The sequence below is a fragment of the Staphylococcus sp. EG-SA-17 genome (assembly GCF_017151845.1).
Taxonomy (GTDB): Bacteria; Bacillota; Bacilli; order Staphylococcales; family Staphylococcaceae; genus Staphylococcus; species Staphylococcus aureus.
On the sequence record NZ_JACVZO010000004.1, the window covers coordinates 57672 to 150631 of the forward strand.

A 92960-nucleotide genomic window follows, 5' to 3' on the forward strand; every position below is an offset into this window, starting at 1 on the left:
CCAGCCACTCGTTTCAACAAATTTATCATGATCGCGTCGAATTGTTTCAAGTGTACGTGTTGAAGTTGTACCAACTGATATAATGCGATGTCCTTTGGACTCAGTATCATTTAATAAATCAGCTGTTTCTTGTGTCATTTGATAATATTCACTATGCATTTCGTGGTCATTCACATCATCGACGCTCACCGGTCTAAACGTACCTAACCCAACATGTAATGTAACAAATGCGATATTAACACCTTTATTTTTAATTTCAGTTAATAACTCATCAGTAAAATGTAATCCTGCTGTTGGTGCTGCCGCTGAACCACTTTCTTTAGCGTAAACTGTTTGATAACGATCTGGATCATCTAAACGTTCTTTGATGTATGGTGGCAGTGGCATTTCCCCTAATTCATCTAATCTTTCTTGTAAAATACCTTCATAATGTAAACGCATGATGCGTCCACCTTGATCCATTTCTTTTATGCATTCAGCTATAATTTTGCCATTACCAAAATTCAATTTATTACCAACTTTAATACGCTTAGCTGGTTTCAGTAAGACTTCCCAATCATTACCTTCAATTTGAGTTAACATTAACATTTCAACTTTTGCACCAGTTTCTTCTTTTAAACCAAAAAGTCTAGCTGGCATTACTCGCGTATCGTTAAGCACTAATGTATCACCAGGTCTAAAATACTCAATGATATCTTTGAAATGTAAATGTTTCATTTCACCAGTTTCTCTATCCATGACTAATAAACGACTATGATCACGATCTTTTAAAGGCGTTTGAGCAATTAATGATTCTGGTAAGTCATAGTCAAATTCTTCAAAATTCACGTTATTCTCTCTCCTCATTCGACTTTGCAAAATGTTCATAAGCTAATGGTGTTGCTTTTCTGCCACGTGGCGTACGTTCTAAAAAGCCTTTCTGAATAAGAAATGGCTCATAAACGTCCTCAATTGTAATACGTTCTTCACCAATTGTTACGGCAATCGTATCTAAACCAACAGGTCCACCATTATACTGCTTAATAATACAGTTCATCATTTTATGATCAATGTAATCTAGTCCGTGTTGATCAACTTGAAGTAAACCTAATGCGTGCTTCGTTGTTTCAATGTATATTTGTTCATCTTCATTCACTTGCTGGAAGTCTCTTACCCGCTTCAATAGTCGATTTGCTACTCTTGGAGTCCCTCTAGAACGTTTAGCAAGTTCAATGGCACTTTCTTCATCAATACCTGTGCCTAAAACCTCAGCTGTTCTAATAATGATTTCTTTTAAATCTGATTCATTATAATATTCTAATCTTAAGTGCACACCAAATCGATCCCTTAGTGGACCTGTTAAGCTGCCAGCTCGCGTTGTTGCACCTACCAAAGTGAATGGAGGTAAGTCGATACGGATACTTCTAGCCTCATCGCCTTTACCAATGATAATATCTAAAAAGAAATCTTCCATTGCAGGGTATAACACTTCTTCAACAACACTACTCAGTCTGTGTATTTCATCAATAAACAAAACATCTCCAGGTTGAAGTCCTGATAAAATTGCAGCCAAATCACCAGGTCTTTCTAATGAAGGCCCTGATACTGTACGTATATTAACTTCCATTTCATTGGCAATGATATTAGATAATGTTGTCTTACCTAATCCAGGGGGGCCAAAAAGCAATACATGATCTAATGGTTCATGACGAAGTTTAGCCGCTTTAATAAATACTTCTAAATTACTTTTTATTGAATTTTGACCAATATATTGTCGTAATCTCGTAGGTCTAAGCGACAATTCGAAATCAGTTTCTTCACTATGCATTGATTGATCAACCATACGCTCATTCATGACAACACTTCCCCTATTAATCTATTTAAAATTAAGATACAACTAATTGAAGACCTGCCTTAACAGCTTCATCAACTGAGTCATATTTATTTTTATTTAACGTTTTCTCAACTTTTGCAAGCTCTCGTTTAGAATAACCTAATGCTTCTAACGCTAACATTGCTTCTTGCACGAATTGATCTTGCACCGTCGAAGTAGCGTCTACTTGTAATAATGAATCGCTATCTTCTTCAGTGATTTTCACTTTACCTTTTAAATCTAAGACAATCTGTCTTGCCGTTTTCTTACCAATTCCTGGGAATTTAGTTAAATACGTATCATTTTCATTTTCAATGGCACGTTTTACTTCATTAGGCGTACTTGTCGCTAAAATAGCTAAAGCTGATTTCGGACCAATACCAGTAACTTTAATTAAACTCAAGAACATATCTTTCTCTTCTTCACTACTAAATCCATACAATAATTGTGCATCTTCACGAACAATTAAAGATGTATGAATTAAAACTTCATGATCTAGTTGCTTTTGAAAACGATAAGAATTTGGTGTTTGAATTTCATAACCAACACCAGCAGTTTCAACAACTACGTGTGTAGGATATAAATGTGTTAACTTACCTTTGACATACGCGTACATTATAGGCACATCCTTACATACTCATACTAATTAATTCTACTTTTGATACATAATCTAAATTTCTCAAAGCGCCAATAACATCTTCTACTGCAGTTTCTTTAGATTTAGCATTCAGTGATAATGTTATTGTTGCTTTTTCTTCCATTGGAATACTTTGATGAATCGTTAATACAGATAGTTCTAACTTTGATATAACATCTAGTACACGTGCCAACATACCCACAATATCTGTTACATATAAAATTAATGTAAATTCTCGATGGTCAAGCATTTTATCGTCTACTGGAAATATCGTTTCTCTATATTTATAAAAAGCACTTCTAGATAGATCAAACTGTTTAACGGCATCATAAATGGACAATGTCGGATCACTTTTTAAGGCATCTTTAATCTTCAATGTTTTAACCACGGATTCAGGCAAGACATCTTCTCTAATTAAATAAAACTTTTTATAATCTTTATTGTCCATCATGTTACGCTCCTATTCAACGAATTCAAATTCTCCGCCAAGAATTCTAACGATATCACCATTTTTACAACCACGTTCTCTAAGTGCATCATCAATACCCATCGAACGCATTTGACGAGCAAATCGACGTACTGCTGGATCACTGTTAAAGTCAGTCATTTTAAACATTCTTTCAATAGCATTACCACTTACCACATAAGCACCATCATCATCTCTTGAAATTGTAAATTTATCTTGTGACGGTGTATGTTTATATAATACTCGGTTAATGCCAACTGACTCCTCTTCTTCAACTGTGAAGTCAACATCTTTATATTCTTCTAATTTATCTGCTATTGCATATAATAATTGATCAATATTATCACGCGTTATTGTTGAAACTGGAATAACTGGCACATCTTCGCCAATTTCTTCTTTAAACAAGTTTAAATTATCTTGTGATTCAGGTAAATCCATCTTGTTAGCTACTACGATTTGAGGTCTATCTTCTAAACGTTGCTCGTACGCAGCTAATTCTTGATTAATGACTTTATAATCTTCAATAGGTTCTCTACCTTCAGAACCGCTCATATCAATCATGTGAACAATAACTTTTGTTCTCTCTACATGTCTTAAAAATTGATGTCCTAATCCAACGCCATCAGATGCACCTTCAATTAAACCTGGTAAATCTGCCATAACAAAACTACGTTGATCAGGTGTTGAAACAACACCTAGATTTGGTTTAATCGTTGTAAAATGATATGCCCCAATTTTAGGCTTAGCTTTTGAAACGATAGATAATAAAGTCGATTTACCCACACTAGGGAAACCTACTAATCCTACATCAGCTAATAATTTCAATTCTAAAGATACATCTAATTCCTCGCCTGGTTCACCTTTTTCACTGAAGTCAGGTGCAGGGTTTCTAGGTGTTGCAAAACGTGAATTACCTCGGCCACCTCGACCGCCCTTCGCTACTACAGCTCTTTGACCATCTTCAACAAGATCTGCTAACACTTCGTCTGTTTCAACATTTTTAATAATTGTACCAGGTGGAACTTTTAATACTAAATCTTCCGCATTTTTACCATGCATATTACTACTTTGGCCATTTTCACCTTTGCTTGCTTTAAAATGACGTTGATATCTAAAATCTAATAACGTTCTTAAACCTTCATCCACTTCAAATACGACTGAAGCACCTTTACCACCGTCACCGCCAGCTGGTCCACCAAATGGTACATATTTTTCTCTTCTGTATGCGGTAATACCATTACCACCATCACCGGCTTTAAGAGATATTTTGACTTGATCGACAAACATATATCTCACCTCTTTTACATATAATTTTCATTTTCCCAATAATTATAGCATATTAGAGCCCCTTATAGTTTAGCGATTAGGGGCTCTTATGCAGTCGCACATTTAGTATAACGTCTAAAATTCCCATTTTTTAATAACAAAATGAAAATAATAATGAAAAACGTTTTATAAAAAGTAAAAAACACCAGAAGATTCACTTCTGGTGTTAACTAGACAAAATTATTCAGCTACTGCATATACAGAAACTTGTTTTTTGTCGCGACCTTTACGTTCGAATTTAACAACGCCGTCGATTTTAGCGAATAATGTATCATCGCCACCACGACCTACATTTTCACCAGGGTAAATTTTAGTACCACGTTGGCGATATAAAATTGAACCACCTGTTACGAATTGACCGTCAGCACGTTTAGCACCTAAGCGTTTTGATTCAGAGTCACGTCCGTTTTTTGTAGAACTTACCCCTTTTTTAGATGCGAAGAATTGTAAGTTTAATTTTAACATCGGAATGCACCTCACTTATAATTTAATCTAATATTCTCATTATATTCTTCTTCAATAGTTTGTAAAGACACAAGCATTGTTTGAAGAATTAGTTGCGCTTCATCGTTATTTGTATCAACGCTTCTTATATGAAAATGACCACCATTGTCGTCATAATTGATATCTGGTCTCTCAGATGTCAATCCTATAATCGCATTAACACTACCAAACAATACAGCTGAAGCTCCAGCACAAACGATATCATGACCATATTCACCATGGTCAGCATGGCCATCCATAATAACGTCTGTTACTTTGCCTTCATCATTAACTGTAATATCAACAGTAATCATAATAATTACGCGTTGATTTTATCGATTGTTAATTTAGTGTATGGTTGACGATGGCCTTTTTTACGTTTTGAATTTTTACGACGTTTGTATGTGAATACAGTAATTTTTTTACCGCGACCTTGTTTATTAACAGTAGCAGTAACTGTTGCACCTTCAACTGTTGGCGCTCCAACTTTAACTGAATCTCCACCTACAAATAATACTTTATCAAATGTAAAAGTATCTCCTTCGTTTACGTCTAATTTTTCAACGAAGATTTCTTGACCTTCTTCTACTTTGATTTGTTTTCCACCTGTTTCAATAATAGCAAACATACTTTGCACCTCCTGTATAATAAGTCACGCCATACATAGGTGACATTTCGTTATTGAGTCAAGCGTTTGCACTCTACGTTGTTTCGGTCGTAACTCGAGTCATTTATAAAGATAAACTCTTCTCGTTTCTTCCTTCAACGCCTTGATTGAAAATCGCTTTCTTCATTAAAAATGTTCTTGAACCTATATTTGAGCGGTTGTATGTAGCTACTTATAACTACTCAACTATTGCATCTTACCATTGACGACGTTTCATGTCAATGTCATTGTTTGTTTTTTTAAGGAACTTTATAATCAACGGATAAAGCATAATCAACAGTACAAAATTCATAATTAATGTTGGCAATAATCTAAAGACTACAAAATGAATAATATCAAATTGAATGAATCCTAACATACCGTATATTAATGCCACATAGACTTCTAATAATAAGGTGCTGGCTAATATAATAATGAATAACATCGAATGATCTTTGTAAAAAATTTTAAAGAATCGATCTATAAGTGCTAAAAACAATATATAGCCAAATAAGTACACTCCATAAATACTACCAAAGTATACATCAGTCATTACGCCTAAAAATATGCTGAGCAATAATGATACGCCAAAGCCACGATACACTACCATCATTAAAATATACATAAATGTAAGGTGTGGTACAAATACAAGTTCAAACTTACCTATGTTCATTGGAATAAGAAGCCCAATTGCAGTATCTATATAAAATAGTAAAATACCTATCAAAAAATAATACAGTGTACGCATTATTTATCCCTGCTTTCATCATCAGGAATTGTTTTAGGATCTCTTTTTGCAACATAAACATGACTCAAATCTGTTAAGTCTGCACCAGTCTTAACCCTAACTTCTTTAGCTAAGCCATATTGATCATTTTGAACCTTAGTCACTTCTCCTATATATAAATTACTTGGTAATTGATCAGCTAATCCACTTGTAACGACTTTATCACCTTTTGAGATATTATCTCTATTATTAATATCACTAATTACAAGTTCTGAGTTCTTTTCATCATAACGATCAATTAAGCCAAATATATTTTTAGAGCCGTGTTGTATATTTACAGATAATTTACCCGCACGTGTATTAGTTGAGATTAAATCAACTTGTGAAGAAAATTTATTAACTTTAGTAACTCTTCCAACAAAACCTTTTGATGTCATCACAGCCATATTTGAAGTTATACCTGATTTAGATCCCTTATCAATAACAATTGTATTCATCCACTGATCCGGATTTCTTGCTAAAACCGTAGTAGAAATAGGATCAAATTTTGAAATATCTTTTAAATCAAGCTCTTTTTTTAATTTTTCATTTTCCGCTTCTAATTGTTGGTTCTTAGATTCTAACTGGCTAATCTTATTTTTAGATTCTTTAGAATCTCCTTTTTTAAAAAAGTCCCCAATCGTACCAGCAACAAAATTAACTGGATAACTCACAACTCGTTGTCCAAAAGACACAGAATCACCTATATATTGTTCAGGAGGTGATTGAGATTGTGAACGTATGGACAGCCCAATTAATGCAATAAAAACGATAATTGCACATAAAACAACAATTAATTTGTTATTTTTAAAAAACTTAAGCACCCAGAACACCTCTATTATGTCAAAATATTGTATATCCTTTTCTATTTTATATTACTCCCATTATGAAATAAAGCACTAACTACGAATTAGTTTGAAAATGAACAACTCCGTAAAAAATTTGTGGCATTTTAAAAGCAAAAAAACTACTAGCAAACATTCCAGTCACTAGTAGTTTAAATAATCGATTTAAATTTTAAAATTATTTGTTTGTATCGTTCGAGGATTCACTGTTCGAATTCTGAAGTTGTCTCCAACGTGCGAATAAGTTCTGGGCCTTTTGTTGTTCATTAGCTTGTTTCTGTTTTGATTGTTCTGCCATTTGAACTACACCAACCTTTTAAATTTATTCTAGTGACAGGATAACTAAAATATATTTCTTATGCAATAATTTCCTATTGATAAGCATTTTCGGGTTTTAGTTGTAAATTTTGCCCTAATTCATTTAAGTCTTGTTGCATTTCAAATTCAGTATTGTAAACACGCATTGACTCATCTCCAAATTTATAAAGAATAAATTCGTCTCCTCTTTGACCTATAATATATTGATCATTATAAGCCATGCGATTCATTCCAGACACAGCCATAAACTCTTGTTTATCTATCATTTTAAATACATTTTTAATTTGGCTTAATGGTACATTCTTTATTAAATCATTTTCTTTTAATGAATATTTCTCACCACTTACATAAACATGTTGGGCATCATTAGTGGGTTGCGTAACTTGATTCATTTGATCATTATCGTGATTTACAGGATTCCAATCTTGTTCTTTTAAAAAAGGTGCGTATTTCAAGGCGATATAAACAATTATCACAATTGCTATTACTGCTATAATGTTTTTAATCATACTAAATATCAATCTCATAGTTCGCCTCCAATGTCTTCATCTAATTATATATTTTATTATGTATATTTTCCTCAGTCTTCAGCCTTAATCATGATATATCTTAGGACTGATGCACGTTCATTTAAAATAGCTTATAATTTTGTTATGATTTAAAAGCATATGAGGAGGTTTGTAGCATTGAGTATACTAACAATTATTTTAATAGCACTATTAGTCATCCTCCTTTTTAGAGTTGGACTTTCTATTTTGCGATTTTTAATTTATGTCGGACTTGTTTTATTATGTATTTACTTAGGATATCAAGGTTTAATATGGTTGCTCGATTTTTTTCAAATAAATAGTGGGTTTTTACCACACTTTCAATTTAACAATTAAATTTATTCTGCATAACAAAACTCCTAATGTACTAGTTTAGAATTTTTTAACTAGTTCCACATTAGGAGTTTTAATTTGTTTTCAAGCACGTATACTACTTGATGAACAGATTACTATTACTTACGCCCAAATGCGTTAGATAAAAATCGTATCAGCGCATAGCTACCGCTTAGTAAAAGGCCCCAAACGATTCCTGTAAAAATTGAGCCTATTGCTACACTTAATAAAGGAAAAGCTTGTTTTGTAACAATCACACCTGCTAATGCCGTTACTAAAATACCTAACGTAGATAAAGCTAATGTTATTAATAGATTGCGCTTTGTTACAGGTTCATTTTTAATATTTAACTGCATGGTATAAACCATTGGCACGAGAACCCCGATAATAATAAATAGAGTCACTATTTTTCCTCCAATGAAAGTACTTCGTAGGTATTATACACAAGATACGTCATTAATTCTATCAACTTCAATCATTTTCATCAAAGTAACCCGCTTCTACAAGACTCGTAAATCTATTATCACCGATTATAATATGATCCAATAAATCTATCCCTAAAATCAAACCACACTCCTTCAACCTCATTGTTGTTATGATATCTTCTTGTGAGGGCGTTACATCACCGGATGGATGATTATGAACTGCGATGATTGCATTGGCATTTTCTCTCACCGCAATACTAAAAATTTCACGTGGATGTACAATCGAACTATTTAATGTACCTTTAAAAACACAGGTTTCTTTAATCACTACATTTTTTGAATTTAACAATAAAATGACAAAATGTTCTTGTGTTAAATCTTTCATTGTTGGAATCATATAATCAGCAACATCACTTGGTTGCGTTATTTTTATACGATTATTTTCAGCTCTTCTCCCCATCCTTTCCCCTAGCTCAAATGCTGCTTTTAAAGTAATTGCTTTTTGTAATCCAATCCCTTTAACTTGTATCAAATCGTTAATTGAAGATTTTTTCAATTCATTCAGATTCGAAGCAGATTTAAGCAGTTCATTACTAATGTCTATGCTCGAGAATCCTTTTCTTCCGGTGTTAATTAATATAGCTAATAATTCTGTATTCGAAAGACTTTTTGCACCATGGCTTAACAAACGTTCTCTTGGCATTTCTGAAGTTACCATTTCTTTAATTTTCAAAAATATACGCCTCCTAAAAATTGATGGATATCATTATAAAAAAGTGAATTGATAAAAAATGAAATAAATATAAATGGAACAAGGGGTAATAGTTTAATCGGCTTAAATATCATGGTAATTAAAGCAACTAAACCAGCAATGACAAATGTAAATAAAATGACATAAATAGTGAATTGGAGAGGGAAAAACAAAGAAAGTGCAGATATTAGTAAAACGTCACCATAACCAATATATGCCCGAAATAAAAAGTAGAATATATGCGTGGTCATACTAATAATGATAAAAGCTACTGGATAAATCATACTTAACGAGAGAGAAACGATACAATAAATTATAATTAAGCGACAATCTAACATTAAAGAAGTGATATCGGTCATAGTAAAAATAAGCAGAAAAACATATGTAGTTATAAATAGCGTAGCATTTACGTATGTGAAATCATACTTAATAAAGACGATAGGTATTATAGCAAAGGTTTCCCCTAAGAAATGTGTTAGGGAAATACGCTTTCGACAGTTTCGACATCGCCCTTTTAATAATAAAAAACTAATAATCGGCATTAATTCATACCATTTGAGTGATGAATTACAATAATCACATTTCGATCTTCTATGTAAATAATCAAATGACGTTTCTTCTATAGATATAAATTGATATAGAAAACTAAAGATACAACTGCAACTATAAGATAACAATACTACCAAATGACAACCTCCTTATGTAAATTATAGTTAGTTATTATCAAAATGTAAATATACACTATTTTTCAAGAATTGAATCGCTTTTTCATTTAAATTTTTCAATATTGCTAAGCATAATTGATGGATACTTTAACAGCCCATTACTGCTCGGCAAAATTAATAATGGCAAGAAATTGAACCTTATAAACACATACGATTTAGAGCATAAAAAATAACCATGAAGCTCTACCTATTGATTAAATAGATTCTTCATGGCTATTTTAGTTTTAGTTTTATAATGCTTCAAAGTCTAATTTTGATTTAACTTCACTTATGAAATACAGACTACCGGTAATTACTAATGTATCACCTTGATAATTTTTTATAAATTCAACGTAGTCATCTACTAATTGTATTTCATCATTTTCAATACTACCTACAATTTCTTCTTTGCGTAACGCTTTCGGAAAATCAAATTCAGTTGCATAAAACGTATGCGCAATTAAACTTAAATGTTTGACCATCTCGTTAATCGGTTTTCCGTTTATTGCTGAGAACAAAATATCTACTTTTTCTTTATCATGGTACTGTTTAATTGTATCAATTAGAGCATCTATACTCTCTGAATTATGTGCGCCATCCAAAATGATTAAAGGTTTGTCATGCACCTGCTCAATACGTCCAGTCCAACGAACTGATTCAATACCGTCTATCATCTTATTGAAATCTAATTCAATTAATCCTTGTTCATTTAATTCAATAAGAGCTGTTATGGCTAATGCAGCATTTTGTTTCTGATGTTCACCTAACATACTTAAAATGATTGTTTCTAATTCATAATCTTTATAACGGTAAGTAAATTCATCATTTTGCGATACAACAACAATTTCTCTATCTAATTCAATTGGCTTTGCATGTTGTTCAATTGCGCGTTCACGAACATATTTTAATGCATCTTCATTTTTAACAGCATATATCACTGGAACGTTAGGCTTTATAATCGCGCCTTTATCCCTAGCAATATCTAGATACGTACCACCTAAAATATCTGTATGGTCTAGACCGATACTAGTTAAGATTGATAAAACCGGTGTAAAGACATTTGTCGAATCGTTCTTTATACCCAATCCAGCCTCAACAATGACAAAATCAACAGGATGTATTTCACCAAAATATAAAAACATCATCGCTGTGATTATTTCGAATTCAGTTGCAACACCTAAATCTGTTTCACGTTCCATCATTTCACTTACTGGTTTAATACGTGATACTAATTCTACAATAGCGTCATTTGATATTGGCACACCATTTAGACTAATTCGTTCATTAAATGTTTCAATAAACGGCGACGTAAATGTACCTACTTCATAACCATTTTCAACTAAAGCTGTTCTAAGGTAAGCAACTGTAGATCCTTTACCATTTGTGCCACCTACATGAATACCCTTAATGTTATTTTGAGGATTATTAAATTGTGCTAGCATCCATTCCATACGTTTAACACCTGGTTTGATGCCAAATTTAGTTCTTTCGTGTATCCAATACAAGCTCTCTAGGTAATTCATTGTTACTAACTCCTATGCTTTTAATTGTTCAATTCTTGCCTTCACACCATCATATTTTTCTTGATAATCTTGTTTTTTACGTTTTTCTTCATTTATAACCTTTTCAGGTGCTTTACTTACAAAGTTTTCATTAGAGAGCTTTTTATCTACTCTATCTAATTCGCTTTGAAGTTTAGCTAATTCTTTTTCCAAACGGCTGATTTCCTTATCCATATCAATTAGCCCTTCTAATGGTAATACCACTTTACCTGCAATTACAACTGATGTCATTGCTTTCTCAGGAATTTCCACGTCAGTGCTAATATTTAAGGTACTAGGATTACAGAATTTGATTAAATAATCTTTGTTTTGTGATAAAGTTGTTTCAATTTCTTTATCTTTAGCTTGAATTAAAATAGGTATTTCTTTAGACAATGGCGTATTTACTTCTACACGTGATTGTCTTACAGATTTAATGATTTCAACAAGTTGTTGCATTGTTTGTTTACTTTCTTCAAAAATCAATGATTCACGCACTTCTGGCCATGAAGCTTTAACAATTGTGTCACCTTCATGTGGTAAACTTTGCCATATTTTCTCTGTTACAAATGGCATGAATGGATGTAGCATTCTCATAATATTGTCTAAAGTATAACTCAATACTGAACGTGTAACTTGTTTTTGTTCTTCATCATTACCATTCATTGGAATTTTACTCATTTCAATGTACCAATCACAGAAATCATCCCAAATGAAATTATATAATGCACGTCCAACTTCGCCGAATTCATATTTGTCACTTAGATCAGTAACTGTTGCAATCGTTTCATTTAAACGTGTTAGAATCCATTTATCTGCTAATGATAAGTTACCACTTAAATCGATATCTTCAACTTTAAAGTCTTCACCGATATTCATTAAACTGAAACGTGCCCCATTCCAGATTTTATTGATAAAGTTCCACACTGACTCAACTTTTTCAGTTGAGTATCTTAAATCATGTCCTGGAGATGAACCCGTTGCTAAGAAGTAACGCAAGCTATCAGCACCGTATTCGTCAATAACATCCATTGGATCCACACCATTACCTAATGATTTACTCATCTTACGCCCGTCTTCAGCACGAACTAAACCGTGTAATAATACATCATTAAATGGACGACGATCTGTAAATTCTAAGCCTTGGAATATCATGCGTGCTACCCAGAAGAAGATAATATCGTAACCTGTAACTAAGGCATTTGTTGGGTAGTATCGTTTAAAGTCTTCACTTTCTAAATCAGGCCAACCTAACGTAGAGAAAGGCCATAAAGCACTTGAGAACCACGTATCTAATACATCTTCATCTTGTTGCCAATTTTCAATATCAGTTGGCGCTTCTTCTCCAACATATATTTCGCCTGTTTCTTTATGATACCAAGCCGGAATTTGATGACCCCACCATAATTGTCTTGAAATCGTCCAGTCTCTAATATTTTCCATCCATTGGTTAAATGTATGTTCGAAACGTTGCGGATAAAAATCAATACGATCATCTGTTTTTTGGTTATCTAATGAACGTTTCGCTAAGTCTTCCATGCGCACAAACCATTGTGTTGATAAATATGGTTCAACAACAGCGCCAGATCGTTCTGAATGACCTACAGAATGAACATGATCTTCAATCTTGATAACTAAATCTTGTTCTTTTAAATCTTCAACTAGCTGTTTACGACAATCAAAACGGTCCATACCTTCGTATTTACCAGCTTTGTCGTTCATTTTACCATTTTCATCCATAACGATAATATTTTCTAATTGATGTCTTTGACCAATTTCAAAATCATTAGGGTCATGTGCTGGTGTCACTTTCATAGCACCAGAACCGAAGTCTATATCAACATACTCATCTGCTAAAATAGGCAGTTCGCGTCCTACGATTGGTAATATAACAGTTTTACCGATTACATCTTTGTATCGTTCGTCATTAGGGTTAACAACAATCGCTGTATCACCTAACATCGTTTCTGGTCTTGTTGTTGCAATTTCAATAAAACCTTCACCATCAGCGTAAGGATATTTAAAATGATAAAACGCACCTTGAACATCTTCATGTATTACTTCAATATCAGATAAAGCTGTACGTGCTTTAGGATCCCAATTTATAATACGTTCGCCACGATAAATAATTCCTTTATTGTATAAATCAACAAAAACTTTTTTAACTGCTTTACTTAAACCTTCATCTAAAGTAAAACGTTCTCTACTATAATCTAAACCTAGACCTAATTTAGCCCATTGCGCACGAATAAATGACGCATACTCTTCTTTCCAATCCCATGCCTGTTCTAAAAACTTTTCACGACCAAGATCATATCTAGTTATTCCTTGTTCATTTAATTTAGCTTCTACCTTTGCCTGTGTCGCAATACCAGCATGATCCATACCTGGTAAGTATAACGTATCGTACCCTTGCATACGTTTCATACGTGTAATGATATCTTGTAAAGTTGTATCCCATGCATGTCCTAAATGTAATTTACCAGTTACATTTGGTGGCGGGATAACGATTGTATATGTTTCTTTTGATTTATCTTCTGACGGTTTAAAATAACCATTCTTTACCCATTCTTCATAACGTCCCGCTTCAACTTCACGAGGATCATATTTTGGTTTCATTTCCATTTGCTATACCTCCTAAAAAAATAAAAAATATCCATCCTATATACAAATAGGACGGATATTCCGTGGTACCACCTATATTCAAGAAGGATGATTAATATCAAATTCACTCTTTTAACATAATTGGAATAATCATACCAATACTATCATCGTGAAATTTGAAATGCTTCATCTCTTCAAGCACTCTAGATTATGATTAACGCTCAAACACGTCTTAGCCTACTATTAATCACGTTCAGCTAAGATACTCTGTGGGCTACCTTCAGTAAAAATCATTTACATACTCACACCAAATCATATGCTCTCTTTAAAATAATTTGAACTTACTCTTCCCAAATCATATATTAAACTCTTAACTTATAGTATAATGATTGACAAAATAAGTCAATGTATAGGTGGGAATAAAATGAATGATTGCGCATTTGGAACTAAAGATCCAGTCTACTTAGACTATCATGATTATGTATGGGGACAACCGCTCTATGATAGCAAAGCATTGTTTAAACTTTTAGCATTAGAATCACAACATGCTGGGCTATCTTGGTTAACTATTTTAAAAAAGAAAGAAGCCTATGAAGAAGCATTTTATGATTTCGAACCAGAAAAGGTAGCGCAAATGACCGCTCAAGATATCGACCGCTTAATGACTTTTCCAAATATCGTTCATCATCGTAAAAAATTAGAAGCAATTGTTAATCAAGCTCAAGGGTATTTAAAAATTGAACAAGCATATGGTAGTTTTAGTAAATTTTTATGGTCATATGTAAATGGTAAGCCTAAAGATTTGCAGTATGAACATGCTTCTGATCGTATCACAGTTGATGATACTGCAACACAACTATCTAAAGATTTAAAACAATACGGGTTTAAATTTTTAGGTCCAGTAACAGTATTTTCGTTTTTAGAAGCAGCCGGTTTATATGATGCACATTTAAAAGATTGTCCATCAAAGCCTAAACACAATTAATTTGCTATAGCATCATAAAATAAACGAGACATCGTCTATTTTTAACTAATAGACTGTCTCGTTTTTTGATGTGAAAATTTATTCAAATCATAAGTTAAAGTTCCAAGTTAATGCACTGCGAATATTAGATATCTTAATCTAAATATAGATGTACAACCTTTGCTTAAACCTTAATAATGAATTCTATCCTAAGCATAATTCAACTTAAATGGATGATAGTTTCTAATCTTCACGCTTATTCGAACGATATTTTAAAAAGTAATTAATTCCTGGTGCAATAATAAATAGGATGAAAAAGATTCGGAAAATATGATAACTCGTAATCATAGCAACATCGGCACCAGTAGCTAATGCAACTAAAACTATCTGATTAACCCCTCCTGGTGCTGCACCAAGAAACAATTCATTAATAGGATTATTATCAAAGAAATGTATAACATAAACCATGATTAGCGCACCAATTATCAACATAATATTTTGAATTGTAATTGCGATTGCTAGTCTACCTTTTAAATCTGACAATAAATGCGCAATTTGAACTCCAATTCTAATCATATATATTAGTTGTGCCATGTTCAACAACCAATGATCTAGTGTAAATGTTAAATCTGTAGAAAAATTCCAAACAATTAATACAATGAGTGGTGCTAATAATTGAAATGTTGGAAACTTTATTTTAGACATAATTAGATAAACTATAAAGATAGCTATCGCTAAAATAACTATTTGCCCTATGTTTAATACTTGTGATAAAGGCAAGACTTTTGTTAACTTTCCATTCGCATGCATGTTACCATCATGAAAAAAATATGAAATGAACGGTACTAAAACAACAACAAATATAATTCGTGATGTTTGCGTTAAGCTAACAACTAACAAATTAGCACGTTTGTCTTGTTCAGCCATGACCAGCATTTGTGTTAGTGCTCCTGGTATAACACTTAAAATAGCTGTTTCTGTATTAATACGTGCAATTTTTTTAAAAATAAATGCCATTACTAATGCAATTAATAATATCGAAATAGATACAACAATAATCGAAAGCCAATTGTCTTTAATATCCATAACGACATTTTTCGTAAACGTTGATCCGATTTGCACACCTAATAGTACAATACCTAATTCACTAAGTAAGAATGGCCATTTAATATCAAGTTTGAAAACTTTCACACAAATGATTGATGCGATAATAGGACCAAACATAAATGGGAGTAATACGTGCGATGAATACAATATAATACTAATAAAAAATGATAAAACGAACACAATGAAATTATTTCTATATATCATTGTCATGTTTTCCACTTCTTTCAATAAAAAATAAAATGACTAAATTGCTGCTTGAGCTTCACGTTTGTTAAGATAACAATATCCGCTAGCAGTTTTGACTACAAAGCATATATGGACTTTCACTATCAAGTCGCCGCCCATGTCTGATATACATTTAAAAAGAGCCTGAACAAAGTTCAGGCTCTCAATTTGTCCGTATATTTATTTTACAATACGACTTAAAGCCGTATCAAATGCTTGAATCGTTTTTTCAATATCTTCTTTCGTGTGTGCCGTAGATAAGAATGTACCTTCAAATTGAGATGGTGGTAAAAACACACCTTCTTTTGCCATTTCTCGATACATTTCTGCAAATAATTTCAAATCACTTTTATTCGCTTGTTCAAAATTAGTTACAGGTCCTTCATTTAAGAAATAACCAATCATTGAACCTGCTCTATTTACAGTTATTGGTACATTGTGTTTAGCAAATACACGCTTTAAACCGTCTTCAAGTATATCGCCTAACATATTAAAATACTCATATGTCTCTGGCGTTAATTGGCTTAACGTTTCATAACCACTTGTCATTGCAAGAGGATTTCCTGATAACGTACCCGCTTGATAAATATTTCCTAATGGTGCTATATGATCCATGATTTCTTTTTTACCACCAAAAGCACCTACAGGTAGTCCTCCACCGATAACTTTTCCTAAGCAAGTTAAATCTGGTGTCACACCAAAGTGACCTTGTGCACAATGATAACCGACTCTGAAACCAGTCATTACTTCATCGAAAATTAGCAATGCTCCGTATTCAGTCGTAATATCTCTTAATCCCTGTAAAAAACCTTCAATCGGCGGTACGACACCCATATTACCAGCAACAGGTTCTACGATTACCCCAGCAATATCGTCTCCAAATTTTTCGAAAGCGATTTTAAGTGCATCTAAATCATTGTATGGAACTGTAATTGTATTTTTAGCAATACCTTCAGGCACACCAGGAGAATCCGGCAATCCTAATGTTGCCACCCCAGAACCAGCTTTGATTAATAACGAATCACTATGACCATGATAGCAACCTTCAAATTTCACAATTTTATTTCTGCCAGTATAACCACGTGCTAATCTTAAAGTATCCAATGTAGCTTCTGTACCAGATGACACCATACGCACTTTTTCTATTGAAGGTACTCGGTCAATAACGAGCTGCGCCAATTTATTTTCAAGTAATGTTGATGCACCAAAACTTGTACCTTTATCAATTGCTTCATGTAAATGACTAATAACTTGAGGGTCTCTATGTCCTAAAATAAGTGGTCCCCAACTTAGTACATAGTCGATATACTCGTTACCATCGATATCATAAATTTTTGAACCTTTACCGTGATCCATAAAAATTGCTGGTGTATCTACTGATTTAAATGCGCGTACTGGACTATTTACACCACCAGGCATTAAAGTTTCAGCAACCTTCATTGCTTCTTCTGATTTCGTATATCTCATAAAGTAAATTCCTCCTATAGTTTATGGAAAATCATACATATAAAACCTTATTTATCTAAATAGCGACAAATGTCCTTTGCAAAATACGTAATAATCATATCAGCACCTGCACGTTTCATTGAAACCATTTGTTCCATAACGACACGTTCTTCATCTATCCAACCATTTTGTGCCGCCGCTTTAGTCATACTATATTCTCCACTCACATTATATGCAACAACTGGAACATTCGTATGATTTTTAACATCTCGAACTATGTCTAAATAACTTAGAGCAGGTTTAACAATCATCATGTCGCACCCTTCTTTTAAATCACTTTCTAATTCACGAAGTGCTTCCAAACGGTTAGCAGGGTCCATCTGATACGTTTTTCTATCCCCAAATGATGGCGCTGAATCTGCTGCATCTCTAAAAGGTCCAAAGAAACTTGATGCATACTTGACACCATAACTCATTATAGGAATATTGTAATAGCCGGCTTCATCTAATCCACGACGAATTTCAGCAACAAAACCATCCATCATATTACTTGGCGCAATAATATCAGCACCAGCTTCCACTTGAGAAATTGCTGTTTTAACAAGTAGTGGCAATGATTTATCATTGTCAACGTCATGTGTATGGTCATCAATCACACCACAATGACCATGATCAGTATATTCACATAAACAAGTGTCTGCAACAATTAATAAGTCATCATACATTTTTTTAGCAATACGTGTCGCCTGTTGAATAACACCATCGTGAATGTATGCACCAGTACCTATATCATCTTTTGAGTTTGGAACACCGAAAAACATAATGGCACGTATGCCTAAGTCATAAGCTTCTTTTAATTCACTTTCAAGTAAATTCAAACTGATTTGGTATACACCTGGCAATGACTTAATTTCTTTTTTCACATCGTCTTTTTCAACTACAAAAATTGGATATATTAAATCTTCTTTTCTTACATGATTCTCTCTAACCATATCTCTCATTGTCGCTGATGATCTCAATCTTCTATGTCTATCAAATTTCATTTTTAGCCCCTACTTTCTAAAATCTTTTCAATTAGTGATTCGAGTGTTTGAATTTCTGCAATTGTTACTGGTTGTTGATATGATTTAATGGTCCGTGCTGTTTGTTCTCCAATAGCAAAATACGACTTGAATTTTGGTACAAATCCTTCATTAAAATAATAACGTACTGCCGACGAACTTGAAAATGTTAATGCATCGATTTGTTGATGTTCTATCATTTCTTTAACATCTTGTATATTTTGTTTGTTAGGCACTGAAGTATATAAATCTATTTTAACAACTTCATTATTTTTAGATAACGCTGCTAATAACAATGGTCTCGCCAATTCACTCGAAGGCAAAAGTATTTTTTGGTTAGTTTGATTAAATGATTTTAAAAATCCTTCTTGAGAAAAGTCGTTTGGCATAAAATCAACTCGAATGCCAAGTGATTCACAATATTGCGCTGTCTTACTTCCTATCACAGCAATGTTATCAACATTAATTCCTTTTAGATATTTATAAAAGAATTTCACAGCATTTTTAGATGAAAAAACAAGCCAGTCATAGCGTTGATTTAACAAATGAATATCAAAATTTAGTGGCTTTATATCAATAAAGGGTTTGTGAATAATTGATACTAAATCACTTTGCATGTCATTTGTTTGTGTCATAACTACAACTGGCTTCATATTTAAACGTCACTCCATTATTTAATGTTGTTCATTTAAGCGTTTTATAATTTCATAAGCACCTTGCTCTTTTAATTTGTTACTCACTGTTTTGCCTAACTCAACCGGATCTGTTCCGTTCATTGTATATTCAAATCGTTCTTTACCATCTGGGGTCATAATTAAACCTGTAAATTCGATTTCTTTTTGATCTGAGATTGTAGCATATCCTGCAATTGGCACCTGACAACTACCATCCATTTCTGCTAAAAACGTTCGTTCAGCAGTCACACATTTTGCAACTTCATCATTATGTACTTTGCTTAATAATGTTAATAGTTCTTCATCGTCACTACGACATTCTATCCCTAAAGCACCTTGTCCGATTGCAGGTAACAATGTATCTCTATCAAGATAAGATGTTACAATATCATCTGACCAGCCCATTCTTCTTAAACCAGCTGCAGCTAAAATAATCGCATCATAATCTTCAGTTTGTAACTTTTCTAATCGTGTATCTATATTACCTCTAATCCATTTAATCTCTAAATTAGGATACTTAGATAATATTTGTGCACCACGACGTAATGAACTAGTACCAATAATACTGCCTTCTGGCAATTGGGATAGTGGTGTATGTGTTTTAGAAATATACGCATCAAAAGGTAATTCTCTATCAGGGATACAACCTAATGTTAAACCTTCCGGAATTACACTTGGTACGTCTTTAAGTGAGTGTATTGCCATATCGATATTTTTTTCAAAAAGTTCATGTTGTATTTCTTTAACAAATAAGCCTTTGCCTCCGACTTTAGACAATTGTTTATCTACTATACGATCGCCTTTCGTGACAATTTCTTTAATTTCAATTTCTAGATTTGGCTCGACAGCTTTTAATTTATCAATAAATTGCTGGCTTTGTGTTAAAGCTAATTTACTTCTTCTGGAGCCAACGACTAATTTACGCATGTTCAATTCCTCCTAGGAACGGATTGCTCTAGATTATTTTCTCAATTCACAAAATGTGTTGCAAAAAATAAATTAATCATATTTAAGCAAAATAAAATAATGTTATAGTATATTAAATATCTTGAATTCAACCATTTGTTGATTCTAAGTAAAATATAACTTCCATATAATACTGTAATAATTGAAGAGAGTATTACCTTCGGGTCAATGAATATACGTTCACCAACTGAAATTACACCCCACTGTGTACCTAAAATAATACTAAATATGAGAATTATCCACCCACTTAACGTTGAGTAAAACACAATTGATTCAAGTGTAGCAACGCTACCTATTCTAAAGTATTTTTGATCAAAACGCTTTTCCTTCAAATTACGGTATTGCATGATATACAGTAATGCATTGACAAAAGCTAAGGCAAAGAAGACATAACTTAACACAGCTAGACCGATATGGACTAACAGTAACTCGTCTACAACAGCAATTTTCTGAACCTTATTAGTATAATGTGTCGGTTGAAATGTATTCATCCCTAAAAGTGTTAGCCCTATTAAATTCAAGAAAAACACTGAGAAATTCAAAACTTTGATAAGGTTAAGAATTAAAGAGATTGAAATAATCAGCCAACTTAAAGTATAGAATACATCTGAAATAGACCCTAATGGAATATGTCTAGTTTGTATAATAAAAATAGATAAAGAGATTGTTTGTAAAACCCAAACAATCCCCAATAAATATATGCCTAAACTTCTAATCTTATGACTTTTTTGGACAAAATCATAAAAATAGCAAATGATACTGATTAAGTATATTAATAATATAATTTCATTGAATCGAATAAACAGGTTTTCTTGCATATTATCACCATATTAATATGCTTATTCAAAACTAAAGATACGTCGTGCTGAAATTTCCTTGACCTTGCTTTCTTTTTGTTGCTTCGCTTGCTCATGAGGACATTCAGCTTCGATATCAAATATATTTTGAAATAGCTCTAATTTTTCATTACTTTTCTTATCACTACTTAATTCTTTGGCCTGTTTAATAGGATCTTTCAACATTTGATTGATGATACTTTTTGTATGTTTTGATATAATTTTACGTTCTCTTTCGCTTAACCCTGGCAATTTACGATCAATACTGTCCATCGTTTCTGCTTGAATTGTCATAGCTTTTTCACGTAAAGCTCTAATCACTGGAACAACACCCAACATACTAATCCACTCATTGTGTGCATGTATTTCTGCAGGAATTTGTTCCGAAATTGTTGCAGCCGCTAATTGTCGCTCACGTAAGTTTGCATCAACTAAACCTTTTAAGTCATCAACATCATAATTAAAGATGTTTGTGATGGCACTAATACCAGGTTCAATATCTCGAGGAACTGCAATATCAATCAATACTAGTGAATCTTGCTTTCTATTTTCTGCAATTCTTTCTATCATTTCATTTGTAATGATATAAGATTGTGCACTCGTTGAACTAATCACAATATCTGCACTTTCAAGTAAATTTGGTAATGATGATAGTTCATCATATTTCACTTGATGCTTTGCTGCTAATTTCATAGCATTTTCAATTGTTCTATTTACTACTGTAATATCAGTAATTCCAGAACCAAGAAGATTTAATAGTGATAATTCACTCATTTCCCCTGCACCAATAATGATAGCTTGCTTACTTTTCAATTTGCCAAATACTTTTTTCGCCAACTCGACCGCAGCATAAGACACACTTACAGCATTATCAGCTATATCTGTTTCATTATGTGCTCTTTTTGCAAAAGTAATTGCCTGTTTAAATAGATGATTAAAAATTGTTCCTGTCGTACCTGTGCTTTGCGCTAAGAAAAATGCATCTCTTATTTGACCTAAAATTTGAGTTTCTCCAAGTACGATTGAATCTAAACCAGAAGTGACACGCAATAAATGTTCTACTGCTTCGTCCCCCACTTTTACTTCTGACATTGCTTTAATATCATCTACTTCAAATCCAAATGCACGAGCTAGAAATCGTTGAATATAGTAACGACCTGTGTGAATTTGATCAACAACAGCATATACTTCAGTTCGATTACATGTTGATAATATGACATTTTCTAAAATAGATTTAGTTTCATATAAATCTTCATGGGCAATTCGTAAGGCATCATCTCTAAAAGCAACTTGCTCTCTTAGTGCAACATCAGCTGTGCGATGATTTATACTAATTGCAATAAAATGCATTTGAAACGCCCCCATATATACTAACAATACAAATATTATAACATAATTTAAAATCCAATTAAGTACGATGCTTAAATAAATTATAATCTTTCTAATTTACTTTTGAGTTTTTGACAAAATGATGAACGTTGAAAAATGTTATCAATTGTGTACTAATTAAAAGTTTCGTGCTTACATTATTTTTAAAATTTTTGTATAAGTTTTGTCGTACAAAAACTATGAAATATACGGTTCAATTAAATTCCATATTTGTTGTTGTTTATTATTTTTAATTGATGAATAACTTACAATTGTATCGTCTGGGTCCATATCTAATTGTGTCTTAATATTTTTAATATGCTTTTGAACTTTACCTTTTGGAATTTTGTCTTCTTTAGTGCATATAACTAAAGTAGGAATATCAAAATGCTTCAAATAATTGTACATTAAGATATCATCTTGTGTTGGATCATGTCTTAAATCAACTAATTGAATAACTAATTGCAAATTCTCTCTCTTAGTTATATATTCCTCAATCATTTTCCCAAATTTTTCACGTTGTGTTTTACTTACTTTAGCATATCCATACCCTGGAACATCCACAAAAATAAGTTGTTCATCTATATTATAAAAATTTAACGTTTGCGTTTTGCCGGGTTGCTGTGATGTACGTGCCATATTTTTTCTGCCAATCATACTATTGATAAATGTAGACTTACCTACATTAGATCGACCGCTCAGTGCAACTTCAGACAATTCTGTTTCTGGATATTGTTCTTCTTTTACTGCACTAATGATTAATTCTATATTATTAGGATTAACTTTCATTTTATATCCTCACTTTTTTATATTCTCTTTCAACTCTACCATTATATAATATTTGAACCTTTCGGTATACATTATAAAAAAGCTCCGATCAAAGTTAAACTATTTGAGCGTCAACTTTGATTGGAGCTTTTCACTTTTATAACACATCAATGATTAAGCTGATGTTTTACTATTATTAATTAAATTACCTTCTGCGTCGTATAGTTCTGGTTCAGTTTCTTCATTAATTGTTTGTGCTGTAATAACTACCTTCGTTACATTTTCGTTAGAAGGCACATCAAACATAATATCGATTAACGATTCTTCTATGATTGAACGTAAACCACGCGCACCTGTTTTTCTTTCAATTGCTTTTTCACTAATTGCTGATAAAGCTTCTTCAGTGAACTCTAAATCCACATCATCTAATTCCAGCATTTTAGTATATTGTTTCACAAGTGCATTTTTAGGTTGCGTTAAGATGTTTTTCAACGCAGTTACATCTAATGTTTCTAAATTAGCTACAATTGGCACACGTCCGATAAATTCAGGAATCAAACCATAGGCTTGCAAATCTTCTGGGCGAATTTGTGCTAATAATGCTTGTTCGTCATATTTATCAGCTTCATTGCTTGAGAAACCAATAACTTTTTCACCAAGACGGCGCTTAATCACTTCTTCAATACCATCAAAGGCACCACCAAGAATAAATAAGATATTTGTTGTATCAATTTGAATCATTTCTTGGTTTGGATGTTTGCGTCCACCTTGTGGCGGAACACTCGCAGTTGTGCCTTCTAAGATTTTAAGCAATGCTTGTTGAACACCTTCACCTGAAACGTCACGTGTTATAGATGTGTTTTCAGATTTACGTGCAATTTTATCAATTTCATCTACATAAATAATACCTTTTTCGGCTTTATCAATGTCAAAGTCAGCTGCTTGAATTAATCTCAACAAGATATTTTCAACATCATCGCCTACATAGCCAGCTTCAGTTAAACTTGTCGCATCTGCAATTGCAAATGGTACATTCAACGTCTTGGCTAAGGTTTGAGCTAATAATGTTTTACCACTACCTGTTGGCCCAATTAAGGCAATGTTACTTTTTTGTAACTCAACATCATCTTCTTTTGGTCCTAATTGTTGAATACGCTTATAGTGGTTATAAACAGCCACAGCTAAAGATTTTTTAGCTTTTTCTTGACCAATAACATATTCGTTTAAATGATCCATAATTTCTTTAGGAGTAGGTAATTCTGTAATCGCTTCAGAAGTATTTTGAGCTAATTCTTCTTCGACGATTTCTGAGCATAATTCAATACACTCATTACAAATATATACACCACTTCCTGCTACAAGTTTTTTTACTTGATCTTGGTCTTTTCCGCAGAAAGAGCATTTCAAATTTTCTTCATCTTCATTGAATTTAAACATTCTTTTTACACCCCTATTCGTTAAAGACTATACTAGATTGGATATTACAATGCAACATATTAACATACAAACTTTTTGCTTAAAGAATAGTAGCAGATACATAAGCTATGCATCTGCTACTCATTTTTGTAATTTAATATTTAATGAAGATTAATCTTCTTTAGTTCCTTCAACGAACTTTGCGTTATCTCTTAATAAATCGATAACTTTTTGGATACGAACATCATTTTTAATGATATCAGTATTACCTAAAGTATTTTTGATATCTTCAACTGAGATATTAAATTGTTTACTCATTTTTTCTAATTCTTTATCGATATCTTCATCAGTAGCTTCGATTTTTTCAGCTTCAGCGATCGCAGTTAAAGTTAAGTTAGTTTTAACACGTTGTTCTGCATCGTCTTTCATTTGCTCTCTTAATTGAGATTCATCTTGACCTGAGATTTGGAAGTACGTTTGTAAATCTAAACCTTGTTGTTGAATTCTTTGTGCAAATTCAGACACCATACGATCTAATTCAGTATTAACCATTGCTTCAGGAATATCGATTGTTGTATTATCAGTAGCTTTTGTAATCGCTTCTTCTTTTTCAACATTTTCAGCATCTGTAGCTTTTTGTTCAGCTAAACGTTTACGTAAGTTTTCTTTATACTCGTCTACTGTATTTGCTTCCGCATCTAATTCATTAGCAATTTCATCTGTTAATTCTGGAACTTCTTTAAATTTAATTTCGTTAACTTTTGTTTTAAAAGTTGCTTCTTTACCAGCTAATTCTTCAGCATGGTATTCTTCTGGGAATGTTACGACAACATCTTTTTCTTCGTCAACTTTCATACCTTCTAATTGCTCTTCGAAACCAGGAATGAATGAACCTGAACCGATTTCTAAATCGTAACCTTCAGCTTGTCCACCTTCGAATTCTTCTCCGTCAACTGAACCACTAAAGTCGATGTTAACTGTGTCGCCATTTTCAACAACACCATCTTCTTTAACTACCATTTCAGCTAAATGTCCTAAGCTGTGGTCAATCGCTTCTTGTAACTCATCATCAGATAATTCAGTTTCTTGTTTTTCAATTTCAAGACCTTTATAGTCTCCTAATTTAACTTCTGGCTCAACTGTAACTGTTGCTTCAAAAATAAAATCTTTACCTTTTTCAATTTGAGTAACACTTACTTCTGGTTGTGCAACTGGTTTAATATCAGTTTCGTCAATTGCTTCACCATAAGCATCTGGTAATAAAATGTCGATAGCATCTTGATATAATGCTTCTACACCAAAGCGTTGTTCGAAAATTGGACGTGGTACTTTACCTTTACGGAATCCAGGTACGTTAATTTGTTTAACCACTTTTTTGAATGCTTGATCTAACGCTTTGTTTACTTTTTCTGCAGGAACAGTAACAGTTAATAAACCTTCGTTACCTTCCTTTTTTTCCCAAGTTGCTGTCATGTATATATACCTCCATGATTAACTAATTTATTTTTTCAACTTCCCTATTATATCATAGGTCTATTCCCTATACAAACATTGAAATCACAACGTTTATATATTTGTAAATCAACTTTTTTCGTCAAAACTATATTAAAATGCTGAGTATTATTTTGCAACAATTTAACTATTATTATTCAAATCTAATTGCTGAATAAAATTAAATGCATCGATACTTTGTAATTCACATTTAAGTCCTAACATATTTTTGAAATAACATTCGTATGCATTAATCCATTTATTCGTTTCAAACAAAGTTTCAATATCAATTGGATAAATCATGATAGAGTGATTATTCATAATATGGTGTGCTTCTTCAGCGATATGTAAAGCACCATCATTTAATGTTTCCATAACGTTAGGTATAACTTTTTCTTTCAGCGTTGTATGTTCTAGCCCATTTAAATTAGCTGGTACAAAAGTTACATCCATACCATACTTTTCAATTGTCAGTTCTTGTGTACAATTTGCAAACCTTAAATACTCAATCATTAAACTAATTAGGTTATAACTGTACGTATTAGATTTTAATATATATAATACCGTTTCTTGAAATTGAAAATGACCAATGTCTATTAACTTCAAAATCAAGTGCGTCTGTTCCCTCATTGATAACGTATCAAAATCAGTTAATGACTGAGTCAATCGTTTTTCATCTTCAATTAATTTTGACTTAGCAAATTCTTTAAGAGGATGTAATGCCATTCTTGTTTTGTGATCTTTGACTTCATCAATAATTTGATGAATTACTTCTACCGCTTCAAAATATTGTCCCAAACCAATCAAACTTTTCACGTAATAAATCATCAATGCATCATATTGTTGTATGCCAGTTTTCAATAAGACAATTGTTTCTTCTCTTAATTCAAGAAATGACCCCGTCTCATATAACATACGGCATTTCATCATTGCTATTTCTTCAGTGAGTTCAAATTGACGTTCATATTGCACAATATATTCATACATCAGGTCATAGTTTTGGTCTTGTTCAGCACGTTTTATATCTTTATATAACTTTATCGAAGAGTTAGGAAACTGAATAATATCTGACATATATGTCACCTCGTTTGATTATAAATCTTGAAGGATTAATGCGCTCCACGTTTCGAAATCATCATATGACTCTATGTTGCCTTTTTCAACCCATTTTATTCGTAAAGTATCTGTTTCTTTAGCTTCTACATCATTCGTACTTACAGTGATTTTAAATACAACACCAATATGTACCTTGCCCACTTCATTATTATCGTCATTAATAAAACCGATATACTCCATATTTTGTGAATCTTGCTCACTTAAACCTACTTCTTCTTCTAATTCTCTCTGAGCATTAACTCTCAATACTTCGTTAATAGATTCTGCTCCTGGAACATCATTCATATGACCGCCTACACCTATTGAAGATTGTCCATGCAATCGAGCTTCTCCACCGCCAGATAATCGTTCATACACTAATATCTCGCCATGCTCATTTTCAAGTAAACAATAAGAAATGAGTTGTTTATATGATGGATCCTCTTCCATATCGCCGCGTCGCTTAACTTCATATTGACTTAGCGCATCAAAAATATTTTGACCTTCTGGTTTATTCTTATTTAAAAACCCATTAAAAGTATTCTTTTCATTATTAAAAATAATTTCTCTAGGTACTACAATGATTTGTTCATCAAATTTAGACATCGTATAAAACTCCTCACTTTAATGTTTGTTCTCTTAAATGCATTTTAGCAAATATGTCATATTTTAGCGATTAAATGTGGCATTTTGCTATTTAAAAAATAAAAAAGAGATGACAATGCCATCTCTTTTTTATAAGTGTTATTATTTTAAAGCATCTTTAGCTTTAGTTACTAATTGAGCAAATGCTTTTTCATCAGAAATTGCAATTTCTGATAACATTTTACGGTTAATGTCGATACCAGCTTTTTTCAAACCGTTCATTAAACGTGAGTAGCTCATTTCATGTTGACGAGCTGCTGCGTTGATACGTGTAATCCATAATTTACGGAAGTCACGTTTACGTTGACGACGGTCACGGAAAGCGTATTGACCTGATTTCATTACTTGTTGCTTAGCTACTTTGTATAATGTATGTTTTGAACCGAAGTAACCTTTAGCTAATTTAATCGTTTTTTTACGACGCGCTCTTGTTACTGTTCCACCTTTAACTCGTGGCATAAAAAATTCCTCCTTAGGTAATTCCTACCGATTTCTGTATTTGTTCTTATTTTTTGTATGCTAATAATTGTTTTACACGTTTCATGTCGCTCTTAGACACTAATCTAGCTTTACGTAATTGACGTTTTTGTTTAGTGCTCTTGTTTGCGAATAAGTGAGATGTGAAAGCTCTTGAACGTTTTAATTGACCTGAAGCAGTTCTTTTAACACGTTTAGCTGCTCCGCGGTGAGTTTTCATTTTTGGCATAATATAAGTCCTCCTGTAATAGCTTTAATTATTTTTCAGCTGTTGGCGCTAACATGATAAACATTTGACGCCCGTCCATTTTAGGTTTTTGTTCAACTGTTGCTATATCTTTGCATTCATCTGCATATTTTTCTAGCACACGTTGACCAATTTCCTTATGCGTAATGGCACGCCCTCTGAAACGAATAGATACTTTACATTTATCGCCTTTAGTTAAGAATTTACGTCCGTTTTTCAACTTAGTTTGGAAATCATGTTCCTCAATTGTTGGACTTAAACGAATTTCTTTAACATTGATAATTTTTTGTTTCTTTTTCATTTCTTTTTCTTTTTTCTGTTGTTCGAATTTGAATTTACCGTAATCCATAATTCTTGCAACTGGTGGTTTCGCATTCGGTGCAACGACCACTAAGTCTAAATCTACACGTTCAGCCATTTCTAAAGCTTCTCGCTTTGATTTAACACCAATTTGTTCACCATCTTGACCGATTAAACGTAATTCTTTTGCACGAATTTTGTCATTGATTTGAGTTTGATCTTTTGCTATGGTTGACACCTCCAAAATTTTTACGAAATTTGCACCAAGCAAAAAGGAAGAGCAGGTATAAAATACCCGCTCTTCCTTATACACAGATATGTGTAATGTGATTAACCTGCCAACTGCTTTATGCGTCGCTACAGGTGAGAAGCGGGTGCTTCTACTTGGTTCGTTTCGTATTCAACGTTGTTAATCATATCAACAATTCACATTTAAGTCAACACTATAACTGTAATTATTTTTATTTTAACCTTTTATTTCATCCATTGACACGTCTTGACGTAAATCTACTTGTTCTAATGGAATTTTTTTCGTTTTATATCGAAGCTTATGATAAATAAAGAATGCTAAAAATACTGGAATTCCCATATACGTAATTAAGAAGCGACTAAAATTAAAATCTCCTGTTTTAATAAAGTCAACATCTTGACCAATAATTACTACAATACATAAAAAGCCAGCAAATAATGGTCCGAATGGGAATAATTTAGCAGTATATTTTAATTTAGATTTGTCATAATTTTGTTTATCAAATGCTCTTCTAAATCGATAATGACTTACTGCTATACCTACCCAAGCAATAAAACCAGTTAAACCACTTGCTGCAACGATATATTCGTATGCACCTTTTGTAAGGCTTTGTAATACGAAAATAATCACTACAATGATTGCTGTAACGAGTAACGACATATATGGCACACCGTTTTTATTTGTTTTACCAAATGCTTCAAACGCTAATTTATCTTTACTCATTGAATATAGCATTCGAGTTGAAGCATACATACCTGAGTTACCTGCTGATAACACAGACGTTAAAATGACTGCATTCATAAATGATGCTGCAAACGCAAATCCAGCATTTTTAAACACTAATGTGAATGGAGACGTTGCTACATTATCACTACCACCCATTAATGCACTACTATCATAAGGAATTAACATACCGATAACAAAAATGGCTAAAATGTAAAATAATAAAATTCTCCAGAATACTTGTTTAATTGCTTTCGGCACAGCACGTTCAGGATTTTCTGATTCACCAGCCGTAATACCAATTAACTCAGTACCTTGGAATGAGAAACCAGCGATTAAGAATACACCTAGAATTGATAACAAACTTCCGCCTAGATTGCCACCAAGAATAGGACCTTCACCTTTATTAAATATTTCGAATCCTACAACATGACCACCCATGATTCCGACAATCGTTAATAAACCAATTGCAATGAAAACAATAACTGTAACCACTTTTATCAATGCCAACCAGTATTCACTTTCACCATAGACGCGAACTGATAACGAATTCAGACTAAAAATTATAACTAAGAACAACGCACTCCATGCCCAAGCGGGTATGCCTTGCAATGGTGTCCAATATTGAATGACTTGTGCTGCAATCGTAATATCTGCTGCTACAGTTACTACCCAGTTAAACCAATAGTTCCAGCCAAGCGCAAATCCTAAAGATGGATCAACAAATCTTGTAGCATATGTACTAAATGAACCTGATACTGGCAAATACGTAGCCATTTCGCCAAGTGACGTCATTAAGAAAAATACCATTATTCCGATAATTGCGTATCCTATTAATGCACCCAAAGCACCTGCATCATGAATTGCTCCACCAGAAGTTACAAATAAACCTGTACCAATACAACCCCCAATCGCAATCATAGAAATATGACGATCTTTAAGTCCCCTTTTGACAACATTGTTACTTTCATTTTGAACTTTTGACATATAAGCTCCCTTTCCATGTTTTAGAGGCCAAGAAATAAATAACCTTTATTCACTTTCATACCCTTTTTTACAGAACATAGTGATATTAAAAGTAAAAAAGTGGCTACATACCTTTAAGATATGCAACCACTTTGGCAATTATCTATATAAGGTAGCACATCACATTCTGTGACAGTACAGTTCCTATTCGAAAACTGTCCCAATAGATATAATTTATGGTTTATATCTATTTCGGCATCTTTACCTTTCACTTGTTCAACTTATGTACCATAAATACTTCTGACAAGTTACTAATTAAACATGCAACCTCTAACTCAATTTAATATTTTAACTAACTTGTAATATACAGGATTCATCACGCATAATCAACCCTGTGAAACTTGATACGCAATAAAAATTTCAAAGCATTTTATTGCGACAACTGTCTATCTATGTTTTTTTAAACGAATTTCATCAACTAGATTCCAGATAAATTCATCTTTTTCAACTGTTTCTTGGTCTTGCGATCCATATTGACGCACATTCACTTGATTATTTTCAACTTCCTTATCCCCAACTACGATTTGATAAGGTATTTTTTGCATTTGAGCTTCTCTAATTTTATAACCCATTTTTTCATTACGGTCATCAATACTTACACGAACGCCTTGAGATTTCAATTCATCTTGTAATTGGCGCGCATAATCATAATGTAAATCAACGTTAACTGGAATGATTTGAACTTGTTTTGGCGCTAACCAAGTTGGGAATGCACCTTTAGTTTCTTCAGTTAAAAATGCTACAAATCGTTCCATTGTTGATACAACACCACGATGAATAACAACTGGACGATGATGTTCACCATCTTGACCAATATAAGTTAAATCAAAACGTTCTGGTAATAAGAAATCAAGTTGTGCTGTTGATAATGTCTCTTCTTTACCCATCGCTGTTTTAACTTGAACATCTAGTTTCGGACCATAGAATGCCGCTTCACCAATCGCTTCTTCGTACGATAAGCCAAGCTCATCCGCTGCCTCTTTAAGCATATTTTCAGCTTTATTCCACATATCATCATCATCAAAGTACTTTTCTTTATCTTCAGGGTCTCTATAACTTAATCTAAAGCTATAATCCTCGAAACCAAAGTCTTTATACACATCAATAATCATGTTTACAACGCGTTTGAATTCTTCTTTAATTTGATCAGGTCGAACAAAGATATGTGAATCATTTAAAGTCATACCACGAACACGTTGTAATCCTGATACAGCACCACTTGCTTCATATCTATGCATCGTTCCTAGCTCAGCGATACGGATAGGTAATTCACGATATGAATGTGGTTTATTCGCATAAATCATCATATGATGTGGACAGTTCATTGGACGTAATACCATAGATTCTGTTTCATCTAACTGCATTGGTGGGAACATATCTTCTTGATAGTGATCCCAGTGACCAGATGTTTTGTATAAATCAACATTAGCAAGTACTGGTGTATAAACGTGGTCATATCCCATGCTAACTTCTTTATCAACAATGTAACGTTCAATTTCACGTCTAATTGTTGCACCGTTAGGTAACCATAATGGCAAACCAGCACCAACTAATTGGCTATTTGTGAATAGTTCTAACTCTTTACCAATTTTACGATGATCACGTTCTTTACGCTCTTCTAACATTTGTAAATGTGCTTTTAATTCTTTTTTATCAAAGAAAGCAGTACCGTATATACGTTGTAACATTTTGTTGTTACTATCTCCACGCCAGTATGCACCTGCTGTAGATAATAGTTTAAACTCTTTAATTTTAGCTGTTGATGGAACGTGAACGCCACGACATAAATCAGTAAAATCACCTTGACTATATAATGTTACATTTTCATCTTCAGGAATCGCGTCGATTAATTCTAATTTGTATTCATCATTGCTGAATAACTCTTTCGCTTCATCTCGTGAAACCACTTTTCGTTCGATTTTCATATTTTCGTTAACGATTTGTTTCATTGTTTTTTCAATTTGTTCAAAGTCATCAGATGAGATGTTTTGGTCAATGTCGAAGTCATAGTAGAATCCACCTTCTATTACAGGACCTACACCAAATTTAACATTACCATATAACCTTTTAATCGCGTGTGCCATTAAATGTGCAGTAGAATGACGTAATACCTCTAACGCTTCTTCACTACCTGGTGTCACAATTTCAATTGATCCATCAGTTTCAAGCGGTTTAGTTAAATCTACAAGTTGCCCGTTAAATTTGCCGGCAACAGCTTTTTTACGTAATCCAGGACTAATTGATTGTGCTATATCTTCAGTAGTAGTACCTTTATCAAACGCCTTTTTATTACCATCTGGAAATTGAATATTAATTTGTTCCATGTTAAACCCTCCTATTTGCTTTATAAATACTTTTATCTGACCTCGTTAAAAAATTGAACAACAATCATCGTTTTAACATTAAACCTATTAACAATAAACAGGGAATTTATGAAACCAACGAACATTTTTGTCTGAAAAAAACAAAAAATCCCGCCCCTATACAAGGGACGAGATCGTCGTGGTACCACCCTAGTTATTTAATACAATTTATGTATTAAATATCTCTGCTTAAGATAACGGTCTTGATCCGGGTATTCATTACAAATACCATAAATGAAGTAGTAATCACCTAATTTATTAACCATATTCTCATCAAACAATGGCTTTCTGTGTAATATTGATTAGATCATCTTGTCTTCAATCATTTAAACGATTTAGATTTGTATTCATTATACACCAATCATTTTAAAATTCAATTGTTTCTGAAATTTTCTCCTGATAAAAAGTATGGTGTTGACAAAGATTTGACACGTTCAATAATACGTGCTGCTTTAGTCTTCTCTTCACCATCACGAGTCATCGCTAAATGATGTTCCAATTCACTATAGTCAAAATTAGAACTAAAGAATGTTGGTAATTCATGAACCATTCGATAATGTAGCAAAGGTCCAATTACCTCATCTCTCACCCATGGAGTCACTTCTTCAGCCCCAATATCATCAAGCATTAAAATGTTTGCTTCTCTTACGCGATGTAATTTCTTTTCAAAAGAACCATCTTTAAAGCCACCTTTTAATGTTCTAATAAATTCCGGTAAATAAATAATTGTCGAACGTACCTTCTTAGATTTGAGCTGATTCGCAATTGCACCTAGAATAAAAGATTTACCTGTCCCAAATGGACCATAAAGGTAAAGGCCTTTCACTTGTTCCCCATTAGTTATTGCTGTACAAATATCATCTGCTGCCATAGCTACATCAAGACGGTCTCGATGATTCATATAAATATCTTTCAATTTGGCATTTAAAGTATCTCGTTGCATATGATGAGATGTAATTAGCTCAGCTTCAAAGCGTTCTTCGTCGTACTTGATTTTACATGGGCATTGTAAATAGCGTATTTTAATTCGGTTATTATCAACATATAACTCAGGCACATGCCCCTTTACGAAATTTGGACAATCAGCAAATTTATGACCGTCATAATGTTTTTGTTGATCTTTATACTCTTGTAACACATTTAAGTCTTCATCAATCATAGCATTCGTTAATTCAGCTCGATGCGCTTCCAAAAATTGCTTAACATCTGGGTCATTGATTACTTCTTTTTTTATCTTTTCTATTCTTTTTTCAAAGTCCTGCGACGTGTTAATTATACTTTTAAATTGCTTCATTATTGACTGTCCTCCTCCCATTTTTTAGATAATTTATCTAGAAATGCTTGTCGATCTTGCTCTAATTGTTGATCATCTACGCTATTATCTTTAGCCGAATCTTCTTCACTAGGTTTATCTCTATTTTCTAACCATTTAGGTGTTTTTTCTTTTGAAATACGATTACGCTGCCCATAGTATGAACCACGCTTTTGGTAATTTCCGCTAGAACCCTCATTTTTAGGTTGATTAACTTTTTTAGCGTAATTATATGCTTCTTTAGCTGTCTTAATACCTTTTTTCTTCCAATTTGATGCTATTTCCAAAATATACGCTTTAGGAAGTTTCATATCTTCTTTTAACATGACAAATTGCAACAAAATATTAATGACGCCAAAAGACATTTTTTCACGTTCAATTAATTCTTCAACCATTGTCTTTTGCGATATAGTTGGTTCTGATTCAGACCAAGAAGCTAACATATCAATTGGACTCGTTTGTTCAAGTAACTCAAACCATTCATCACTTTGTGGCTTTGGATTCACTTCTGAAGATTTGCCCGTCGAAGATGATGTAACAGGAGATTTCACCTGTAATTTAGGCATTTGATTTTCGTGTTCCATTAAGTAATACGAGCGTGCTTGTTTACGCATTTCTTCAAAGGATAACTGTTGTCCACTTGTAATTGAATTTAAAATAACATGCTTCATGCCATCTGCTGTTAAACCATATAAAGTCGCGAGTTGTGTAATTAAACGCTTTGCATCTTTGGTAACAATGTCTTGACTAATAAAATGTTTACCTAACATTTGTCTCAACATTTCAAAGTCAAAAGATTCATTTGATAAATCGATACCTTGGTACGGTTCATTAATCGGAATATCACTTGTATCGATATCTATTTTTGTAGACGGCACTTTAAAAACATCAGTAAATTGTCTTGTTACCTGTTTAAATTCACTCAAATCAATTTGTTGATACTCAAAGTATTTCTTCAACTCATGAAATCGACGATGCTCGACTTCACTATATAAAAAGATTGACAACATTGGATCATTAAAAAATAAATGTGCTGAAGGCGGTTGAATTAATTGGTAAACAAATTGTGTTTCTTGTTCATCATGTTTGACAAACGCCTTTAACAATCCAATCGCTTCAAGTAAGTCCATTTGTTGTCTAAACTCTAGTAAATTAATTTTAAGTTCATTCATAAAAATATAATGAGAAAGAATCAATGTTTCATTATGACTTTCTTTAACGAATTGTGTCATAAAATGGTATAAACCCACTGCTTGTGTTCCAATTAGCGGTGTATACAGTCGATTCAATACCTCTAAATGATTCGTATTTAAATCAAAGTGTTGCATAACTTTGAATTGATCCTTTGGTCTTAAGCCGAATTCGAAGGCTTGTCGTCCCATTTAAGCATCACTCCGTTTGTTTTCGCTTAAAATCCCTTGCATCGATGCTAACAATTGATCAACATCTTTAAATTCTTTATAGACTGATGCAAATCTAACATATGAAACTTGATCAACATGCATTAACAAGTTCATAACGTGTTCACCTATATCTCGTGAAGACACTTCCGTATGACCTTCATCTCGTAATTGCCATTCAACCTTGTTAGTTATGTCTTCAAGTTGTTGATATCTAACTGGTCGTTTCTCACAAGAACGCACAAGTCCATTAAGTATCTTTTCTCTTGAAAACTGCTCTCTTGTGCCATCTTTTTTCACAACTATAAGCTGACTAACTTCGATATGTTCAAATGTAGTGAAACGTGTTCCACAATTTTCACATTCTCTTCGTCTTCGAATGGCATTTAATTCATCGGCATGCCTTGAATCTACAACTTTAGATTGTGTAGAATTACATTTCGGGCATTTCATTACATCACCCTCTTTATTTTGATTATGCCTAATTATACTATAAATCTAGAGATGAAAAAAGAATCCCTCAATTTAATTCATTTAACCAAATAATGAAACAATAAAAAACATTATATCGTTACTTATTAAGTAATATGCATGACAATATTATTGTATTAAAAATAAAAAACCTAACTCCGAAGTCAGAGTCAGGCTATTAAATAATTGTATTAACTTGCACTTACAGTTTCTTTTGATGTCAAAAGTGCTCCAATTTGCTCAGCAACATCTACAACTCTATTTGAATAACCCCATTCATTATCATACCAAGCAATAACTTTTACTTTATTCCCTGACATGACCATTGTTGATTTTGCATCAATAATAGCTGAATGTGGATTAGTATTGAAATCAACAGACACTAGTGGTTGATGTTCGACTTCTATGATACCTTCTAAACCAGCATTTTCAAAAGCTTGGTTTACTTCTTCTGCCGTTACTTCTTTTTCTAAATCAACAACTAAATCAACGAGCGATACATTCTTTGTTGGTACACGTAATGCCATGCCGTGTAATTTACCTTCTAATTCTGGCAATACTTCTTTTAAAGCTTTCGCCGCACCAGTAGAAGTAGGAATAATGCTTTCATTACATGAGCGTGCACGTCTTAAATCTTTATGTGGATTATCAATATTTTTTTGGTCATTTGTAATAGCGTGAACAGTAGTCATTAAACCATTAACTATTCCAAACTGATTATTTAAAACTTTTGCAACTGGACCAATGCAATTAGTAGTACATGAAGCATTACTAAAAATGTCAAATGCTTCTATATCTAATTGGTCATCATTTACGCCTTTAACTACCATTTGAACATGTCCACCTTTTGAAGGACCAGTTAACAATACTTTTTTGGCACCTGCTTTAATATGTGCGATGGCTTTATCACCATGATTAAATTTACCAGTTGCATCTATAGCAATATCGATATCTAATTCTTTCCATGGCAAGTTTTCAGGATTGCGATCAGCAACCAATTTAATTTTATGATCACCAACTTGCAATCCGTTTTCAATTGGTTCTACTTTTAGATGATATTTTCCATGTGTTGTATCGTAATTGATTAAATGTGCAATTGTTTCGGGTGGATAACTAGCATTAATCGCTACTACATTTAAATTTTTATTTTGTAATGCAATACGTAATACCATTCTTCCAATTCTACCCATACCATTAATTGCAATATTCGTTGACATTAAAAGCACCCCTTGATTTTTATGTGTTATACTTTATGGAATTAGTATAGCATATTATATGAAATTTGAAAGCGTTTTCCGTCGATTTATTTATCTTTTTTATAAAAAATAGTCATTACTTACATACATCAACCCGTACGTAAAGTAATGACTTATTTATAGTGTAATATTAATCTTCTTCTCCGTAATTCGGCTTTTCAATATAACCTTCTTCTTCTAACAATCTCTCAAGGTTTTGTTTTAATTCAAGTTTATCCCCTAAATTATCGATAACATGATCGGCCATTCGGCTTTTTTTATCAATAGAAATTTGGCTATAGACACGAGCTTTCGCATCTTCTAATGACAAATTATTACGTTGCATTAAACGATCCATTTGTATACTTTCAGAAGTGTATACAACCCACACTTCGTCTACTGTATTTTCCAATTCATTTTCAAATAATAATGGAATATCCATGATTACATTATATCCTTGTTTTAAATATTCTTGCTTTTCTTCTTCCATAATATCTCGCACGATAGGATGTATGATAGCATTTAATTCTAAGCGTTTTTCTGGATGGTTAAACACTAAATCACCCATATAACGACGATTCATCTCGCCATTTTCATCAATTGCTTCATCACCAAAGACTTCTCGTACTTGAGCTAAACCTTTACTCCCCTTTTTAACAGCTTCCCTGGCTGCTTTATCAGCATCTACTACTTTAAAACCGAATACGGATAAGAGTTCTGATACTGTTGATTTTCCTGAGGCGATTCCACCTGTTAGACCAATAACTTTCGGCATAATTTCACTCTTTCTTTATTTTTGACATACTGGACAATAATGACTATTTCTTGTCGCGATGATTTTTGTTTCAATTTGACTTCCACACACTTTGCATACCGGCTGCTTATATACATTAAGATGCAATTGCATCTCACCAGTTTTTCCATCAGCATGACGATAATCTGAAATACTTGTACCGCCATATTTAATACCTTCTTCTAGTACTTCTCTAACATAATAAAAAACCATTTCTTGTTGTTGGTGTGTTAAGTCTTTTACTTTTTTATCTGGTAAAACACCTGCACGAAACAACGCTTCACATGCGTAAATATTTCCACAACCTGCGATTACTTTATGATCCAAAATCACTTGTTTGATTGGTTTATTCTTATTAGACTGTTGATGAATTCGATTTAAATAATACGTCAATGCTTCATTTGAAAAAGGTTCAGGCGCTATTTCTAAAAATGAAGGGTAAGATGCTACAGACGCAACATTTCTAATTTCTCCAAAACGCCGTATATCTGAATAAATTAACTTTTTGTCATTTGACAACTCAAAAATAACATGCCAATGCTTACGATAATTAGGTATCATAATATCTTCAAGTTCATCTACAATGAAAAAACCACCCGCCATACCTAAATGACTAATTAATGTACGTTGTTCTCGTTTATTATCTAGCTGAAAAACGATATATTTACTTCTTCGTTCTACATTTGTAATGGTATAGCCTTCCGATAAAGTTTTAAAAGTATCTAATTCAATTCCTTTTATAATTGTTTCCTTGCCTTGAGCTTTACCTTCAATTACTTTATCCGAAAATTTAACGTGTTCAATTTTTTGATTTATAACGTAGGGTTCAATTCCTCTTTTTACATGTTCTACTTCTGGTAATTCGGGCATACCATTAACCTCACTTTATTTTGCATCATACCAAGTTGCACCATAACTTGAGTCTACTTTTAATGGAACATCTAATTGCAATGCATTTTCCATTATCTCTTCTACAAATTCACTAAATGAATCTACTTCTGACTTAGGTACTTCAAAAATTAATTCATCGTGTACTTGTAATAATAGTTTAGCTTGATATGTTGTCTCTTTCATTTTTTGTGCAAATTTAACCATTGCCAGTTTAATGATATCTGCAGCACTGCCTTGTATTGGCGTATTCATAGCAGTACGTTCAGCAAAGCCGCGTAAATTAAAGTTACGACTCGTAATATCAGGAATATAGCGTCGACGATGTAGCAATGTTTCCACATAACCTAAAGCTTTGGCATCTTTTACAATATCAGACATATATTGTTTTACACCTGGGAAACTAGCTAAATAATCATCAATGAATGCTTTTGCTTTTTTACGAGTAATACCTAAACTTTGACTTAAACCATAATCACTTATCCCATAAACAATTCCAAAGTTAACCGCTTTTGCTTGACGACGCATTAAACTATCGACTTGATCAGCTTCTACACCAAATACTTTCATAGCAGTTGCTGTATGAATATCATCGCCGTTGATAAATGCTTCTTTCATACTCTCATCTTGTGTAATGTGTGCTAATACACGCAATTCAATTTGAGAATAATCTGCTGATAATATAACGCTATCTTTTGAAGTTGGTTTAAAGGCTTTTCTTATTTTACGCCCTTCTTCAAGTCTAACCGGAATATTTTGTAAATTAGGATCTACACTTGATAAACGTCCAGTTTGCGCTAAAGTTTGGTTAAAACGTGTATGGATACGTTGATCATCACTAATTACCTTTTGCAATCCTTCAACATAAGTAGACTGTAACTTAGATAATTGACGATATTCTAAAATATAATCAATGATAGGATGTTCACCTTGCAATTGCTCTAAGACATCTACAGCAGTAGAATATCCTGTTTTCGTCTTTTTAATAACAGGTAATTGTAATGTCTCAAACAATACAACACCTAATTGCTTAGGAGAATTTATATTAAAATCTTCACCAGCTGCATCATGGATATTTCGAATCAAGACGTCTAATTTTTCTTGAATTTCTTTTTCCATTTCTTCTAAATCATGAACATCTGTAAATATACCAATTTCTTCCATTTCACTTAAAATCTTAGCTAGCGGTAGCTCTAAATCAGCTAAGAGTTCTACCTGATTGTATTCTTCTAATTGTTTATCCATATTTGGTTTCGCAAAGTAAATTGCATCAGTAATAGAAGCAACATATGGATTTAAAACATCATCTTCAGGTACCTTAAATTTCTTACCTTTTCCATATATACTCACATCGTCTTTCACAAAACTTTGACCGTACAATGAAACAACTGATTGAACATCACTAATCGTACGAGATGGATCAATTATATAACTGGCCAACATAATATCGAAAGAAATATTTTGAATATCAATTCCCAATCTATGTGATGCTACATATGTTTTTTTAGCATCATATACGACTTTTTTCGTATTCGGATTTTCTAACCATGAAACTAGTTCGGCATAATTATTTATGTCATCCGCATTAATTACAATATGTTTCTCACCTGTAAATAAAGAGAATTTTAAAATATTATTTCGCAAATAGTTACCACCGTCTAATTCGAAATGGATGGCCGCTTCTTTCAATGAAGTAAAATCAACATTATCAAAAGACGTTTCAATTTCAATTGTCTTTTCTATTGCATCTTCAACGCTTGCTGATTGATCAATGTCAGCCAACAATTGTTTGAATTCTAACTTCTTAAACAATTCGATTTTTTCTTGTTGTTCATCTTGATGAGTCATTAACGTATCTTCAAGTTTTACTTCAATCGGACTATCTACATTAATCGTTGCTAATTCTTTACTCATTAATGCATCTTCTTTGCTATTTTGAAGTTTCTCTTTTAACTTTTTACCTGAAATTTCATCTAAATGTTCATAGACACCTTCTACTGTGTCAAATTGGTTTAGCAATTTTATTGCTGTTTTCTCTCCAACACCTGCAACACCTGGTATATTATCAGAAGTATCTCCCATTAATCCTTTCATATCAATAATTTGATTAGGTGTTAACCCGTTGTATTTTTCCGCAATAAAGTCAGGTGTATAATGATCAACATCAGTAACACCTTTTTTAGTGTAATAAATGGTTACATTATCCGTTGCAAGTTGTGTTAAATCTCGGTCTCCCGTAATAATAATTGTCTGAAAGCCCGCTTTATCTGCTTCTTTACTTAAAGTTCCGATAATATCATCTGCCTCATAGTTATCTAATTCATAACGTTTAATATGATATGCATCTAATAATTGGCGTATATAAGGAAATTGCTCACTTAGTTCAGGCGGCGTTTTCTGGCGTCCACCTTTATATTCACTATATTTTTCATGTCTGAAAGTCGTTTTACCTGCATCAAACGCTACTAAAAAATGATTTGGCTTTTCTTCTTTTAAAATCTTCTCTAGTAACATTGCAAAACCATATACTGCATTGGTATGAATGCCTGCTTTGTTTGATAACAAAGGTAATGCATAAAAAGCTCTAAAACTTAAGCTATTACCATCGATTAATACTAATTTATTCACAATTTTAACCTCCAGAACTAATTTATATATATTTTAGCATATTCGACTGTGATGTCGTAATTAAAGAAACTATCTCATAGAGTATTTATACACGACCTAATTTCAAATAAAACAAGTGACTATATAGACTAAGCTAAAAAATAAAAATGACATAATCATGATTGTTCTTGATTAGCACTCCATAAAGTCAGGTTAAAAGTCCAACTTTTGAGATGCACATTATCATTTCATGATTATGTCTACTTTTTAATATTTTTATGCTGCTATTTTAAATTTTTATAGGTAAGAATAAGTTATGAATCGTCAGAACCAAATGGAATATATTTAACTTTGGTCATTTTCGGTAATTCTTCATAATTATTAAACCACTCTTGGTAATTTTTATTGATTGGTGACGGATGATGCATATAATGTTCAAACGGCAATGATTCCACTGTATAAACCTCTTGTCGTGGATGATCTTTAATTTGTTGTTTTAATAACTGAACTCTTTTTTCATGTTCATAATGAACATAAATAAATGCACTAAGATATATCATAGCTAAAACTAGTGATGCAACTTTAATAAAATTAACATTGATTGACTTATATTTCCGAAATTCTTTTAATAAAATAATTAAAATGATTACATGTATCGTATAAACAATCAAAAAATTACCTGGTTCTATTGGAGTAACAATGACTAGTGTCGACGCCGAAACACATATTGCAATAAGTAAGGAATATAAAGTGATTTGTGTTTTACGATCATTAATAGACAAATAAATACCTACAAATATCGAAAACGCAAAGTAACCACATACAATTACGTTCACAAAACCAACCAATCCAATATCTGTATTTTTATTTAATAAAAACTGATTGTAAAATAGTAAATAATAAAGCGGTAAAGTGATAAATCCTATCATAATGATACGACGCTTTAATATTGTTAAATGTACATACCGATCACTTCTAAGCAGTAGATAAATAATAAGCGCTGCAATCATACTTAAAATTATAATCTGACTGAAAATGACACCATATGGAAGTGACGTTGATATCATTTCTGCAAATTTTGAAAAGATACCTTGATTATTTGAAACTTGTTGATATTCTGATCCTTCAAATAAAATTTTGCGATAATTTGGATTGGAAAACATAATGATTGTACCTATAGTAGCAATCATAAATGAAAACAATAATTTATAATTAAGTGTTCGATTTGCAGTAAATTCATACAGAAAAGCTAAAATTAAAATGATACAGTGGAATAATGTCACATTCTCCATAAATAATTGACCGAAGAAGCATAAAACATAGAATAGTACAGTAACACTTACCGGCTGCTTTTCTTTATATATAATTGCATTAATACAATAATAAATAATAAAGAGTGAAATTAGTGTTGATGTCGCATAATTATAAAATCCTGCAAACCAGCCATATGTATCTGCATAAATAGCACTTGGTAAAATTAACATTAAAGAAAATGCTAACAAATAATAGCTTGTCCACGCTTTACAACGTGTAATGTGCATAATCATCCAAATGATGCCCATACTAATGAGACCATATGAAAGCCAACGTAACCAGCTTACATGTACAGCTATAATTTCAAAGATATTTCCGATATAGCGACCATTAAGTGATGCAAATCCTACTTTTAAAATATCAGTATTATAATTGCTAAACCATTGTAAATCATCGTGCATGAGTGGTAGTAAGATACCCATAAAAGTATAAAACAATAATATCGCAATTAATATCAAAGTTGTCTTGTGTAATTGAATTGTTTTCACTTTGCTAATCCTCAAATCTAGTTAAATTTTCCTCAACTTGTAGGTCGAAAAATTAATTCAATATTTTTAATGTATTTCTAATTTTCACCTATGCATGTTTCCTCAATCAAATTAGATAAACAAGGTATTTAATATTACTTTCAACAATTTATCTAAATCGCCCCTCGTCTTTTTCTATGACGAATGATTACACTTGTCTATTCAAGTGTTTAAATTAAGATTTATTTCCGTTCAAATAAAACTTATTACTTTTTAATTAAGCATCTATTTTAAGCGCGTTACTAAAATTTCTTTATTATAATAAATATATTATAAAATTGCTTGATTCACAACAATCTATTACTTATAACTTACAAATCGACATATGCAAATGACAAAATTGACAACCGAATTTATTCCACTTCATTAACTCTAATTTAATACCAATAGAGATTTGAACGAAATAAAAAAGCAGCAACAACTTCGTGAAAAATACACGCGCTGTTACCACTTTAATTTTTATTCTTTATAATCTTTTAGAATAACTTTGAACGTTGAGCCTTTGCCAACTTGACTATTCATTTCAATATTGCCTTGGTGGGCCTCTACTATATGCTTTGTAATTGATAATCCAAGACCTGTCCCACCAGAATCTCTACTTCGTGCTTTATCTACTCTATAAAATCTTTCAAAAATACGTTGTTGGTCTTCTAATTTAATACCTATACCAAAATCTTGTACTTCGAAAATGACACGAAAGTCATCTCGATACACACGAACGTTAATATCTCCATCTTCATAAGAATAGTTAATTGCATTCGTTAACAAATTCGTGATAACTTGAGCAATTTTACTTTCTTGTGCTTTAACAATGACATCTTTTTCAATATCAGTATGAATGGAAATATTTTTTTGATTGGCTTGAGTCATCATATTATCAATAATACGCCGCGTTAAATCTGATAAATTCATATAGTCTGTATCTAACTCTGTATGTTGCTCAATATGCGATAAATCTAACAGATCTGTTACTAAAGATTCTATTCGATTTGATTCTTTTAAAATTATGTTTAAAAACATGTCTAATGATTCCGCATCATTTTTTGCACCATCAATAAGCGTTTCAGCAAACCCCTTAATTGAAGTAATAGGTGTTTTTAATTCATGTGAAACATTTGCTACAAATTCACGTCTTAGATTTTCAAGTTGTTTCAGATTTGTTATGTCATGCATCACAACTAAAATCCCTTGCAAACTTTTTTGAGACCTAGTTAAAATCGGAACGCATGAAATATCAAAGTACTTGGCATGGACTTGGTTTATTGCAACTTCCAATTGTTCATAAATAGGTTTTTCAACTTTAAAACTTTCTAAAATTAATTGCTCAATTTCAGTATTAACATAACCGTGATAGCCTACTTGTTCAATATTATGCGAGATGTTGAACTGTTCATAATACGCTTTATTTGCAACAACGATTTTTCCATTTCGATCTATCATTAAAATAGCACTTGGAATATTTTCAATCGTTGTTTTTAAACGATTGGATTGCATTTTTTGCTCATTATTAAGCTTTTGAAGGCGTCGTGCTAGATCATTGGTAGACACAAAAAGCGCTTTAGTTTCTATAACATTACTTTCAGGTACACGTATGTGATAATAACCATTTGCCAACAATTGTGTTGCATAAGTAACTTCTTGAATGGGACGGATTAATGTACGCTTAAAACTACGGCTTGCAAAATACAGACAAATGAGTACAACTAAACATGTCAAAATAAGATATTTCCACAACGTCCAATGCATTTCTGTAATATCGTTATTGTAACCTTTAATCCATACATGATAACCGTTAACCTTCTTATTAAAAATAAAAACGTCCTTTTTTTGAATATAGCTATCACTATTTTGAGTGGCTTTCAGTTTGCCACTACTAAACACCTTTTTATCATTTTTAGTTATCAATAAATCTATATTTTGCTGTTTTACAATTTCTTTAACTTTATCAATCTCATTATCTTGGACTAAATAAATATATGATCTTGCATCTGTTGCTAGAGCTTGTTCGTGTTTTTCTGATAACACATATGTGATGGAAGCGTGAATAATAATGCCTAATGTAACAAAACTGATAATTAATATACTGCTTATCAATAACATTAAGCGGTGGTGAAACTTCATCATTGTTCTTTAGGTCTTTCCAATTTATAGCCTAAGCCACGCACAGTTTTAATAAGTTGTGGCTTCTTAGGATTATCTTCTAATTTATCTCTTAAATGACTGATATGTACATCAACAATTCTTGAGTCTCCTGCAAATTCATAATTCCATACCGTATTTAACATATGCTCTCTCGTAATGACTCTGCCTTGTCTTTCTATCAAATAAAGCAACAGTTCAAATTCTTTCGGTGTTAGCTCCAATAGCTCATTATGCTTATATACTTCAAAATAATCGGGTCTAATACGTATCGATCCGATGGTAATATCATCGTCAATCTCTTCTACTTCTTTTACAAATTGAGAACGTCTTAAAATGGCTTTCACACGGGCAACAACTTCTCTAGGTGAAAAAGGCTTAGTCATATAGTCATCGGCACCTAATTCTAAACCTAATACCCGATCAAATTCATCATTTTTCGCCGTTAACATTAATATAGGGACTAAATTTTTATTTGTTCTTACAGTCTTACATACGTCAATGCCATCTTTTTTAGGTAGCATAACATCTAAAATAATTAAATCTGGCTGTTCATTTTCCACCTTTTCTAAAGCCTCATCACCATCAAATGCGACAACAACTTCATAACCAGCTGTTTCTAAGTTATATTTAAGTAATGTTACGATTGAATGTTCGTCATCTACTACCAACACTTTTTGCGACATGGTATGCCTCCCTAACTTATAATTATATTTACATTATAACCGAACTATTTATAAAAATAACATCCTACACATTATCTTTACACATTTTTTACATTACTTTACACATAAATAAAATACTTCTTATATTTCCTTCTATAATTTACATGACTTACTCTGGGACAACGAAATAAACTTTGTGAAAATATCATTTCTATGCCACTACCTATGCATGAGTTTTACTCATTTATTCCTAAACTTATGTACACAATCGCTTTGTCTAATGTGTAAGAAACACTATATAATCAATCATTAGTGACTCTTTATTATTTCTGTCCTGCTGCCAACTTCAATTCATTTAAAAAGGCGAACCTAGCAATTAAAGTAGCTAGACTCACCTAAATAATTAGTATTTATTTTAAATTTTTAATCAATTCATCTGCAAATGCTGATGTAGAAACTTCTTCAGCACCATCCATTAAACGGGCAAAGTCATAAGTAACAACTTTTGAAGCAATTGTATCTTCAATTGAATCTGTAATCTTATCTGCCGCTTCTTGCCATCCTAAATGTTCTAACATTAATACAGAACTTAAAATTACTGAAGATGGATTCACTTTATTTAAACCTGCATATTTTGGAGCTGTACCATGTGTTGCTTCAAAAATAGCATGACCTGTTTCATAATTAATGTTTGCACCTGGCGCAATACCAATACCACCAACTTGTGCAGCTAAAGCATCTGAAATATAGTCACCATTCAAGTTCATAGTTGCTACAACATCATGCTCAGCTGGACGAGTTAAAATTTGTTGTAAGAAAATGTCAGCAATAGAATCTTTAATGATAATCTTGCCTTCTTTTTCAGCTTTTTCTTGTGCAGAATTAGCAGCATCTCTGCCTTCTTTTTCAACAATTTCGTCATATTGTTGCCAAGTAAATACTTGATCACCAAATTCAGTTAATGCTAAATCGTAACCCCACTGCTTAAATGAGCCTTCTGTAAATTTCATAATATTACCTTTATGAACTAAAGTAACTGATTTACGGTTATTATCGATAGCATATTGAATAGCTGCTCTAACTAATCGCTCAGTACCTTCTTTAGAAACTGGTTTAATACCAATACCTGAAGTTTCTGGGAATCGAATGTTTGTCGCACCCATTTCGTTTTGTAAGAAGTCAATTACCTTTTTAACTTCTGTTGTACCTTCTTTAAATTCAATACCAGCATAAATGTCTTCAGTATTTTCACGGAAAATAACCATATCAACATCTTGTGGACGTTTAACAGGTGATGGTACTCCTTTAAACCAACGTACCGGTCTTAAACAAGTAAATAAATCTAATTCTTGGCGTAAAGCCACATTTAATGATCTAATACCACCACCAATTGGTGTTGTTAAAGGTCCTTTAACAGCAATTAAATATTCTTTAATTGTATCAAGTGTTTCTTGAGGTAACCATTCGCCAGTTGTATCAAATGCTTTTTGGCCAGCTAGCACTTCTTTCCATTCAATGCGTTTTTCGCCATTATAAGCTTTCTCAACAGCAGCATCTATCACTCGGCTTGCTGCCTTCCAAATATCCGGTCCAATTCCATCACCGATAATAAATGGGATAATTGGTTCATTAGGTACGTTTAATCCTTCAGTTCCTTGAGTAATTTTTTCTGCAGTCATAGTTATTTTACCTCCAAATTTTACATCTTCATTTTTAATTTGTATCGATTATTTTCTTTCTTCAAGCGGAATATACTTACGATTCGTTTCGCCAATATATTTTGCTCTAGGACGCATAATTCTATTATCTTTATATTGTTCTAAAATATGAGCAATCCATCCTGCAGAACGACTTACAGCAAAGATTGGCGTGAATAAATCATGAGGTATTTCCATACAGTGATAAACACTCGCACTATAAAAATCAACATTAGGAATTAATCCTTTTTCTTCTGCCATACGTTTTTCCATTTTCACTGACATTTCAAATAATTCTTCACGACCAGCGTCTTTCGTAATTTGACGGCTCATTTCTCTTAAATATTTCGCTCTAGGATCACCATCTTTATATACACGATGACCGAAGCCCATTACTTTATCTTTATTCGCAAATTTTTCATCTAAGTAAGCATCAACATTTTCAATTGACCCAATCTCAGATAACATCGTCATAACTTGTTCGTTTGCACCACCATGTAATGGCCCTTTCAGAGAACCTACAGCTGCTACAATACCTGAGTACATATCTGACAATGATGATACCGCACAACGTGCTGTAAATGCAGATGCGTTCAACTCATGATCAGCGTGTAAAATAAGTGCTTTATTGAAGGCTTCTACTTCTATATCTGTTGGTAATTCCCCACGTAACATATATAGGAAGTTTGCCGCATAACTTAAGTCAGGATTAGGCTTAAGTGGTTCTTTATCTTGTCTTACTCGAGCAAACGCTGTAACTAATGATGCTACTTTAGCCTGTATACGCATTGCTCTTTCATAACGATTTTCATCTGATTCATTTTCTGCATCAGGATCGAAATGTGCAATATATGATAATGACGTACGTAATGCTGTCATTGGATGCACGTGATCTGTAACATACTCCTCAAAATGTGTATACACACGAGGATTTAATGTCATGTATTGATTTAATTTCCCCTTTAAATGAGCTAGCTCTTCTTCATTTGGCAATCTGTAATTCCATAATAGGAAAATGACTTCTTCAAATTGCGCGTTTTCAGCTAGATCATCAATATCATAGCCGGCATATGTTAATTGACTTTCAATAATTGAACTTATCTTAGTCTCCGCTGCGATAACCCCTTCTAAACCTCTTTGTAATTCTGCCATGATAAATTTCCCCTTTACTGTTTCTTTATGAAATGGCTTTCAACTAATATTATAGCTAAACGTTATTCGTTTGTGAAATATAAAAACTGGCATTATATGTGCAACAATTATTTTGGAATTCTATGTAAATGTCACAGAATAGCCACAAATAGCTCTATTAAAGCTTTTTCAAGATTATATTCATCACCAACTTTTAGCATAGAATAAAATTTTCAATTGGTTATTATATATGATTATAAAATCCAAAGTATATTAACATGGAATTTTACACATTTTTACCGAAAATAATTGTATATATCCTAATATAAGTGCATAATAAACATATCTATATTTAAGGGAGATGTATTATGGCTGAAAAATTACAAAGGGAACTGAGCAATCGCCACATTCAATTAATTGCTATTGGTGGCGCAATTGGTACAGGCTTATTCTTAGGCGCTGGTCAAACGATTGCATTAACTGGCCCTTCTATATTACTAACATATATCATTATTGGATTTATGTTATTTATGTTTATGCGAGGTTTAGGTGAAATCATCATTCAAAATACTGAATTTAAATCTTTCGCAGATGTAACCAATACATACATTGGGCCTTTTGCAGGATTCGTAACCGGTTGGACATACTGGTTCTGTTGGATTATTACAGGTATGGCTGAAGTAACAGCTGTAGCAAAGTATGTAAGCTTCTGGTTCCCAGAAATTCCAAACTGGATTAGTGCACTTTTTTGCGTATTGTTATTAATGTCTTTTAACTTATTGAGTGCGAGACTATTTGGAGAGTTAGAATTTTGGTTCTCTATCATTAAAATAGCAACAATCATTGGTTTAATTGTCGTAGGTTTCGTTATGATTCTATTTGCATATAAAACTCAATTTGGACATGCGAGTTTCACAAACCTATACGAGCACGGTGTATTCCCTAAAGGAGCATCTGGATTCTTTATGTCATTCCAAATGGCCTTATTCTCATTCGTGGGAATCGAAATGATTGGTGTTACGGCAGGTGAAACGAAAAATCCTGTTAAAACAATACCAAAAGCTATTAATAGTGTTCCTATTAGAATTTTAATATTTTATGTCGGTGCTCTAGCGGTTATCATGTCGATTATTCCTTGGCAACAAGTTGATCCTGATAACAGTCCATTCGTAAAATTGTTCGCATTAATTGGAATTCCATTTGCTGCAGGCTTGATTAATTTTGTAGTACTAACTGCTGCTGCTTCATCATGTAACAGTGGTATTTTCTCGAATAGTCGTATGCTGTTCGGTTTATCAAGTCAACAACAAGCACCACCGAATTTCTCTAAGACGAATAAGTATGGCGTTCCACATGTAGCAATCTTTGCTTCATCGGCATTGTTACTCGTGGCAGCATTATTAAACTATATTTTCCCTGATGCTACTAAGGTATTTACGTATGTGACAACAATCTCTACAGTATTATTCTTAGTTGTTTGGGGACTGATTATCATCGCTTATATCAATTATAGTCGTAAAAATCCAGACCTTCATAAAAAGGCTACGTATAAATTATTTGGCGGAAAATATATGGGCTATCTCATTTTTGTATTCTTTATTTTTGTGTTTGGCCTATTGTTTATCAATGTTGAAACAAGACGTGCGATATACTTTATTCCCATTTGGTTTATACTATTAGGATTTATGTACTTAAGATATAAACGTATCGCTGCTAAATCAAATAACTAATAACAAGTTTTACCCCTGTTGAATATATTAAAGTTCAACAGGGGTTTTTATATGCAACTTATATATTAAATTGCGAACTTGGCTCAATACTTTTACTTTCTCATCTATTTAATAATGTATCATTTCAGAAATACATCCATATTTCTATTTTATAATAACTTTCCAAAGTAAAATGAGTGAAAGTTTAAAGCTGATAATGTACATGTATAAAAGATATAAATATTTATATAGATTGCTATTCATACATTATCTTTATCAAATAACCTATTAATTGAGTCATAAAATACCAGATAAACCAAAAAAACGTCTTTCCATAGTTGATAAATGGAAAGACGTCTTTATTTATAAATTATAGTACGTTTGCATATCCTTCAAAGATTTTACCTTGAGCAGCATCAATCGTAACTAACATGTTATTGCTTATGTTTTTAACAGCTTTTTCTACACCTACAACTGTTGGAATACCTTTTTCTAAACCAACAATTGCACTTGGTGATGTAATACCATTTTCTTCTGTAATTAAGCCTAAAGCTTTTTCTACATAAGGTACAAAAGTTTCATCGATTGAGTTAGTAACGATAACTTTGTCAGATAAATCTTTACCTTCTAAATCTTTAACAGTTTCAGCAACTAACGTAGTTCCAACAACTGATCCACGTCCAATACCTTGACCATTAGCAATTTCGTCACCAACTAGGTGGATTTTCATCATATTAGTAGTTCCAGTTTCACCAGTTGGTACACCAGCAGTAATAATGATTAAATCACCATTAGTTACTCTACCAGTTTCAACAGCTGTTGCAACTGCATTGTTTAACAATGCATCTGTACTCTTACGTCCTTTTTTAACTACAGGTTGAACACCCCAAACAATTGAACATTGACGTGCAGTTTCTTCACTTGGAGTCACTGCAATAATGTCTGAATGCGGACGATATTTAGAGATAGTACGTGCCGTTGAACCACTTTCAGTAGCAGCTACAATTGCTTTAACATTTAAGTTTAAAGCTGTATGTGCAACCGAAATACCGATTGCATTCACTAATGAAGTTTCAACTAATTTAGTACGATCTGACAATAACTTTTTGTAATCTTGGGCTGCTTCAGCTGATACAGCAATATTTCTCATTGTTTTAACAGCTTCTTCAGGATATAAACCAGCAGCAGTTTCACCAGATAACATTACTGCATCTGTACCATCATAGATTGCGTTGGCAACGTCACTAGCTTCTGCACGTGTAGCACGTGGGTTACGTTGCATAGAATCTAACATTTGTGTAGCTGTAATAACTGGTTTACCTAATTTGTTACATTGTCTGATTAAATCTTTTTGAACCATTGGTACTTTTTCAGGTGGAATTTCAACACCCATGTCACCACGTGCAACCATTAAACCATCAGACACTTCAAGAATTTCCGCAATATTATCAATACCTTCTTGGTTTTCAATTTTAGGGAATACTGAAATGTTAGCTTTTTGTTCTTCTAAAATTTCACGAATTTCTAAAACATCACTAGGACGACGTACGAAACTTGCTGCAATGAAGTCAACATTTTCTTTAATACCGAAACGGATATCTTCAGCATCTTTTTCTGTAATACCAGGTAAACTTACTCTTACACCAGGTAAGTTAACACCTTTTTTGTTTTTAAGCTCACCAGAGTTTAAAATATCACATTTAACTTCTTTTTTAGCATGGTCAATATCTTTAACTTGTAATTCAATTAAGCCATCATCAAGTAAAATGTATGAACCTACTTGAACATCGTTAATTAAGTTTTCATATGTTACTGAGAACTTTTCCGGTGTTCCTTCAACTTCATTCATGCTAACAATAACTTCGTTACCACGTTCAAGTTCAATGATACCGTCTTTCATATTATGCGTACGAATTTCTGGACCTTTCGTATCTAATAAAATTGCTACAATTTTGTCTAATCTTTTAGCTACTTTACGAATTGTATCAATTCTACCTTTATGCTCTTCATGACTACCATGTGAAAAGTTTAATCGTGCAACGTTCATACCAGCATTGATTAATTTCTCAATCATTTCTTCTGATTCTGAAGCTGGTCCAATTGTACATACAATTTTAGTTTTTCTCATTTTATAATTCCTCCTGAAATCTTATATAGATAACTTGTTAGCAAGTTCATATAGACTATAATCAAATTTATGATCTTTACCATCAAAAATTTCATCAAAAGATGTTGCTACAATTTTATTGTTCTTAATTCCAACACCCTTAGCTGTTTCACCTTGCATTAATAAGTCTACCGCATATCCACCTAAACGTGATGCTAAAACTCTATCCGCACCTGTTGGGCTACCACCACGTTGAACGTGACCTAACACAGACACTCTATTATCAACATTGATGTATTGTGATAATTCTTTTTGACAATCTTGCGCAGTCATGCAACCTTCTGCTACAAGAACGATTGAGTGTTTCTTACCACGTTTAATACCTTGTTCAATTTTATCAGCTATTTCTTTAATATCTGTTTTCACTTCTGGTACTACAATTGTCTCAGCACCAACTGATAATCCAGCCCATAATGCTAGATCTCCACAATCACGGCCCATTGCTTCAATGATAAATGTTCGTGCGTGACTTGACGCAGTATCTCTAATTTTGTCGACTAAGCCAATAATCGTATTTAATGCTGTGTCAAATCCAATTGTAAAATCAGTACCATTGATATCATTGTCAATCGTACCAGGAATACCGATAGTTTGAATTTCTTTACATTCCTCACTGATGCGTTGTGCACCGCGATAACTACCGTCACCACCAATAACTACAAGGCCCTCAATCCCTCTTTTACGTAAGTTTTCGATTGCAACTTTACGTACTTCTTGCTCCTTAAACTCTGGACATCTTGCTGAATACAAGAATGTACCTCCACGCTGAATCGTATCCCCAACTGATCCTAATTCAAGTTTATGAATATCATCATTTAACAATCCTTGGTAACCATGATACACACCATAAACTTCAATTTCATTGTAAATTGCTGTACGAACAACTGCTCTTACCGCAGCATTCATTCCAGGTGAATCTCCACCACTAGTTAAAACTGCAATTTTCTTCATGACGACATACCTTTCTATAACTGATTTATCTTTAACTCTAAATTACCACAAATTGATATGTCATTCCATCAAAACTAATGTATTGAATTGATGTAAACGTTTTAAATATTGAATTTTATTTTAACTTAATTAAAAAAAGATTAGTAGCCACAATTTTGACTACTAATCTTAGTTAAAATTCAGTATCTAAATATTAAATTATTGTTCTAATGTACTTCAATTTATGGTAAAACCCAGTATCGATTTAACATAAAAATGCTCAAGTTGATTATTCTATATAAGAACCGATATTTCTGAATTTTTCAAACCGATCATTAGCAATTTCATCACGTGATAATGACTCAAGTGAATCTAACTGTTCAACAAACGCTGATTTAATAGCTAAAGCTTGCTGTTCAATATCTTTATGTGCACCGCCAAGTGGTTCAGAAATGACATCATCTATAATACCTAATTGCTTAATATCATGGGCAGTAATTTTCATTGTTTCAGCTGCAATTTTAGCCAAATTACTGTCTTTCCATAATAATGCCGCTGCACCTTCAGGAGATATAACAGAGTAAGTACTATTCTCTAACATCAATACTTTATTGGCAATACCAATACCTAGAGCACCTCCACTGCCACCTTCACCAATGACAATCGCAATAACTGGTACTTTTAGTGAAGCCATCTCAATCAAATTTGTTGCGATAGATTCACTTTGTCCACGTTCTTCCGCAGCTTTACCAGGATATGCACCTTTTGTATCTATAAATGTAAAGATAGGACGATTGAACTTTTCAGCTTGTTTCATTAAACGTAATGCTTTTCGATAACCTTCTGGATGCGACATACCAAAATTTCGATAAATATTATCTTTTGTATCTTTTCCGCGTTGTTGTCCAATAACCGTAACAGCGCGACCATTTAAAAAGCCAATGCCACCAATCATTGCTGGATCATCTCTAAAATTACGATCACCATGAAGTTCCATAAACGAATCAAAGATATATGGAATATAATCTAGGGTCGTAGGTCTTTCTTGCAAACGCGCAATTTGCACACGATCCCATGGTTTTAGATTTGTATATATTTTTTTAGTTTCTCGTTCCAATGACGCTTCAAGCATGTCAATTTCTTCTTGTAAATCCACATCATTTTTATCTTGAGATTCTTTCAAAGATTCAATTTTATTTCGAATTTCAAAAAGTGGTTTTTCAAAATCTAACATTATTTAGTCACCTCTTGATGGATTTTTAGAATTTCAGACAATGTTTGACGCATATCATTACGATGTACAACTTTGTCCAATTGTCCATGCTCTAATAAAAATTCTGCAGTTTGGAAATCATCTGGCAATTTTTCGTTTATTGTCTGTTCAATAACTCGACGACCTGCAAAACCTATCAACGCTTTTGGCTCACTTAAATTTATATCACCAACTGATGCAAAGCTTGCAGATACACCACCAGTAGTTGGATGTGTTAAATATGATATATATAATAGTCCAGCGTCAGAATGACGTTTTAAAGATACACTGGTTTTACCCATTTGCATCAAGGAAATAATACCTTCTTGCATACGTGCACCACCACTTGCAGAGAAAAGAATAAATGGTAAACGGTTCTCAGTGCAGTAATCAATGATGCGACATATCTTTTCACCGATAACCGATCCCATACTTCCCATTCTAAAACGTGAATCCATGACAGCAACGCCAAATTTCATACCATCTAGTTGCGCTGTACCAGTCACAACTGCTTCTTTAAGACCTGTCTTTTGTTGGTCCTTTTCAATTTTTTCTAAATAACTTGGAAAATCTAATGGATTCGCAGAGGTCATTCCCTTATCGAATTCTGTAAATGATCCTTCATCAGAAATTGCTTCTATACGTTTATACGCAGTTAAAGCAATATGATGATCACAATTAAAGCACACATTTAAATTTTCAGCTAATTCTTTTGTGTACATAATTTTCTTACACTTTGGACACTTAGTCATAATACCTGCAGGCACATCATTATTTTTAGAGTCTTGTACTGTAAGATATTTCTTTTTCTTTGTTCGATTAAAAAAATCTTTAAACATAGGAAAACCTCCAAATAACCTCTGTTCTAACCATTTAGAGCCTTAAACTGAACTTGACCAGTTAAAAACGGGTTTAAATTTATTTGATTTATATTCGTTTGACTGTTGAATGTTTATCATAAACTTTCATTTTCATCATTTTAATGAATCTTTATTGCTAACTTTTAAGCAATTTAATTAAACGTTAATTATTTTTATTGTAAATCTGTAAGTTTCATTGTTTTATCATACACATCTTGCGGATCAACTTCAATCCTAGCTACTCCAGATTCCATTGCCGCTTTAGCAACATTACGAGCAACTGATGGCGCTACACGTTTATCAAACGGTCCTGGGATACAGTAGTCTTCATTTAATTCAGAACTATCGATTAAATCAGCAATCGCTTCTACAGCTGCTTTTTTCATTTCTTCATTTATATGTGTAGCTTCAACCTCTAATGCACCTCTAAAAATACCAGGGAAAGCTAATACATTATTAATTTGGTTAGGATAATCTGAACGTCCAGTACCAACAACGCGTGCACCTGCCGCTTTGGCATCATCAGGTATTATTTCAGGATTTGGATTAGCCATTGCAAATATAATTGGATTATCTGCCATACTCTTAACCATATCTTGTGACAGCGCATTAGCTACAGAAACTCCGATAAATACATCTGCGTCTTTTACGACTTCTTCTAAAGACCCTTCAATCTTATCTTTATTTGTCCATTTAGCTACAACATCTTTCGTAGGATTCATACCATATGAACGTCCTTCAAAAATTGCGCCTCTTGAGTCACACATAACCATATTTCTTACACCATACGCGTATAGTAATTTAACAATGGCTATTCCTGCTGCACCAGCACCATTTAGTACAACTTTTATTTTAGCAATATCTTTGTTAACAACTCTCAATGCATTTACCAAACCTGCCATTGTTACAATTGCTGTACCATGTTGATCGTCATGGAATACCGGAATATTAGTTTCTTTTTTCAATCGTTCTTCAATTTCAAAACAACGTGGTGCCGAAATATCCTCTAAATTAATACCACCATAATTAGGTTCTAACAACTTAACTGTTTTAATGATTTCTTCGGTATCAGTTGTATTTAACGCAATAGGCATCCCATTGATACCAGCGAAGCTTTTGAATAATACTGCTTTACCTTCCATTACAGGAATACTTGCTTCAGGTCCAATGTTACCTAAACCTAATACCGCTGTTCCATCAGTAATAACTGCAACTGTATTCCCTTTGATTGTGTAATCATACACTTTTCTTTTATCTTCATATATATCTTTACACGGTTCAGCAACGCCAGGTGAATATGCTAAACTTAATTCCTCTTTATTAGTAACTTTTACATTTGGTTTAACTTCTAATTTACCTTGATTACGTTTGTGCATTTCCAATGCTTCATCTCTTAATGACATGAAATCAGCCCCTAATTCAATATTTATTTTTAAAAAAATAACTTGGATAAAACGCATTACATTATAAAAGTAAAAATATTGGGTAAATCTGAATGAGTAAGAATTTATGGTTTTAATTATGTAACACCAATAGCGATAAACGATAATAAAATAATATATATAAAGATACATTAAACCATACTATCTAAAGATATACCTTTAATTATTATAATGGATAGCAAAAACTAATATATCAAAAAGTTATTATTTTTTCGCACGATATATCGACAAAATTCTTTACTCAATTTATGTATACTGCTTTTTGTGCTAATTATTCTTATGGATTAATCAATAATGTAAAGTGAAACTCATAAAAATAATAAGCATAAAAAACTAATATAAACGCAAACTGATGGTTAAAAAATATCTAACCATCAGTTTACTATATCATAATTTATTAGTTGATAAAAGTTATATAAGCCTAATATCACTAGGGTTAAAGGATTGTATAAAATTATTAAACATACTATCTTTTTGATTAATATAGCCTAAAGTAGTCATTTGTTTAATCGTTTCATCATAAAAGGATAACACAACATCATTAGCATTCTCTTTCGTAGCTTTAATCGCCTCTTCAAACGCATCTATATGTGATTTATTTCTAATTATAATTTGTTTGGCAAATGCTAATTTTTGTTCTTCAAAAGTGGCTAATGTCTGAATCTCATTTATAATTAATTGACGTTGTTGCTTTCTAAGATCAAATTTCCCGCTAACTATAAACAAGTCATTATGTGATAACAACTCTTCGTACTTTTTAAACTGATTAGGGAAAATCACACCATCTAAAGTTTCGATGCCATCATTTAATGTGACGAATGCCATATTTTGGCCATTTTTAGTTCGGATTTGTTTAACTTTATCAAACTGAACTAATATAGGCTTATTATTCTGTGCGTTACTCAATTTAAATATCGTTAAATATTGTTTGGCAACAAACTTTTTATCTACTGGGTGTTGCGAAACATAAAATCCTAAATATTCTTTTTCGTACTGACTAATAAGTGCATCAGGCAATTCTTCTTTATCTTCATACATCTGTTTTGGCGTTAAAATATCAAATAAAAAACCATCTTGTTCAATGTTTAAATCGCCATCCAACACTTGATCAATAGCTTGCAACAACGTTGAACGTGTTTTACCAAAAGCATCAAACGCTCCCACTAAAATCAGTGCTTCAAGTAACTTTCTCGTTTTGACTCGCTTTGGTATACGTCTAGCAAAATCAAAGAAATCTTTAAATTTGCCGTTCTGATAACGTTCATCAACAATCACTTTCACACTTTGATAACCAACACCTTTAATTGTACCAATTGATAAATAAATGCCTTCTTGGGAAGGTTTATAAAACCAATGACTTTCGTTAATGTTCGGTGGCAATATAGTGATACCTTGTTTTTTTGCTTCTTCTATCATTTGAGCAGTTTTCTTCTCACTTCCAATAACATTACTTAAAATGTTTGCGTAAAAATAATTTGGATAACGGACTTTTAAATAGCTCATAATGTATGCAATTTTAGAATAGCTGACAGCATGTGCTCTAGGAAAACCATAATCAGCAAATTTCAGAATCAAATCAAATATTTGCTTACTAATGTCTTCGTGATAACCATTTTGCTTTGCACCTTCTATAAAATGTTGACGCTCACTTTCAAGAACAGCTCTATTTTTTTTACTCATTGCTCTTCTTAAAATATCCGCTTCACCATAACTGAAGTTTGCAAATGTGCTCGCTATTTGCATAATTTGCTCTTGATAAATAATAACACCGTAAGTATTTTTTAATATAGGTTCTAAATGTGGATGTAAATATTGAACTTTGCTTGGATCATGTCTTCTTGTAATGTAAGTTGGAATTTCTTCCATTGGACCTGGTCTATACAAAGAAGTTACAGCCACAATATCTTCAAAGTGTTCCGGCTTTAATTTTTTTAATACACTTCTTACACCGTCAGACTCTAATTGGAATATGCCAGTTGTATCTCCTTGCGACAACAATTCAAACACTTTTTGATCATCGAACGGAATATTTTCGATATCAATATTAATACCTAAATCTTTTTTGACTTGTGTTAAGATTTGATGAATAATCGATAAGTTTCTCAACCCTAGAAAATCTATTTTTAATAACCCAATTCGTTCGGCTTCAGTCATTGTCCATTGCGTTAATAATCCTGTATCCCCTTTCGTTAAAGGGGCATATTCATATAATGGGTGGTCATTAATAATAATTCCTGCCGCATGAGTAGATGTATGTCTTGGTAAACCTTCTAACTTTTTACAAATACTGAACCAGCGTTCATGTCGATGGTTTCGATGTACAAACTTTTTAAAATCGTCAATTTGATATGCTTCATCAAGTGTAATTCCTAATTTATGTGGGATTAAACTTGAAATTTCATTTAATGTAACTTCATCAAACCCCATAATTCGTCCAACATCTCTAGCAACCGCTCTTGCAAGCAGATGACCGAAAGTCACAATTCCAGATACATGTAGCTCGCCATATTTTTCTTGGACGTACTGAATGACCCTTTCTCGGCGTGTATCTTCAAAGTCAATATCAATATCAGGCATTGTTACACGTTCTGGGTTTAAAAAGCGTTCAAATAATAGATTGAATTTAATAGGATCAATCGTTGTAATTCCCAATAAATAACTGACCAGTGAGCCAGCTGAAGAACCACGACCTGGACCTACCATCACATCATGTGTCTTCGCATAATGGATTAAGTCACTTACTATTAAGAAATAATCTTCAAAACCCATATTAGTAATAACTTTATACTCATATTTCAATCGCTCTAAATAGACGTCATAATTAAGTTCTAATTTTTTTAATTGTGTAACTAAGACACGCCACAAATATTTTTTAGCTGATTCATCATTAGGTGTCTGATATTGAGGAAGTAGAGATTGATGATATTTTAATTCTGCATTACACTTTTGAGCTATAACATCAACCTGCGTTAAATATTCTTGATTCACATCAAGTTGCTGAATCTCATTTTCAGTTAAAAAATGCGCACCAAAATCTTCTTGATCATGAATTAAGTCTAATTTTGTATTGTCTCTTATCGCTGCGAGTGCAGAAATTGTATCTGCATCTTGACGTGTTTGGTAACAAACATTTTGAATCCATACGTGCTTTATACCCTGAACTAAAACACTTCGATGATCTAAATACGTATCTTCATGCGAATCAAAAACTTGAACAATGTCACGATGTTCGTCTGCAACATTTTTAAAAATGATAATCATATTGTTAGAAAATCGTTTTAATAATTCAAACGACACATGTTCTAATGCATTCATTTTTATTTCCGATGATAGTTGATACAAATCTTTTAACCCATCATTATTTTTAGCTAGAACAACTGTTTCGACTGTATTTAATCCATTTGTCACGTATATTGTCATACCAAAAATCGACTTTATATTATTGGCAATACATGTATCATAAAATTTAGGAAAGCCATACAATACATTGGTGTCAGTTATGGCAAGTGCATCAACATTTTCAGACACAGCAAGTCTTACGGCATCTTCTATTTTTAAGCTTGAATTTAACAAATCATAAGCCGTATGAATATTTAAATATGCCACCATGATTGAATGGCTCCTTTCTATTAGTTAAGTTTTGTGCGTAAAGCTGTAGCAAGTTGCTCAAATTCATCCCAGCTGTCCACTGAAACTCCTGACGCATTCGGATGACCACCGCCACCAAAATCTTGCGCAATATCATTAATAATCAATTGCCCTTTAGAGCGTAAGCGACATCTTATTTCACTACCCTCATCAACTGCAAACACCCATATTTTCAAGCCTTTGATGTCAGCAATTGTATTAACAAACTGAGATGCTTCATTTGGCTGAATACCGAATTGCTCCAATACATCTTCAGTTATTTTAACTTGGCAGAATCCATCACCCATAAGTTCGAAATGTTGTAAAACATAACCTTGAAACGGCAACATTTTTGGATCCTTCTCCATCATTTTATTTAAAAGCGCATTATGATCAATATCATGCCCAATTAACTTTCCAGCAATTTCCATAGTATGTTCTGAGGTATTGTTAAAAAGGAATCGCCCAGTATCACCGACGATACCAAGATATAAAACGCTCGCGATATCTTTATTAACAATTGCTTCATCATTAAAATGTGAGATTAAATCGTAAATGATTTCACTTGTAGATGACGCGTTCGTATTAACTAAATTAATATCACCATACTGATCAACTGCAGGATGATGATCTATTTTAATAAGTTTACGACCTGTACTATAACGTTCATCGTCAATTCGTGGAGCATTGGCAGTATCACATACAATTACAAGCGCATCTTGATATGTTTTATCATCAATGTTATCTAACTCTCCAATAAAACTTAATGATGATTCCGCTTCACCCACTGCAAATACTTGCTTTTGCGGAAATTTCTGCTGAATATAGTATTTTAAACCAAGTTGTGAACCATATGCATCAGGATCTGGTCTAACATGTCTGTGTATAATAATTGTATCGTTGTCTTCGATACATTTCATAATTTCATTCAAAGTACTAATCATTTTCATACTCCCTTTTTTAGAAAAGTTGCTTAATTTAAGCATTAGTCTATATCAAAATATCTAAATTATAAAAATTGTTACTACCATATTAAACTATTTGCCCGTTTTAATTATTTAGATATATATTTTCATACTATTTAGTTCAGGGGCCCCAACATAGAGAATTTCGAAAAGAAATTCTACAAACAATGCAAGTTGGGATGGGCCACAACACAGAAGCTGACGTAATGTCAGCTTACTATAATGTGCAAGTTGGGCTCCAACGTTTGTGCGAAATCTATCTTATGCCTATTTTCTCTGCTAAGTTCCTATACTTCGTCAAACATTTGGCATATCACGAGAGCGCTCGCTACTTTGTCGTTTTGACTATGCATGTTCACTTCTATTTTGGCGAAGTTTCTTCCGACGTCTAGTATGCCAAAGCGCACTGTTATATGTGATTCAATAGGTACTGTTTTAATATACACGATATTTAAGTTCTCTATCATGACATTACCTTTTTTAAATTTACGCATTTCATATTGTATTGTTTCTTCTATAATACTTACAAATGCCGCTTTACTTACTGTTCCGTAATGATTGATTAAAAGTGGTGAAACTTCTACTGTAATTCCATCTTGATTCATTGTTATATATTTGGCGATTTGATCGTTAATTGTTTCACCCATCTGAGGCTGTCTTCCTAAAAGTTGCATAGACTTTAAAACATCTTGTCTATTAATCACACCCACTGTCTTTTTATTACTCGAAACGACAGGAATCAATTCAATACCTTCCCAAATCATCATATGCGCACAACTTGCTACTGTACTCATAGCATTTACATAAATAGGATTTCGCGTCATCACTTTATCTATTTCGTCGTCGTCCTTTGTATTAATCATCTCTCGACTTGTTACAATACCTACTAATTTATAAGACTCATTGACTACCGGAAATCTTGTATGGCCAGTTCGATTCGCCATACGCTTATAATCTGCTATTTTCATCGTATCAAACAGCACAGATAAATCATCTAATGGCGTCATTATATCTTGAACTATTAAGATATCTTTTCGTATTTTCTGATTAAAAAGTGCTTTGTTGATAATATTTGCAACTAGGAATGTATCATAACTTGATGATAGAACAGGTAAATCATGTTCATTCGCAAAATTAATAACTTTATTAGATGGCTTAAATCCACCAGTAATTAATATAGCCGTACCTCTTTTTAAAGCTTCAATCTGCACATCTTCGCGATTTCCGACAATCAATAATGTCTTTGGACCAATATATTTTAAAATATCTTTGAGTTCCATTGCTCCAATTGCAAATTTAGATACCATCTTAGTGATACCTTTATTGCCACCTAACACTTGGCCATCAATAATATTGACAATTTCATTAAAAGTTAAATGTTCAATTTCATTACGATTACGTTTTTCGATTCGAACCGTACCAACACGATCTATCGTTGCGACCATGCCCATTTTATCAGCATCTTTAATTGCACGATATGCTGTCCCTTCAGATACGTTTAAAAATTTAGCGATTTTACGCACCGAAATTTTAGAGCCTATAGATAACGATTCAATATAATCTAAAATTTGTTCATGTTTTGTCATTCTTTACCTCTTCTTTTCGAACAGTATTAACTACATTATAACTTTATTTTGGATAAAAAGCATTGAAGTGAAATGAAATAATGATCGTTTCACCTATTTTATTTTTTGAAAATATACAACAAACACAAAGATCACAAAATCTTTAATTTTAAATGGAAAAATCCATTATTATTTATTAGAATGTAAGTGAGGAGGGATGTACTAATGTATAAAAATATATTACTTGGTGTAGACACTCAGTTAAAAAATGAAAAAGCACTAAAAGAAGTGTCTAAATTAGCTGGCGAAGGTACAGTCGTAACAGTTTTAAACGCAATCAGCGAACAAGATGCTCAAGCATCAATTAAAGCAGGTGTTCATTTAAACAAACTTACTGAAGAACGAAGCAAGCGATTGGAAAAAACACGCAAAGCTTTAGAAGATTATGGTATTGATTATGACCAAATAATTGTTCGTGGTAATGCAAAAGAAGAACTATTAAAACATGCTAATAGCGGTAAATACGAAATTGTTGTTTTAAGTAACCGTAAAGCAGAAGACAAAAAGAAATTTGTACTTGGAAGTGTCAGCCACAAAGTAGCAAAACGTGCGACTATCCCTGTATTAATCGTTAAATAAAATTTTTATCCAGAATCACAAATAATCTTTCAATCATGATGCAGTCTCAAACGACTAAGTAAACACAAGAAATGATTATGACTGTGGTTCTGGATTTTTTATATCGTAGTAAATTTATAATCAATGTCTAATTGTATAAAACTAAAATTACGAGAGTAGGTCAGAAATGATAAAGAACCACTGATGTCCCCCGTCCACGTCGTAACTGAATTAGTAGAATATAAAAACACCCACTAAAAATATGCAGACGATAACTTCCACATAGATTAGCGAGGTGTTTTTTAGTGTAAAATCTATATTCTATTTAAAACTGAACAGATTCACCTGGTTTTAAAATTTGCACGTCCCCTACATTAACAGCATCTTTAAATTGTTGTGGATCTTGTTCGATTAATGGGAATGTATCATAATGAATCGGTACAGAAATTTTTGGTTTAATAAATTCATTAATAGCATAACTTGCATCATCAATACCCATCGTAAAATTATCTCCAATTGGTACAAAACATACATCAACTGGATGACGTTTCGCAATAAGTGACATGTCACTAAACAGACCTGTATCACCAGTATGATAAATTGTTTTCCCTTCAACTTCAAACACGATACCCATTGGCATACCTAAATAAACTGGAATACCATTTTCATGTGTAAAACTTGAACTATGAAATGCTTGAACAAATTTAACGCTTCCGAAATCAAAGTTTGCTTTACCACCAATATTCATACCATGAACATTTTCAACACCGTGATATGAAGAAAGATAGTCAGCCATTTCTGCACTTCCAATTACTGTTGCTCCTGTTTTCTTTGCTAGTTCCACAACATCACCAAAGTGATCAAAATGACCGTGCGTTAAAACGATATAGTCTACCTGCACTGTTTCAATATTCAAATCACACTTAGGGTTATTTGAAATAAACGGATCTACGATAACTTTTTTGTTGTTCCCTTCTAAATAAATCGTTGATTGACCATGAAATGATAACTTCATTTGAGCATCCTCCTATCAATTGCTATATAAATTTAGTACCCTTTTGCCTCTTAATTATAACAAATTCTCAAATTTTAAAAATTGAAAATCTAGTTAATGAATTAGCTTGATTTTGAAATCTAATAATAATTGGCATAAAATGGAAGTAATATTATGTTGAGGAGTGTTTATAAAATGACAAAAATATCAAAAATAATAGACGAACTGAACAATCGACAAGCTGATGCAGCATGGATTACAACACCGTTGAATGTATATTACTTTACTGGATACCGTAGCGAACCCCATGAAAGATTATTTGCATTATTGATTAAGAAAGATGGGAAACAAGTACTATTTTGTCCAAAAATGGAAGTCGAAGAAGTCAAAGCATCACCTTTCACAGGTGAAATCGTTGGATATTTAGACACTGAAAATCCTTTTTCACTTTATCCTCAAACAATCAATAAATTACTAATTGAAAGCGAGCACTTAACAGTAGCACGCCAAAAACAATTAATCTCTGGTTTCAATGTCAATTCATTCGGAGATGTTGATTTAACAATCAAACAATTGAGAAATATTAAATCCGAAGATGAAATTAGTAAAATACGTAAAGCTGCTGAGTTAGCAGATAAGTGTATCGAAATAGGTGTTTCTTATTTAAAAGAAGGTGTGACTGAACGTGAAGTAGTCAACCATATTGAGCAAACAATCAAACAATACGGCGTCAATGAAATGAGTTTTGATACGATGGTTTTATTTGGAGATCATGCCGCATCACCTCATGGCACACCAGGAGATCGCAGATTAAAAAGCAATGAATATGTACTATTTGATTTAGGTGTAATTTATGAGCATTATTGTAGCGATATGACACGTACCATTAAATTTGGTGAACCTAGCAAAGAAACACAAGAAATTTATAATATTGTATTAGAAGCAGAAACATCTGCAATCCAAGCAATTAAACCTGGAATACCTTTAAAAGATATCGATCATATCGCTAGAAATATTATTTCAGAAAAAGGTTATGGTGAATATTTCCCTCATCGCTTAGGTCATGGTCTAGGATTACAAGAACATGAATATCAAGATGTTTCAAGTACTAATTCTAATTTGTTAGAAGCTGGCATGGTCATTACAATCGAACCAGGTATTTATGTACCAGGTGTTGCAGGTGTAAGAATTGAAGATGACATACTTGTCACTAATGAAGGATATGAAGTATTAACACATTACGAAAAATAAGGAGTGAGACAAAAATGAAAAGCTTGTTACAAGCGCATTCTCATTCAGTCAAACACTGCCAATATAACATTGTAGCGCCTAGGACATAAATTTTTGTCCAAGTCTAAATGCAATATGTAACAAACAAGCTAGAAACACATATGCAGGTATGTTCATCAGTAACATGTAATGAATCAAATCAATATCATTCATGTTCGATGATTTCTTCGCATTGTTTCTAGCTTTAATTTATCATTATTTAATTTTAATAACCAAGGAGATGATAACGTCATTCTTTAGTACGCTGTAATCCATTCCCTTTTCATTAAATTCAAATTATAATTGTAATGCTTCTTCTACAGATTTATATTCCATTTCAAATGCCTCTGCAACGCCTTTATTGGTTACGTGACCTTTGTAAGTATTTAAACCTAATGATAATGGTTGATTTGATTTAAATGCTTCTCTATACCCTTTATTAGCTAGCATGAGCGCATAAGGTAGCGTAGCATTATTTAAAGCTAACGTCGAAGTACGCGGTACTGCACCTGGCATATTTGCAACTGCATAATGAACCACACCATGCTTAATATATGTAGGATCATCATGTGTCGTAATTTTATCAGTTGTTTCAAAAATACCGCCTTGATCAATAGCAATGTCAATAATAACTGACCCATTTTTCATTTGTTTAATCATGTCTTCTGTTACAAGTCTTGGCGCTTTAGCACCTGGAATTAAAACTGCACCTATTACTAAATCACTTTGTTTAACATACAACTCAATATTCAACGGATTTGACATAATTGTATGTACACGTCCACCGAATAAATCATCTAATTGTTGTAAACGCTTTGGATTAACATCTAAAATCGTAACATCTGCACCTAGTCCTAGTGCAATTTTAGCTGCATTTGTTCCTGCTTGACCACCACCGATAATAGTTACTTTACCCTTAGGTACTCCTGGGACACCACCTAGTAGAATTCCCATACCACCATTAAGTTTTTGTAGGAACTCTGCGCCAACTTGAGCTGACATTCTTCCTGCTACCTCACTCATTGGTGATAACAATGGTAAAGATCGGTCTGGTAACTGCACAGTCTCATATGCAATGCTAATTACTTTTCTATCTATCAAAGCTTGTGTTAATTTTTCTTCATTTGCTAAATGAAGATAAGTGAATAATACAAGCCCTTCTTTAAAATATGGATATTCAGATTCAAGTGGTTCTTTAACTTTAATAACCATATCCACATCCCAAACTTTTGCTTGTTCAGCAACAATCTCAGCACCTGCTTCTTTGTAATCTACATCTTCAAAGAACGATCCTGAACCCGCATTTGTTTCCACTAAAACAGTATGCCCACTTTCTACTAAAGCGTGCACACCACTTGGTGATAAACCAACACGATTTTCATTATTTTTAATCTCCCTTGGTATACCAATTTTCATACCATCCACCTCCATAACCATCTTAACGCGACCATTTTGAAAGCGCAATCAAAAATCCACAAAATTGTAAAGGTTATTACACTGACTTTTCCGAAAATTGTGGTAAAATATAATTAAGAAAGAACAAGGAGGCACTTACTATGATTACTTACAAAAATATTTTAATCGCAGTTGACGGTTCACATGAAGCGGAATGGGCATTTAACAGAGCAGTTGGTGTTGCTAAACGTAACGATGCGAAGTTAACAATTGTGAATGTAATTGATTCAAGAACATATTCTTCTTATGAAGTTTATGATGCTCAATTTACTGAAAAATCTAAGCATTTTGCAGAAGAATTATTAAATGGTTATAAAGAAGTAGCTACTAACGCTGGTGTTAAAGATGTAGAAACGCGTCTAGAGTTTGGCTCTCCTAAATCTATCATTCCTAAAAAGCTTGCACATGAAATTAATGCAGACTTGATTATGAGTGGTACATCAGGCTTAAATGCCGTGGAAAGATTTATTGTTGGTTCTGTATCAGAATCTATCGTTCGTCATGCGCCATGTGACGTGTTAGTTGTTCGTACTGAAGAGTTACCAGCAGACTTCCAACCACAAGTTGCAACAACTCAATTACGTGAAAAATATCAAAATTAAATATAGATGATCATTAGATAACTACTTGATCATTATGAACCAAGTGCAACTTTCTGCACTTGGTTTTTTATTGTTTATAAATAAAACTCACTTAATAATGTTTTCATAATCTTCTTCGACTACTTAATTCTTTAAGATATTCGTGAAAAGAGACATTACACTAGTTAATTTTCAAACAATACAAAAAGCGTCTACCTCCTACATATAATTGTAGCGGAGATAGACGCTTAATATTTATTTAAAAATTATTTTAAACCACCGAATGTCATAACATCACGGGCAATCATACTTTCTTCATCAGTTGGAATAACGACAACTTTAACTGGTGAATGAGGATAGTTAATAAATCCTTCTTTACCACGTAGTAAGTTTTCATTTTTCTTAGGATCCCAGTAAACACCCATAAATTCTAAGCCTTCAAGAACTTTCGCACGAATTTCTACTGAGTTTTCACCGATACCTGCTGTAAATACGATAACATCAACACCATGCATTCTCGCAGCATATGATCCAATATATTTGTGAATTTTAGAAGCAAATACATCTAAAGCCATTTGTGAACGTGCTTTACCTGATTCAGCTTCTTCTGATAAGTCACGTAAATCACTAGATGTACCTGATAATCCTAATAAACCTGATTCTTTGTTTAAGATTTCCAATACTTGTTCAGCAGTTTTACCTGTTTTTTCCATAATAAATGGAATTAAAGCAGGGTCAATATTACCAGAACGAGTACCCATTGTTACACCAGCAAGTGGTGTGAAGCCCATTGATGTATCAATAGATTTACCGCCATCGATAGCTGCAATTGATGCTCCATTACCAATGTGACATGAAATAATACGTAAATCTTCAATTGGCTTATCTAACATTTCTGCCGCTCTTTGTGATACAAATTTATGGCTTGTACCATGGAAACCATACTTACGAATGCCATAATCTTTATAATAATGATATGGCAAGCTATATAGATATGCTTTTTCAGGCATTGTTTGATGGAATGCTGTATCAAAAATTGCCACATGAGGGATATTTGGTAATAATTTACGGAAAGCACGAATACCCATCAAGTTAGCTGGGTTGTGAAGCGGTGCTAATTCGCTTAATTCTTCAATTTCCTTTTCAACCTCATCAGTAATAGCTACTGATTCAGGGAATTTTTCACCACCATGTACAACACGGTGACCTGTTCCATCGATATCGTTAATATCATTAATAATATTATGCGCTTTAAAAGCATCCAACATGATATCAACTGCCTCAACGTGATCCTTGATATCTTGTACTGTTTTAACTTTTTCCCCGTTGACTTCAATTGTAAAAATTGAATCCTTCAATCCGATTCTTTCTATTAAACCTTTTGTTACTAATTCCTCTTCAGGCATTCTAATTAATTGAAATTTTAATGATGAACTACCAGCATTGATAGCCAAGATTAATTTTGACATAAGTAATGATCCTCCATCGTTTGCTTTTTATACTATTTCATTTCTCATTTTATCATTCATACAGTTTTATGACTATACTATTACAGATTATTTTTTAGGACGATTTGTGTCCATCCACTGATTTAACTCTGTCATAAATCCTTGAAATTGTGAAGGATTTTTGAAATCAGGAATATTTGCCAATAATACTTCAACTGGCTTTGTTTCACCCGATTTTTTCTTTTGTAAAATTAATATAGATTTTCGCGCTTTTTCATTTTTAAATAAAGTTGGTGGTAAATTTAAAAATGCTTGCATCTCTGTCTCTGTTGCAATATATTTTTCAAGCTGTTTTACATGTTCACCTGTAAAAATATTACTTGGTACCACTAGAAAGGCATATCCAGCATCTTTTAATGCATTTATTGCTTGTTCTATTAATAAATAATGTGAATAACTATGTCCTTCTTCAAAACCTAGCTTAAACTCCTTACTTCTTTCATCAATTGGATAATAGCCTACTGGAAAATCACCAATAACGATATCTGCTTCTTCTAATGGTAGTGGCATGATGGCATCTTGAGGATACACATCGAAAGGAATTTCTAAGAAGTTTGCTAAATGTACACTAACACGTGATAAAACTGGATCAACTTCAATTAAATGATGCATAACCGCAATTTCAGGTAACACTTCTTTTACAGTAGCACTTAAATGACCGGCACCACTTGCAATATCAACAATATGTAATTCTTCTTGGTTGTTCATAAAACGCTCAACTAAAAATCCTAGTATCAATCCAATTGAATCTGGTGTAATTTGATGATTTGCTTGTATCTTTTCTTCCTGCATTAAACTTAAATATGCAAATTGGAATGCTTTACGTCGATCTTGTAACGTCGATTGTTCTAACAATCCTCTTTCATTGGTATATACTTGTTCCATTGCTAGCCCAAGATTTTCAATAAAACTTTGGCCATTTTCATTATTTAATGTTTTAGCTTTTTCATCTAATGTATGAAACAAGCGTTCCATAATTGTTTGTTGTTCTGCCATATTCGTCCCTCTCCAATAAAAAGTGCCCATAGGTCTTAGCAATCATAGAAAACAATTCTATTTTAATGCTGTTGACAACGATGGACACGATGTATACATTTTAAGATTTATCTCTTTAATGATTAAATAATTTTGCATGCAGCTAAAGCAGCATCAAAATCTGGGAAATCAGTACCTTCACTAACGATTTCTTTATAAACAACTTTATTATCTGCATCTAATACAAATACTGCACGAGCTAATAAGCGAAGTTCTTCCATAACAACGCCATAGTTTTCACCAAATGATAAGTCACGGTGGTCACTTAATGTAATGACATTGTCTAAACCTGCTGAAGCGCACCATCTTTTTTGTGCGAATGGTAAATCTGCTGAAATTGTAAGCACAATCCCCTCTTCTTTAGAAGCTTCAGAGTTGAATTTGCGAGTCTGCTGATCACAAACACCTGTATCAATTGATGGTACCACACTAATTAATTTCTTTTTACCAGCATAATCTGCTAATGTTACTTGATTTAAGTCATTATCTAACACTGTAAAATCAGGTGCAAAATCACCTTCATTAATTTGTTGACCTTTTAAGTGGATTGGTCCACCTTTGAATGTTATTTCAGTCATATACTTGACCTCCTGCATTTTAAAATTCTAACTACATCATACGACAATTTATGGTTTGATTACAATTTTCATGCTTTAATCAAAAGCAAATTTAATTTTATACAAATTGTTGAATATAATCAAAAGCATTTTTTAAAATTAAAATAGCAGTAATAATAATAAATAATACTTTTACATAGGCAACACCTTGTTTGATAGCAAAATGTGCTCCAGTATATGACCCAGCAATCATGCTTGTAGCCATAATTAAACCTATTACATAATCTACTTGTCCTAATACCATAAATAATACAAGCGCACCTATATTAGAAGCAAAGTTCAAAACTTTAGCATTTCCTGCAGCACTTAAAAAATCAAAACCAAAGATTAACAATACAAAAAGCATAAATGAACCTGTTCCCCCACCTACAAATCCATCATAAAAGCCGATTAATATAAAAAGTGCTGCAAATATTATGGCTTTCTTAAATGTAAATTGAGTAAACGTACGTGTATTGCCCCAATCTTTTTTAAGTAATGTGAATATAAACACCGACGAAAGTGCAATGATGATTAAAGGTTTCAATATTTGTGACGGAACCATCGTTGCAATATATGCGCCACATGCAGATGCCAAAAATACAAAACCAAATAATTTGGCAACAACAAATAAGTCCACTTTACCGGACCTTATAAACTTTATCGTACTAGTTAAAGAACCAAATGAACTTGCCAATTTATTTGTACCTAAAGCCACAGATGGTGGTAGACCGATTGCTAATAATGCTGGCGTAGAAATTAAACCGCCACCCCCTACAACCGAATCTATAAACGCCGCGATAAAACCAAATAAAATTATGATTATAATCATCGTTAAGTTCAAATCCATAGTTTAACATCCCCTTATGTTTAAATTTACTCTAGGATTTTATTTATAAAAAGTCGTTTATTAATTGGTTTGTTTGCTGTTCTTTAATAGTTTTATAATCACTAGTTATTTCAAGTGTTTCAATATTTTCAACAGCACGATTAATCATCTCTTCAAAATCAAAGACGCTTTCATATTGAACTACCTTATCAAAGTTTGGTTCGGTTACTGGATTTTTAGGGGTGAAAATTGTACAACAATCTTCAAATGGTTGAATAGATGTTTCAAATGTGCCAATTTCTTTCGATTTAATAATAATTTCTTCTTTATCGTAAGTTAATAAAGGACGTAATACAGGAGTAGAAGTTACATTATTAATTGCATACATGCTATGAAGTGTTTGACTGGCTACCTGCCCTAGGTTTTCACCATTTACAATAGCTAAAGCCCCTATTTGATGTACTAATTTATCAGCAACACGCATCATCATACGTCTCGTTGAAGTCATTGTATATCTTGGATGTACAACTTTATTTACCTGTTTTTGCAATTCTGTAAATGGTACAATATGCAATTTAATTGGTCCAACACGTTCAGCTAAAATACGTGTCAATTCAATAACTTTTTCTTTTGCTTGATCACTTGTAAATGGTGGACTATGGAAATGAATCGCTTCAATTGTTACGCCACGTCTCATCACTTCCATTCCAGCAACTGGTGAGTCTATACCGCCTGAAAGCATTAGTAACGTCTTACCACCAGTACCAACTGGTAATCCGCCTGAACCCGGAACAACTTCTTCATACATATAAATTGCATCTAATCTAACTTCCACTCGAATTTCATGATCTGGACGTTTGACATTAACAGAAACATTTTCAATTTGTTTCAATACGGTACCACCCAATTCACGTTGTAATTCATACGTATCCATTGGGAAATTTTTATCGGCACGCTTCACATCAATTTTAAATGTGCTGTTTTCTTCAAATTGCTGCGCAAATTTAATTGCCGCTGCACTCATTGCCTCTATTGTTTTTTCTACTTTTAATACTGGACTAATAGATTTAATACCGAAAATTTTTGATAATCGATATGTTATTTCATTTATATCTGCATGGTCTTCAAGTTCAATATACATACGATCTCGTTTGCCTTTAACGACAAACCCATCAAGTCCTTTTAATGACTTATTTACATTATTTCTTAATTGATTTACAAATTTCTTTCTATTTGAACCCTTTAATGTTAACTCCCCGTATCTAACAAGCAAGTGATCATACTTCATTATTTTAGCAACTCCTTAATTTCCTCATAAATGATGATAAATATTTCTTTAAACCTTGCTATATCTTCTTTAGTTGTAGTAGCCCCAAATGATAATCTTATACTACCTTCAATAGATTTGTCTGATAATCCCATTGCAGCCAATACTTCATTTAATTTATTACGTTTAGATGAACAAGCACTCGTCGTAGATATCATAATGTCATATTTTGAAAAAGCATTAACTAATACTTCACCTTTTACTCCAGGAAAACTAATATTTAAAACGAATGGTGAACCTGAAGTTGAAGAGTTAATATAAACTCCATGATATTTATTTAAAAATTGACGGACGTCATTATTTAACTCAGTAACAAATGCATTCAATGCTTCAAAGTTTTCATTAGCTATCTTCATCGCTTTAACCATTGCAATATCATTTGGCAAATTAACTGTTCCACTTCTAACGCCATATTCTTGACCACCACCATGGACAGTTGGTTCAACATTTTGAATGTGATTTACAAGTAAGACGCCTTGGCCTTTTAAACCATTAAACTTGTGTCCACTTAAACTAATACTATCTACGTTATTGAAATCCATTGAAATTTTGCCGAATGCTTGAACCGCATCTACATGAAAATGTGCCTTAGGATAATTTTTTATAACTTCAGCCATTTGTGGAATAGGCTGTATTTGTCCTGTTACATTATTTACATACATACATGTTACTAAACCGACTTTGTCTGACATTAATTCTTTGAAGTGTTCTAAGTTAATACTGCCATCTTTCTTTACATCAACATAATTAACTTTAAATCCTTCGTGCGCTTCCAAATATCTTACAACCTCTAATACGGATGGATGCTCTAACACGGATGTAATTATTTCCTTAGCTGTATCAAATTTACGATAGGCAATACCTTTTAAAGCAAGATTATTGGATTCAGTTGCACCACTCGTGAAAACAACATTATAATTTGTTTTTGAATTAATCATTGCATTAATTTGGGCTTTTGCTTGCTGTAGTAATTGATTTGCCTGCAAACCAGCTTTATGCGGACTATTCGGATTATAATACATTGATTGATTTACTTTTAAATAAGTATCTAACACTTCTTCAAATGCTTTCGTCGTTGCCGCATTATCTAGATATATCAAAATAAACACTTCTCTTTCATTAATCATCAATCGTTAAAATTGTTTTACTCAAGCATTATACTATTATCCGACAAAAAATAAAGGTTATAGCGCAAAATAATCTTATTTCTACTTATTAAATAAGAATTAGACTATTTCACTCTATATTAAACAGCTGTGTGATTATGCTTTTTTCACTACTTATATTAATTAAAACAACACTTTTGATTACGTTTATCTTTAAACAATTGCTATTTATATTTATTGTCCCTTTCATATATCCATATAAAAAAAGAAGCTAGACAACATACAGTTGGCTAACTTCAATTATTAAACTCATCAGTCCAATTTGACAGAGAGCTCATATTATTTAAGTATAACTACATACTAGTTTCTATTGCTTAATAACTTCTTCTTCAATATGTTTAGTGACACCTGGCTCAACACTTTCAAGAGCTTGCTCTGCAATTTCAATCGCACGCTTATAGCGATTATTTTTAAATAATCGTTCAGCTTCATTTAAGCTCTTATCAACATTGCTATAGTCCTTACGATATCTATTTCCATATTGAATTAATTTCTCTGCATAAACAGCATTAACAAGAACATCATTTGCTTCATCTTCAAATGTATTCATTTGAATCACAATTTTAGACACTTTATCTTTTAACTGTTTAACGTGTATTGGACGTTCACTAAATTGTTCGTTAACATCACGAACTTCATGATCAATTTCATTTTTCATGATGATAAATCTTTCAGGAACACTTGTTAAGTTAGAAGCAAGTAATCGACGATACACTTCTTCTTTCTTCGATTGTACTCGTAACAGATTGTCTTCTGCTTCTGCTTCATCTTCACGTAATTGAATCAGATGATTTTGTAGCTTTTCTTGTTTGTCATTAATGACTGTGACATGATCTTCTAAATATTGTAAATTATCCTGAACCTCGCTATATCTAACAGCAGATTTAGACATTTCTTTTAAAATATCATCATATACAGAAATTAAACTTTGAATTTCATTTTCAAATTGACGAACACTTTGAGCATCAGATTCATTTATATAGTAGTTTTCACGTACATATTCAATTTCTGTTTGCAATGTATAATTCATGTCTTTAGCTTTGAATAAGTTATCCGTAATGATATCTTTTGTTTCTTCGACATCATTTTTAGCTTTAACTTCATGTTCAATTAAATCATACATGTCATCTAACTTATCATTGATATTAGCTAGTTTATCATTAGCTTCTTCTAATTCTAAGCGACTAATTAATGGTTCAACGAAACTAAGCTCTGTTTTTAAGCTTTGTAATGTACTGTCTACTTTTACGTGATCCAGATCATACCCTTCAACTTTAAGATCACGGCAACCATATTTTAAATCTTGGAATTGACCAGGTAATTCTTTTTGAGTTTCTCTAATTAATTCTGGTATTTCTTCCATATAAGATCTTAGCTGTTTCATTTGTTCATTCAAGGCAGCTATATGGTTGTGCGCTTGTACATAATTACCATCAGCTTTTAGTACTTCATATTGCTCTAACCTTGGCTCAAATTTTTCAATTTCAGTTTCAAGTAGACTTGCTGCCTCACCAAATTGATGACGATTTGCTAAAACATCACGTTTCATTTCACGATAATCAACCTTACATTTGTCATATAATTCATCATTATCTTTGTATAACGCAATAATTTCATTTACATCTTCTAATTGTTGCTGATAGCTTTGTTCGTAACTATCCATCAACTCATTTGCATCATCAATTTCACTTTGAGCTGCGTTGAAACTAAATTTATCTAATAAAGCCTCAGCATTATGGATTTTTTCTTCCACAGGAGCTAGATACTTATTTGTACTTTCTACGTTGTCCTTTTTCATTGCATCGTATTTCGTTTTTGTTTCACCTTTTAAATTCAACTTAGATAATTGTGCAAGGTTTTGATCAAAAGGTAACGTCTCAATTTCATTTTTACGTTCGATTGCTTTTTCAATAATTTGTCGTTTATTTGAACGTAAATAGAATAATACACCTACAGCAATCAATATAATCACAATTATTGCCAAAATGATATATAACACCATATGCTTCTCCTCCTAATTTATCATTACTATTATAACGTAATTTTGCTTAAGGATAAATTATAAAATGAATTTATTGCCATAATATTTTCGAAATTCTATACTATTATAAAATCTATGAAAATAAGAGGTTTTAAATATGACAACAATTAACCCAACAAACTATGCATTATTAAAGAAACAAGCAGCAAGCCTTATTGAAGATGAACATCACATGATTGCTATTTTAAGTAACATGTCTGCCTTATTAAATGATAATCTGGATCAAATTAATTGGGTCGGCTTTTACTTATTGGAACAAAATGAACTTATACTTGGACCTTTCCAAGGACACCCCGCTTGTGTCCACATTCCAATTGGAAAAGGTGTATGTGGTACAGCCGTTTCAGAACGTCGTACACAAATTGTAGCTGATGTTCATCAATTCGAAGGACATATCGCTTGTGATGCTAATAGTAAGTCTGAGATTGTCGTTCCAATTTTCAAAGATGATAAAATTATCGGCGTCTTAGATATCGATGCCCCTATAACGGATCGATTTGATGACAATGACAAAGAACATCTTGAAGCAATTGTTAAAATTATTGAAAAGCAACTCGCATAAAAGGACATCAGCATTTTCAATAAAGTGTTGACAGTTAGCAGGAAAATGTTACAATAATCTTTGTGTGAATTAACGAAAGTAGCAGTTGTATATTATTGAGCGCTATGTTGTTCCCAATGCGGACGTGTCACGTAACTGTCGCTATAAGGTGAAGACACATAAAACAATATATCTTAGTAAGCATGCAACACTCTTTTTTGTTTATTCATAACAACAAAAAAGAATTAAAGGAGGAGTCTTATTATGGCTCGATTCAGAGGTTCAAACTGGAAAAAATCTCGTCGTTTAGGTATCTCTTTAAGCGGTACTGGTAAAGAATTAGAAAAACGTCCTTACGCACCAGGACAACATGGTCCAAACCAACGTAAAAAATTATCAGAATATGGTTTACAATTACGTGAAAAACAAAAATTACGTTACTTATATGGAATGACTGAAAGACAATTCCGTAACACATTTGACATCGCTGGTAAAAAATTCGGTGTACACGGTGAAAACTTCATGATCTTATTAGCAAGTCGTTTAGACGCTGTTGTTTATTCATTAGGTTTAGCTCGTACTCGTCGTCAAGCACGTCAATTAGTTAACCACGGTCATATCTTAGTAGATGGTAAACGTGTTGATATTCCATCTTATTCTGTAAAACCTGGTCAAACAATTTCAGTTCGTGAAAAATCTCAAAAATTAAACATCATCGTTGAATCAGTTGAAATCAACAATTTCGTACCTGAGTACTTAAACTTTGATGCTGACAGCTTAACTGGTACTTTCGTACGTTTACCAGAACGTAGCGAATTACCTGCTGAAATTAACGAACAATTAATCGTTGAGTACTACTCAAGATAATACCGTTCAATACAAACACCCACAATTGTGGGTGTTTTTTTTATTAATTTAAAAATGATAGATTCAAGATTATATCGAGCTACCCTATTTTACAATCAACTTAGAATTTACAAGTCTTATATGTTGAATTATCTATAATATTTCCTCATTAGTTTTTAAAATTATCAATTGCGATATACGAATCCTCATCCCGCTATCAAATAACCATTCATCGTCTCACTTAATAAATAATTTCGGGTTATCTGTAATTAATCCATCTACACCCATTTGTCTTAATTTTTCTCCCGTTTTCAATTTATTAACTGTATATGGCATAACCTGTAATTGATGATGATGTGCTTCATCAACAAATTTTCTGGTCACTAATGCATAATTAGGATTAACATAACTAGCAATTTGAGAAATTCTTGAAAAGTTTGGCTTTTTATACCAATACTTACGTTTACTACAAAGCACACCTAATTCATATATACTGCCCAATGTGTTTAACTTTTCGATGCATTCGATATCAAAGGATTGTATAACTACTTGTGTCGCATCGACTTTCTTTTCTTCCAAAAATGCCAGCAATTTACATTCTATTTCTGGATATAAATTCGGACTTTTCAATTCAATCAATAGCTTTTTATCATACTTTAAGCATAATGAAAGTACTTCATCTAACGTGGGTATTCGTTCTCCCTTAAAAGCAACATCTTTATAACTACCAAAATCAAATGATTTTAATTGCGATAATGTGTAATCAGCAATACGCCCCTTACCATCCGATGTTCTATCAATTGTTTCATCATGTATCACAACAAAATGTTGGTCTTTGGTCAAATGAACATCTATTTCTAACATAGCAACATTGAGCCCCATTACCTCTCGATAACCGACCATTGTATTTTCAGGAAAATCACTCGGTAATCCACGGTGCGAAACAATTTGTAATTCATCTTTCAGTTTATTCAGAGTCATTGATAAGTCACCTTTCTGTTAAACTTTGATAAACTATTCTAAAATTAAACTATCACAATTATATTGGAGGTTAAAGCAATTGCATCAACATGACTTTAAAGTCCAAACTTCTTGGCAAGGTGGTCGTAACAATGTCGGAAACGTTCAAGGCGACATACTTTCAGAGAATATTTCAATACCTGCTTCTTTAGGTGGTGTTGGTATAGGAACAAATCCCGATGAAATGTTAGTATCAGCCGCTTCATCATGTTATATCATCTCATTAGCAGCTACTCTTGAACGTGCAAAGTTCACAGATATTTCAATTGAACAACAATCGATTGGAACAGCTTGTTTAAATAATGGAAAATTCAGTATGTCAAAAATTGTGCACCATCCTCACATTGAAATTCCAAGTGATCAAATAGCACAATTAGAAAAGCGATTACCAAAATTGATAACAATTGCAGATAATAATTGCATGATTTCAAATGCTGTAAGAAATAATGTAGACATAAAAATCTATCCCATCATTCAGGCCAAATAAAATCGTTACGTGATAACGTTTATTCGACAATATAGCGTTATCACTTTTTTTAGGCTTTTAAATTTTCAGAAAATTTGCTAAAATAGTGAAATCTTATTTATAGGAGGCATATAAATGTATTATCATCAACCGTTGTTATTAACACCTGGCCCAACCCCTGTACCTGATGCCATTATGAGAGAAATTCAAGCACCTATGGTTGGTCATCGTTCTAAAGATTTTGAAGACATCGCACAACAAGCATTTCAAGGTCTAAAGCCAATATTTGGGAGTCAAAATGATGTACTTATTTTAACATCTAGCGGTACAAGCGTCTTAGAAGCTAGTATGTTGAACATTGTAAACCCTGAAGATCACTTCGTTGTCATTGTTTCAGGTGCCTTTGGTAACCGATTTAAACAAATTGCACAAACTTATTACAAAAATGTGCACATTTATGACGTAACATGGGGAGAAGCTGTAGATGTTAAAGATTTCATCAATTACCTTTCAACTTTAGATGTTGAAGTTAAAGCAGTATTTAGTCAATATTGCGAAACATCTACGACAGTGCTACACCCTATTCACGAGTTAGGAAATGCCATCAATCAATTTAATAGTAATATTTATTTTGTAGTTGACGGCGTAAGTTGCATTGGGGCTGTTGATGTTGACATTAACAAAGATAAAATTGATGTCCTTGTTTCTGGTAGTCAAAAAGCAATTATGTTACCTCCAGGATTAGCTTTTGTAGCTTATAGCCACCGCGCAAAAGAACGTTTCAAAGAAGTAACTACACCAAAATTTTATCTAGACTTAAATAAATACATTTCGTCACAAGCTGACAATTCTACACCGTTCACACCAAATGTGTCTTTATTTAGAGGTGTAAATGCATACGTTGAAACCGTAAAAGCAGAAGGTTTCAATCACGTAATAGCACGACACTATGCAATTAGAAATGCATTAAGAAGCGCCTTAAAAGCATTAGATTTAACTTTATTAGTCAATGATAAAGATGCATCTCCAACGGTTACAGCATTCAAACCTAATACAAATGATGAAGTGAAAATAATCAAAGATGAACTTAAAAATCGCTTTAAAATAACAATTGCTGGTGGTCAAGGCCATCTTAAAGGTCAAATTTTAAGAATTGGTCATATGGGGAAAATTAGTCCTTTCGATATTTTATCGGTAGTATCTGCTTTAGAAATTATTTTAACTGAACACCGTAAAGTTAACTATATCGGTAAAGGTAAATCAAAATATATGGAGGTTATTCATGAAGCAATTTAATGTACTCGTTGCAGATCCCATATCAAAAGATGGTATCAAAGCATTATTAGATCACGAAAAATTTAATGTAGATATTCAAACTGGCTTGTCCGAAGAAGCATTAATCAAAATTATACCTTCATACCATGCTTTAATCGTTCGTAGTCAAACTACGGTCACTGAAAATATCATAAATGCTGCTGATTCTTTAAAAGTAATCGCACGCGCCGGTGTTGGTGTAGATAATATTAATATTGATGCTGCAACATTAAAAGGTATTTTAGTTATTAATGCCCCAGATGGTAATACGATTTCAGCTACTGAACATTCACTGGCAATGTTATTATCAATGGCTCGAAATATTCCGCAAGCACACCAATCACTTACAAATAAAGAATGGAATCGAAATGCATTTAAAGGTACTGAGCTTTATCATAAAACATTAGGTGTCATTGGTGCTGGTAGAATTGGTTTAGGTGTTGCTAAACGTGCGCAAAGTTTCGGAATGAAAATACTAGCTTTTGACCCTTACTTAACGGATGAAAAAGCAAAATCTTTAAGCATTACGAAGGCAACAGTTGATGAGATTGCCCAACATTCTGATTTCGTTACATTACATACACCACTAACACCTAAAACAAAAGGCTTAATTAATGCTGACTTTTTTGCCAAAGCAAAACCTAGTTTGCAAATAATCAATGTGGCACGTGGTGGTATTATTGATGAAAAGGCGCTAATAAAAGCATTAGACGAAGGACAAATTAGTCGGGCAGCTATCGATGTGTTTGAACATGAACCTGCAACTGATTCGCCTCTTGTTGCACATGATAAAATTATTGTTACACCTCATTTGGGTGCTTCAACAGTCGAAGCTCAAGAAAAAGTGGCAATTTCTGTTTCAAATGAAATCATCGAAATTTTAATTGATGGTACTGTAACGCATGCAGTGAATGCACCTAAAATGGACTTAAGCAATATAGATGATACTGTAAAATCATTCATCAATTTAAGCCAAACAGTTGGTGAATTAGCTATTCAATTAATGTACAATGCACCAAGCTCTATTAAAATTACGTACGGTGGCGACTTAGCCTCTATTGATAGTAGTTTATTAACACGTACAATTATTACTCATATTTTAAAAGATGATCTTGGTCCTGAAGTCAATATTATCAATGCTCTAATGTTGTTAAACCAACAACAAGTGACATTAAATATTGAAAATAATAAAGCAGAGACAGGTTTTAGTAACTACTTAGAGGTAGAACTATCAAACGATAGCGATTCCGTTAAAGTTGGCGCTTCTGTCTTTACAGGTTTCGGTCAAAGAATTGTTAGAATTAATAATTTTTCTGTAGACTTAAAGCCAAATCAATATCAAATTGTGTCATATCATAATGATACTCCAGGTATGGTAGGAAAAACTGGCGCATTGTTAGGTAAATACAATATCAACATTGCATCTATGACTTTAGGTAGAACTGAAGCGGGCGGAGATGCGCTAATGATTTTATCCGTTGATCAACCTGTTTCAAACAATATAATTGATGAACTTAAACAAGTTGGTGAATACAATCAAATTTTCACAACTGAATTGACGGTACAGTCATAAACAATTTATGTAAATTCAAAATGCCAAGAAGACATTGGATTACTTCCATTACTTCTTGGCATTTTTTCATTATTAATTTCATTGTAACTCAATATGAAACCTTTGGTTCAATCATTCACTTCAAGTTGTGCTGTCAAACAACAATCAAATTACAAATTATCTAGTACACCTCTAAGTTCACCTAAATGATTAATAACATAGTCGGCATGATGCGCTTCTAACTCACCTGCAGCATCCTTACCTTTTAAACCTGTTAATGTTCCAATAAACGTTGCACCTATTTTTTGAGCACTTAATAAGTCAGCTAACGAATCGCCTACTATAAATACGTCATCTTTATTTACAATGTTATCTTGCTTATTGATATAAGATTCATATTTATCGCGATTATTACCATATAAAGCTGCGATATAACTAAAAGGATTCGGCTTTCCTAATGGTCGTGCTTGCGGATACATATTCTCTGCTTCTAAAACATCACTTGCAGTTGCAATAAAATCAGCTTCAAAATATGGTAACAATCCTAAATTTTCAAATGGCACAACAGTCTCAGTATAAGGACGACCTGTTGCAATACCTAATTCGAAACCAGCACCTTTTAAATCATTCAGAAGTACCTTAACTTCATCTACTGGTCTCAAAATAATTTCTTGATAAATATAACCTGTCTTAAAAGTAGTTCGTGCTATTTTCTTTTCAACATCTTCATACAACTTCGATCCTAAATACCATTCTTGATAAACTTCTTGCGCTAACGTCCATAATGCACCCTTCAAACTAAATAAAGTAGCATCCGAAACATGTAACTCTGTTGTTGCAAACTCTTCCAAAGCAGCATAAATATTATTTTTACCAACTTTTACATTATCCAAAAATTGTAAAGGTAGTTGTTCATTTAAATTAAAACAGTCTGCTAAGTTTGTGCTTATATTTTGCAACTTCAATTCGACAGGCTCATCTTGATACATGAATGCCTCAATTTCATCATGTGATAACTTTTTCAAAATATCAATTAAATGAATACTAAAAACGATAAATAACATATCCCAATTTGAATTTAGCCCTAGCGATTTTAATTTGTTTAAAATCTTATCTTTTTGAAAAATTCGATTCCTAATGTCTTGTATATCGTTATCAGTCAAAGTTTCCCAATCTATATGTGAATGAAGACCTAAATAACACTTATCCATTAATAATTCATATACCGTTAATGCAGAGACATCGAAACAACGTTCTTCACTTAAAAAAACGCCATCAACATCAAATAAAATTTTCTTCACAATCCCCACTCCATTTCTGAAAATTCAGATATAAATCATTCTACTATTTGACTAAAAAAAGCGCAAACCCTATTGAAGTTGGATTTGCGCTTTAGCTGTTTAAATTTTATAAATGTTTTTCAATTTCATCAGCAACCTGCTGTACGTGTGTACCGACAATAACTTGAGTTGAATGTTTACCATTAACAGTAACACCAACTGCACCGGCGTTTTTAATCTTCTGTTGATCAATAATAGATGTGTCTTTTAACTCTAGACGCAACCTTGTTGCACAATTAGTTAAATTAACAATATTCTCTTGACCACCTAAACCTTCTAATATTTGTATAGCATGTTGATGATATTTACTTTGTTTAATATCATTTTCACCAGGAGCAATATTATCTTTTACAACTGTTGGATCAACTAATTCATTTTCACCTCTACCAATCGTATTCAAGTTAAATACTTGGATTACTACACGGAAAATCACATAGTATAAGATGAAAAATACAACACCTTGAACAAGCAACATCAATGGATGATTTGATACTGGATTAATTAGTGATAACACATAATCTATCAAACCTGCACTAAATGAAAATCCAGCTGTCCAATGGAATGTAGCTGCGATAAATAAAGATAATCCTGTTAATAACGCATGAACAACATATAAGATTGGCGCAACAAACATAAATGCAAACTCAATCGGCTCTGTAACACCAACGAAAAATGCTGCAACTGAACTCGCTAGGAACCAACCGTAAACTTGTTTTTTCTGAGTCGTTTTAGCTGTATGATACATTGCTAACGCAGCCGCTGGAATACCGAACATCATGATTGGGAAGAATCCCGCTTGATAGCGTCCTGTAATACCTTTTATAGCATCTTTGCCACTTTGGAATTTACCAATATCATTAATACCAATCGTATCAAACCAGAACACACTATTCAGTGCATGATGTAATCCTGTAGGAATTAATAATCTATTGGCAACACCATATATGAAAGCTCCAAACGATCCTAAACCGACTATAGATTCACCAAATTTTACAATCCATGAATAAAGTAGTGGCCATAAGAATAACAATATGACAACTAAAAATGTACAGTAAAATGCAGTCATAATTGGAACTAGACGTTTACCACTAAAAAATGATAATGCTAATGGTAATTCTGTTTCACTAAACTTATTGTATGCATAAGCTGCTATTAAACCTATTACAATACCAACAAAGACATTGCCATTATTCATCTTTTCAAAAGCTGAATTTATTTCCGAAGCTTTCATTCCTAATAAAGGCGCTAATTTCATTGGTGATAATACAACTGTAACTAAAAAATATCCTAACGTAGCTGCAAGCGCGACTGCACCATCATTTTTCTTTGCCATTCCTATAGCTACACCAATTGCAAATAAAATACCTAATTGCTCTAAAATCGTAGTACCTACCGTAGTAAAGAACATTGCGATTTTCGGCGTCGCATGAAGTGCATTTAACGTATTACCAATTCCGGCAATAATTGCTGCAGCCGGTAAAATGGCAACTGGTAACATTAACGAACGCCCTAAATTTTGGAAAAATTTATACATTGAATGTCATCCTTCTTAAAATAAGGTAGAAATATAAAGATTACTAATGTAACTAGAATAACTACTTCGATACTCCGTTATAGTCACCTAGGCTTACTAACCAGCTATATTTCTACCTCAAGTTATTTTATAAACTTTTTACAATTTCATGCAATTCTTGTTGTAACTTTGCTGTTCGTGTTTCAATCTCTTTTGTAATATAATCGATACGCTCGTTTCGTTTTAAATCTTTAGGTAAATCGTTAATATCGATTGGTTTACCAATATTTATGTATGCTTGTCCTGTTAAAAGACCGTGAATCTTAGTAGGACCAACATAAGCAACAGGTAATATTGGTGACTTACTTAACATTGCAATTGTTGAAGCACCACGTTTCAAAGGTGCACCTTCTTGCGATGTGCGAGAACCTGTTGGGAAGATACCAACTGTCTTATTATCTTTCAACAAATTGATTGGGCGTTTTAAAGTACTAGGTCCTGGATTTTCACGATCTACAGGAAATGCATTTAAAGACGTTAAAAATTTACCAATCCATTTATTTTTGAATAATTCTTTTTTAGCCATATAATGAATTTGATTAGGATATAATGCCATACCTAGCATAATGACTTCGTTATAACTTTCATGCGTACAAGTTACGACATATTTACTATCCTTAGGAATATTATCTTTACCGATTACGTATAATGATTTTGACATTTTAACTAAAATGAAATTCAAAATCTTACTAATCACTGAATACATTGTGCCACCTACTTAACTTATTTGTTTATAACAACTAGATTTTATCACTATATTTTTACTAGAACAAGATAGTCTGAAAATACATCTAAAGTTGTATAGTGTATTACTAGCAATAATTATAAAAAAAAGACATAATTAAAGCATATATAAATCATATAATGGAGGTTAAGTATGTCAGATTTTAATCATACAGATCATTCTACAACAAACCATAGCCAAACACCTAGATACAGAAGACCTAAATTTCCATGGTTTAAAACAGTCATCGTTGCATTGATTGCTGGAATTATTGGTGCACTTCTAGTACTTGGTATAGGCAAAGTATTAAATAGTACAATTTTAAATAAAGATGGTTCAACTGTCCAGACAACAAATAATAAAGGTGGCAATCAATTAGACGGTCAAAGCAAGAAATTCGGTACCGTTCATGAAATGATAAAATCTGTCTCCCCTACAATTGTTGGAGTTATTAACATGCAAAAAGCATCAAGTGTAGACGACTTATTAAAAGGCAAATCATCTAAACCATCTGAAGCTGGAGTAGGTTCAGGTGTTATCTATCAAATAAACAACAATTCAGCTTATATCGTTACAAACAATCATGTTATTGATGGCGCAAATGAAATTAGAGTCCAATTACATAATAAAAAACAAGTTAAAGCGAAATTAGTTGGTAAAGATGCAGTAACTGATATTGCTGTACTTAAAATTGAAAATACAAAAGGTATTAAAGCGATTCAATTTGCCAACTCTTCAAAAGTACAAACTGGCGATAGCGTATTCGCAATGGGTAACCCATTAGGATTACAATTTGCTAACTCTGTAACATCTGGTATCATTTCAGCAAGCGAACGTACGATTGACGCTGAGACAACTGGTGGCAATACAAAAGTCAGCGTTCTTCAAACAGATGCTGCTATTAACCCAGGTAACTCAGGTGGCGCATTAGTAGATATTAATGGTAATTTAGTTGGTATTAACTCAATGAAAATTGCTGCGACACAAGTTGAAGGTATCGGGTTTGCTATTCCAAGTAATGAAGTTAAAGTAACAATTGAACAACTTGTAAAACATGGTAAAATTGACCGCCCTTCGATTGGTATTGGTTTAATTAATTTGAAAGATATTCCTGAAGAAGAGCGCGAGCAACTTCATACTGATAGAGAAGACGGTATTTATGTCGCCAAAGCTGATAGTGATATTGATCTTAAAAAAGGTGATATTATTACAGAAATTGATGGCAAGAAAATTAAAGATGATGTTGATTTAAGAAGCTATTTATATGAAAATAAAAAACCTGGTGAATCAGTCACTGTTACCGTTATCCGTGATGGTAAAACAAAAGAAGTTAAAGTGAAATTAAAACAACAAAAAGAACAACCAAAACGTCAAAGCCGATCAGAACGTCAATCACCTGGCCAAGGCGATAGAGATTTCTTTAGATAATTTACAGACAGTAAAGTACATTAAGAGCCTACTCATATTCATTCCTAAGAATGTAATGAGTAGGCTCTAATTTATTTAGCTATGCAATTATATTTATTGATAGTTAACCATGAAGTATTTTTTCTTACCGCGACGAATAATCGTAAATTCGCCATCAATTTTATCTTCTGGTGCTAAAGCATAATTAACATCTTGTTGTCTCTCACCATTAATATAAATCGCACCATTGTTAACATCTTCACGTGCTTGTCGTTTAGAAGGAGAAATGCCTGTTTCAATAAGGACTTCAACGATATTTGTTGTGTCATTTGATAATGTCACTTGAGGCACATCTTTAAATCCATCTTTTAATTCTTTCGCTGATAATGATTTTAAATCACCACTAAATAATGCTTGTGAAATACGGATTGCATCATTTAATGCATCTTCACCATGAATAAATTTAGTTACTTCTTCAGCTAATGTTTTTTGAGCTTCACGTAAATGCGGTGCTTCATTTTTAGATTGTTCTAAGCGATCAACTTCTTCTTTTCCTAAGAAAGTAAAGTATTTTAAGAATTTAATTACATCTTCGTCTGATTGATTAATCCAGAATTGATAAAATTCATAAGGACTTGTTTTTTCAGCATCTAACCAAACAGCACCTGACTCAGACTTACCAAATTTCTTACCATCTGATTTAGTTACAAGCGGAATAGTTAAACCGTATGCGTCTGTTTGACCATACATACGACGCATTAATTCAATACCACTTGTGATATTACCCCATTGATCTGATCCACCTACTTGAATCTTACAATTCAATTCTCTATTCAAATGACCGAAATCAATAGCTTGTAAAATCGTGTATGTGAATTCTGTATATGAAATACCATGTTCTAAACGACTTTGGATTGAATCTTTACCTAACATGTAATTAACGCCGACGTGTTTACCATAGTCACGTAAAAAGCTAATTAATGAGATTTGTCCTAACCAGTCTCTATTATTAACAAGCACTGCACCATGGTCTGTTCCAAATTCAAAAATATTGTGCATTTGCTTACTAATACCTTCGATATTTTTATCTACTTGTTCTTCTGTTTGTAGCACACGTTCTTCTGATTTACCTGATGGATCACCAATCATACCTGTACCACCGCCAATTAAAACGATAGGACGATGTCCATGTTCTTGAAATCTTCTTAATGTTAAAAATGGTAATAAGTGACCAATGTGTAAGCTATCTGCTGTTGGATCGGCACCACAGTATAACGTCACTTGTTCTTTATTTAATAAATCTTCAATACCTTGTTCATCAGTTTGTTGATAAATAAGACCTCTCCATTTTAAATCTTCAATTAATACATTCGTCATTATTATTTCCTCCTATTTATAATTATTTATTGAATACTTGTTAAAATACTTTAAAGCTTTTTGAACGTAAAAAAACCCTTACAACAAATATGTAAGGGCGCGATTGCACGTTACCACCAAACTTAAACATAATCATAAGATAATGTTCACTCTATTAATGATACGTTCATTAATAAACGTAGGACATGTTAGTTATAAAGGTGTATTCATATTATTAAAAACACTAGTTCACAGCGACCACTAGCTCTCTGATGATTTCAAATAATATTACTTGTCCTTTTATCCTATTCTTTATGCATTTTCCCTAATTATAATTAACGTTAAAATAAAAGTCAAATTGCTTAAATATGGTATACTATACGTAATTTAGGAGGTTAAAGATGACGAATCAAGACAACAATCATCAATTGAATCATCGTATATATCATTTTGAAAAGATATATAAAGCTATCAAACATGTCATTGTTTTTATATTTATGATTTTCATTGCCATCGTTGCTATCGCTGTGATTGCGATGTCTTTATATTTTCATCATTTAACTAAAACGTCCGACTCATTATCAGATGATGCTTTAATAAAAAAAGTTCGACAAATACCTGGCGATGAATTATTAGATCATAATAACAAAAATTTATTATATGAGTATAACCATTCTCAAAACTCACTCATTATAGGCCCTAAAACATCAAGTCCAAATGTCATTAAAGCATTAACGTCATCTGAAGACACTTTATTTTATAAACATGATGGCATCTTACCAAAGGCGATTTTAAGAGCAATGATACAAGATATTTTTAATACTGATCAAAGTTCAGGTGGTAGCACAATTACACAACAACTTGTTAAAAATCAAGTTCTTACCAACGAAAAAACATATAGTAGAAAAGCAAATGAACTTCGCCTAGCAATTAGATTAGAACACCTACTCTCAAAAGATGAAATTATATATACATATTTAAATATAGTTCCCTTCGGTAGAGATTATAATGGCGCTAATATTTCCGGAATTGCATCCGCTTCATATAGTTTGTTTGGTATTCCACCAAAAGATTTATCAATTGCACAATCTGCATACCTTATCGGTTTGTTGCAAAGCCCTTATGGCTATACACCCTACGAAAAAGATGGAACGTTAAAATCGGATAAAGATTTGAAATATAGTATTCAAAGACAACATTATGTATTAAAGCGTATGTTAATCGAAGATCAAATCACTGAAAAAGAATACAACGACGCATTAAAATATGATATTAAATCACATTTGTTAAATCGAAAAAAGCGTTAATTGATGCTCACTTTTTAAAGTAACCACAACAATGAATCCAAATATTAAAAACAGCAGTAAGATTATTTTCAATTAGAAAATTTCTCACTGCTGTTCTTTTTATTTACTCTAAAGGAAAGCCATTAAACCAATCAATAGTTTATAAATTAATTGCTTTCACATTGTCTACAAAGTTAATCATACATATGCTATATCCAGTTAATTATTTAGATTCTTTTCTGAATTTAGGAATGAATAAAGCTAACATACCTAATAACGCATATAAGCCCCACCATGATTGGCTTGAAGTTGTTTCTCCAGTTTTTGGTAGCATTTTAGATTGACTAAGTTTGTTTTCTTTCGATGGTGTGCCGGCCTTTTCTTTTGTTTTCACTGTTTTATCTACAGTTTTATGAATATCATTCGGCAGATGTTCAGTTGTTTTTTTGTCAGTAACTTTGTCTGTATTATTATAATTTTGTTTCACTACGTCAAGCTTTGCTGCTTTTCCAGTATGATTATTTTTATCGGCAATATGATTCAGCTGTATGACTTTGTCTTTATTTTTATTAGAGTCTTTATCAGTATCGACATTCGATGACATACCAACGCTATTATCGGCATCTTTATCCACATTTCTATCAGTATCTTTGGCAATTTGAGTATCCATTTCTTTTAAATCATACTTATCGAAGTGATTATTATCCGACATATCGGATAAATGATCAACATCATGTTGCACATCTTTATCAATATTATTATCAGCATCTTTAACCACGTCAGACTCTGGTTCTATCACATCTGCTTTATCAGACGCATCTTTAGGATTTGTTGCAGTGCTGCTATTTTCAGCTACATCTGTATCAGCAACCTTACGTTCTTGTCCTGTTTGTACATTTAGCGGTTCACTCGTGTTATTTTGTGATGTAGCATCATCTTTTGTCTTGATATCCTGATTTATAATTCTGACATGATATTGACCTTCATAACCAATGTTTGCCACAACGACTTTAACAATCGCATTGTAAACTGCTTTGTCAGGTATATATGGGAAAATCAGCGTTCTAGAATTATTTTTAGGATCTTTAGAAACAGTAGTGACACGTTTACCTTCTACAATTAAATCTTTCCAGTAACTGTCATCCTTTGTTTTCATCACTACATATTTTTGACCATTTAAAGTTGCTGTATAGAATGGATGTTCAACAAAGCCGTCCATAACTGACTCACTATTTTCTTCACTTTCAAAAACAACAAAATGCGCTTCTTGTAAATCTGTTAATTGATCATTTGTAGGTGTAACATTTTCAAATTCCGTCACTGCTGATTTAACCTGATCAGCTAACTCTACTCTAGTTTGATCTAATTTCTTTTTATATTCCGCCTTATATTTTTCCGGCAATTTCTCTTGTAATTTTTCTAATTCATAAACTTGTCTTTCTAACGTTTTAGCTTTGTGATACGGAGCTAATAATTTTTGTAAATTGTATGTTTCCTCATCCACATAGTCGTCTGGGTTATTAGTAATAGGCTGTGCAAAGACCATTAGCGTATAATCATAGTCTTCATGGATGTTCTCACCATATTCAATAGATGACACAATTTTAACTTCTCTCGTACCATTAGATACTGGGAAACGAATATATGCATAATCTTTATCAGAATCATATGATACTAATTCGACTGGTAACTTTTTGTCACCTTCATAAACTTCAAATTTCTTCCAT

At 32.7% G+C, this 92960-nt stretch carries 88 protein-coding genes, 1 pseudogene, 1 riboswitch and 3 other annotated features (1 of these 93 only partly in view); of the genes and pseudogenes, 15 read left to right on the forward strand and 74 right to left on the reverse strand.

What is annotated here, in order from left to right; genetic code table 11:
- From queA to IDG65_RS03145, 12 genes are all read right to left on the reverse strand, one after another.
- Positions 1-828 carry the 5' portion of a tRNA preQ1(34) S-adenosylmethionine ribosyltransferase-isomerase QueA gene (queA, locus tag IDG65_RS03090; RefSeq protein WP_001008435.1) on the reverse strand. Its footprint begins 198 nt before the window's first position, so 828 of the gene's 1026 nt are visible here — the first part of the coding sequence; it begins with the start codon at positions 826-828; its stop codon lies off the left edge, out of view.
- 1 nt (position 829) lies between these two features.
- Positions 830-1834, reverse strand: a complete 1005-nt coding sequence (gene ruvB / locus IDG65_RS03095; RefSeq protein WP_001005767.1) for a Holliday junction branch migration DNA helicase RuvB — start codon at positions 1832-1834, stop codon at positions 830-832.
- 31 nt (positions 1835-1865) lie between these two features.
- On the reverse strand, positions 1866-2468 hold the full coding sequence (gene ruvA, locus IDG65_RS03100; protein ID WP_000271551.1) for a Holliday junction branch migration protein RuvA: 603 nt from the start codon (positions 2466-2468) through the stop codon (positions 1866-1868).
- Between the two features lie 13 nt (positions 2469-2481).
- Complete coding sequence (locus IDG65_RS03105) at positions 2482-2937, reverse strand: ACT domain-containing protein (protein ID WP_000368899.1); 456 nt, start codon at positions 2935-2937, stop codon at positions 2482-2484.
- Positions 2938-2949: 12 nt separating this feature from the next.
- Complete coding sequence (obgE, locus tag IDG65_RS03110) at positions 2950-4242, reverse strand: GTPase ObgE (protein WP_000496100.1); 1293 nt, start codon at positions 4240-4242, stop codon at positions 2950-2952.
- 219 nt (positions 4243-4461) lie between these two features.
- Positions 4462-4746 (reverse strand): 50S ribosomal protein L27, encoded by a 285-nt coding sequence (gene rpmA / locus IDG65_RS03115; RefSeq protein WP_000916187.1) that lies wholly within the window; start codon positions 4744-4746, stop codon positions 4462-4464.
- Positions 4747-4757: 11 nt separating this feature from the next.
- Positions 4758-5078 (reverse strand): ribosomal-processing cysteine protease Prp, encoded by a 321-nt coding sequence (locus tag IDG65_RS03120; RefSeq protein ID WP_000633692.1) that lies wholly within the window; start codon positions 5076-5078, stop codon positions 4758-4760.
- A 5-nt stretch (positions 5079-5083) separates the two neighbouring features.
- On the reverse strand, positions 5084-5392 hold the full coding sequence (gene rplU / locus IDG65_RS03125; RefSeq protein ID WP_000457386.1) for a 50S ribosomal protein L21: 309 nt from the start codon (positions 5390-5392) through the stop codon (positions 5084-5086).
- Positions 5393-5404: 12 nt separating this feature from the next.
- Positions 5405-5601: a sequence feature (ribosomal protein L21 leader region), on the reverse strand.
- Positions 5602-5627: 26 nt separating this feature from the next.
- A complete protein-coding gene (gene mreD / locus IDG65_RS03130) occupies positions 5628-6158 on the reverse strand; it encodes a rod shape-determining protein MreD (protein ID WP_001259930.1) in 531 nt (176 codons plus the stop codon).
- Complete coding sequence (mreC, locus tag IDG65_RS03135; RefSeq protein WP_000911038.1) at positions 6158-7000, reverse strand: rod shape-determining protein MreC; 843 nt, start codon at positions 6998-7000, stop codon at positions 6158-6160. The genes mreD and mreC overlap by 1 nt, the downstream gene beginning before the upstream one ends.
- 199 nt (positions 7001-7199) lie before the next feature.
- A complete protein-coding gene (locus IDG65_RS03140; protein WP_000840602.1) occupies positions 7200-7319 on the reverse strand; it encodes a hypothetical protein in 120 nt (39 codons plus the stop codon).
- A 73-nt stretch (positions 7320-7392) separates the two neighbouring features.
- Positions 7393-7866: a DUF4930 family protein gene (locus IDG65_RS03145; RefSeq protein ID WP_001236734.1), complete on the reverse strand. Its 474-nt coding sequence runs from the start codon at positions 7864-7866 to the stop codon at positions 7393-7395.
- A gap of 159 nt (positions 7867-8025) precedes the next feature.
- Here IDG65_RS03145 and IDG65_RS03150 point away from each other — a divergent pair, with 159 nt between their 5' ends.
- Positions 8026-8223: a hypothetical protein gene (locus tag IDG65_RS03150; protein WP_000025835.1), complete on the forward strand. Its 198-nt coding sequence runs from the start codon at positions 8026-8028 to the stop codon at positions 8221-8223.
- Between the two features lie 116 nt (positions 8224-8339).
- Here the strand turns inward: IDG65_RS03150 and IDG65_RS03155 are convergent, their stop codons facing one another.
- From IDG65_RS03155 to IDG65_RS03175, 5 genes are all read right to left on the reverse strand, one after another.
- A complete protein-coding gene (locus IDG65_RS03155) occupies positions 8340-8624 on the reverse strand; it encodes a hypothetical protein (protein ID WP_000171859.1) in 285 nt (94 codons plus the stop codon).
- 67 nt (positions 8625-8691) lie between these two features.
- The gene (gene radC / locus IDG65_RS03160; RefSeq protein WP_000692886.1) at positions 8692-9378 is read right to left on the reverse strand and encodes a RadC family protein; all 687 of its coding nucleotides are present in this window, start codon (positions 9376-9378) and stop codon (positions 8692-8694) included.
- Positions 9375-10082 carry a prepilin peptidase gene (locus tag IDG65_RS03165; protein WP_000261107.1) on the reverse strand — a complete coding sequence of 236 codons (708 nt, stop codon included), beginning with the start codon at positions 10080-10082 and terminating at the stop codon, positions 9375-9377. Before IDG65_RS03165 ends, radC begins: the two co-directional genes overlap by 4 nt.
- 269 nt (positions 10083-10351) lie before the next feature.
- Positions 10352-11623 carry a bifunctional folylpolyglutamate synthase/dihydrofolate synthase gene (locus tag IDG65_RS03170; protein ID WP_001108346.1) on the reverse strand — a complete coding sequence of 424 codons (1272 nt, stop codon included), beginning with the start codon at positions 11621-11623 and terminating at the stop codon, positions 10352-10354.
- 12 nt (positions 11624-11635) lie between these two features.
- On the reverse strand, positions 11636-14266 hold the full coding sequence (locus IDG65_RS03175; protein ID WP_000425346.1) for a valine--tRNA ligase: 2631 nt from the start codon (positions 14264-14266) through the stop codon (positions 11636-11638).
- A 44-nt stretch (positions 14267-14310) separates the two neighbouring features.
- Positions 14311-14612 (reverse strand) — a binding site (T-box leader).
- Positions 14613-14669: 57 nt separating this feature from the next.
- Here IDG65_RS03175 and IDG65_RS03180 point away from each other — a divergent pair.
- Complete coding sequence (locus IDG65_RS03180) at positions 14670-15230, forward strand: DNA-3-methyladenine glycosylase I (protein ID WP_000997121.1); 561 nt, start codon at positions 14670-14672, stop codon at positions 15228-15230.
- Between the two features lie 222 nt (positions 15231-15452).
- On the opposite strand, the gene IDG65_RS03185 is transcribed toward IDG65_RS03180, so the two are convergent.
- The 32 genes from IDG65_RS03185 to IDG65_RS03340 form a co-directional block, all read right to left on the reverse strand.
- The gene (locus IDG65_RS03185) at positions 15453-16526 is read right to left on the reverse strand and encodes an AbrB family transcriptional regulator (RefSeq protein ID WP_000177993.1); all 1074 of its coding nucleotides are present in this window, start codon (positions 16524-16526) and stop codon (positions 15453-15455) included.
- A 33-nt stretch (positions 16527-16559) separates the two neighbouring features.
- Entirely contained in the window at positions 16560-16661 is a 102-nt protein-coding gene (locus IDG65_RS03190) for a hypothetical protein (protein ID WP_001788970.1), read from the reverse strand.
- 60 nt (positions 16662-16721) lie between these two features.
- Entirely contained in the window at positions 16722-18008 is a 1287-nt protein-coding gene (gene hemL / locus IDG65_RS03195; protein ID WP_001270861.1) for a glutamate-1-semialdehyde 2,1-aminomutase, read from the reverse strand.
- A gap of 47 nt (positions 18009-18055) precedes the next feature.
- A complete protein-coding gene (gene hemB / locus IDG65_RS03200; RefSeq protein ID WP_000667126.1) occupies positions 18056-19030 on the reverse strand; it encodes a porphobilinogen synthase in 975 nt (324 codons plus the stop codon).
- Positions 19031-19032: 2 nt separating this feature from the next.
- The gene (locus IDG65_RS03205; protein WP_000805956.1) at positions 19033-19701 is read right to left on the reverse strand and encodes a uroporphyrinogen-III synthase; all 669 of its coding nucleotides are present in this window, start codon (positions 19699-19701) and stop codon (positions 19033-19035) included.
- Between the two features lie 21 nt (positions 19702-19722).
- Positions 19723-20649: a hydroxymethylbilane synthase gene (gene hemC, locus IDG65_RS03210; RefSeq protein ID WP_001230226.1), complete on the reverse strand. Its 927-nt coding sequence runs from the start codon at positions 20647-20649 to the stop codon at positions 19723-19725.
- Between the two features lie 41 nt (positions 20650-20690).
- Positions 20691-21506 (reverse strand): cytochrome c biogenesis protein, encoded by an 816-nt coding sequence (ccsA, locus tag IDG65_RS03215; RefSeq protein ID WP_001157329.1) that lies wholly within the window; start codon positions 21504-21506, stop codon positions 20691-20693.
- 21 nt (positions 21507-21527) lie between these two features.
- The gene (hemA, locus tag IDG65_RS03220; RefSeq protein WP_000545453.1) at positions 21528-22874 is read right to left on the reverse strand and encodes a glutamyl-tRNA reductase; all 1347 of its coding nucleotides are present in this window, start codon (positions 22872-22874) and stop codon (positions 21528-21530) included.
- Positions 22875-23090: 216 nt separating this feature from the next.
- On the reverse strand, positions 23091-23681 hold the full coding sequence (gene yihA, locus IDG65_RS03225; protein ID WP_000867695.1) for a ribosome biogenesis GTP-binding protein YihA/YsxC: 591 nt from the start codon (positions 23679-23681) through the stop codon (positions 23091-23093).
- Between the two features lie 153 nt (positions 23682-23834).
- A complete protein-coding gene (gene clpX, locus IDG65_RS03230; RefSeq protein WP_000472293.1) occupies positions 23835-25097 on the reverse strand; it encodes an ATP-dependent Clp protease ATP-binding subunit ClpX in 1263 nt (420 codons plus the stop codon).
- Between the two features lie 150 nt (positions 25098-25247).
- Positions 25248-26549, reverse strand: coding sequence for a trigger factor (gene tig / locus IDG65_RS03235; RefSeq protein ID WP_000127572.1), 1302 nt, complete (start codon positions 26547-26549; stop codon positions 25248-25250).
- Positions 26550-26596: 47 nt separating this feature from the next.
- Positions 26597-26707, reverse strand: a complete 111-nt coding sequence (locus IDG65_RS03240) for a hypothetical protein (RefSeq protein WP_001790560.1) — start codon at positions 26705-26707, stop codon at positions 26597-26599.
- Between the two features lie 4 nt (positions 26708-26711).
- Positions 26712-27641: a hypothetical protein gene (locus IDG65_RS03245; protein ID WP_001280010.1), complete on the reverse strand. Its 930-nt coding sequence runs from the start codon at positions 27639-27641 to the stop codon at positions 26712-26714.
- An 18-nt stretch (positions 27642-27659) separates the two neighbouring features.
- Complete coding sequence (locus tag IDG65_RS03250) at positions 27660-28268, reverse strand: NUDIX domain-containing protein (protein ID WP_000032657.1); 609 nt, start codon at positions 28266-28268, stop codon at positions 27660-27662.
- A 141-nt stretch (positions 28269-28409) separates the two neighbouring features.
- Complete coding sequence (gene rplT, locus IDG65_RS03255) at positions 28410-28766, reverse strand: 50S ribosomal protein L20 (RefSeq protein WP_001138360.1); 357 nt, start codon at positions 28764-28766, stop codon at positions 28410-28412.
- Between the two features lie 46 nt (positions 28767-28812).
- Complete coding sequence (gene rpmI, locus IDG65_RS03260) at positions 28813-29013, reverse strand: 50S ribosomal protein L35 (protein WP_001125540.1); 201 nt, start codon at positions 29011-29013, stop codon at positions 28813-28815.
- Positions 29014-29041: 28 nt separating this feature from the next.
- Entirely contained in the window at positions 29042-29569 is a 528-nt protein-coding gene (infC, locus tag IDG65_RS03265; RefSeq protein ID WP_001791162.1) for a translation initiation factor IF-3, read from the reverse strand.
- 28 nt (positions 29570-29597) lie between these two features.
- Positions 29598-29723: a sequence feature (ribosomal protein L20 leader region), on the reverse strand.
- A 74-nt stretch (positions 29724-29797) separates the two neighbouring features.
- Positions 29798-31291, reverse strand: coding sequence for an amino acid permease (locus tag IDG65_RS03270; RefSeq protein ID WP_000049154.1), 1494 nt, complete (start codon positions 31289-31291; stop codon positions 29798-29800).
- 144 nt (positions 31292-31435) lie between these two features.
- Positions 31436-31611: riboswitch (Lysine riboswitch) on the reverse strand.
- Between the two features lie 105 nt (positions 31612-31716).
- Positions 31717-33654 (reverse strand): threonine--tRNA ligase, encoded by a 1938-nt coding sequence (thrS, locus tag IDG65_RS03275; RefSeq protein WP_000435132.1) that lies wholly within the window; start codon positions 33652-33654, stop codon positions 31717-31719.
- 197 nt (positions 33655-33851) lie between these two features.
- Positions 33852-33974, reverse strand: a complete 123-nt coding sequence (locus IDG65_RS03280) for a hypothetical protein (protein WP_031789488.1) — start codon at positions 33972-33974, stop codon at positions 33852-33854.
- Between the two features lie 92 nt (positions 33975-34066).
- A complete protein-coding gene (dnaI, locus tag IDG65_RS03285) occupies positions 34067-34987 on the reverse strand; it encodes a primosomal protein DnaI (RefSeq protein ID WP_000808621.1) in 921 nt (306 codons plus the stop codon).
- Entirely contained in the window at positions 34987-36387 is a 1401-nt protein-coding gene (locus tag IDG65_RS03290) for a replicative helicase loading/DNA remodeling protein DnaB (protein ID WP_000533496.1), read from the reverse strand. The genes dnaI and IDG65_RS03290 overlap by 1 nt, the downstream gene beginning before the upstream one ends.
- Complete coding sequence (gene nrdR / locus IDG65_RS03295) at positions 36388-36858, reverse strand: transcriptional regulator NrdR (RefSeq protein ID WP_000650082.1); 471 nt, start codon at positions 36856-36858, stop codon at positions 36388-36390.
- Positions 36859-37067: 209 nt separating this feature from the next.
- Entirely contained in the window at positions 37068-38093 is a 1026-nt protein-coding gene (gene gap / locus IDG65_RS03300; protein ID WP_052997595.1) for a type I glyceraldehyde-3-phosphate dehydrogenase, read from the reverse strand.
- A 169-nt stretch (positions 38094-38262) separates the two neighbouring features.
- Positions 38263-38886, reverse strand: coding sequence for a dephospho-CoA kinase (gene coaE, locus IDG65_RS03305; protein WP_001127167.1), 624 nt, complete (start codon positions 38884-38886; stop codon positions 38263-38265).
- A 15-nt stretch (positions 38887-38901) separates the two neighbouring features.
- On the reverse strand, positions 38902-39774 hold the full coding sequence (gene mutM, locus IDG65_RS03310; RefSeq protein ID WP_001114467.1) for a bifunctional DNA-formamidopyrimidine glycosylase/DNA-(apurinic or apyrimidinic site) lyase: 873 nt from the start codon (positions 39772-39774) through the stop codon (positions 38902-38904).
- Between the two features lie 15 nt (positions 39775-39789).
- Entirely contained in the window at positions 39790-42420 is a 2631-nt protein-coding gene (gene polA / locus IDG65_RS03315) for a DNA polymerase I (protein WP_001038316.1), read from the reverse strand.
- 293 nt (positions 42421-42713) lie between these two features.
- Positions 42714-44201, reverse strand: a complete 1488-nt coding sequence (locus IDG65_RS03320) for a hypothetical protein (protein WP_000849440.1) — start codon at positions 44199-44201, stop codon at positions 42714-42716.
- Between the two features lie 498 nt (positions 44202-44699).
- Positions 44700-46361, reverse strand: a complete 1662-nt coding sequence (gene pnpS, locus IDG65_RS03325; protein ID WP_078064732.1) for a two-component system histidine kinase PnpS — start codon at positions 46359-46361, stop codon at positions 44700-44702.
- The gene (locus IDG65_RS03330; RefSeq protein WP_000080026.1) at positions 46361-47065 is read right to left on the reverse strand and encodes a response regulator transcription factor; all 705 of its coding nucleotides are present in this window, start codon (positions 47063-47065) and stop codon (positions 46361-46363) included. Before IDG65_RS03330 ends, pnpS begins: the two co-directional genes overlap by 1 nt.
- A 389-nt stretch (positions 47066-47454) precedes the next feature.
- Complete coding sequence (gene icd, locus IDG65_RS03335; RefSeq protein ID WP_000123170.1) at positions 47455-48723, reverse strand: NADP-dependent isocitrate dehydrogenase; 1269 nt, start codon at positions 48721-48723, stop codon at positions 47455-47457.
- Between the two features lie 48 nt (positions 48724-48771).
- Complete coding sequence (locus IDG65_RS03340; protein WP_000829167.1) at positions 48772-49893, reverse strand: citrate synthase; 1122 nt, start codon at positions 49891-49893, stop codon at positions 48772-48774.
- Positions 49894-50240: 347 nt separating this feature from the next.
- Here IDG65_RS03340 and IDG65_RS03345 point away from each other — a divergent pair, with 347 nt between their 5' ends.
- Positions 50241-51602, forward strand: coding sequence for an amino acid permease (locus IDG65_RS03345; RefSeq protein WP_000818535.1), 1362 nt, complete (start codon positions 50241-50243; stop codon positions 51600-51602).
- A 349-nt stretch (positions 51603-51951) separates the two neighbouring features.
- Here the strand turns inward: IDG65_RS03345 and pyk are convergent, their stop codons facing one another.
- From pyk to IDG65_RS03385, 8 genes are all read right to left on the reverse strand, one after another.
- Positions 51952-53709 (reverse strand): pyruvate kinase, encoded by a 1758-nt coding sequence (pyk, locus tag IDG65_RS03350; RefSeq protein WP_001232650.1) that lies wholly within the window; start codon positions 53707-53709, stop codon positions 51952-51954.
- A 21-nt stretch (positions 53710-53730) separates the two neighbouring features.
- Positions 53731-54699 carry a 6-phosphofructokinase gene (pfkA, locus tag IDG65_RS03355; RefSeq protein WP_000717561.1) on the reverse strand — a complete coding sequence of 323 codons (969 nt, stop codon included), beginning with the start codon at positions 54697-54699 and terminating at the stop codon, positions 53731-53733.
- Between the two features lie 268 nt (positions 54700-54967).
- A complete protein-coding gene (locus IDG65_RS03360; protein WP_000883652.1) occupies positions 54968-55912 on the reverse strand; it encodes an acetyl-CoA carboxylase carboxyltransferase subunit alpha in 945 nt (314 codons plus the stop codon).
- Positions 55912-56769, reverse strand: a complete 858-nt coding sequence (accD, locus tag IDG65_RS03365; protein ID WP_000471571.1) for an acetyl-CoA carboxylase, carboxyltransferase subunit beta — start codon at positions 56767-56769, stop codon at positions 55912-55914. Before accD ends, IDG65_RS03360 begins: the two co-directional genes overlap by 1 nt.
- Positions 56770-56963: 194 nt before the next feature.
- Complete coding sequence (gene ystJ, locus IDG65_RS03370) at positions 56964-58193, reverse strand: NADP-dependent malic enzyme (protein WP_000058377.1); 1230 nt, start codon at positions 58191-58193, stop codon at positions 56964-56966.
- Between the two features lie 450 nt (positions 58194-58643).
- Positions 58644-61841 carry a DNA polymerase III subunit alpha gene (locus IDG65_RS03375; RefSeq protein WP_052997596.1) on the reverse strand — a complete coding sequence of 1066 codons (3198 nt, stop codon included), beginning with the start codon at positions 61839-61841 and terminating at the stop codon, positions 58644-58646.
- Positions 61842-61861: 20 nt separating this feature from the next.
- Positions 61862-62803 (reverse strand): pApA hydrolase Pde2, encoded by a 942-nt coding sequence (pde2, locus tag IDG65_RS03380; RefSeq protein ID WP_000626077.1) that lies wholly within the window; start codon positions 62801-62803, stop codon positions 61862-61864.
- 308 nt (positions 62804-63111) lie between these two features.
- Complete coding sequence (locus IDG65_RS03385) at positions 63112-64410, reverse strand: CBS domain-containing protein (RefSeq protein ID WP_000160435.1); 1299 nt, start codon at positions 64408-64410, stop codon at positions 63112-63114.
- A gap of 204 nt (positions 64411-64614) precedes the next feature.
- On the opposite strand from IDG65_RS03385, the gene IDG65_RS03390 reads away from it, so the two are divergent.
- Complete coding sequence (locus IDG65_RS03390) at positions 64615-65028, forward strand: universal stress protein (RefSeq protein ID WP_000277602.1); 414 nt, start codon at positions 64615-64617, stop codon at positions 65026-65028.
- Positions 65029-65332: 304 nt separating this feature from the next.
- Here the strand turns inward: IDG65_RS03390 and IDG65_RS03395 are convergent, their stop codons facing one another.
- The gene (locus IDG65_RS03395; RefSeq protein WP_000777188.1) at positions 65333-66022 is read right to left on the reverse strand and encodes a metal-dependent hydrolase; all 690 of its coding nucleotides are present in this window, start codon (positions 66020-66022) and stop codon (positions 65333-65335) included.
- Positions 66023-66196: 174 nt separating this feature from the next.
- On the opposite strand from IDG65_RS03395, the gene IDG65_RS03400 reads away from it, so the two are divergent.
- Positions 66197-67252 carry a M24 family metallopeptidase gene (locus IDG65_RS03400; protein WP_000161679.1) on the forward strand — a complete coding sequence of 352 codons (1056 nt, stop codon included), beginning with the start codon at positions 66197-66199 and terminating at the stop codon, positions 67250-67252.
- Between the two features lie 78 nt (positions 67253-67330).
- Here IDG65_RS03400 and IDG65_RS03405 read toward each other — a convergent pair whose 3' ends face one another.
- Both IDG65_RS03405 and ald read right to left on the reverse strand, forming a co-directional pair.
- Positions 67331-67444, reverse strand: coding sequence for a hypothetical protein (locus IDG65_RS03405; RefSeq protein WP_031775021.1), 114 nt, complete (start codon positions 67442-67444; stop codon positions 67331-67333).
- A gap of 123 nt (positions 67445-67567) precedes the next feature.
- A complete protein-coding gene (ald, locus tag IDG65_RS03410) occupies positions 67568-68686 on the reverse strand; it encodes an alanine dehydrogenase (RefSeq protein WP_000689998.1) in 1119 nt (372 codons plus the stop codon).
- 140 nt (positions 68687-68826) lie between these two features.
- Here ald and IDG65_RS03415 point away from each other — a divergent pair, with 140 nt between their 5' ends.
- Complete coding sequence (locus IDG65_RS03415; RefSeq protein ID WP_000634175.1) at positions 68827-69327, forward strand: universal stress protein; 501 nt, start codon at positions 68827-68829, stop codon at positions 69325-69327.
- 245 nt (positions 69328-69572) lie between these two features.
- Here IDG65_RS03415 and IDG65_RS03420 read toward each other — a convergent pair whose 3' ends face one another.
- From IDG65_RS03420 to IDG65_RS03445, 6 genes are all read right to left on the reverse strand, one after another.
- Positions 69573-70775 (reverse strand): acetate kinase, encoded by a 1203-nt coding sequence (locus tag IDG65_RS03420; protein ID WP_000040063.1) that lies wholly within the window; start codon positions 70773-70775, stop codon positions 69573-69575.
- Positions 70776-70862: 87 nt separating this feature from the next.
- Positions 70863-71810 carry a class I SAM-dependent methyltransferase gene (locus IDG65_RS03425; RefSeq protein ID WP_000840576.1) on the reverse strand — a complete coding sequence of 316 codons (948 nt, stop codon included), beginning with the start codon at positions 71808-71810 and terminating at the stop codon, positions 70863-70865.
- A 122-nt stretch (positions 71811-71932) separates the two neighbouring features.
- Complete coding sequence (gene tpx, locus IDG65_RS03430; protein WP_000136256.1) at positions 71933-72427, reverse strand: thiol peroxidase; 495 nt, start codon at positions 72425-72427, stop codon at positions 71933-71935.
- 97 nt (positions 72428-72524) lie between these two features.
- Positions 72525-73295: a sulfite exporter TauE/SafE family protein gene (locus tag IDG65_RS03435; protein ID WP_000365317.1), complete on the reverse strand. Its 771-nt coding sequence runs from the start codon at positions 73293-73295 to the stop codon at positions 72525-72527.
- A gap of 43 nt (positions 73296-73338) precedes the next feature.
- A complete protein-coding gene (gene thiI, locus IDG65_RS03440; protein WP_000872661.1) occupies positions 73339-74562 on the reverse strand; it encodes a tRNA uracil 4-sulfurtransferase ThiI in 1224 nt (407 codons plus the stop codon).
- Positions 74562-75710, reverse strand: a complete 1149-nt coding sequence (locus IDG65_RS03445; protein ID WP_075583653.1) for a cysteine desulfurase family protein — start codon at positions 75708-75710, stop codon at positions 74562-74564. The genes thiI and IDG65_RS03445 overlap by 1 nt, the downstream gene beginning before the upstream one ends.
- A gap of 149 nt (positions 75711-75859) precedes the next feature.
- Between IDG65_RS03445 and IDG65_RS03450 the strand changes: the two are divergent.
- Positions 75860-76001: pseudogene (locus IDG65_RS03450) on the forward strand (hypothetical protein).
- Positions 76002-76074: 73 nt separating this feature from the next.
- On the opposite strand, the gene ezrA reads toward IDG65_RS03450, so the two are convergent.
- Positions 76075-77769, reverse strand: a complete 1695-nt coding sequence (ezrA, locus tag IDG65_RS03455; protein WP_000244859.1) for a septation ring formation regulator EzrA — start codon at positions 77767-77769, stop codon at positions 76075-76077.
- Between the two features lie 136 nt (positions 77770-77905).
- Here ezrA and IDG65_RS03460 point away from each other — a divergent pair, with 136 nt between their 5' ends.
- Complete coding sequence (locus tag IDG65_RS03460; RefSeq protein WP_000207843.1) at positions 77906-78370, forward strand: GAF domain-containing protein; 465 nt, start codon at positions 77906-77908, stop codon at positions 78368-78370.
- A 243-nt stretch (positions 78371-78613) separates the two neighbouring features.
- On the forward strand, positions 78614-79216 hold the full coding sequence (rpsD, locus tag IDG65_RS03465; RefSeq protein ID WP_000090512.1) for a 30S ribosomal protein S4: 603 nt from the start codon (positions 78614-78616) through the stop codon (positions 79214-79216).
- Positions 79217-79432: 216 nt separating this feature from the next.
- Here rpsD and IDG65_RS03470 read toward each other — a convergent pair whose 3' ends face one another.
- Positions 79433-80176 (reverse strand): glycerophosphodiester phosphodiesterase, encoded by a 744-nt coding sequence (locus IDG65_RS03470; RefSeq protein ID WP_000174278.1) that lies wholly within the window; start codon positions 80174-80176, stop codon positions 79433-79435.
- Between the two features lie 79 nt (positions 80177-80255).
- Between IDG65_RS03470 and IDG65_RS03475 the strand changes: the two genes are divergently transcribed.
- From IDG65_RS03475 to IDG65_RS03490, 4 genes are all read left to right on the forward strand, one after another.
- Entirely contained in the window at positions 80256-80702 is a 447-nt protein-coding gene (locus IDG65_RS03475; protein WP_000553924.1) for an OsmC family protein, read from the forward strand.
- A 114-nt stretch (positions 80703-80816) separates the two neighbouring features.
- Entirely contained in the window at positions 80817-81977 is a 1161-nt protein-coding gene (locus IDG65_RS03480; RefSeq protein ID WP_052997598.1) for a pyridoxal-phosphate-dependent aminotransferase family protein, read from the forward strand.
- Positions 81964-83568, forward strand: coding sequence for a phosphoglycerate dehydrogenase (gene serA / locus IDG65_RS03485; protein ID WP_000808826.1), 1605 nt, complete (start codon positions 81964-81966; stop codon positions 83566-83568). The genes IDG65_RS03480 and serA overlap by 14 nt, the downstream gene beginning before the upstream one ends.
- A gap of 93 nt (positions 83569-83661) precedes the next feature.
- Positions 83662-83757 (forward strand): hypothetical protein, encoded by a 96-nt coding sequence (locus tag IDG65_RS03490; RefSeq protein WP_031789489.1) that lies wholly within the window; start codon positions 83662-83664, stop codon positions 83755-83757.
- Here IDG65_RS03490 and IDG65_RS03495 read toward each other — a convergent pair.
- The 3 genes from IDG65_RS03495 to IDG65_RS03505 form a co-directional block, all read right to left on the reverse strand.
- Positions 83718-84848, reverse strand: a complete 1131-nt coding sequence (locus IDG65_RS03495; RefSeq protein WP_000721707.1) for an HAD family hydrolase — start codon at positions 84846-84848, stop codon at positions 83718-83720. The genes IDG65_RS03490 and IDG65_RS03495 overlap by 40 nt on opposite strands.
- A gap of 106 nt (positions 84849-84954) precedes the next feature.
- Positions 84955-86421, reverse strand: a complete 1467-nt coding sequence (gene nagE, locus IDG65_RS03500; protein WP_000276367.1) for an N-acetylglucosamine-specific PTS transporter subunit IIBC — start codon at positions 86419-86421, stop codon at positions 84955-84957.
- A gap of 127 nt (positions 86422-86548) precedes the next feature.
- The gene (locus tag IDG65_RS03505) at positions 86549-87166 is read right to left on the reverse strand and encodes a lysophospholipid acyltransferase family protein (RefSeq protein WP_000287588.1); all 618 of its coding nucleotides are present in this window, start codon (positions 87164-87166) and stop codon (positions 86549-86551) included.
- A 171-nt stretch (positions 87167-87337) separates the two neighbouring features.
- Between IDG65_RS03505 and IDG65_RS03510 the strand changes: the two genes are divergently transcribed.
- Positions 87338-88612, forward strand: a complete 1275-nt coding sequence (locus tag IDG65_RS03510; RefSeq protein WP_001279338.1) for a S1C family serine protease — start codon at positions 87338-87340, stop codon at positions 88610-88612.
- A 93-nt stretch (positions 88613-88705) separates the two neighbouring features.
- Here IDG65_RS03510 and tyrS read toward each other — a convergent pair whose 3' ends face one another.
- A complete protein-coding gene (gene tyrS, locus IDG65_RS03515; RefSeq protein WP_000186037.1) occupies positions 88706-89968 on the reverse strand; it encodes a tyrosine--tRNA ligase in 1263 nt (420 codons plus the stop codon).
- Between the two features lie 380 nt (positions 89969-90348).
- Between tyrS and IDG65_RS03520 the strand changes: the two genes are divergently transcribed.
- Positions 90349-91254, forward strand: coding sequence for a transglycosylase domain-containing protein (locus IDG65_RS03520; protein ID WP_000184370.1), 906 nt, complete (start codon positions 90349-90351; stop codon positions 91252-91254).
- Here the strand turns inward: IDG65_RS03520 and IDG65_RS03525 are convergent.
- Together IDG65_RS03525 and IDG65_RS03530 are read right to left on the reverse strand one after the other, a co-directional pair.
- Entirely contained in the window at positions 91234-91326 is a 93-nt protein-coding gene (locus IDG65_RS03525; RefSeq protein ID WP_001789987.1) for a hypothetical protein, read from the reverse strand. The two genes, IDG65_RS03520 and IDG65_RS03525, sit on opposite strands and share 21 nt — an antisense overlap.
- Positions 91327-91456: 130 nt before the next feature.
- Positions 91457-92960, reverse strand: a 1504-nt coding sequence (locus IDG65_RS03530) for an NEAT domain-containing protein (RefSeq protein ID WP_206174020.1), incomplete at its 5' end; no start/stop codon positions are given.

What these genes read in the sequence shown, in the direction of transcription:
- mutM (WP_001114467.1), bottom strand. Translation starts at nt 39,774, where the DNA reads ATGCCCGAATTACCAGAAGTAGAACATGTAAAAAGAGGAATTGAACCC.
- nrdR (WP_000650082.1), bottom strand. Translation starts at nt 36,858, where the DNA reads ATGAAATGCCCGAAATGTAATTCTACACAATCTAAAGTTGTAGATTCA.
- IDG65_RS03345 (WP_000818535.1), top strand. Translation starts at nt 50,241, where the DNA reads ATGGCTGAAAAATTACAAAGGGAACTGAGCAATCGCCACATTCAATTA.
- IDG65_RS03105 (WP_000368899.1), bottom strand. Translation starts at nt 2,937, where the DNA reads ATGGACAATAAAGATTATAAAAAGTTTTATTTAATTAGAGAAGATGTC.
- hemB (WP_000667126.1), bottom strand. Translation starts at nt 19,030, where the DNA reads ATGAAATTTGATAGACATAGAAGATTGAGATCATCAGCGACAATGAGA.
- gap (WP_052997595.1), bottom strand. Translation starts at nt 38,093, where the DNA reads ATGTCAACGAATATTGCAATTAATGGTATGGGTAGAATTGGAAGAATG.
- IDG65_RS03490 (WP_031789489.1), top strand. Translation starts at nt 83,662, where the DNA reads ATGAAACCTTTGGTTCAATCATTCACTTCAAGTTGTGCTGTCAAACAA.
- pfkA (WP_000717561.1), bottom strand. Translation starts at nt 54,699, where the DNA reads ATGAAGAAAATTGCAGTTTTAACTAGTGGTGGAGATTCACCTGGAATG.
- icd (WP_000123170.1), bottom strand. Translation starts at nt 48,723, where the DNA reads ATGACTGCAGAAAAAATTACTCAAGGAACTGAAGGATTAAACGTACCT.
- IDG65_RS03205 (WP_000805956.1), bottom strand. Translation starts at nt 19,701, where the DNA reads ATGAAGCCAGTTGTAGTTATGACACAAACAAATGACATGCAAAGTGAT.
- pyk (WP_001232650.1), bottom strand. Translation starts at nt 53,709, where the DNA reads ATGAGAAAAACTAAAATTGTATGTACAATTGGACCAGCTTCAGAATCA.
- IDG65_RS03185 (WP_000177993.1), bottom strand. Translation starts at nt 16,526, where the DNA reads ATGACAATGATATATAGAAATAATTTCATTGTGTTCGTTTTATCATTT.
- coaE (WP_001127167.1), bottom strand. Translation starts at nt 38,886, where the DNA reads ATGCCGAAAGTTATTGGTCTAACAGGTGGAATCGCCTCAGGAAAATCA.
- IDG65_RS03400 (WP_000161679.1), top strand. Translation starts at nt 66,197, where the DNA reads ATGACAAAAATATCAAAAATAATAGACGAACTGAACAATCGACAAGCT.
- IDG65_RS03395 (WP_000777188.1), bottom strand. Translation starts at nt 66,022, where the DNA reads ATGAAGTTATCATTTCATGGTCAATCAACGATTTATTTAGAAGGGAAC.
- tyrS (WP_000186037.1), bottom strand. Translation starts at nt 89,968, where the DNA reads ATGACGAATGTATTAATTGAAGATTTAAAATGGAGAGGTCTTATTTAT.
- dnaI (WP_000808621.1), bottom strand. Translation starts at nt 34,987, where the DNA reads ATGAAGCAATTTAAAAGTATAATTAACACGTCGCAGGACTTTGAAAAA.
- IDG65_RS03340 (WP_000829167.1), bottom strand. Translation starts at nt 49,893, where the DNA reads ATGGCAGAATTACAAAGAGGTTTAGAAGGGGTTATCGCAGCGGAGACT.
- ccsA (WP_001157329.1), bottom strand. Translation starts at nt 21,506, where the DNA reads ATGCAAGAAAACCTGTTTATTCGATTCAATGAAATTATATTATTAATA.
- ezrA (WP_000244859.1), bottom strand. Translation starts at nt 77,769, where the DNA reads ATGGTGTTATATATCATTTTGGCAATAATTGTGATTATATTGATTGCT.
- IDG65_RS03140 (WP_000840602.1), bottom strand. Translation starts at nt 7,319, where the DNA reads ATGGCAGAACAATCAAAACAGAAACAAGCTAATGAACAACAAAAGGCC.
- IDG65_RS03385 (WP_000160435.1), bottom strand. Translation starts at nt 64,410, where the DNA reads ATGACAAAACATGAACAAATTTTAGATTATATTGAATCGTTATCTATA.
- tpx (WP_000136256.1), bottom strand. Translation starts at nt 72,427, where the DNA reads ATGACTGAAATAACATTCAAAGGTGGACCAATCCACTTAAAAGGTCAA.
- IDG65_RS03415 (WP_000634175.1), top strand. Translation starts at nt 68,827, where the DNA reads ATGATTACTTACAAAAATATTTTAATCGCAGTTGACGGTTCACATGAA.
- pde2 (WP_000626077.1), bottom strand. Translation starts at nt 62,803, where the DNA reads ATGATTAGTACTTTGAATGAAATTATGAAATGTATCGAAGACAACGAT.
- IDG65_RS03330 (WP_000080026.1), bottom strand. Translation starts at nt 47,065, where the DNA reads ATGTCGCAAAAAGTGTTGGTAGTAGATGACGAACATTCAATCGTAACA.
- IDG65_RS03435 (WP_000365317.1), bottom strand. Translation starts at nt 73,295, where the DNA reads ATGGATTTGAACTTAACGATGATTATAATCATAATTTTATTTGGTTTT.
- nagE (WP_000276367.1), bottom strand. Translation starts at nt 86,421, where the DNA reads ATGTATAAATTTTTCCAAAATTTAGGGCGTTCGTTAATGTTACCAGTT.
- hemA (WP_000545453.1), bottom strand. Translation starts at nt 22,874, where the DNA reads ATGCATTTTATTGCAATTAGTATAAATCATCGCACAGCTGATGTTGCA.
- ald (WP_000689998.1), bottom strand. Translation starts at nt 68,686, where the DNA reads ATGAAAATTGGTATACCAAGGGAGATTAAAAATAATGAAAATCGTGTT.
- IDG65_RS03480 (WP_052997598.1), top strand. Translation starts at nt 80,817, where the DNA reads ATGTATTATCATCAACCGTTGTTATTAACACCTGGCCCAACCCCTGTA.
- hemC (WP_001230226.1), bottom strand. Translation starts at nt 20,649, where the DNA reads ATGCGTAAATTAGTCGTTGGCTCCAGAAGAAGTAAATTAGCTTTAACA.
- IDG65_RS03290 (WP_000533496.1), bottom strand. Translation starts at nt 36,387, where the DNA reads ATGGGACGACAAGCCTTCGAATTCGGCTTAAGACCAAAGGATCAATTC.
- clpX (WP_000472293.1), bottom strand. Translation starts at nt 25,097, where the DNA reads ATGTTTAAATTCAATGAAGATGAAGAAAATTTGAAATGCTCTTTCTGC.
- ruvA (WP_000271551.1), bottom strand. Translation starts at nt 2,468, where the DNA reads ATGTACGCGTATGTCAAAGGTAAGTTAACACATTTATATCCTACACAC.
- mreD (WP_001259930.1), bottom strand. Translation starts at nt 6,158, where the DNA reads ATGCGTACACTGTATTATTTTTTGATAGGTATTTTACTATTTTATATA.
- rpmI (WP_001125540.1), bottom strand. Translation starts at nt 29,013, where the DNA reads ATGCCAAAAATGAAAACTCACCGCGGAGCAGCTAAACGTGTTAAAAGA.
- ystJ (WP_000058377.1), bottom strand. Translation starts at nt 58,193, where the DNA reads ATGTCATTAAGAGATGAAGCATTGGAAATGCACAAACGTAATCAAGGT.
- rplU (WP_000457386.1), bottom strand. Translation starts at nt 5,392, where the DNA reads ATGTTTGCTATTATTGAAACAGGTGGAAAACAAATCAAAGTAGAAGAA.
- serA (WP_000808826.1), top strand. Translation starts at nt 81,964, where the DNA reads ATGAAGCAATTTAATGTACTCGTTGCAGATCCCATATCAAAAGATGGT.
- pnpS (WP_078064732.1), bottom strand. Translation starts at nt 46,361, where the DNA reads ATGAAGTTTCACCACCGCTTAATGTTATTGATAAGCAGTATATTAATT.
- IDG65_RS03175 (WP_000425346.1), bottom strand. Translation starts at nt 14,266, where the DNA reads ATGGAAATGAAACCAAAATATGATCCTCGTGAAGTTGAAGCGGGACGT.
- IDG65_RS03520 (WP_000184370.1), top strand. Translation starts at nt 90,349, where the DNA reads ATGACGAATCAAGACAACAATCATCAATTGAATCATCGTATATATCAT.
- IDG65_RS03190 (WP_001788970.1), bottom strand. Translation starts at nt 16,661, where the DNA reads ATGGGCGGCGACTTGATAGTGAAAGTCCATATATGCTTTGTAGTCAAA.
- IDG65_RS03145 (WP_001236734.1), bottom strand. Translation starts at nt 7,866, where the DNA reads ATGAGATTGATATTTAGTATGATTAAAAACATTATAGCAGTAATAGCA.
- IDG65_RS03360 (WP_000883652.1), bottom strand. Translation starts at nt 55,912, where the DNA reads ATGTTAGATTTTGAAAAACCACTTTTTGAAATTCGAAATAAAATTGAA.
- IDG65_RS03505 (WP_000287588.1), bottom strand. Translation starts at nt 87,166, where the DNA reads ATGTATTCAGTGATTAGTAAGATTTTGAATTTCATTTTAGTTAAAATG.
- accD (WP_000471571.1), bottom strand. Translation starts at nt 56,769, where the DNA reads ATGTTTAAAGATTTTTTTAATCGAACAAAGAAAAAGAAATATCTTACA.
- IDG65_RS03405 (WP_031775021.1), bottom strand. Translation starts at nt 67,444, where the DNA reads ATGAATGATATTGATTTGATTCATTACATGTTACTGATGAACATACCT.
- rpsD (WP_000090512.1), top strand. Translation starts at nt 78,614, where the DNA reads ATGGCTCGATTCAGAGGTTCAAACTGGAAAAAATCTCGTCGTTTAGGT.
- thiI (WP_000872661.1), bottom strand. Translation starts at nt 74,562, where the DNA reads ATGAAGTATGATCACTTGCTTGTTAGATACGGGGAGTTAACATTAAAG.
- IDG65_RS03470 (WP_000174278.1), bottom strand. Translation starts at nt 80,176, where the DNA reads ATGACTCTGAATAAACTGAAAGATGAATTACAAATTGTTTCGCACCGT.
- tig (WP_000127572.1), bottom strand. Translation starts at nt 26,549, where the DNA reads ATGACAGCAACTTGGGAAAAAAAGGAAGGTAACGAAGGTTTATTAACT.
- IDG65_RS03510 (WP_001279338.1), top strand. Translation starts at nt 87,338, where the DNA reads ATGTCAGATTTTAATCATACAGATCATTCTACAACAAACCATAGCCAA.
- yihA (WP_000867695.1), bottom strand. Translation starts at nt 23,681, where the DNA reads ATGAAAGTTAATCCTAATAATATAGAATTAATCATTAGTGCAGTAAAA.
- IDG65_RS03420 (WP_000040063.1), bottom strand. Translation starts at nt 70,775, where the DNA reads ATGTCAAAATTAATCTTGGCTATCAATGCTGGTAGTTCATCATTAAAA.
- IDG65_RS03180 (WP_000997121.1), top strand. Translation starts at nt 14,670, where the DNA reads ATGAATGATTGCGCATTTGGAACTAAAGATCCAGTCTACTTAGACTAT.
- IDG65_RS03170 (WP_001108346.1), bottom strand. Translation starts at nt 11,623, where the DNA reads ATGAATTACCTAGAGAGCTTGTATTGGATACACGAAAGAACTAAATTT.
- IDG65_RS03120 (WP_000633692.1), bottom strand. Translation starts at nt 5,078, where the DNA reads ATGATTACTGTTGATATTACAGTTAATGATGAAGGCAAAGTAACAGAC.
- IDG65_RS03270 (WP_000049154.1), bottom strand. Translation starts at nt 31,291, where the DNA reads ATGTCAAAAGTTCAAAATGAAAGTAACAATGTTGTCAAAAGGGGACTT.
- ruvB (WP_001005767.1), bottom strand. Translation starts at nt 1,834, where the DNA reads ATGAATGAGCGTATGGTTGATCAATCAATGCATAGTGAAGAAACTGAT.
- thrS (WP_000435132.1), bottom strand. Translation starts at nt 33,654, where the DNA reads ATGGAACAAATTAATATTCAATTTCCAGATGGTAATAAAAAGGCGTTT.
- IDG65_RS03375 (WP_052997596.1), bottom strand. Translation starts at nt 61,841, where the DNA reads ATGGTGGCATATTTAAATATTCATACGGCTTATGATTTGTTAAATTCA.
- obgE (WP_000496100.1), bottom strand. Translation starts at nt 4,242, where the DNA reads ATGTTTGTCGATCAAGTCAAAATATCTCTTAAAGCCGGTGATGGTGGT.
- IDG65_RS03250 (WP_000032657.1), bottom strand. Translation starts at nt 28,268, where the DNA reads ATGTCTAAATTTGATGAACAAATCATTGTAGTACCTAGAGAAATTATT.
- IDG65_RS03425 (WP_000840576.1), bottom strand. Translation starts at nt 71,810, where the DNA reads ATGGCAGAACAACAAACAATTATGGAACGCTTGTTTCATACATTAGAT.
- IDG65_RS03460 (WP_000207843.1), top strand. Translation starts at nt 77,906, where the DNA reads ATGACAACAATTAACCCAACAAACTATGCATTATTAAAGAAACAAGCA.
- IDG65_RS03390 (WP_000277602.1), top strand. Translation starts at nt 64,615, where the DNA reads ATGTATAAAAATATATTACTTGGTGTAGACACTCAGTTAAAAAATGAA.
- rpmA (WP_000916187.1), bottom strand. Translation starts at nt 4,746, where the DNA reads ATGTTAAAATTAAACTTACAATTCTTCGCATCTAAAAAAGGGGTAAGT.
- IDG65_RS03245 (WP_001280010.1), bottom strand. Translation starts at nt 27,641, where the DNA reads ATGTCAGATATTATTCAGTTTCCTAACTCTTCGATAAAGTTATATAAA.
- hemL (WP_001270861.1), bottom strand. Translation starts at nt 18,008, where the DNA reads ATGAGATATACGAAATCAGAAGAAGCAATGAAGGTTGCTGAAACTTTA.
- rplT (WP_001138360.1), bottom strand. Translation starts at nt 28,766, where the DNA reads ATGCCACGAGTTAAAGGTGGAACAGTAACAAGAGCGCGTCGTAAAAAA.